Here is a 115,343-nt window from a genome sequence, read left to right as displayed (position 1 = left end):
AATCAGCTAAAAACATATAAAAAAGAATTAAGAGAAACATATGAGCATGAAGGACTTATTTTTAAAAGTCTAGCTATGCAAAAAATAGTCGATACAATCAAAAAAGTATCTGTAGTGGATAGTACTGTTCTCGTTTTAGGCGAGACTGGAGTAGGAAAAAGTCGATTAGTACGCCATTTACATGAAGTGAGTCACCGTAAGCATGAAAGTTTCTATGAAATTAATTGTGCGGCATTACCAACTAATTTAATTGAATCGGAGCTTTTTGGATATTCAGGTGGATCTTTTACAGGTGCGAATCGTGAAGGGAAAAAGGGACTATTAGAATCCGCGCATAAAGGAACTCTTTTTTTAGATGAAATCGGTGAAATGCCGCTTGAAATTCAAGCGAAGCTTTTGCAAGTATTACAAGAAAAAACATTTCGTCCTATAGGCGGAAGAGAATTAAAAAAAGTAGATGTTCGAATTGTGGCGGCAACAAATAGAGATTTAAGCGAGATGGTGAAACAAGGAACATTTCGGAAAGATTTATACTATCGTTTGAATGTCATTCCAATTGCAATTCCCCCGCTTAGGGAAAGAACAGAAGATATTTTGCCGCTTATTTATCATTACTTGCAGCACTTTAATAAAAAGTACGGACGTGATGTGAAACTAGCGCCGAGTACGTTACAAATGTTTGTTGGATATCCGTGGGAAGGGAACAATAGAGAAATAGAGAATGTAATTGAGAGAATTGTTATTACTGTTGATGATGTTGTAACGGTAGAGGATTTGCCACTCTCTATGCAAGAGGCTGCAGTTGAACAATCGGGGCAAAGCCTTTATAAAATGCTGGAAGAGGTAGAGAGAAATATAATTCTTAAAGCGTATAAAACGTATGGATCAAGTTATAAAGTGGCTGAGTTTTTGCAAATTAGTCAATCTGCTGCTACTAGAAAAATTAAGAAGTTCATAGAGGAGGAAGAAAACATTGGATAAAAAGGCGACTTTCGTAAGTATAGATAAAAAGGCGATGTATATAAATGGTGAGTGGATTACACTACAAGAACAAATTGAAGTAAATAATCCTGCGACGAAGGAAATATTTGCAACTGTACCAAAAGGCGGAGTAACAGAGGCAAAGCAAGCTGTTGATGCTGCACATGAAGCTTTTAAAACGTGGTCTAAGTTAACGGCAGCAGATCGTGCAACGAAGTTAAAAAAGTGGTTCATGCTTATTGATGAAAATAAAGAAGAGATCGCAGCGATTATGACGAAGGAACAAGGGAAGCCGTTTGCAGAAGCGCTTGGTGAAGTAAATTATGCAAACAGTTTTGTTGAATGGTATGCAGAAGAGGGGAAACGCGTATATGGTGAAATGATTCCTGCTGCTCATCCGAATAAGCGTATTTTAGTTATGAAGCAACCAGTTGGCGTTATGGCCGCTATTACACCTTGGAACTTCCCAGCTGCTATGATTACGAGAAAGGTAGCCCCAGCGCTTGCAGCAGGCTGTACAGCCGTTGTGAAACCGGCAAGTCAAACGCCATTAACTGCATTGAAATTAGCTGAATTAGCCCATGAAGCAGATATTCCAAAGGGCGTAATCAATATCGTAACAGGTAGTGCAAAAGCAATTGCTGATACATGGATGGAAGATGGTCGCGTTCGAAAAGTGTCCTTTACAGGTTCAACGGAAATCGGGAAAGAGTTAATGGCTAGTGCGGCGCAAACGATGAAAAAAGTTTCGCTTGAGTTAGGGGGACACGCTCCGTTTATCGTAATGAATGATGCAGATTTAGATAAAGCAGTAGAAGCGGTGATTGGTTCGAAATTCCGTAATGCAGGACAAACGTGTATATGTACAAACCGAGTATTCGTTCAAGAAGAAGTATACGAAGTATTTGTAGAGAAGTTCCAAAAGGCAGTAGGGCAGTTGAAAGTAGGAGACGGTTTCGGTGACGGAACGACTGTCGGGCCACTTATTGATGAGAATGCAGTTTCAAAAGTACAAGAACATATTGAAGATGCTATTCAAAAAGGTGGAACAGTTTTATATGGTGGTCAAAAGGTCGCAGAGTTAGAGGGACATTTCATTCAACCGACTGTAATTGGGTTGGCAAATGATACGATGCTTTGTATGAATGAAGAAACATTTGGGCCAGTGGCACCAGTTGCGAAATTTAAAACAGTTGATGAAGTAATCGAACGTGCAAACAATACACCATACGGTTTAGCTGCGTATATTTTCACGAAAGACATTAGCCAAGCATTCCAAATTAGTGAAGCGTTAGAGTACGGTATTATCGGTCTAAACGATGGTCTTCCATCAGTTGCACAAGCACCATTTGGTGGATTTAAAGAAAGTGGTATCGGTCGTGAAGGAGGCCATTTCGGCATCGAGGAATATTTAGAAATTAAATATATTTCATTGGGATTATAAGTAGTATACTAGAATCTCTATAAGGTAACGGAGAAGGAGATTCTAGTATGGTATATTGGCTATTATTACTTGTTACAATTATTTTTGAAGTAGCTGGAACAATTGCGATGAAACTATCAAATGGTTTAACAAAGCTCGTTCCAAGTGTATTGATTTTCGTGTTTTATGGGATTTGTTTCAGCGTGTTTGCCATCGTTGTGAAAAAGATTCATTTAAGTATTGCTTATGCTATTTGGTCTGGCGTTGGAACATTACTTATTACAATCATTAGTGTGTACTTTTTTAAAGAGCATATTAGTTTATTTCAAGCATTTTGTATTCTTTTTATTGTTTTGGGTGTCATTGGGCTTAAGGTTTCATCGGCATCATGAAAGCTATCTTTTGTAGAAGATAGCTTTTTTCTATTTGTGCAGTTAACAATTAATACGACAAAATATGACAAGAAAGAGTAAAGCGTTTTGTTATGATACATATGAAATATTGTCTTATGTGGAGGAAAAAGTATGTTAAAAAAGGTAAGTCAAATTGTTTTAATTTTTGGCATAGCTTTTAGTTTAAGTGCTTGCACTGAGACTAAAGATAGTAATGAAAGTAAACAAGAAGATGTTCAAGATAAAGTGTATAAAATAGGGGAGACAGTAGACGTAGATGGTTTGCAAGTAACTATCGATTCAGTTAAATTAGGATATCCGGATTATGATGAGAATAAAAAGAAAGAGGAGATTTTGGGGATTATTTTCAAAGTAGAAAATAATAGTAAAAAGGAAATACCTTTTGCATTTTATGAATTTGAGATTACCGATAAGAAAGGTACAAGATTTAAAGAATATAATAACCCTGATAGCTTTATTAGTAAAAAGTTAGCACCAGATGAAAAAATTCAAGATATCATGCTATTTGATGTAGCGAAAGAAAATACGTATATCGCTAAGTATAGACCGGAGTTTACGCATGAAAATAGAACGATAAAATTTGAATTGAGACCAAATAAATAAAGAAACACATTGGATTATCCAATGTGTTTCTTTATGGTAATAAATTTAAAACGCCCAGTTACCTTTACGGAAGATAGGCTCATGTCTGCCATCAGCAGTAATACCGTCAATATCAAGCTCAGCTGATCCAATCATGAAGTCGTTGTGTGTGATACTAGCGTTTGCGCCGTTTTCAGCAAGTTCTTCTTTAGACATTGTTTTTCCGCCAACTAAGTTAAATGCATAAGCATTTCCGATTGCAAGGTGGCAAGATGCATTTTCGTCAAATAGTGTATTGTAGAATAAAACATTTGTGTTTGAAATTGGTGAGTCATGAGGTACTAAAGCTACTTCTCCTAAGAAGTGAGAACCTTCATCTGTTTCTACTAAATGTTTTAAAGCTTCTTCACCAGCTTCAGCTTTATAGTCTACGATACGCCCGTTTTCAAATGTTAACGTGAAATTATCGATAATATTACCTGCAAATACTAACGGTTTTGTACTAGAAACTTGGCCGTTTACACCTGTTTTAAGTGGCATTGTAAATACTTCTTCAGTTGGAATATTAGCCATAAATGGTACGTTCTTTTCATTTAAGCTACCAGCACCAGCCCATACATGTTTTTCTGGAAGTTCGATTGTTAAATCTGTTCCAGGACCTGTATAGTGAAGAGCTTTATAATGCTTTTCGTTTAAGTAATCCACTTTTGTATGTAATGTTTCATCATGTTCTTTCCATGCTTCTACAGGATTTTCTAAATCAGCACGAGTAGCTTTGAAAATAGCATCCCATAACTTTGCTTCTTGTTCTTCTGGCGCTACGTCAGGGAATACTTTCGCAGCCCATTCTTTCGTAGGAACAGAAATGACACACCAACTTACTTTATCTGCTTGTACGTAATCACGGTATACTTTCATTGCTTCTCCAGCTACTTTATGAGCTGTTGCAATACGCGATGCTTCTACACCTTTTAATAAATCAGGGTTTTCTGCATAGATAGACATAAATGCAGCGCCTTCTTTTGCTAATTCTTCACGAGCATGTGCTTTCCAAGATGGAAATTCAGCGAAAGCTTCTTCAGGAGCTAGATCGAACTTTAAGCGTGTTAACGTCTCATCATTCCAATCTACATATACGTGTTTTGCACCAGATTTATATGCTTTTTCTGTAACGAGGCGTACAAATTGTACAGCTTCAAGAGGTGCACTAATTGATAAAGTTTGTCCAGGTTGAATATTAACACCAACATTAACTGCAAGAGCAGCATATTTCTCTAACGTTTGTTCAAATGACATATGTATAATCTCCTTTAATTTGAAAGATTTCTTACTATATATAATACAAGAAAATTCTAAAAATATATATAAATATAAAGTAAAAAGAGAGCTCAAAATGTATTGAGCCCTTATATTTACTTAATTGAAGAAGCAAACTGCTCTACAGTCGTTGTATGGTGTATACGAACGCGCTTCATCTTTAACAATTCATCAGGTTCACCCTTCGTAATGAATTGCCCAGGCTTTGTCGTCGTCGCAAATTGATAATACTTCTTCGTTTCTGTAACAACCTTATCATCTACATGACCGAATGGATAAGCAATCGCGATAACAGGCTTACCTGTTATTTTTTCTAGTTTTTCTTTTGAACCTTTTAACTCTTCCTCATAGTTTGTAATTTTCGGTAAGTCTGCATGTGTTGCAGTATGAGATTGCACCGAGAAAATGCCGGAATCAACCATTTCTTTTATTTCAGAAGTAGACAATGCTCCTTCTACATCAACGTTATCAACAATCATATATTCTGTTGCTGCCGGTTTAAAAGTATCATCTTTTAGCTTTTGTAAAACGCGAAATGCATTCATATTATTTTTCATACCGTCATCAAATGTAACGAAAATCGGCTTATTTACTTTATTTATATCACCCCAGCGTTCAAACGTTAAAAGCGTATAACCATTGTCTTTTAAATGTTTCATTTGTGCTTCAAAGTTAGCTGGTGATACGAATAAGTCTTTAATACCTTGACCATGATAATCATCGATTGCGTGATACATAAGAACAGGAACCTTTTGTTCGAAAGTAATAGTAGATTTCGTAAGCGGGATTGTTTTCCCATCTTCTTTCATTCCTGTTGCTTCAATTTGGAACTCACCGCGTTTTCCTTCAAATTCTTTTATGTCAAAAGGAGTTGTAAATTGTTTCTCCTTTTCTTTAGAAGAAAAAGATTTAACACGTTCCTTTCCATCAGCTGTGCGCCAAATTTTATATTGTACTTCATTTAAAGAATCTTTTAAGTCTGTAATATGAATACTTGTGTTTGTAGATTCGTGTGTGATGGGAGTATAAGAAATTTTACCTTGTTCTTGTAGAGCCTCTTTTTGTATAGCTACTTCTTGAACCTTTTTCTCTTTTTTAGGTTCTTGGCTTACATTGCTAGTATTGCAGCCTGCTAGAATGGCAGACGTACATAAAGCAATTGCTGCGTATTTTCTCATAAAAATCACCTTCTATTGTGTAGTATGTTGCATATTGACATTAAAATCCCCACCGCTATAAGAGTGGTGGGGATTTACCCTTGTTCATCATATCATTTGAAGAAAATGAGGGGAATATGATTTTTAGGAGGCTATTAAGGTAATAGATTAGTGACTTTGAATAGATGTATTTTTTTGTTTCTTATTAAAATTAATAATAATATAACCGACTACAAAGATAAGAGGAATAATGAAGACATAGATAGGCATTCCCCATACATAATAGCTTTTCAGCGTTAAGACTAGTAAATGTAAGAAATCGAAAATTGCGTGGGCTTTCATAATATCCTCCAATGGTTTTTTGAAAATTATAACATTTTTAACTTGTTATTTGTATAATTTGGAAAGTGATTTAAGCTAATTTTAAAGTAAGAAGAATACATATTAATATGCAATTTTGCATAAGGATATGTATTTTATTAAAATATAAAGATTTTATACTATAATGAAAACCGCTATAAAACTAAGTAAGAATAATGTATGGAGTGGAGAATAGAAATGAAATATAAAAAAATAATATATATCTTTTTATATCGCTATTTATAGTTGGTTGTCAAAGTGAAGTGAGTAAAGCGAATAGCGTGGAAGAGTATATTCCATCGCATCTTATGAATGCGGAAGTGACGGCGGATATTATGACACTAGAGATGGAACCAGATACTCTTAAAAAGGTAGGGAGTATTGGTCAAAGAATGAGAGAGCATCTAGCGAGTAATATGGAATGGTATTTAAAATATGTAGAAGAACATGCAGAGAAAAAAAGTTTTCCATATCACCCTAATTTCGGTGTTACAAAAGAAGAGTATGAGTTTGTACTAAATGCAATTGATCAAAGTAAATTGGTTAATACAAAAGATGGAAAGCTGAAATTTAAGAAAAAAAATGATCATGAAGTAGAGATTTTTTCAAGTGAAAGTATAAAGCTCCTTAAATATGTAGTTATTAATACGAAGAAGAATACAGTAAAAACATCTCTAGGCGAATGTGAATATTTTGGAGAAATACTGGCGTCACCAGAACAGAAGTTAACTGGTCCTTGGCACGGAAAACAATGGATGTTAAAAAAAGATGATTTAATATATATATTTTCTTTAGGGAAAATGGAAGCAGAAAATAAATCAATTATTGATATTTCGGTGAAAGGTAAATATAAGGGGGAAATTATTAATAAGGAAGAGGCATTAGAGTTTTCTTCAGTTTCTTAAATGATGATAATAAAAAAATCACCTTGCTGTCTAAGCAAAGGTGATTTTTTATTAAATAAACAATCCAGCGATTGTCGCAGATAAAATAGAAGCAAGTGTTGATGCAAATAGCATTTTCCAACCAAATTTAGAAACAACGCTTCCTTGCTTTTCAGAAAGGGCACGGATTGTACCAACGATTGCACCAATTTGGCTAATACTTGCGAAGCTAATTAAGAATACTGTAACGATTCCAACTGTACGTGGAGCTAATGTTGTAGCTGTGTCTTTTAAATCAAGGATTGCTACAAACTCATTTAAAACAATCTTCGTACCCATAATACCACCAGCTGGGATAATATCTTGAGTTGGAATACCCATTAAGAATGCGAATGGAGAAAGTACGTAACCGAAGATTTGTTGTAAAGTAACAGCATGTCCCATTGCGCCTGAAGCTGCACTAATTACGTAGTTTACAACTTCCATCACACCGATAAAGGCGATCATTAATGCGGCAACGATACCAGCTACTTTTAAACCATCAAGCGCACCGTTAATCATTGCGCCGATAAAGCTGTCCCCGAATAGAGTTCTATCAAATTTCTGAATCACTTCATCTTCTTTCTTCGTATCAACTGGTGTTAATAACGAACAAACGATTAAGCTTGAGAATAAGTTTAGCGGAAGAGCTGCCAGTACGTATTTTGCATCTAACATCATTACGTATGATGCTGTAACAGAAGCAGAAACGGAGCTCATCGCAGAACAACAAATGATAAACATACGGTTTTTATTGAAATGCTGTAAATCGTTTTTAATAACGATTAACGCTTCACTTGAACCGAAGAATACAGAGTTTACTGCGTGGAATGACTCAACACGTGGTAAACCAGTAATTTTTGAAATAGCACCGCCGACAACGCGAACGATGAATGGTAAAACACCTAAATAACTAAAGATTGAAAGTAGTGCTGAGAAAAATACGATAATTAATAATACGTTTAAGAAAAAGACAAAATCTCTGTGAATTCCATTAAAGAGAAAATCGACACCTGTCGTACCAAGTTTAATTAGTTTGTTGAAAACTTTACTAATGAAAATAATGATTTGTTGACCAATCTTTGTAGCAAACATAAACCAACCGATTAAAATTTGGAAACCAATCATAATTGCAATTGCACGGAAGTTGATTTTACTTTTGTTGTTTGACAAAGCAAAACATAAACCTAACACGGCAATAATACCGATAATGCTCATTACATATTGCATGTAGTTGCCCCTTTCAGAAGTTCGTATAAAGTTTGTACATAAAACGCTCGTTATATTACTAAAAATAAAGGAATGAGGTTTTATGTCATACGTAAGATGTCTGACCTTTTAGAAAAATAAAAATAAAAAAAGACCCATATGGATTCACTTTCATCTATGAGAGAAAGCTAATCAATATGAGTCCTTTTTTGCGCATAGGCTAATATTCATTAGTTTTCCCCATAGTCCAGCAATTTAAGGTTGCCGGGTAGAAACTCTCGATCCATATTATCAAGTATATATGAGGTAACATCGTGCGTATTAAATTAGTAGTAGCGTAACATTAACAGAGAAGTATCGTCAATAGCTTTTTTTCTTCCAATAGAAAAAGACCATATAAGTATGATAAAATGTAACGCAGTGTTATGAAAAAGAGAGGTCGGAAAATGAGTACTAAAATGACGCCACCAGTTGAGAAAAACGAGTTTATAGATGTAGTATTTGAAGATTTAACACATGATGGTGCCGGTGTTGCGAAAGTAAAGGGCTATCCTATTTTCGTTAAAAACGGATTACCAGGTGAAGAAGCGCAAATTAAAATTATTAAAGTGAAGAAAAACTTCGCATTTGGTCGTTTAATGAAGCTTCATACAGAAAGTCCATATCGTAAAGATGCTGAATGTCCAGTATATAATCAGTGCGGCGGTTGTCAGCTTCAGCACTTAACTTATGAAGGACAATTACAAGCGAAAGAAAAACAAGTACGTGACGTTATGCAGCGTATCGGAGGACTAGGTGATGTTCCTGTTCATCCTGTACTTGGCATGGAAAATCCGTGGGTATATCGCAATAAAGCACAAGTACCAATCGGAGAACGTGAAGGCGGACTTGTAGCTGGTTTTTATCGCCAAGGAACGCATGACATCATCAATATGGAATCATGCTTAATTCAGGCAGAAGAAAACGATACATTAATCCAAGAAGTAAAACGTATTTGTGAAAAGCACGGTATCACTGCGTACAACGAAGAGCGTAACAAAGGAACACTTCGTCACGTAATGGCTCGTTACGGACAAGTAACAGGGGAAATTATGCTTGTCTTCATTACGCGTACAGCAGAATTGCCGAACAAAAAAGCAATTATTGAAGAAATTGCAGCGAAATTCCCAGAAGTAAAATCAATTGTTCAAAACGTAAATACGAAGCGTACGAATGTAATTTTCGGAGACAAAACGACAGTACTGTACGGATCAGAATACATTTATGACTTTATCGGTGACATTAAGTTTGCGATTTCAGCACGTTCATTCTATCAAGTAAACCCAGAGCAAACGAAAGTGCTTTACGATAAAACGTTAGAATACGCAAAATTAAATGGTAACGAAACAGTAATCGATGCCTATTGCGGAATCGGATCAATCTCGTTATTCCTAGCGCAAAAAGCGAAAAAAGTGTACGGCGTTGAAATCGTCCCAGAAGCAATCGAAGACGCAAACCGAAACGCAGCACTAAACAACATGACAAACGCTGAATTTGGCGTAGGAGAAGCAGAAGTAGTCATTCCAAAATGGTACAAAGAAGGCGTAATCGCCGACACAATGGTCGTAGACCCACCGCGTAAAGGCTGTGACGAAGCATTACTAAATACAATCATCGACATGAAGCCAAACCGCGTCGTATACGTATCGTGTAACCCAGCAACATTAGCACGTGATTTAAAAGTAATAGAAGAAGGCGGATATAAAACACAGGAAGTACAGCCTGTTGATATGTTCCCGCATACGACGCATGTGGAGTGTGTGGCTTGGCTTAAGTTGGTATAATAGGAAAGCAGTTGATATAGGGGAAATCTATACCACCTGCTTTTTGGTTTACAAAAATACCATTCATAAGCGATTTTAGTTAAAATAAATATTGCTGATTTTCACAAATTATAAATTGAGATTTTGAAATTGTATTCATAGTGAGAGGATTTGAATTTGAAATGATAGATAATTTTTGGCGTGAATTACCACGACCATTTTTCGTACTTGCACCAATGGAAGATGTGACAGACGTTGTTTTCCGTCACGTAGTAAGTGAAGCAGGTCGTCCGGACGTATTCTTCACAGAGTTTACAAACTCGGATAGCTATTGTCATCCAGAAGGTATGAAAAGTGTACGTGGCCGTTTAATTTTTACAGAAGACGAACAGCCGATGGTGGCACATATTTGGGGAGACAATCCCGAATACTTCCGTCAAATGAGTATCGGTATGGCAGAACTAGGATTTAAAGGCATCGATATTAACATGGGTTGCCCAGTACCGAACGTTGCATCAAGAGGAAAAGGTAGTGGCCTTATTCTACGTCCAGACGTTGCGGCAGAACTTATCCAAGCAGCAAAAGCGGGCGGACTACCTGTCAGCGTAAAAACACGACTTGGCTTTAAAGAGTTAAGCGAGTGGGAAGATTGGTTAACGCACATTTTCAAACAAGATATTGCAAACCTTTCTATTCACTTACGTACAAGAGAAGAAATGAGCCAAGTAGATGCGCATTGGGAACTAATTCCGGAAATTAAAAAATTACGTGACCGTATCGCACCAAATACGTTAATAACAATCAATGGAGACATCCTTGATCGTAAAATGGGGCTGGAACTTGCTGAAAAATACGGCATTGATGGCGTAATGATCGGACGAGGCATCTTCAAAAATCCATTTGCTTTTGAAAAAGAGCCAAGAGAGCATAGCAGTAAAGAGCACCTAGATCTTTTAAGACTACAACTTGATCTTCAAGATCAATATGCAGAAGTACTGCCACGCTCAATCACAGGGCTTCACCGCTTCTTCAAAATTTATGTGAAGGGCTTCCCAGGAGCTGCGGAATTGAGAAATCAATTGATGAGTACGAAATCGACTGATGAGGTGCGTGCTTTGTTGGATAAGTTTGAGGATAGTGTTGGTGTGGCTCAGGATAGTGAGACGGTTTAACTTTTAAGCAGTTAAATCATTTCATATGTAGTGCATGACATGAGTGAGTTGAAAATAAGTGCAGAGCTGGAAAAGAACAGTGTATTTGAGAAATCAAAACACTGTTTTTTTTCTTTTAGTTAATGTTAAGAGAGAAATCTTTTTATAGGCATATAAAAAACATGTAAGAGCGCTGTAGATACAATGATAGAGAAAAGTTCGGGTAAGACTATAAAACATATCTTTAAAATGTTAAAGTATTAATTTAGCGGACAATAATTAAAAGGTTAGATTAAACATGATAATTTAAAGTAGGTTATAGCATAAACTTTAACCGCTGAATAAATAATCAACATTTCAGGAGGAAACCCAATGGCAATGAGCAACAACGATATATTAAAAAGAGTACGATACGCTTTAGATATAAAAGATATAGATATGGTGGAAATCTTTAAACTTGGCGGGATGGAAGTAACGAAAGAAGACGTAGTTGATATGCTTACAAAAATAAAGAGAGAGCCTCAGCACGAGCCTGAAAACCCTGATGTAATCGAAGATGAGTACGTATTAACATGCGATATGATGATGTTAGAGGCATTTTTAAATGGATTTATTACTTTAAAAAGAGGAAAGCAAGATCCGAAACCAGGGCAGCCTGCACCTGTACAGAGCAAGGAGAGTGCCAATAACCTTCTTCTAAAGAAAATGAAAATCGCACTATCTTTAACGAGTGAGGATGTACTTGATATATTAGATAGCGTAGGCGTTACGGTAACAAAAGGAGAGTTAGGCGCTCTATTAAGAAAAAAAGGTCATAAAAATTACAAAGAGTGCGGCGATAGATACGCAAGGAATTTCATTAAGGGATTAGGTGTAAAGTATAGAGGATAATGAGTTCGTTAAAGCGGTAAATGATATAATAGGTAGAGTAGGACGTTCGTATCCTACTCTTTTTTATTTGTAAAAATACTATGCTAGGTGATGAAATGGTACATACATATTTAGGTGAGACAATTAATTTTCATATAACTTATAAGAAGAAAAAGTCCGTGCGTCTTTTTGTGGATTCGTATGGAAATGTGGAAGTGCAGGCTCCGAAAGGAACACCTGTTGAATACTTAGTCCAGTTGCTAGAGGAGAAGTGGGATTGGATTCAGACAACACGTAAGGAAATGGCGGAGCGAGCGCATGGACCACAGGAAAAGGATTATGATCAAGGAGAGGGCTTTTTGTATTTAGGGAATACGTATCCGATACAGATTTCCCAAGATGCAAGCATTGAGCAAGACAATGCGATTTTTGAAGGGGATAAGTTACATATTTATGTGAAAGAGCTTAAGGATGAGAAAATACAACAAGCTTTAAAACGATTTTACTATAAGCAGTGTAAATCTTTAGTAGAGAAGAGTATTAAAGCGCATCAAAGTAATTTCAAAACAAAACCACGTTCTATTCGTATTACAGATAGTAGTCGTACTTGGGGTACTTGCGATTCGAATTTACAACTAACATTCAATTGGAAGCTAGCAATGGCACCACAGCGAGTAATTGACTATGTAGTCGTTCATGAAATGTGTCATATGGTTCATTTAAATCATGATCGCTCTTTTTGGCGTCTTGTCGGGAAGATAATGCCTGATTATAAAGAAATGGAGAATTGGTTAGCGTTATCTAGTTGGAAGATGACGGTTTAGGAAGGGATATCGATTTTTGTCTGTAAATCGATATTTCTTGTCGAATCGTTGATATATTGTGAGTTTTGATAGATATATTTTAAAAATCGTTGATATATTGTAAGTTATGATAGATATATTCGAAAAATCGTTGATATAATTTCATTTACTACAGGATTGTTCAACAAATCGAAAAGAAAAGAGGTCACAGCAGACATCTCCTCTTTTCGAGTATATAGATTAGCGTCCAAACATCACAACAAAATCCCCATCCACTTTCTCCATCTCATACCCAAGATACCCCTCCGAAAGCAAAGCCTGCTGTCCACTAGCATCACTCATTAGAATACTTTGAATATCCGTCCAATCTCTTTCTTTATCTCCGCGCAATTTCTTCACAAAAACATACCGCAGACTACCACCATACTTCTCCTTCAGCGCAGCAATCGCCATCCCTTGCGCAAACTTATCCTTCAAACTCGGGATGTTAAAAGGTGCGACCGTGCAGCATACGTAATCATATTTGCTGTCTTCTTTTTGCAATTCGTCCATGATGACGTTTGCTAATATTTTTTGCATCCCATTTCCTCGGCAGTTCGGATGAACGTTTGAGATTTCTTGATAGATGACGCGGTGCAGTTCACTTTCTGATAGACCAATATCAAGCCCTAAATGTTCATCGTCGATAGGAGGGACGAGTAGAGCGCGAAATGCGATGAGTTCGTTTTCGATAAAAGCACCGATCATCATGCCGTTTCCTTCTAGAATGTATTGAAATTCTTCTTGTGAGAGTGGTTGTAAACGACTTTTATCTTCTAGTGCTTCAACTACGATGTTTTGTAGTGATAAAATTTGTTCGATGTGCTCTAGTGATAGTAATGTAACGTGAAATGATTCGTTATTTTGTTTTAATGTTCCTTCGTATAGAACCGTCATATGATAGTCCTCCTTTAGCGTACAACGTCTTGAAAGACGGTTAGTTCTTGTAGTGTATCTTCGTTTATTTCAATGCCGAGTCCAGGCTTTTCGTTTAAGCGAATGAATGGTACATCGTAATGTAAGTTTCCAATGTCTTTCGTGAATTTTAATGGTCCTGTTAGCTCTACGCTCGTAATAATTTTTTTTGAGAAAGCGACATGGAATCCTGCGGAAGAGGCAACAGATGATTCGACCATTGATCCCACTTGGCATTCAATGCCTGCCATTTCTGCTTGATGAGCGAGCTTTACAGCTGGATATATGCCGCCGCATTTCATTAGTTTTATATTTACTTTATCAGCAGCTTCTAATTTAATAATTTGGCGCATTTCACGAGAACTTTTTAAGCCTTCATCAATCATAAGCGGGAGGTCTGTCTTAGAACGGATATGAGCCATGGCATCAATATCGTTCGCGATAACAGGTTGTTCAATCCAGTCAATGTTTAAATGTCCTAATGAACGAAGTGCTGTTAATGTGTTTGCGCTATTTTTCCAGCCTTGGTTTACATCAACGCGAATAGCGATGTCATTTCCTACACGTTCTCGTACAGCTTCAATACGTTTCACATCTTCTTTTACATTCGTACCAACTTTCATTTTGAAAGATTGGTAACCTTTTTGAATCATAGAAGCAGCTTCTTCAGCCATGTTTTCTGGATCGGCAATACTTAAAACGTGAGTGACAGGGAATTCTTCATGGTAGCGCCCGCCAATTAATTGATATACAGGTTGATTTAGTTTTTTGCCCATTATATCAAAACAAGCAATATCAATTGTGGCTTTCGCTGTTGGAACACCGTAAATTGTATTGTCCATCATGTCGTGTATTTTTTCGATATTCATTGGATTTTGCCCAATTAGAGCAGGGGCTAGCGTATGTTTTAAAGTATGGAAAGTACTTTCCCACGATTCACCTGTGACGTGATCATCAGCAACGCCTTCACCGTAACCAATAATACCTTCATCTGTTTCCATTTTGACGATAATAGAGGGCATATCAGAATAAGAGCCATAACTAATAACAAACGGATTGCGAAGCGGTAAACGAATTGCGTAAAGATGAATAGCTGTAATTTTCATTGAATAGAAACCCCTTCCTGTTTACAATAGTTTTATACATTTGATATAGTTGACGTTAAATAGTCGTTAATTAATGATAAGGAGTTAGAGAAAATGATGATAAAAATTGCAGTTGTCGGTTCAAAGGAATTTATGGACAACCTTTTTCCTATTGCTCAAAAATTAGAAGGAATAGAAATTGATCCATATATTTACCTTCATCCGGCGGAATCTTCTGAACTATTAAAGTGTTTAAAGCCTTGTGATGTCATCTTTTTCTCAGGTGCTTTACCTTATTATATGGCAAAAGAAATAAGAGAACAATTACGAATTCCAAGTACATACTTACAGCAAGACGAGACAACTGTCGCATCTTCAATTCTTTCTATCATGTATCATCAAAGTGTTCAACCACATAACATTTCCATCGATTTAGTAGACCGCTCTTTTATTACAAATGTGTTCCATGATATCGGTATAAAAGAAAGTCCGCAAGTGTTGGATTATGAAAATATGCTGTGGAGTAAAGATGAGATAAATAGAGTTATCGATTTTCATGTAGCTAAATATCAATCTGGAGAGGCTCATTTAGCTTTAACTAGTATTCACGCTGTTTACGACGAGCTTCAAAAAATAGGTGTTCCTTCAGAGCGTATGATTGATCCAACACAATCCATTATACATGGGCTAAAAGATGCAAAAATAAAAGCTGAGTTAGCAAAAAGCTATTTAGCTACTGTTGGTGCTTGTATTATTTCTTCCTTAGAATTACGAACGAGTTTGCTTGAAAAACTAGATGTCATTTCAAAAGAACTACGTGGTTCATTTAAACAAGTGGATGAAATGACATGCATTTTGTATACAACTCGTGGTGATATCGAATCAATTATTAAAACAAATGCGATAGATAACTTGTTTGCGAGCGTAGAAGGAACGATAGCTATTGGATTTGGTTATGGGAAAACCGTGAAAGAAGCGGAGCAAAATGCAAAAATTGCTCAAAGTTTTGCAAAGAATAATCCAATAGATCGTTGTTTTTATATACTAACAAGTGATAAAGATTTGTTTGGTCCGTTCCCGAAAGAACAGAGAGTACAAAGTTTGAAAAATGATAATCCGGAACTAATGAAAATAGCGAAGGAAACGAAGCTTAGTCCGGCCAACTTGTCAAAAATCATTCAATTTAGTCAATCGCATCCGTCATTGAAGTTTACAGCAGCTGATCTTTCTGAGTACTTACAAGTGACTCGAAGATCGACAGAAAGGTTGTTAAAAAAATTAGTTGATTACGGGTATGCTCATATTTGCGGCGAGGAAATGCCCTATCAACAAGGGCGACCTCGCGCACTATATGAACTGAATTTACCGCTATTTTTAAGCTTCTAGTTGAGCTTTTTGTTTCTTTAGCAATTCTGCTTTTTCAATGTCTGATAGTTTTACAATTGTGAAACCTGTTATACCATAAATGATTGAGATAATAGGTACGATGAAATTCAAAATAGCATAAGGGGCATATTCAAATGCACCTACGCCAAGTGTAGCGAGAATAAATACACCGCACGTATTCCAAGGAACGAAGACAGAAGTTAATGTTCCACCATCTTCTAATGCTCTGGATAAGTTTTTTGAATGTAGTCCTTTTTCCGTGTAGGCATTTGCGTACATTCTTGAAGGAACAACAATTGAAATATATTGTTCAGAGCAAGTAAGGTTTGTTGCAAAACAAGATGCGATAGTAGAAGCGATAAGCCCTTTTGCTGATTTCGCTAACTTTAAAATTTGATTTACAATTGAGCGAAGAATACCTGTATGTTCTAATACTCCTCCGAAAGTCATAGCGACAATTGTCATCGAGACTGTATTCATCATCGAATCTAAGCCACCGCGGTTAAATAGTTCGTCTACTAGCTTGTTTCCAGTGTCTATAACAAATCCAGCTTGGAGTGCACCGACAGATGCTGAGACAGAACCACCTTGAATAAAGACTTGTGATAAAAATCCTAAAATAATACCGACGAGAATCGCTGGTATAGCAGGGACCTTTTTAGCGACCAATACCATAACGACTACGGGTATAATGAGTAGGAAAGGTGAGATAACAAAGTTTTGTTGCAATACTTGTAACGTTTGATCGATGCTCTTCGCATCAATATTGTTAGCGCCGAAGCTTCTTCCTAAGACCGCGTAGACGATAAGAGTAATAATTAAACCTGGAACTGTAGTAAATAACATATGACGAATGTGTGCGAATAAATCTGTATTTGTTAATCCTGCGGCTAAGTTAGTTGTGTCTGAAAGCGGTGACATTTTATCGCCAAAATAAGAGCCTGAAATAATGGCACCAGCAACCATTGGAGCTGGAATTCCCATACTTAGGCCAATTCCCATTCCAGCAACACCAATTGTGCCCATTGTAGACCAAGAGCTACCAATTGCTAATGCTACGATAGAACAAATGACGGTAATGGAAACTAAAAATAGTGATGGAGTTAAAAGTTTTAAACCGTAATAAATCATCGTTGCGACGATTCCACCGCCAATCCAAGCACCAATTGTTAAGCCAACAAGAATAATAATGACGATAGCGGGTAATGCAAGACGAATCCCTTTATACATTGCTTCTTCAAGATCATTCCATTTGTAACCGTAACGCCAAGCGACAATAGAAGCAACGGTTGTACCAATAATAAGTGGAACGTGAGGGGTTTGTTTTAATACAACAATTGTAACCATCATAACTGCAACGGTAATGATAATAGGGATAATCGCTATTCCAAAAGGTATTTCTTTTTTCATAAAGTTCCTCCTTGTTACGTATGTTTGTTTGTATTTTTAGAATTGTCGTAAAATAGACGTTTATTAGGTTATGATAACTAAAAGTTTATGTAAGCGTCAACATAAAAAACAGAAAATAAGGAATGTTCTAGTTGTTTGTTTAGTTTGTAATATAAGTGCAGAGTAAGCTTTTTAAGTATTTAAAAATAAACAATTGACTTTTTTCTTAAAATTCAATATGTTCATAAAAACATCTGTTTTTCATAAGTATAATTAACCCGAATCGTTTGTAATGTGGGAAGGAGACTGGAACGTTGAAAACATTAGAACTACAAGAGCGCTTAACGGAGATTTTTCAGCATTTACACGAAAACCCTGAAGTAAGTTGGAAAGAATATGAAACGACAGCGTATATTACTGACTTTTTAAAAGAAGAAGGAATTTCATATAGAACATTTGATGATTGTCCAGGTGTAATTGCTGAGATTGGAGGCGGGAATCCAGTTATTGCGATTCGTGCTGATATGGATGCACTTTGGCAAGAAGTAAATGGAGAATTTAAAGCGAACCATTCATGTGGCCATGATGCTCATATGACCATTGTAATGGGACTTATTTTACAATTGAAAAATATGAGATGGAAAAGTGGTACGGTTAGATTTATTTTTCAGCCGGCAGAAGAGAAGGGTAATGGTGCTTTGAAGATGGTGGAGAAAGGTGCTGTAGATGATGCTGATTTCTTATTTGGCGTTCATCTAAGACCGATTGAAGAACTATCTTTGAAACAAGCAGCCCCATCTATTCGTCATGGAGCAGCAGGATTTTTAGAGGGTATGATTCATGGGGAGGATGCACACGGGGCAAGACCACACCAAGGTGTGAATGCAATTGATGTCATTTCCATGATTAATATCGGTTTGAAAAATATTTGGCTGCCACCGCAAAGTTCTTATTCAGTAAAAATGACGAGATGCCAAGCTGGTGGTGATAATTTAAATATTATTCCGGGAAATGGTCATTTCAGTTTAGATGTAAGAGCAGAGAGTAATATACTATTAGAAGAATTAAAGAAAAAGATTGAGCATGTAATAGAATCAGCTGCATCGATGGGGTCGAAAACTTCATACGAATGGATGGATCTTGCACCAGGAGCAGAGGTTTCCGAAGAAGCAGAGCGCTTTATGCGTAAAGGTATTCTCGAAGTGTATGGGGAAGAGAGATGCACAGGGCCTCTCTATACGACAGGAAGCGATGATTTCCATTACTATACAGTGAAAAGACCACATTTAAAAGCTGTCATGCTTGGACTAGGAGCGGACCTACAACCTGGATTACACCATCCGTATATGAGGTTTGATCATAGTTGTATTATGGATGGGGTAGAAATATTGAAACAAACTGTATTGAAAGTGTTAGAAGACAGGGGCTAGAGAGCTCCTGTTTTTTTGTCGTGAATTGTCGGCAAATCGATATATTTGAAAAATCGTTGATATATTTTGAGTTATGATAGATATATTGAGAAAATCGTTAATATAATTTCACGTACCTATTAATTTGATGAAAAATGAGCCTCCAGTACATGGTGTATAATAATAAGTACCATTTTTTAATAGGAGAAAACGAATGAACGAACAATATTACGATGCAGTTTTACATATAAAAACAGTCGGTGAGCAAAAAGGGTTTAACAAGTCTATGCATTATCATCGCTATGAACCGACACCGTATAGCGGGTTAGATGAGTTATTGAATCAATATGAAATACGAAGTAGCGACCGAATTGTAGACTTTGGGTGCGGAAAAGGGCGATTAAACTTTTATATGCATCATAAATGTGGTGCTTCAGCAGTTGGAATTGAAATGAATGAAGAGTTTTATAAAGAAGCGATGGATAATCGAGATCGTTATGCACGAAAGGCACGAAACAGTAAGGGGAAAATTCAATTCCAATGTTGTTTAGCGCAGGAATATGAGATTGATCCACATGATAATAGGTTTTATTTCTTTAATCCATTTTCTATACAAGTGTTTATGAATGTAGTAAATAACATTTTGCTTTCAGTAGAAAACACGGGGAGAGAAGTGGATATTATTTTATATTATCCTTCTGAGGACTATATTTTCTTCTTAGAAAATCAGACTGCGTTTGAGCTGAAGAAAGAAGTTAGATTGCCAGGTGCTTATGAGAAGAATGGGAATGAGAGGTTTTTAGTTTATAGATTGGAGTGTTAATAGTTGCAGAAAAAAGTAAGGAAAGAATTTAGATACCTTACTTTCTTCTGCAACTATAAAGTTATTATTTTCCAAAAAATAAATCAGAAAGACTTAAACGAGATTTTTTGTATGAGTTATTAACGTATTGTTGGGTAATTACATAGTAGTAAATAGATTCCTCCAACTTGTTGATGAGTGAATTTCGAAAATCAATTACTGCTTCTTGTAAATAATTTTCTTCCATGGAAATTATATCTTCCATGGATTTTGAGAAGTATATATACTCTTTCATAAACTGTTCTTCGGATAAAAAGCCCGATCGTAGTTCTTTAATTTTGATAAAGCGAGTATTTAAATATTCATAGTGATTGAGCATGTTAGTAAAGGTATTGGATAAAAATTCTTGACTAAGAAGAAATGCATCTAAGTTTAAAGATGTATTTAAAGGATTAATTCCTAATTGTTCAATTTCATATTTAGAGTGTTTATTTAATTTAAAGTATATGTTGTAAATTGAGTTATTATTGATTTCCATTAAGGAGTCTAGTATCTCTTTTACTTCTTTTTTTAATGGATTATAACATGTAAATAATTCTATAGTATTAAGGGGACGATAGTATTTTATTCTAGGATCGTACTGTAATTTTCCATTAGAAAAAATATAACTTTCAGAATGAGTTAATTTCTTACAAAATTGATTTGCTATAAAGTCTAATTGCCGTTCTAAAGTATTAATATTTTGTTTGGATTTGTATAAACATTTACTTAATGATGTAGAAATTTTTAATTGGGATTTAATAACTTGTTCATATCTTTCATCGTATAACTTTTTTTTCGCTTTTGATTTTAATAGTGTTGTTCTAAATAATAGCAATGTTAACGTGGATATAAGAAGCGTTAAGCATCCTGTTATAGCATTAATTGCTTTATAATCTAAATGTTTTATTGTATTAGAAAAATTATTCCAATTTAAAATTTCAGTAATATTTTGTATTAAAGTAGGTTGATAAAAGAATAAAATAACAAACCATATTAAAATATTCACAAATGAAATTTGGAACATTGTACTTATAAATGACTTAAGAGAATTGTACCAATGAATAGGGCTAAATGGTTTAGTTTTGTCAAATGAATTATCTCTATCAAGATATGATGTATGAAGGACTCTTGGAGAGATAAAGTATAAAAATTTATCTGAAAGATAATATAATTCGGTTACTAATCTTATAATTTTTAAATTTTTGTTTCGAATAGATTTATGATATAGATTTTCTAATATTTTGGTTCTTATTACATCGGTGAAGAATTGGAACATGCCTAAAATAAGTATGATTGTAGAAAATAAAAATACATATTGTAGAATAACGCATAGAATAGTATAAGAAAACTCTAATTTAATAAAAGTAAATACAGAATAAATTAATTCAATAATAGATGTGACTATAAAGACTAAGCTGTGTTTTATTATTTCCATAATATTGTCCCCTTTATAAAAATAAATAATCTTTTTTAACACTTATTGTAAGAGAGTGCGAAGATGAACTACTTGCAACAGATTTTGAGTACTACCTCAATTTTACTAAAAAAGCGCTTTTTTTTTGTATGTATTTAAGTGGAATATTTTATATTTTTAATTTGAACGGTAGGGAAATTTAAGTGATAAATGCTTATGAATTACTTGGTTAAAATTATTTATAATGAATGATGAAATTTTAAAAAGAGGACACTTCATAGAATTTTATTAATTAATTTTTACTATCTAAAATACTAACCGGGTTAAAATATAAAAGAATGATTATAATAGCTGGGTAATTGTTTCAATGGTTTGAATAATGGTTTTGTGAAAATATAATTAAACTATACATAACTTAACAAAGAAAGACACTGTACTAGTGATTAAGTAGTACAGTGTCTTTTAAAATATATTAGTTACGGATTAAGTAATCAAATGCACCTAAAGCTGCGTTTGCACCTGAACCCATAGAGATGATGATTTGTTTGTACGGATTATTTGTACAGTCACCTGCAGCAAACACTCCTGGTACGTTTGTAGCGCCGTGCTTGTCTGTTACGATTTCACCGCGAACGCGTTCAACTGTTTCGCCTAACCAGTCTGTGTTTGGCACAAGACCGATTTGTACGAATACACCTTGTAACTCAACGTGATGAACTTCTTCAGTTTCACGATCGATGTAAGAAATACCGTTTACTTTATCAGTACCAGTGATTTCTTTCGTTTGAACGTTTTTCAGAACAGTTACGTTTGGTAAGCTGTTAAGACGCTCTTGTAATACAGCATCAGCTTTTAATTCTGGCATGAATTCAAGAACAGTTACGTGCTTAACGATACCTGCTAAGTCGATAGCTGCTTCAATACCAGAGTTACCTCCACCGATAACTGCTACGTCTTTTCCAGTGAATAATGGACCGTCACAGTGTGGGCAATATGCTACACCTTTATTTTTGAACTCAGCTTCACCTGGTACGCCAACATTACGCCAGCGAGCACCTGTAGAAACGATTACGCTCTTACTTTTCAGAATAGCGCCGTTTTCAAGTTCCACTTCAATAAGTTCTTTTTTCTCTAAACGTTTCGCACGTTGTAGATTCATTACATCGATGTCGTATTCTTTTACGTGTTCTTCAAGGCTTGCTACTAGCTTAGGACCTTCAGTCTTTTTTACGCTGATGAAGTTCTCAATGCCCATAGTATCCATTACTTGACCACCGAAGCGCTCAGCAACGATACCAGTGCGGATGCCTTTACGTGCTGCGTAAATTGCTGCACTTGCACCAGCAGGGCCGCCACCAACAACAAGAACATCGTATGGATCTTTATCAGAAAGCTCTGATGCATCTGGACCGTTACCCATTTTAGCTAAAATTTCTTCAAGTGTCATACGACCGCTTCCGAAAGATTCGCCGTTTAGGTAAACAGTTGGTACTGCCATAATGTCTTTGCTTTCTACTTCCTCTTTGAATGCAGCGCCATCAATCATAGTATGTGTAATACCAGGGTTAAGAACGCTCATTACGTTAAGAGCTTGTACAACATCAGGACAGTTATGACAACTTAGGCTGATATAAGATTCAAAATGATATTCGCCTTGAATGTTTTTAATTTGATCGATTAATTTTTGTTCAACTTTTGGAGCGCGTCCACTTACTTGTAGTAAAGCTAACACTAATGATGTAAATTCGTGTCCTAATGGAATACCAGCGAATACGACACCAGTGTTTTCACCAGGGCGGTTTACGCTAAAGCTTGGTGTTCTCTCTAATTCAACTTTTTCTACTGTAATCTTAGATGACATAGTAGCTAATTCGTCTACTAGAGCTAACATATCTTTAGATACGTTATCGTCTCCTGCGCTTACTTTAAGTAAAATATCGTTCTCCATTAATTGAAGGTATTGGGATAGTTGTGTTTTTATATCTGCATCTAGTATCATTTTGATCGAACTCCTTAGATTTTGCCTACAAGGTCAAGGCTTGGTTTAAGTGTTGCAGAACCCTCTTGCCATTTAGCTGGGCAAACTTCACCTGGGTTGTTACGTACGTATTGAGCTGCTTTAATTTTGTTAACAAGAATGCTTGCGTCACGGCCGATACCGTCAGCATTGATTTCCATAGATTGGATAACGCCGTCTGGATCGATGATGAATGTACCACGAGCAGCAAGACCTTCTTCTTCCATTAAAACGTTGAAGTTTGTAGTGATTGTACGAGTTGGGTCACCAATCATGATGTACTCGATTTTACCGATAGTTTCTGAGCTATCATGCCATGCTTTGTGAGTGAAGTGAGTGTCTGTAGATACAGAGTATACTTCAACGCCTAACTCTTTAAGAGTTGCATATTGGTTTTGTAAGTCTTCAAGTTCAGTTGGGCAAACGAATGTGAAGTCAGCTGGGTAGAAACAAACTACACTCCATTTTCCTTTTAAACTTTCGTCAGTAACTTGGATAAATTCTCCATTATGGTAAGCGTTAGCTTTAAACGGTTTTACTTCTGTGCCGATTAATAACATATTAAAATTCCTCCTAAATGTTGGTTTTGAGCATCAAAAAATAGTGTGCTCATAAAATATATTTTTTAATTAACTATAATAATTCTAATTCGATATTAATTATCATATAGAAGTGGTTATTTTGTCAAGCGAATAGACGAACTTTATATCAATTTAATTAATATTTATTCTCAATTAAGGATAACAGGGAATGGAAAGGTAATTTTAAGTTTATAAATTTTCAATGAGTGCTTGAAAGAGTAGTGTGTATGTTAGAGATATGATGTAAGTATAAATTCTTAGGAAGGAAATATTTCTTAGAAGTTGTCTTTTTGAAAAGGAACTGCGTATTTCTATTTTACAAAGAATTGTGTGATAAATAAAATAAAATGAATCGGAAATTTTTTGAACAATTTTTGTCCTCTCAAATATATAATTAGGAAGCATATTGCAATGATATAGAAACGTTGACTCAAGATATTAACAAGATATAATAAAACCTAGATATACCTTTCAAAAAGAAGAATACATATTTATAGGATGAAAAAATTCAACCTATTATTTTTTATAGCTTTTAGAAAACGCTTACAATTAGTGTGGAGGGGAAACCATGTCTAAGTTCACGAAGTATTTTTTAATGGAAGCTAAAGATGTGATTGCATATGTGAAAGAGAAATTATCTAAGTTTGAAAATGCAAAGGGGTTACAGTGTAAAGAAATAGGTGATGGCAATTTAAATTATGTGTTCCGCGTTTGGGATGAAAAAGAGAACATGTCTGTCATCGTAAAGCAAGCTGGGGATACAGCTCGCATTTCAGATGAGTTTAAGTTGTCGACGAATCGTATTCGTATAGAATCAGATGTTTTGCAGTTAGAGGATGAGTTAGCACCTGGACTTGTTCCTAAGGTGTATTTATTTGATAGTGTGATGAATTGTTGCGTAATGGAAGATTTATCGGATCACACAATATTACGTACAGCACTTATAAATCATCAAATATTTCCGCGGCTTGCTGACGACTTAACTACTTTTATGGTAAATACACTTTTATTAACATCGGATGTTGTAATGAATCATAAAGAGAAGAAGGAACTTGTGAAGAATTATATAAATCCTGAATTATGTGAGATTACAGAGGACCTCGTATATTCAGAACCATTTACAAATCATAATAAGCGTAATGAGTTATTTCCTTTAAATGAGGGATGGATTAGGGAGCATATTTATAGTGATAAAGAGCTTCGTATGGAAGTAGCGAAACGTAAATTTTCTTTTATGACGAATGCACAGGCGCTTATTCATGGTGATTTACATACTGGTTCTGTTTTTGTAAGAGATGATTCTACAAAGATTATTGATCCTGAGTTTGCTTTTTATGGACCTATGGGATATGACGTCGGGAATGTAATGGCGAATTTAATGTTTGCTTGGGTGAATGCAGATGCAACGATGCTACCTGGAGCTGAGAAAGATACGTATATGGATTGGTTACAAACTACGATGGTAGAGGTAATTGATTTATTTAAGAAGAAGTTTTTAGATGCTTGGGATATTCATGTGACCGAGATTATGGCGAAGGAAGAAGGCTTTAACAAAGCCTATTTACAATCTGTATTAGAGGATACAGCTGCAGTGACAGGTCTTGAATTAATCCGCCGTATTGTTGGATTAGCGAAAGTAAAAGATATTACTTGTATTGAGAATGAGGAAGCACGTGCTAGAGCGGAGCGAATTTGTCTTCAAGTAGCGAAGAGTTTTATTTTACGAGCGAATCAATATAGAACGGGTACAAGTTTTGTAGAAACGTTAAAAGAACAGTCAATGCACTACGCGGAGTAAGGGGGGAATATGATGGAAGAGCAATTAATACCAATTCAGTGGGAAGATGATGCTTTAGTTTTGTTAGATCAAACGTTATTACCGAATGAAATTGTTTATGAATCTTTTAAAACAGCTGAAAGTGTGTGGGATGCCATTCAAGTAATGAAAGTACGAGGTGCACCAGCGATTGGTGTTTCAGCAGCTTATGGAGTGTATTTAGGGATAAAGGAATTTGCTGAAAATACGGAAGAAGGATTTATGGATGAAGTAAGAAAAGTATGTACATACTTGGCGACATCAAGACCGACTGCAGTAAATTTATTTTGGGCACTTGAAAGAATGGAAAGCGTAGCGACAGATAATGCTCACTTATCAATCTCACAGCTGAAAAATAGATTACTAGAAGAGGCAAAAGAGATTCATAGAGAAGATGAAGAAATTAACCGTCAAATTGGAGAACATGCATTAACATTATTCCATGATGGAATGGGAATATTAACACATTGTAATGCTGGTGCGTTAGCGACAACTAAGTATGGTACTGCGACGGCTCCAATGTATTTAGCGAAAGAAAAAGGATGGAATTTAAAAATCTTTTCGGATGAAACGCGTCCTAGATTACAAGGTTCAACGTTAACAGCATTAGAACTGCAGCGAGCAGGCATTGACGTTACTGTTATTACAGATAATATGGCAGCTATGGTCATGTCACAAGGGAAGATTGATGCGGTAATTGTTGGATGTGACCGTGTAGCAGCGAACGGTGATATAGCAAATAAAATTGGAACATTAGGCGTATCTATTTTAGCGAAATACTACAACATTCCGTTTTATGTAGCAGCGCCAACGCCGACAATCGACTTAAAAACACCGACAGGAAAAGAAATTCCCATCGAGGAAAGAGATGCTTCTGAAGTGATTAATCGCTTCGGACAATATTCTGCTCCGAAAGAAAGTAAAGTATATAATCCAGCATTTGATGTTACTCCACATGAAAATGTAACAGCGATTATTACAGAAAAAGGGATTGTAAAGGCACCATTTACGGAGAATTTAAAAAAGCTATTTCAATAAGTAGATAAATATAAAAGTCAGTCATCATAAGCTTCATACTTAGGGGGATGTATATGTTATTACAAAAAGAAAGAGAAGAAATTGTAGCGTATGGAAAGAAAATGATTTCTAGTGGTTTAACAAAGGGAACGGGCGGTAATATTAGTATCTTTAATCGTGAACAAGGTCTTGTTGCGATTAGCCCAAGTGGTTTAGAGTATTATGAAACAAAGCCTGAAGATGTAGTTATATTAAACCTAGATGGTGAAGTAGTAGAAGGAGAGAGAAAACCATCAAGTGAATTAGATATGCACCTTATTTACTATAGGAAGCGTGAAGATATAAATGCGCTTGTGCATACACACTCTCCTTACGCGAAGACGATTGCATCATTAGGATGGGAGCTTCCTGCTGTATCGTATTTAATTGCTTTCGCAGGACCGAATGTGCGCTGTGCACCGTATGAAACATTTGGTACGAAGCAATTAGCGGAGGCTGCTTTTGAAGGCATGATTGATCGCCGTGCTGTTTTACTTGCAAATCACGGTTTAATTGCTGGTGCAAATAATATAAAAATGGCGTTTACTGTTGCAGAAGAGATTGAGTTTTGTGCTCAAATTTATTATCAAACGAAAAGCATTGGGGAACCAAAGCTATTGCCAGAAGATGAGATGGAGAATTTGGCGAAGAAGTTTGAAGGGTATGGGCAGCAGTAGAATGAAACAAAGACACCCTCAAGAAATCTTGAGGGTGTTTTTTAAGCTTTTTTAAGCAACAAATACATAAAGTAAGGAGCCCCAATTAAAGCAACGACAATACCTGCTGGAATGCCATTAGGATCAACGATATTTCGTCCGATTGTATCTGCTAATAATAATAGCCATCCGCCGATTAAAAGGGCGATAGGCATGAAGATTTGATGTCTTGGACCTACTAAAGATTTCGCGATATGAGGAGCCATTAATCCGATAAAGCTAATTCCTCCTGTTACGGAAACAGCTGCGGCTGCAAGTGCAACGGCTGCAACTAATAAGTACCTGCGTTCTTTTTCAATTTCAATTCCAACGCCAATTGCGACTGGTTCGTTTAATGCTAAAATGTTTAATCGATTTGCTTTATAGAAAATAAACGGAATGAATACGATTAACCATGGGAGCATTGCTAAAACGAAGATCCAGTCATCTCCCCAAATATTTCCGGCAATCCATTTTGAAATAAAGTCTACTTTCATACGATCCGCGGATGAAATAAGGACAATCATCGTTCCAGATAGTGCAAATGCAAAACCGATACCGGTTAATGTTAATCGGATTGGTTGAAGTCCAGTTGATTTACTATATGAAAATACGTAAATTAGAACAGCTGTCAGAAATGCTCCGATAAATCCAACTACAGGTAGTAAGTAAAGAAATGAACCTACATCTATTGGAAAGTATAAAAAGAAAATAGCAACAGCAACACCGGCCCCAGAGTTAATACCAAGAATACCAGGTTCAGCTAAATCATTTCGAGTAATTCCTTGCAGAATAGCCCCTGATAAAGCGAGAGCCATACCAGCTAATAATGTAATGACAATTCTAGGTAGTCTTAAAGAGTATAAAACGAACTCCTCTTTAAAAGTCCCTTGCCCCATTAATGTTGGGAGTAGTCGATCATAAGATAAAGACGCTGAACCAAGTCCCATTCCAACTACAATGGTTGTGATGATTACTATAAGTAAAGTGAGTATAATGAGACGCTGTTTTCTTAAAATAGATTGCATCATGAGAATGTTTTTCCTCCTTTACGTACAATGAATAGGAAGAATGGTAACCCTACAATCGCAACAATTGCCGCAACTGGTGTTTCGTATGGAGCGTTAATAGTACGTCCGATTGTATCTGCAAGTAGCATAAAGGAAGCTCCAGCAATTGCTGACATCGGTATAACAAATCGGTAATCTGGACCGACAATTGGGCGTACCATGTGAGGTACCATTAAGCCGATAAATGCCATATTTCCAACAAGCGCTACAGATGCACCTGCAAGTAAGATAATAATGATAAATAAAATAGTTTTAATAACAATAATTTTTTGACCTAGTCCAATAGCCACTTCTTCACTGAAACTAAGAACTGTCAATTTTTTTGCTAGTAAGATAGCGATAAAGATACTAATTGAAATGACTGGAATAATAATTTTTAATTGGCTCCAAGTTGTTCCAATTACGCCCCCAGCAGTCCAAAGTGATACATCTTGTGAAATTTTAAAGTAAATGCCGATTCCTTCTGAAATTGCGAGTAGAAATGCTGAAACTGCAGCGCCCGCTAATACAATTCGAAGAGGAGAAAGGCCGCCTTTTTTCACCATACCAATTCCAAATACCATAATTGCGCCAATTGCAGCACCGATAAAGCAAGCTAATGTTAAGTAAAGATAGCTGATGGAAGGGTTGAAAGCAAGTGTCAGTGCAAGCGCAGCATTTGCTCCACCAGATAGCCCTAATAATCCAGGATCCGCAAGTGGATTTCGTGTTAATCCTTGCATAATTGCCCCAGAAACGGCTAATCCAGCTCCTACAAAAATAGCAGCAACTTCACGTGGTAAACGTATTTCTCGAATAATAGATATTTTGTCTCCTTTAGCGGAGGAAGTGAGTGCTAACCATACATCTTTTATCGAAGTATCTGCAGCACCTAATACCATTGCAACCATAAAAATAAGAAAGAATGCAATTAAGCTTAAAATTAGTTTGTATGTAAAAGCTATAGAACGTGGATTGTCATGATCTTTTGTCATTCGTTTCACATCTTTTCTGTTCATAGAATAAAGGAAGAGGAATTCTTAAATTAAGAATTCCTCATGTTTGTATTATTTACCAAGAAAGCTCTTCTTGAAGAAGTCTAGTTGGAAATCTAATGTAAGTGGATCATTGAAATAGAATTCCATCATGTTTGCTTCATATACGCGATTATTTTTTACTGCTGGGATGTTTTTATATGATTCTGTCTCTTGGAATGAGTTATCAGTATCTTTGTTTTTACTTACGATTAAGTAATCACCAGCAAATTCAGGTAATACCTCAGTAGATAATGCGTAGTAACCTTCTTTTAATGCTTTTTCTTTTACTTTTTCAGGCATTTTTAATTTCATTTCTTGGTACAGGATTTCTGTTCCACGGCCCCAGTTCTCGCCGTATACATAAAGCTGTTTGTTGAAGTTTTCTACAACAGAAACTGTTGCATCTTCACCGATTTTTGCTTTAATTTCTTTACCAGCTTCTTGTGCACGTTTCTTGAAGTCATCAACCCAAGTTTTTGCTTCTTTTTCTTTATTTAATAACTTACCGATTTCTAAATGCTGTGTTAAGTAATCAACTTTTCCGTAAGTGTATGTTACAGTAGGCGCGATTTTCTTTAACTTATCGACATTTTTAACATTTGATAAACCGATGATTAAATCTGGATTTAGTTCAGCGATTTTTTCAACATTTTCATCAGATACTTCAGCAACATCTTTAAGTTTGCTATCAAAACGTGGGTTTTGTTTAGACCATGAATCTACCCCAACAAGATTTACACCTAATGACATTACGTTACCAGCGAATGATGATAATACAACAACGCGTTTTGGATTTGCAGGAACTTCTACTTTTTTACCATCTTCAGATTGGTATGTAATTGTTTCTGATTTGCTACCTTTTGCATCGTTCTTTTTGTCTGTAGAGCTATTGCTACAAGCGCTCATAACAAGAACGAAAAGGACTGTTAGTGAAATAAATAACTTTTTCATCGTCTTTCTCCTTTAACATAGATGATATGTGTATACAATAATTTGTTTAACTGCAATCTTTTTGAAATAGTAGTGGTAATGCAAAATAATTTATTAAAAATCTTGAATATGAGATTTTATAATATAGTAATAACCATATTAATGAAAGAAGATGTAATCTCAAATTTGCTAATTATTAACAAAATGATAATGATTATCACTATTGATTCTTTAAATAATATAATTTTATATAGGTGTATTGTCAATAGTAATTTTGATTGTAAATTTTGCGGAAACAGGTTATATTTTATTGAGAATGATAATCAACGATTAATAGCTGAGGAGTGAGCACGAATGAATCGAGAAGAATTGTTTGATGTAACCGTGATAGGCGGAGGACCTGCAGGGCTTTATTCAGCTTTTTATAGTGGACTCAGAGAAATGAGAACGAAAATAATAGAATTTCAACCACATTTAGGTGGAAAAATACATGTGTATCCGGAAAAAATGATTTGGGATGTAGGAGGACTATTGCCAGTTACAGGTGATAAGTTAATTGAACAACTTGTACAGCAAGGGTTAACATTTAAGCCGGAAGTTGTATTAGATACAAAAGTAGAATCGATTATTCGTAATCAAGATGGTACTTTTACATTAAAAACAAGTACTGGCGAAGAACACTTTTCAAAAACAGTTATCGTCGCAACAGGAAGTGGTATATTGAAACCGCAAAAGTTATCTATTGAAGGTGCTGAGCGATTTGAAGTATCGAATTTAAATTATACAGTTAAATCTTTAAAGCGTTTCAAAGGTAAAACAGTTATTATTTCCGGTGGAGGCAATTCTGCTGTTGATTGGGCAAATGAATTGGAACCAATTGCGAAAAAAGTGTATGTAACTTATAGAAAAGAAGAATTATCTGGTCATGAAGCACAAGTAAAACAACTTATGAACAGCTCAGCGGAGTGTTTCTTTAATACATCGATTACAAAATTAATTGCCGGTGATAATCATGAAGCGATCGAATATGTAGAATTAACAAATCATGAAACAGGTGAGGTTTCTCATTTACCTATTGATGAAGTTATTATTAATCATGGATATGAACGCGACATTACATTATTAGAAAATAGTGAGTTAGACGTTGCAATTATAGATAATTATTATATTGCAGGTAATGCAAATAGTGAGTCTTCAGTAGATGGATTATATGCTGCTGGAGATATTTTAAAGCACGAAGGGAAACTACACTTAATTGCAGGTGCATTCCAAGATGCTGGAAATGCTGTGAATAAAGCAAAACAATTTATCCAACCAGATGCAAGTGAGTACGGAATGGTTTCTTCTCATAATGAAGTATTTAAGAAGAGAAATCGCGAACTGATTAAGCAGATGATGAAATAATAAGGAACAAGTATACCCCCACGTATTTCTCTATTCAAGTGAATGAGAGATGTACGTGGGGGTTTTCCTGTTTACTATATTTTCTATCATTATAATGACACCGGTTTCATCAGTTCATATGATATGAACATTTTATTGGTAAAGCATCCTAGAAAACAATTTAACTATGTTTTGCTTACGCAGAACATGGCTAAATTACGCGGTCCCTTTAGCGCGTTCATTAGGAAATGGCATATTTAGTATAGAAGCAATATACTGTTTTCCATGCATTCGAGCTAATGATTCTAATATTTGGCGAACACGTTTTGTAAGATGACCTTGTTTTTTGATGGCTTCACAATATGCGTCATAGAAGGCATATTTAGCCCAAAGGAAATCATCTTGTTGGAATAAGAAATGATTTTTGTACCATTCACCAATTGTATGATAACAATTGTTTTCATGTATTGCTGTGCTTTGAGAAAGAAAACGATCAGATAAAGATACATTCAGATGAGAAATTGTGTTTTCTGTTTCAACTTGTAGTGTTTTTTCTAACATTGTAATGATGTGACGAGTAGCCATATGTTAACTCTCCTTTGTGTAAATGGGTAATACCATTCTATATTTAAAAAATTCTTACTATATAATACTATACAATATATGGAATGCATCTACCTGCTTTTTGAACTGCATTTACAAAATCTTTTTTATTTGTTTACAAAAATAAAGTAAAGTAAGATACAGTATAGATGAAAAAATAATAAAGGAATGAAGGCATTGTATATAACAATAGAAGAGACTGCGGAGTATTTGAATTTACCAAAATCGTATATTGAAGAGTTAATTCAGCAAAAGAAAATTCGTGCGCTATTCGATGGAGAGCAATATTTAGTAAATAAAGAACAATTCAATACGCATTTAGAACAAATGGAGAAATATAAGCAATTAGTGGAAGAAATATTGAACGAACCAATTCCAGAAGATATGGATGTTAAAGACGAAGATTAAACTATGGGAAATCCCTTATGAAGATATGCAGAAATGTATCTTCATAAGGGATTTTTTGTTTGAAGATATCAAAAACATAAGGAGTTCTTAGCCTTTCTTCAAATTTTGATAGGTAGTAGTCTACCATGTTAAAAGCATATTTTTTTCTAGCTAGGACAAACATAGAGAACGTAACCTGTACAGATACATATACTATCAGTGCAAAAGCTTATAAATTAATGGAAGGGGTTTTCTCGTGAGTTTATTTCATTGTGATTTTTTGAAAGGCTTAATTGGATCTTTTGTGAGAGTAAACAGGGGTGGTCCAGAATCTCAAAAAGGAACAATAATATCAGTATGTCCGGACTACTTTGTATTGCAGAATGAAAAAGGTGAGCTTTATTACTATCAACTTAGTCATCTAAAAAGTATTACAAAAAATGCGAAAGACTGTGGATCAATTGATGGTGAGTGGGAAGATTGCGAATGTGCAGACGACTTTGAAGCACTACTTCTAAGCTTCAAATATTGCTGGGTGAAAATTAATCGCGGTGGTCCAGAGAAAGTGGAAGGCATTTTGCAAGATGTTTCTTGTGACTTCGTTACATTAATTGTAAAAGAAGAAGTTATATTAATTGCAATAAAGCATATTAAAAGTGTTAACTATAATGCATTAGCATGCGGAGAGAGCGATGAGAGCGACGATAGTAACAGTAAGGAAAGTAGTAGCGATAACTCAGGTCGCGCTCGTGCACAAAGACAATCAAGTAGAGGAAGATAATAAGAAAGGGGGATACGAAATTGGAGAACGTATTATGCTGTGACCAAATTAAATGTTTAGTTGGTGAGAATGTAAAAGTAAATCTTCGCGGACCGGAAAGTCGAGTAGGGACACTGGTATCGTTAGGAAGAGACTATCTTACATTACAACTACCTCATGGTGAATTAGTATATTATCAGTTGAAACACGTGAAGAGTCTAGTGAAGAAAGTGAAAGAAAGTAAATGTGGCGATTGCTATAGTTCATGTTTCTGCTCTGATGAGGATACTTTTCTAGATATATTAAAAGACTTGAAGTATAAGTGGGTAAAAATTAATCGTGGCGGTCCAGAGTGTGTGGAAGGTTTATTAAGTGAGGTACACCATGGCTGTATTACACTAGTAAACGGCGATGAAGTTATTTATGTAATTAAGTCTCATATTAAGAGTGTGAGTCAAGTAGTTAAATGTAAAAAGAATGAAGATGAATAATGTTTAATAAATAAGAGGGGCATTATGAGGGAAAGAGAAGAACAATTTCTTATTTCGATAGTATGAAAAGGAATTACTTACTATTAAAACAGAACTTTGCCCTGATTATTTTTTTTGAAATGGAAGACAGGTAAGAAGAAATTCATAGGAAGGAGGATATAGATGAATGAGTTAAACAAAAGTATTGGAGAAAATATATATGTTAAATTAATCGGTGAAAAAAGGTTTAAAGGTGTATTAATTGATGTAGGAAATGATATCGTTGTTCTTTACAATGGACAAGATTACGTATATATATCTTTATACCATGTACAATACTATAAATTTTTAAGACCATATGACGAAGAAATATTAAAACCAGATGTTGATTCTGTAATTAAGAGGGAATCCCCTTCAATTTCTTTGAGAAAAGTATTAAGTACTTCTAAAGGGATTTTTACAGAAGTTTATGTAGCAGGAAATGCTCCAATACATGGTTATGTTACAAGTGTGATGAACGATTATATTGTTTTTTATAGTCCGGTTTATAAAACGGTATATATATCTTTAAAGCATTTAAAATGGTTAATTCCGTATAAAGAAAACCAAGTACCGTATGCCCTCAATAAAAATGAACTCCCCGTAAATCCGTTAAATATTACGTTAGCTAGAACGTTTGAAGAACAGCTTATTAAAATGACAGGGAAAATTATGGTGTTCGATTTAGGTGAGGAGTCCAATAAAATTGGAAAAATGGCGAAAATTGATGAAGGTCATATTGAAATATCAAAAGCACGTGATGCAAAAATGTATGTGAATATTCAACATGTAAAATCTGTCCATTGTCCGTAAGCTAGTTAAAAGGGCTGGCTTTTTCTTTTATATGCAGAAGAAAAGGTCGAGCCTATTTGTTTAGCCCGATTTGAATATGAGGGGAAAATGAATTGAATATAAATATATTATAGTGGAATCTTGTTTTGAAGAATTTGTACTAATTTATAAAGAAATGTGTACGAGCTATCTTTTTATGTATTCAATTTATTTTTTGAGGAGGAGCTGCTCAACTAATTTATTAAAGGGGTTTTGTTTGTGGAGCAGTTTCCGAATTCGTTATCAATTACATTGCTTGGTAGTGCTGGTGGAGCAGCAAAAGCAGTTTTAGCAATTTTAAATCAAGCGATAGCAAATGAAAAAGATCCAATTTATGAAGTATTAAAGAATGCCAAATTTCATTTGGTGGATATAAAACAAAAAGATAGGACTTATTATGATGAGTTGTTTTCGAATTTGAAAAGTCAATTATATTTATATGAAATAAATCTTCAAAATGTAGTGGAATTTAAACAACATTTAAAAGAAAAAAGAACGAGTGTTGTGATTGATGTTTCAGGGGCAGATACAATTAGAGTATTAAGCTGCTGTAATGAACTAGGAATTTGTTATATTAACTCAGCCTTGGAAAATGAGGCAGTAGATCAGGACGATAGCTTAATCGGCTTTCAGCTTACGGAAAGATATACAAGGTTTGAGAAGGAGAAAGAGAAATTTACAAATACAAAAGCGATTATAGGTTCAGGTATGAATCCAGGTGTTGTTCAATGGATGGTTGTTGAGCTTATGAAGGAACGACCAAATGAAAGGCCAAGAGCATGTTATATTGTAGAACATGACACATCATTTTTGAATGATACAGCACTTATAAAGCCACATACACTTTATGCTTCATGGGCAGTAGAGCGATTTTTAGATGAAGCGATCTGGAGTTATCCGATGTATATGAGTCATCATCGTCCTCTTTACTTTTATGAAGATGTATATGCTTCAGAGTATAAAGTGAAGTTAGGAGAAAAAGAATTCTATGGTTGTTTAATGCCACATGAGGAAGTATTAATTTTAGGGAAAAACTTCAATATGGAAGTTGGTTTTCTTTATCGAATTAATGAGTATACAACAAATATAATTAGACAGAACTTAGATCAAGTAGAAGATTTATGGAACTGGAATCGTAAAGTGTTTAATCCAGCGGAAGAAGAGGTTGCTGGAGAGGACTTGGTCGGTGTGTTACTCGTTTATGAAAATAGTGAGACATATATGTATAATGTGATGAATAGTAGCCAAGTTTTTCGTAAATATAAAACGAATGCAACGTATTTTCAGGTAGGGTGCGGGATTTATGCGGGCTTGTCCAGTTTACTTTTAGATCAATTTGAACAAGGTGCTTATTACGTCGAGGAGTTGCTATTAAATACAGAAAGTAAGTACGGTGAGTATTTAAATTTATATATGAAAGATTTTGTAATGGGGCATAATAATTTTACGGATGGATTGTTACATGACAGGGTAAGATGGATGTAAGTTGTTACCAAAAGGAAGGAGAGATCTCCTTCCTTTCAGTATTATAAGGTTAAATATTGCCCTGAAAGCAATTTCATACTTATACTTTAAGGAGATAACAATGAAAGTTTTTTGTATCGATCAAGGGGAGTTTTTATATGAATAAATACAAGAGCTTGATTTATGAAGAAAGAAGAGCCTTAAAGGTATTTATATTATTATTTTATATTATATTCTTTTTATATGACGCTATATATTATTTTGTATATCCTGCTATGAATATTAGTGGAACAGCGGTAGGTTGGCCAGAAGGTAGTCTTGGGATAGGTGTGCCTATATTTGTAATAGCATTATTTCCTATTTCTATATATCTTCAAAAAAGAGGGTATGTATATTCTGTAAAATATTTATTTTTATTTGGGTACATGTTTATCAATCTTGTGAATAATTTAATGATTTATTTGCGAACGGATAGACCTTTTGAACATGGCAGTATGGTAGAAATGTTATTAATTTTATTTGCCCCAGTTTTCGTGAATAGAAAATACTTTTATTTAGTGTCCTTTAGTGTAATTGGAAAGTACGTATTTTTCACATTGCTATTACAAGATTTAAAAGTGATAATTCCACTTGTTTTATGTGTATTTTATTTCATTATTTCACATTCTTTATTAAAACGATTTCAATCTTATGTAAGAACAGTGGTTAAAATGATGAACAATATGAAAGAGACGGAAAATTTAGCTGTGATTGGGACTATGTCTACAACAATTGCTCATGAAATTCGAAATCCGTTAACAGCGTTAAAAGGGTTTACGCAAATGCAAAAAGAAAGAAATCCAACTGATACGATGAGCTACGACATTATGCTACAAGAAATTGAAAGAGTCAATGGATTTGTTAGTGAATTGATGTTGTTAGGAAAACCAAAGCCAACAAATTATGAAAGGTGTAATATACGAGACATCCTTCTATATGTTGTGCATCTAATGGAAAGTTATGCAACGCAATATAGAGTTAAATGTCATTTACAAGTAGATGGGAATTTACCGGCTATAAACGGTGATGATAAGCAATTAAAACAAGTGTTATTAAATATCATTAAAAATGGAATAGAATCAATGCCAGAGGGTGGAGAAATTCATATCCGTGCATATCAAAAAACGCAAGGACATTTGTGTATTTCTGTTGAAGACCAAGGATTTGGTATAGAGAATGAGAAGTTAGAAAAAATTGGCAAGGCGTTTTACACAACAAAGGAGACTGGTACAGGACTTGGATTAATGATTACATATAAAATTATTAAGGAACATCAAGGGAGTATCACGATCCAAAGTAGTGTAGGAGTAGGAACGAAAGTAGAAATTTTTTTGCCGACCTTTTAATGTATTGGGAGAAAAGATTTTTCAGAAAAGTGTTCTTGTTGTGTAAATATAAACATTTTATAAAATGTTTCAAGAAGGGTTTTTTTTATAAAATACTTCGTTTATAATGGAGGAAAATATCGACATGAGATTGATTGCTCATGTAGCGGTTCAGTAGTGTTATGAAAAGATAAGAAGGGGTGCACACGCATCCTTTTTTCTATGCAGATATTATGAAAGAGGTGGTATGATGGAATTAACATTAAATTCGACTGTATGTTTACACACGATTCAATTTCGAAAAGAGCAAAAGAATTATATTGTAAAAGATACAATTACAGGAGAAAAATATGAAATGCCGCCACTTTGGATTGATGCATTGGCAATGATGCGTGACGGTTTTTTATTGGGGGAAATTGAGGAGAAATTAAAAGAAGAGTATCCATCCGAAGAAGTGAATATGTTAGCATTCACGAGGCAACTGTTAGAACTAGAACTTGTTGAAATGGTAGATGGAGAAGAGATAGCTTGCACAAAGAAGAAAGAGATAGATTGTTTAGCTTGGGTGCGTCCTCGTGTAGAACAATTCTTTCTTAATTTAAATAGAAAATATAGAAGCAAAGACCAGTAGTGGCCTTTGCTTTTTTTATAGGCTATGTTTAAAAAATAACTGCAAATGCTCTTGCGAAAGCACCGTCACTATCTTTAATTTTTAAAGGTGCTGCTGAGAAGAAGAAACGTTTCGTGTGAATGGCATCTAAGTTTGTTAAGTTTTCGATTAAATAAATATTATTCCTAAGTAGTATGTGATGAATTGGTGATGTTTCTGTCGTTACCTCATCAGGAGAAATAAAATCTAAACCGACAGATTTTACTTTTAATTGTACTAGTTCCTCGGCTAATTCTTCAGAAAGATAAAAAGCTTCTTTCTCATACGCCTCCGTGTTCCATTTAGTAGATAGATTAGAATGGAAAATAACAATATCACCCTCTTTTATGTCAGTATTATGCAATACTGCCTTAGGTAATTTTCGCTCTTGAATATGTGTTACATCTATAAGAACAGCTTCGCCTACAAATTGATCCAGCGGTAATTGATCGATGGTCGTTGCGCCTGAAATAAAATGCGCAGGGGCATCACAATGCGTGCCAACGTGAACGACAGAATGAAAATCTGTAACTTGATATCCTGATTCTTCAACACTTGTAACAGCTTCTAGTTGTATTTTAGGTGTTCCAGGAAATTGAGACATATTATTTTCAAATGTTTGCGATAGATCAATTACTTTCATTTTACATACCTCCAATATATGTTTTTCAAATAATAAAAAGCTCATCCTTCAGTATCAAGAAAGATGAGCTTTACATGCTAGTTGAGTTTTATCTTCCAAAATGCAATGCATTTTGCAGGAATTAGCACCTATTCAGTTTGTATAAACTGAGGTTGCTGGGCTTCAAAGGGCCGGTCCCTCTGCCTCTCTTGATAAAGAAGTATTCAGTTTTTAAAATCGGAATTTTCCGATAGTTAAATTGTAATTCATTTCCTTTTTGTGTGCAATACAAAATAGGTATTCACCCAAATAAAGCCGCTCGCATATTGTAGCTTATGTAAATACAATGCTGCGAAGGAGTGAGTGCAGTGACAGGAAATGTATTGAATTATTATGCTGGTGGTAATACAGCTAGGGGATTTCACAATTTATACGAAGAGAATTTAAAAGGATTAGACAGATTATTTATCTTAAAGGGTGGCCCAGGAACGGGAAAATCTTCTTTAATAAAGGCAATAGGTCGTGAATGGGTTGGAAAAGGATATGATATTGAATTTTTACATTGTTCTTCTGACAATAAATCGGTTGATGGTGTAATTATCCCACAATTAAAAGCAGGAATTGTTGATGGGACATCACCGCATGTTATTGAGCCCAAAATGCCAGGAGTTGTTGAAGAGTATATAAATTTAGGAATTGCTTGGGACTCAGATAAACTAAGAAAGCAGAAGTTAGAAATTGAAAGATTTGTTTCAGAAGCAAGCAAAGCTTTTCAGTCTGCTTACGCACGTTTTAAAGAGGCATTGGTTATACATGATGAGTGGGAGAAGATATATATTGATAATATAGATTTTAATAAAGCAAATGAACTAACCAATCAGCTAATCCAGAAATTATTTGCAGATAAAAGCGGGAGACAATCGCTTGTAAAAAATCGTTTTTTAGGAGCTGCTACACCGAAAGGAGCAGTTGATTTTGTTCCTAATTTAACAGAAGGGTTACCACATCGTTATTTTATAAAAGGGCGCCCAGGCTCTGGAAAATCAACGATGCTCAAAAAGTTAGCTAAGGCAGCTGAAGAAAAAGGGTTTGAAGTTGAAGTATATCATTGCGGATTTGACCCGAATAGTCTTGATATGGTTATCGTAAGAGAATTAGGATTTGCAATTTTTGATAGCACCGCACCACATGAATATTTTCCAAGTCGCGAGGGTGATGAAATTATTGATATGTATGCCCTTATTGTTACGCCAGGGACGGATGAGAAGTATGCGAAGGAAATTCGTGATGTCTCCATTCAATATAAAGCAAAAATGAATGAGGCGATGTCTTTCTTAGCGAAAGCAAAATCGGTTCGTGATAAATTAGAACGAATTTATATTGCTGCTATGGATTTTTCAATAGTAGATGCATATAAAGAGGAGATTCAAAAAGAGTTTGAACGAATTGCTGCTACTGTAATTGAAAAGCAACAATAGACGTTTCATTAGGCTGTCAGTAATTTCTGACAGTTTTTTTAGTATGTAGTAAAATTAATAGTGTATTGTCGAATTTCCAAGGAAATAATCAAAAAATGGAGATGTTATGAAATGAGAGAGAAAATCGAGTTGGAGTTAGAAAGAATTGAAAAAGAGAATGATGTAAAAATTTTATTTGCGGTGGAATCAGGGAGTCGTGCTTGGGGGTTTCCATCGAAAGATAGCGATTATGATGTTAGGTTTGTTTATATACATCCGGTAGAATGGTATTTATCAATTCATGACAAACGAGATGTAATTGAATATCCAATTAGTGATGATTTAGATATAAGTGGTTGGGATATTAAAAAGGCGTTGCAACTATTCGCGAAGTCGAATCCTGCTTTACTTGAGTGGATTCGATCACCAATTTTTTATTCGAAAAACTCTAATTTTCCAGAACTACTTCAACAGATGAGTGAGAAGAATTTTGATCCAAAAGCAACGATATATCATTATTTACATATGGCGTCGAAAAATTATCGTGAATTTTTGCAAGGTGAGAATGTAAAGCTGAAAAAGTACTTTTATGTATTACGTCCCATTTTAGCTTGTAAGTGGCTAGAAGAGAAAACGACTTTACCTCCTGTAGAATTTGATCGATTAATTACAGAATTATCATTAGAACGTAGCGTATTAGATGAAATTGAAAAGTTGTTAATAAAGAAAAAAGCAGGTACTGAATTAGATGTTGGATTGAAAATTAAGGTGCTAAATCAATTTTTAGAAGAACAAATTCATTACTATGGGCAATATGTAAAAGGAATTGAAAAGGGATCAGGAATCGATATTGAGAGTTTAAATAGATTGTTTCGAGATATGTTGTTTGAAGCATATGAAAAAGAGCACAAGTAAGTGAAGTGACCCCTAAAAGTTAGACACGGTTATTTCATTAGGCAGCTTGATAAAAATGAGTTCGGTATTGTACCGGACTCATTTTTAATTTTGCCTTAATCCGTTTCGTATTATAATAATCTATATATTTTTCTAATTCTATTTTAAAATGCTCTACACTTTTAAATTCTTTTATGTAGAGGAACTCCCACTTTATAATCCTAAAGAAATTCTCTATTACTACGTTGTCGTAACAGTTGCCTTTTCGAGACATACTCTGTACTATACCCCTTGATCCAAGTGTACGGACGTATTGTCTCATTTGATAATGCCATCCTTGATCCGAATGCATTAGTAGCTGGTGATTTTCAGGTAAGCGTTCTAATGCTTTCTCTAACATCTCTGAAACAAGTGAATACGTCGGTCTAGAACCAATTGTATAGGTAATAATTTCACCATTATACAAGTCTAATACAGGTGATACATACAGTTTCTTTCCAAACAATTTAAACTCTGTGATGTCCGTTACCCATTTTTGATTCGGGGCATCTGTATAAAAATTACGCTCTAAAATATTAGGTGCAATTTTACCGACTTTCCCTTTATAGGATTTATATTTCCTCATACGCACAACACACTTTAATCCAAGCTCTTTCATAATGCGCTGAACCTTCTTGTGATTCACTTTCTGATCACGATTCGTTAACTCATCACGAATGCGACGGTAGCCATAACGACCTTCATTTTCCTCATAAATTGCTTTAATTTCAGCTTTCAAATCGGCATCTTGATCCGGACGATTCATTTTCTTTACTAAATCATAATACGTACTCCGTGGAATACCAGCTAGCTCCACGAGTGCCTTCACCGAATATTTATGCCTTAATTCATAGACTACTTGTGCCTTGTCTTGTTTCGTGATTTTTCCTTGTTTTGAACTAAGGCATTCAACTTTTTTAAGTACTCATTTTCCATTTCAAGCTGTTGAATACGTGCTTCAAGTGCTTCGACTGACCCTTCAGCTAAAGCTTGTTTTACTTGTTTATTTGAATCTTTTTTCATGGATGGACGCCCCTTTTTCTTAGATTGAAGGGCATCAATTCCTTGTGTTTCGAGCTGTTTTTTCCAAACAGAAATCGTTGAAGGGGCAGGAATGTTAAAGATAGCTGCCGTCTCAAATAAGGACATACCGTTTTCAATCATAAAGTTTAGTACGTCTAGTTTAAATTGTTGTGTGTAATTTGTACATCGTTTTAGAAAAGCTTCCATACCATTCTGTTTATATTGGTTTACCCAATTCAAAATAATTGTGTCACTTATACCAACCGATTTACCCATTTCTCGATAACTTTCATTTCCGTTCAAATAACGTAGAACGATTTGTATTTTTTCATCAGCTGTAAATTTAGCCATAGAAAAACTGCACCTCCAATTGTTAGACTGTGTCTAACAATTGGGGTGCAGTTCATAAGTTTGTGCTCTTTTTATTTTGTAGGAATGAAGAAAACAGATATAGCTGCGATAAGACCTGCAAAGGAGAATAAGTAAAAATTCCATGCTAAGTCATATTGCATTGTCATAATAATACCGACGAGAATTGGGCCAGCAATTGCACCAACTCGACCAAGCCCCAGTCCCCAGCCTAAGGAGGTAGCTCGGATATGTGATGGGAAGTATTGTGTTACATATGCATTTAATATTTGAGTAATACCGACTGATCCAATACCAGCAAGGCCAATTAAAAGATAAATGATTGTAACAGATGGTTTGATTGTTAATAGTCCGATACATATGGCTGCCATAAGATAAGAGATGCTAATAACAATTTTTGCTCCTATACGATCAGCAATTGCTCCAGCGAATAGTGCGCCGATAGCTGCGGTAATATTTAGCATAAGTAGAAATGACAGACTAGACCCAAGAGGATATCCTGCCTGGCGCATCATCTGTGGTAACCAAGTGTTTAAGCCATATATTAAAAACATTCCCATTATATAAGTGATCCAAAAAAGTAGCGTTGCTTTTATGTATTCTTTTGAGAATAAAGTAAAAAATCCATTTTTCTTTCGTATAGTAGATGGGTCTTGATGAGTTTTATCTTTTACATGAAATTCAATTTGAAAACGATTAAGAATTTGGTTCACTTCTTCTTGGCGATTACGTGATAATAAAAATTGAATGGACTCGGGTAAATAGCGAATAATGAAAGGAATGAGGAGTAGTGGAATCATTCCGATACCAAACATAATTCTCCATCCGAAATCTTCTAACATAAGCATGGACAAAATAGCACCTAACACGATACCTAAAGGATAGCCAGTAAACATAAGAGCATAAATAAAAGATTGCCTTTTTTTTGGTGAATATTCAACAGTAAGTGCTGAAGCTGTTGGGATAACACCGCCTAATCCGATTCCTCCTATAAATCGAGATAATCCAAATAACTCAGGAGAAGGAGCGATAGCCGCTAAACCCATTGTGATAGAAAAAAGTGCTAAACAGCATATAAGCGTCCATTTACGCCCAATTAGATCTGTAATCGTTCCAACTAGAATAGCCCCAATAAACATCCCAAATAAAGCATAGCTTGCAATTGTACCAGCATGCGCTGGTGATAGCGCCCAGCTTTTGTCTTCTAGGAGCTTTGGTAGAACGGCACCGTAAATACCTAAATCATATCCATCAGCTAAAATGGCTAGCCAACAAATAAAAACAACAAGTTTTGTAATAGAGCTTGGAAAGATAGTTTCTGTAGATTCTAGATGAGGTGGAGCTGAAGGTTGCATAATATTCACCCCTTTTAATTTGTAGATGAATATATTATTTTATTTAATGTTAATATTTTCCTCCTTGTGTCGAATTTTATCTGAAAAGGGTTTATAACAAATAAAGAAGTTCAACAGTAATTTTGTTGAACTTCTTTATTTGTTTACTCATTATCAACTCGTTTTAACGGTTGATCTGCTGGGCCTTCAAGAACGTCTCCCTCAATTGAAAAACGAGAACCATGGCAAGGGCAATCCCAAGTACAATCACCATTATTCCATTCAACTTCACAGCCGAGATGTGTACAAGTTGTATCGACGATATGTAATTTTCCTTCTTTGTCCTTATAAGCACCTGCTCGTTTACCGTTAACATGTACGACAGATCCTTCACCAACTTCGAGATCTTCTGGCTTACGTAATGCGGTTTCAATCTTTCCTGCAATTAAATGTTTCGCAACATCAATGTTTTGGGAGAGGAACGTTTTTATATCTGGATTTGCATGGAAGCGTGATGGTGCATACAGTTCTTTATAGGGACTGTGAACTTTTAGGATGGAGTCCTTCAGTAGGTGAGCGGCAGCAGTTCCAGTTGTCATCCCCCATTTGCGATATCCAGTTGCAACAAATATATTTGGATTTCTTTCGTTAATATGTCCGATATAAGGAAGCTTATCTAGAGTAATTAAATCTTGTGCTGACCATCTATAAGGAACTTCATCTATTCCAAAAGTGGCTTCAGCAAAAGAATAGAGTGCTTCATAATGAAGCATCGTATTTATTCCCTGACCTGTTTTATGACTCTCTCCGCCAATCAAAATTAATTTTTCTCCATTGTTTGTTATATAGCGTAAGGAGCGCTTTGGATCATCAATACTTAAATACATGCCACCTGGATACTCCGTTTTTGCTTTTATTGCAAGAGCGTAGGAGCGTTCTGCGTACATTCGCGTAAAGAAAAAGCTATTCGCATCATAAAAAGGAAAATGTGAACAAGAGACGACATATTCACAAGTGATATGATGGCCCTCTTTTGTAATTATTTGTGAATAATCGCCCTTTTCCACATCCATAGCTGTTGTTTGTTCGTAGACCTTTCCGCCCATCTCCACAAACTTTTCTAAAAGTGTTTTTAAATAAAGAAGGGGATGGAATTGTGCTTGATTTTTCATTACAAGCGCAGATTGTACTGGAATAGGAATCGATAGAGATTGAACATAGTCACAAGGTATATTTAATTTTTGATAAGCTTCATATTCTTTCGATAAATTTCTTAATCCGTTATCAGTAGTTGTATATAAATATGAATCTTCATTTGAGAAATTACAGTCGATTTTATATGTTTGAACAGTTTTATTTATGAATTGTAGAGCCTGATTATTTGATTCATAGTAAAGCCGGGCCTTTTCTACACCGAAATGATTTATTAATTCATCATAAATAAGATCATGTTGTGCTGTTACTTTCGCTGTTGTATGCCCAGTCGTTCCATTTAAAATACGACCAGAATCAATTAAAACAACATCGATGCCTTCTTTTGCAAGTAAATAGGCAGTAGTAATACCTGTAATACCAGCACCGATAATAGCAACTTTCGTCTTTATATTTTCGGATAAACGAGGGAAAGTAGGAAACTGAGTAGATTCAATCCAATAAGATAGCGGCAGTTGTGGAAATGTATCACTTGTCATTGCGGAAACCTCCTGATTTTAGAACAATTTTCCTTTTAATATTTCCATATTATATGAAATTCATGTGTGTTGTTTTAGAAGTAGTCTATTTTTATTAAAAGAGGTTATAAATTATTTTAATATAATTAATTAGGTGGGGCATTATGATGTAGTAGGATTTATATAAAACTAAATTCAAGTGATTCTGTTTGTTGATTACATAGGGAGTTATTGAATGAGATAGAGTCTATGGCGTTTAAGAAAATGTCTATATATAGTGGGTAAATCCTTATGAAATCTATACATTTTCTTTAGTGAAATAAAGTATGATTATAAAAATATAACCACCTTTTATTACTAGGTCATAAAAGGTGTTGACAATATAGAAATTCTATTGTTATGATTCATCATGTGGAAAGGTTGATAGAGAGTAAAAAGAGAAATGTTTTTCATTGATAATAAAAGCGAAAAATAAGTGACGATAGAGTGAGTATATTTTCCTTATAATAGATGCTTTTTGGATCATCTAGTAAAATCAATCTGGAAGCAAGAATTGATATATGTAAGTTGCGCAAGGCGCGGCATAAGAAAGGAGCAAAAGGATGAAGGAGCTTCATACGTTTGGGTGGTATGCAGCACGTGTATCACCACATTTGCCGAAAAAAGCATTTAAACCAGTGCCTACTCGTTTATTTGGTGGACTGGCTTATTTGCTTGTGGCATTGGCGGGATTAATATCGATTGGTGTATTTGAATTGAATGTGTGGGCGAATCTAGGAATTGCGATTGTTCTTGGATTATGTTTTGCTTCACTAGGATTTTTAGGGCATGAAATTTTACATGGAACTGTTGTAAGAAAGGCATGGCTTCGTGACTTCTTAGGCGCGATTGCATTTATGCCATTATCAACAGGGCCAAAGCTTTGGAGAAAGTGGCATAATGCAACGCATCATGTTCATACACAGCATGAAGAGAATGATCCAGATGCATGGCCGACACTTGAGAAACTTAAGAAGAGTAAGTTTTTGAGTTGGGTATATCGTATGCCTTTACATGTACGTTCATTCTTTAGTTTTCTGTCACTAACAATTCAATTTACATTGCATTCGACTCGAATGTTCTTTCATTTTATAAAAGAGTTCAAGTCATCCAATCAAAAATCTGTATGGCTTCAACTTCTTTTGCCTTGGACAGTTTGGATTAGTTTATTGTTTATTATGGGACCTGGAAAATGGTTATTTGCATATGTCATTCCGTTGTTAATTGCTAACTTTATTGTAATGGCATATATCGCAACAAATCACCGCTTAAATCCAATTGTTCCAGTAAATGATCCGTTAGCAAACTGTTTGTCAGTAACAGTGCCGCGCTGGGTAGACGTTTTACATTTCAATTTCTCATATCATACAGAACACCATCTGTTTCCTGCTATGAGTTCTAAATACTATCCGTTAGTAAAAGAGAAGATTAAAGAAATGTGGCCGGAACGCTATCATGAGATGCCGATGACAAAAGCTTTGGCAGCGCTATGGAATACACCACGTGTGTATTATCAAGGAAGTGAATTAGTGGATCCGCATAGAGAGCATTTCTATGGTTCTTTAGGAAATGGACTAGATCCTCATAATATTTCATATCGTGAGGAACATATAGAGGAAGAAAAGAGTATTAAAAAAGTAAATCAGTAAAAATTAATATATTTTTGCAATGAAAAAGCAAGCCATCTCAGGCTTGCTTTTTCTTATAAAGAAACTTCCTTTTTGTTCTTTTTATGGAATTGGACGGAGTTAGTTTCTTTTCGTTGTAGTCGTTTTTCTAAGAGATTAACAAAATAAGTAAATAGAAGAACAAGTACGAGATAGTATACACCAACGATTATGTAAGTATCTAATTGTTGGAAGTTACCTGCTGCAATTGATAAACCTGAACCCCATAATTCGGACATTCCTACATAAGCAACAAGTGAAGAATCTTTTAATCCGATAATAAATTGGTTTCCTAGAGGAGGAAGAGACAGACGAAATGCTTGTGGTAATATAATTCGTCGCATAGCTAAAGGATAAGGCATGCCTAAAGAGCGAGCTGCTTCTAATTGTCCCCGGTCAACGGATTGAATAGATCCACGGAAAATTTCCGTAATATATGCTCCGTTATGAATTGCTAAAGCGATTGCACCTGCCCAAAAAGGGGTGAAAACAACAACGGATGTAATTCCAAAATAGAGAATGGCAATTTGAACAATTAAAGGTGTACCACGAATAATAGCAATATAGACATTAGCGATACTATTTAAAACTTTATTGTTAGAGATTCGAAAGAAAGCGAATAATAATCCAATTAATGAACCGAGTACTAGGGAAGTTAATGTTAATTGTAATGTGACAATAGTAGCCTTTAAGAGTGTGGGATAGGAAGCGATAAAAATTTCAAACATGCGTTTCACCTCATATTGTATAGATTTTAGTAGAGAATGAAATGCCCCACATAAAATGAATATTTAATCAGTGGGGCATTGTTTATGAATCTTTTGAATGGCTAACTTACTTCGTTTTTTCCTCTTCACCGAGAATATTACGCCCGAACCATTTTTTACTGATCTTTTCATACGTACCATCTTTAATGATTTCATCTAACGCTTTATTTACTTTCTCAACCATTTCTTTATCATCTTTGCGAATAGCAATTCCCATTTCATCAAGATTTAATGGTTTTCCGGCTTCTTTTATCTTCGATTTTCCTTCTTTTATCATACGTAGACCAACCATTTGATCCGTAATTACTGCGTCAACACGCCCAGGCTCTAAGTCCATAAGAGCAGTAATATCGCTGTCATATTCTGTGATTTGATCTGTATATTTTGCAACAAGATTTTTAAAGGTGCTAGCTTTTACAACACCAATTTTCTTACCTTTTAAATCTTCTGGAGAAGAGATAGCGGTATTCTTTTTAGCCACAAAAATTTGGGCCCCAGAGCGATAGTACGGATTTGAGAAACTAACAGCTTTTAAGCGCTCCTCTGTAATTGCCATACTACCCAGTATTACATCATATTTCTTCGCTTGAAGACCTTGAATCAGCGTTTCCCATGGGTTTGTAACGGGCGTAGCCTTCATGTTCATCTTTTTAGCAAGAGCTTCACCGATTTCTACATCAAAGCCGACAAGTTTGCCGTCATTTTCTTTATAGTTAAAAGGTTTGTATAATCCACTCATCGCATAGCGAAATTCTTTTTCACTATTTGATGAAGTAGTAGAGCTTTCTTTGCTACAAGCTCCTAGTATGAAGGATGTACATAGTGTAATGCTCGCAACAATGGTTAATAGTTTTCTTTTCATAAAACCCCTCCTATATATTGATCATACGGATGGTTTTTTAGTATGTTATTGAAATATTTTATTTGGATGATTAGTTGTGCACCGTATGAATGTATTCCTTTTCGTTTGAAACAAAAGTTACATTATAAAACGTTGCGTAAAAATTGTTTTGCCCGTTCATGTGATGGAGCTGAAAAGAATTGTACTGGCGGAGCATCTTCTACAATCTTTCCATCGTCCATAAAGATGACGCGATCAGCTACATCTTTTGCGAAATTCATTTCATGAGTAACAATAACCATGGTCATCCCTTCTTCAGCAAGTTCTTTCATAACTTGCAATACTTCTCCAACAAGTTCAGGGTCTAAAGCTGAGGTAGGCTCATCAAATAGCATAATCTTAGGGCTCATTGCAAGAGCTCGTGCAATGGCAATGCGCTGTTTTTGACCACCTGAAAGAAGATGAGGAGTTACATCCGCTTTATCTTGAAGGCCGACTTTTTGGAGAAGTTGATTTCCAATATCCTGTGCATTTGCTTTCTCTAATTTTTTTACGTGAATAGGTGCTTCTATGATGTTTTCTAGTGAGGTCATATGAGGAAAGAGGTTAAAGTGCTGAAAAACCATACCGACATTTTCACGGACTTTATTTAAATTTGAATGCTTTGGATCAATTCGCTCACCTTGTAAGTGAATTTCGCCTTCATCGTACATTTCTAAAAAGTTAAGACAGCGAAGTAATGTACTTTTACCAGAACCACTGGCACCAATTAAAACAACAACTTCTTTTTCTTTTACTTCTAAATCAATTCCTTTTAACACATCAAGTGAACCGAATGATTTTACTAGATTTCGAACTTGAATCATACAAAACCCCCAGTTAAAAATATATTTTACAAATGTTGCCCTGTATTTCTGTTATTAGTCATAAATTGTCAGAATCCTTTATTTTTTTCGTGCAATTTGATATTCAAAGAAATAATGATTTTTAAAATCTCTATATCCTTCTATAATGAAAATATGGATAATAATATATAGGTAGTATTTATATTGCTTATAAAAAGGGGGAAAGGGAAGATGGAAAAAGAAAGAAAAACATTTTCTTTTGGATTACGTACACAACTTATGCTATTCACTACAGTTTTAGCTTTCATTACATATTCAACAAGTATATTTTTTATTTACGTGATATACGATTATTTTCAAAGTTATGTAAGTCAAACTGTATATAATATTATCGTTATGTTATTAGGGGTAGTATGGTCTGGAATTTTAGCATATGGAGCAGCCGTATTTTTAATTAAACCGCTTCGCAAGTTAGAGGAAGCGGCAAGAAAAGCAGCTGAGGGTGATATTCGTGAAGATGTTCCATTACCGAAGACAGATGATGAAATTAAATCTTTAAGTGTTGCATTTAATATGATGTTAGGAAACTTAAGGGGCATGGTAAAAAATATTGATACAACATTTTCGTATACAAATAATCAAGTACAGCAGATTAGAAAACAAACAGGCGAAGCAACGAGACAAGCGCAAGGTGTATCTGAGACACTTGCAGAAATTTCTTCAGGCGCTGAGCAATCAGCGGCATCAATTCAAGCAATTGTTTCTGCTGTTGATACAACGACTTCTATTGCAAGTGAAGTAGAAGAAAAAGCGAAGCAGTCTGATACATTGTCTTCAGAAATGGTTGAAGCTTTAGGGCATAGTACTCGTGTCTTTACGTCTTTAATTCAAGGTATTCAAATATTGGCAAAAGAAAATGAAGATTCAATGCAAAATGTACAGAAGTTAGAAGAACGAATGAAACAAGTAGAACATATTGTGTCTGTTGTGAGTGCGATTGCTAGCCAAACGAATTTATTAGCACTAAATGCTTCTATTGAGGCAGCTCGCGCAGGAGAGCATGGAAGAGGCTTTGCGGTTGTTGCGGAAGAAGTACGTAAACTTGCTGATGAAAGTGATCATTCTGCAAGAAACATATCGCAGTTATTACGGAATATGCAAGATGAAGTACAACAAGTTGCAATGAAAATGACAGAACAAGTGAAAATAGCTAAAGAAGAGGCGAAACGTGGGGAAGCTACGGAATTAATTTTAAAAGAAATGTCATCAAGTGTTATGGAAGTAGCCGATGCAACTCAGCAAATTAGTAGTTATATGAATGAACAAGTGAGCCACATTCATCAAACAGGAGCACAAACAAAAGCTGTAGCAGCAATTGCTGAAGAAACGTCAGCTGGTTCGCAAGAAGTGGCGCGTGTGACGCTACAACAGTCTAAAAATATGATAGTAATCGATCAATTATTAAAGGATTTAGAGAAGCAAGCAACTGATTTGAAACAAACAATTGAACGATTTTCAATGTAAAAGGAAGAACAGAATGCTGTTCTTCTCTTTTTTATTTAGCTTGATTTAATATTTACAGTTAAACTATGAACGTTTCCGCAACATTCTTTTCTGTCCCTTTCGGATGAAAATTATAGCGAGCTATAATATTAAAAGGGGTGTCTTTTATGAAAAAAGAAAAAAGACAACGGTTAATTAAACAATTTGTAAAGGAGTATGAAATAGATAAGCAAGAAAGATTAGTAGAATTGTTAGCAAAAAAAGATGTATTAGTAACACAAGCTACGGTTTCTCGCGATATTCGTGAGTTAAACTTAACGAAGGTACCTTCTCAAGAAGGATTAATGATATATAAAGTTTTCTCAGAAGAGCATGTACAAACTGATATAAAGTTAAAGAAAAAATTACGAGAAGTTGTTGTAAAAATTGATTGTGTAGATCAATTAATGGTTATTAAAACATTACCTGGTAATGCACATGTTATTGGTGTTTTATTTGATGAGTTAGATTGGAAAGAAAAAATAGGATGTATATGTGGAAATGATACATGCCTTATAATTTCACAGTCGAAATCAGATAGGGAGATTATAGAAGAAAGATTAAATTTAATTATTTAGATGCAAAAATCCTGTTTTTAATAAAATTAAAAACAGGATTTTTGTTTAAATACGGAAGTTAAATATTCAACATATATGCGTAATATATGTATTTTTTATTGAGAAAGCGAGATAGTTTGTTATAAAAATACATATTCGTATGATTTTAAAAAAATAACTTGTTTAATATTTCACAATGATAATGTGGATACTTTCACAAAGATGAAAGTGCAGAGCATTTATTATGTACTTGTAAGACATCAAACATATTTAAAAGGAGGTACAACAAATGAAACATCCGATACATGTTACTTCAGAAATTGGGGAATTACAAACGGTTTTATTAAAACGACCGGGTAAAGAAGTGGAAAACTTGACGCCAGATTATTTGCAGCAATTATTATTTGACGATATTCCATACTTACCAATTATTCAAAAAGAGCATGATTATTTTGCACAAACGTTACGCAATCGGGGTGTTGAAGTTCTTTATTTAGAAAAACTAGCCGCTGAGGCGTTAGTAGATAAAAAACTTCGAGAAGAATTTGTTGATCGTATTTTAAAAGAAGGACAGGCCGACGTAAATGTTGCACATCAAACTTTAAAAGAATATTTACTTTCCTTTTCAAATGAAGAATTAATTCAAAAAATTATGGGCGGTGTACGGAAAAACGAAATTGAAACAAGTAAGAAGACACATTTATATGAATTAATGGAAGATCACTATCCGTTTTACTTAGATCCAATGCCTAATTTATATTTTACTCGTGATCCAGCAGCTAGCGTGGGCGATGGCTTAACGATAAATAAGATGAGAGAACCAGCGCGTAGACGTGAATCATTATTCATGGAGTACATCATTAAATATCATCCAAGATTTGCAAAACATAATGTACCAATCTGGTTAGATCGTGATTATAAATTTCCAATTGAAGGTGGCGACGAGCTAATTTTAAATGAAGAAACAATTGCGATTGGAGTATCTGCTCGTACTTCAGCTAAAGCAATTGAACGTTTAGCTAAAAATCTCTTTAGCCGACAAAATAAAATTAAGAAAGTGTTAGCAATAGAAATTCCAAAATGTCGAGCATTTATGCATTTAGATACAGTATTTACAATGGTTGATTATGACAAGTTTACAATTCACCCAGCCATTCAAGGGCCAAAAGGGAATATGAATATTTATATTTTAGAAAAAGGATCAGATGAGGAAACTCTTAAAATTACACATCGTACTTCTTTAATGGAAGCATTAAAAGAGGTATTAGGCTTAAGTGAATTAGTTCTTATTCCATGTGGAGGAGGAGATGTAATTGCTTCTGCTCGTGAACAATGGAATGATGGCTCGAACACATTAGCAATTGCGCCAGGTGTAGTTGTTACATATGATCGCAACTATGTATCTAATACGTTATTACGTGAACACGGTATAGAAGTGATTGAGGTGCTAAGTTCGGAATTATCTCGTGGTCGTGGGGGTCCACGTTGCATGAGTATGCCAATTGTTCGTAAAGATATTTAGTATAAATAACGGAGAAAGTAGGGATGAATTATGTTAATGACTAGACCAAATTTAAAAGGAAGAAGCTTTCTAGCAGAAAAAGATTTTACACAAGAAGAATTTTTATATTTTCTAGATTTGGCAGCAGAATTAAAAGAGAAAAAGAAAAATGGTATCCCGCATCATTATTTAGAAGGTAAAAATGTAGCGCTCTTATTTGAAAAAACTTCTACTCGTACGCGTTGTGCATTTACAGTAGCATGTACAGATTTAGGGGCAAATCCTGAATATTTAGGGAAAGGTGATATTCAACTTGGGAAAAAAGAATCTGTAGAGGATACAGCAAAAGTGTTAGGGCGTATGTTTGACGGAATTGAGTTTCGTGGATTTAATCATGAAACTGTAGAATCTTTAGCACAAAATTCTGGTGTGCCAGTTTGGAATGGATTAACAGATATGTGGCATCCAACACAAACACTAGCAGATTTATTAACAATTAGAGAACATATAGGGAAATTGAAAAATGTGAAGCTCGTTTACGTTGGCGATGGGCGAAATAATGTTGCTAATAGCTTACTAGTTGGTGGAGCAATCGTTGGAATGGATGTACGTATTTGTACACCGGAATCTTTATGGCCTGCACAAGAAGTAATTGATTTAGCAAAAAAATATAATGAACAAGTAATGATAACAAGTAATGTGGAAGAAGCTGTTGCGAATGCAGATGTAATTTATACAGATGTATGGGTGTCTATGGGGGAAGAAGAAAAATTTGCTGAACGTGTCGAGTTATTGAAACCTTATCAAGTAAATATGAAAATGATTAAAGCAACAGGGAATGAAAACGTGATTTTCTTACATTGTTTACCTGCATTTCATGATGTTGAAACGATGTATGGCGAAGAAGTTTATGAGAAATATGGGTTGAAAGAAATGGAGGTAACTGACGAAGTATTCCGCAGTAAACATTCAAAAGTATTTGATCAAGCTGAAAATAGAATGCATACAATTAAAGCGGTTATGGCAGCTACTTTAGGAAACATGGAGTAAAGAAGAAAGGGAGTCTTCCTTTCTTCTTTCTCCTCCTTTAGACACGATCATTCACTATTGCTTTTGTATTGTTATTGCAATTAAAGAGAGGTGAGTGGAATGGGTGAAGATAAGAAATTAGGGTTGTTTACACTAACGGCTCTTGTAGTTGGGTCTATGATTGGCGGTGGAGCCTTTAATTTAGCGAGTGATATGGCAAAAGGTGCTGGTGCTGGAGCCATTATTATTGGCTGGGTTATAACAGGAATTGGGATGATCGCACTCGGATTATCTTTTCAAAATCTAACTGTAAAACGGCCAGATTTAGATGGTGGTATTTTTAGCTATGCAAAAGCAGGGTTTGGTAATTTTATGGGGTTTAATAGTGCGTGGGGATACTGGCTATCTGCTTGGCTTGGGAATGTAGCTTACGGTACATTATTGTTTTCTTCATTAGGATATTTCTTCCCGATCTTTGAAGGCGGTCAAAATGTAGAATCCATTATTGGTGCAAGCGTATTATTATGGTGTGTTCACATGTTAATTTTACGTGGAGTTCAATCAGCAGCCCTTGTGAATTTAGTAACTACAATCGCAAAATTAGTACCTGTATTTATATTTATTGTCATAGGAATCTTTGCGTTTCATATTGATACGTTCTTAGATGGATTTTGGGGGCAAACTGGTTCTTTTTCATGGGGAGCAGTTGGCAGCCAAGTTAAAAGTACAATGCTTGTAACTTTATGGGTATTTATTGGGGTAGAAGGGGCTGTTGTTTTATCCAGTCGAGCAAAAAATAGAAGTGATGTAGGGAAAGCAACCGTTATTGGCTTAATTGGTACACTCATCATTTACATTTTAATCACATTATTGTCTCTTGGACTTATGCAGCAAGCAGACATTGCAGGTTTGAAAAATCCGGCTATGGCTTATTTGTTTGAAAGTGTTGTTGGAAAATGGGGTGCTATCTTTATTAATTTAGGTTTAGTCATCTCTGTATTAGGTGCTTGGTTAGGTTGGACTTTGCTCGCTTCTGAAATTCCATATTTAGCGGCTAAAGATGGAGTATTTCCAAAATGGTTCGCAAAAGAAAATAAAAATAAGGCTCCAGTAAATTCATTATGGATAACAAATGGTTTAATACAAATATTCTTGTTAACATTCGTCGTTTCTGATCAGGCGTATAACTTTGCATTCTCTTTAGCATCTTCAGCTATTTTAATCCCATATGCTTTTTCAGCATTTTATCAACTGAAGCATAGCTTAAAGTCTGAAGAAGCAGATCGAAATAAAAATATAATAATTGGCTTGATCGCAAGTATTTATGGAGTGTGGTTAGTTTATGCAGCCGGTTTAGAGTATTTATTATTAACAATGACTTTATATGCGCCAGGTATTTTTATTTTTTACAATGTTCAAAAGCAAAAGAGTTCGAAGCAAATATTTACTCGAGTGGAATTAGCATCATCCGTAGCAATTGGTGCTTTAGCATTCTTTGCGATTTATGGATTAATTACAGGCAGTATTACTTTATAAAGCGCTGTGAAAGCGAAATCAACTGGAGGGCTGGAATATGGCACGAAGAAAAATTGTAGTTGCACTAGGGGGAAATGCGATACAGTCTGGAGAAGCTACTGCGGGAGCGCAGCAAGAAGCGTTGGAAAAAACGGCAGAACAACTTGTGAAAATAATGGAAAATGATGTGGATATAGTAATTGCGCATGGAAATGGCCCACAAGTGGGGAATATTTTATTACAGCAAAAAGCTGCAGAAACGGAAAAGACACCTGCAATGCCATTAGATACTTGTGGGGCAATGAGCCAAGGGATGATTGGATATTGGATGGAAAATGCAATTGAAAAGGCATTGAAAAAACGGAATATAAACAAAGATGTAGCAACGGTTATAACACGTGTTGTTGTGGATAAAAAAGATGAGGCATTTAAAAATCCAACTAAACCAATTGGTCCTTTTTATACAGAAGAAGAGGCCAGAAAATTAATGGATGAAACAAAAGCAGTGTTTAAAGAAGATGCTGGTAGAGGATGGAGACGTGTTGTTCCATCACCGAAGCCTGTAAGTATTCATGAACATAAAGTGATTAATTCTTTGGTCGAAGATGGAAACATAGTGATAGCTGTGGGCGGAGGTGGAATTCCAGTAATTGATTCTGAAGAAGGGTTAAAAGGAACTGAAGCGGTTATCGATAAAGATTTCGCTGCGCAGAAATTAGCAGAATTAGTAGATGCTGATACGCTCGTTATTTTAACTGCAGTTGATTATGTGTATGTAAATTATAATCAACCGAATCAAAAAAAATTAGAGCATGTCACAGTGAATCAATTAGAAGAATATATTGAAGAACAACAATTTGCTGCGGGAAGCATGCTTCCAAAAATCGAAGCTGCTATTAATTTTGTTAATACAAATCCAAAAAGAAAAACGATTATTACGTCTTTAGAAAAAGTATATGAAGCACTAGAAGAAAAAGCCGGTACTATTATTTCAAAACAGAATGTATGCATGTATGTTTAAATTATTATGTACGCTACTTAGTAGTAAAAAAGAATGGAGTTAGTAACTTCATTCTTTTTATTTATTAATATTTTTTGTACTCATTGTTCATAAAGTTTTCATGATGAAATCTGAATATGTAAGTTAATTATGATAAAATTCAAATTGAATACGCTTTCTTGATTTTTTCGCTCCAACATACAGCAAGAGAGAGGGAATTTTATGAATAGACGGAACGTAGTGAAAGACTTAAAGCAGTTCGAATTATTTGCTCATTTAACAGAAAAAAAATTGAAAGGCTTAACAGAGTTTGTTTATTGGCGAACTTATAAAAAAGGTCAATTTTTATTTTTAGAAGGGGATTCAAGAGAAAGAATTTACTTCATGTTAGATGGTTTTGTAAAGTTAGAGCGGGTTAATCAAAATGGGAACTTATTATACGATGACTATGTAAAGCGATATTCTATTTTTCCTTATGGTGGTATGTTTACAGACAGAGGATATAACTATACAGCAGAAGCAATGACGGATGTGGAGGTATATTATATTCCAACGGTAATCTTTGAAGATATGGTAAAGTCCAGCAGAACGCAATTGATGTACGTTGTTCAGCAATTATCATCTATATTAAAATTGAACGAAAATCGAGTGCAAAATATTACAATTCCTAATGCACAAGATCGTGTTATCCAAACGTTAAATTATTTAATGCAGGATTTAGGAGAACAGAGTGGAGAAAAGATTGTAATTTCATGTCCACTTACAACAATTGAAATATCCAAAATATCTGGAACATCTCGAGAGACAGTTAGCAGCGTATTAAAACAATTAAAAAATGATAGCATTGTTACAATTTTAGATAAAAAAATTACAATACACAATCCAACATATTTTGAAGAAATCTCTATGTGAAAATTGTATATTGATTTTTTAATTCATAATGTATATTAATAAGGTTCTTTATATATTTATAAGGAACTTTTTTACGTTATCCTCTATAAAAAGATTGTATAGTATGGTAATAATAGCTAAAATCGATAATAAAAAACAAAGTGAAGGGGAGAAAGAATGATTCGTATTGAGTATGATCGATTAGTAGCTATTTGTTACAGTATAGGGGTTTTGTTATTATTAAAAATTCCAAATGATAATGAATTAATTGGGGAAAAACTATTCAATGTCTATAAGGTTCCGATACATACGTATGTTTATATGGATTATAAAGTCTCAAATATATTGATTGTTTCTTTCATACTACATGTAATTACATTTATATTATTTTTAAAATGGCTAGGAAAAAAGGAGTCTAGTACATTTAGAAAAACGAATAAGATAAAAGTAGTAGGCATTAGTATTTTGATTGTAATGATGCCGTTTATTTTAAATACAATCCTCCAGACATTGAATAAAACATGGTACTACGCAGGAAAAACAGGGGTAGAAGCAATAGAATATAAAAAAGAAGATAGCCAGTGTAGAATGGAGAAAAATGGAGAGAATATCCAACCGAAGTGCATTGTTACTTTAAAAAATTATCGTAATCATTCACAAGCATTAAAAGTTGTTTTATATGATAATGCAAACGAGAATTCAAAAAGCTATCCAGTACCGAAACCAGTCTATTTACAAAAACATGAGACAAAGCAATTCGAATTTCAAGTTCCTGTTTCTTATAAAAGAGGTATTGAAAAAGATAAAGTACCAAATATTAAATTACATTCATTGCATGAAAATGATACGAAATACAATTAATCTGTAAGTAAAAGTTTATGAGTAGGAGCAAGAATTTGAAACGATATAGAAAATCAACTTGAATCATCCAACATACTGCGAGGTAACGGTATATTGGATGATTTTTTTATGTTATCCCCTTTTTTCATGTATGAAAAGGAGGAATACTTTGTTGGAAATGAAAAACATCACAAGGATCATACATGGTTTTTACTTTACGTAATCTGTGAAAGTTAGAGCCATAATAACTAGTTTGCCAATTTTTAATGTCGATATCGGGCCAGTTCACATAGTCACCTAGTGTATAAGGATCTAAGCTTTCTCGTAAACCTTTAACCCAGCGTATATTTCGATTTTCTTCATCATCGCATTTCCAAGAGGTAATGTATTCTTGAGCAATAATTGCTTTACGATGAAAATAAGCCGTTTCATTCGGCGAAATATTTTCAATAGCACCTATGAGCGATTGATGCCAAATACTAGCATCTTTATTTGGTGCATGAGAAAGAAAGTATTGCATGATTTGAATGCCTTTAAGGGGAATAGGTTTATAGACATAGGAACCAGAGCGCTTGAAATTTTCAGGGATGTTATCGCCATTAAAAAATTCAACAGCCTTTATATAAGGAACTTCTTCTATAAAGAGAGAGGGGCTACCAGTTTCAAGAAGAGGTGGAGAATGAGATTTACCTTTGTGAGAAATAAATAAAGCATAAGAATAAAGAATCTACATAGAGTTCAATGAAAACAGTTGCAAACTGTTCATATTTTGTTATGATAGTGTTACGAAAACGTTTGCATAAAATTCCGATGGGATGCAAAAGGAGAGAATGACTATGAATAAGACATGGTGGAAAGAAGCGGTTGCTTATCAAATTTATCCACGAAGCTTTATGGATTCAAATGGTGATGGTATTGGAGATTTACAAGGTATTATTGCAAAACTGGATTATTTAAAAGATTTAGGTATAGATGTAATTTGGATTTGTCCAATGTATAAGTCACCTAATGATGATAATGGTTATGATATTAGTGATTATCAAGATATTATGGATGAGTTTGGTACAATGGCAGACTTTGATGCTTTACTAGATGAAGTTCATAAGCGTGATATGAAGCTTATTATTGATTTAGTTATTAATCATACGAGTGATGAACATCCATGGTTTATTGAATCACGTTCATCTAAAGATAATCCGAAGCGTGATTGGTATATTTGGCATGATGGTAAAGATGGTGCGGAGCCAAACAACTGGGAAAGTATTTTTAATGGTTCGGCATGGGAATATGATGAAGAAACAGAACAATATTATTTACATCTATTCTCACGTAAACAACCAGATTTGAACTGGGAGAATAAAGAAGTTCGCGAAGTACTATATGATACGGTTAATTGGTGGCTTGATAAAGGTATTGATGGTTTCCGCGTTGATGCGATCAGTCATATTAAAAAAGAAGAAGGCCTTAAGGATATGCCAAATCCAAAAGAGTTAAAATATGTGCCATCTTTTGATAAACATATGAATGTGAAAGGTATTCAACCTTTATTAGAAGAGCTAAAAGAAAATACATTCTCTAAGTACGATATTATGACTGTTGGTGAAGCAAATGGCGTTAAGATTGAAGATGCTGAGCTTTGGGTTGGAGAAGAGCAAGGTAAGTTCAATATGGTATTCCAGTTTGAACATTTAAGTTTATGGGATGCAGAGAAGAAGAAAGACCTTGATGTTGTAGGATTGAAAAAAGTATTAACGAAATGGCAAAAAGGATTAGAGAATAAAGGATGGAACGCTTTATATATTGAAAATCACGATAAACCACGTATCGTTTCAACATGGGGAGATGATAAACAATATTGGCGTGAAAGTGCAACAGCTCTAGGAGCGATGTATTTCTTTATGCACGGTACACCGTTTATTTATCAAGGACAAGAAATTGGTATGACAAATGTTCAGTTACCAAATATTGAAGATTACGATGATGTTGCAATTAAAAATTTATATCGCGAGAAAATCGCAGAGGGCGTACCACATCAAGATATGATGGAGATTATATGGGCTTCTTGCCGCGATAATTCACGTACACCTATGCAGTGGAATGATGAGATGAATGCTGGTTTCACAACAAGTACACCTTGGTTTAGCATGAATCCAAATTACAAAGAAATTAATGTTGAAAAGCAAAAAAATGAAGAAAAGTCTATTTTCAATTTCTATAAGAAAATGATTGCCCTGAAAAAAGAGCACGATGTACTGAACTATGGTACGTACGATTTACTTTTAGAAGACGATCCACAAATTTATGCATATACACGTACGTTACAGGATGAAAAAGTCATTGTAATTAGTAATATCTCAAAAGAGGAAGCAGTGTATAATGAGGATTTATTTGCACTAGAACGCAAACGTTTGCTTTTAAATAACTATGAAGTTGCGGAACATGAAGAAGTAACAACAATTGCTTTAAAACCTTATGAAACAAGGGTTTATCGCATTTCATAATAAAAAAGGATGCTCTTTGAGCATCTTTTTTTATGAAAAAAAATAAATTTCTATTGCAAAGTGAAAACGCTTTTATTAAAATAGATTTATGAAAACGGTTGCGTAAAGATAAAAATAAAGTAACATAAGGAATCGTTTTCATAAAGGGAACAGAAATTATAATTTAAATCATCATGTTGTTATAAATAAAGGGGAGGAAGAACAGATGAAAATTACGTCTTTTGATTTTTGGCAAAAGTTCGGGAAAGCGTTATTAGTTGTTGTAGCCGTAATGCCAGCAGCTGGTTTAATGATTTCCATCGGTAAGTTAATTGGTATGTCTGCTGGGGATGTTAACGCAGTTCATACAATTGCTCGCGTAATGGAAGACATCGGTTGGGCAATCATTACAAATCTACACATCTTATTCGCAGTAGCAATTGGGGGATCTTGGGCGAAAGATCGCGCGGGTGGTGCATTTGCAGCGCTATTAGCATTCGTCTTAACAAACCGAATTACAGGAGCTATATTTGGGGTAAACGCTGAAATGTTAGCGGATTCAAAAGCGAAAGTTTCTTCAGTAATAGCGGGAGATTTAATTGTAAAAGATTACTTTACTTCTGTACTTGGTGCACCTGCATTAAACATGGGAGTGTTCGTAGGGATCATCACAGGTTTCTTAGGAGCTACTTTATATAACAAATATTATAACTATAATAAACTGCCACAGGCATTAGCATTCTTTAATGGAAAACGATTTGTACCATTCGTTGTAATTCTTTGGTCTACAGTTACTGCGATTGTATTATCACTTCTATGGCCATTCATCCAAAGTGGGTTAAATGAATTTGGTCGCTGGATTGCAGCTTCAAAAGATAGTGCACCAGTTGTTGCACCGTTTGTATATGGAACGTTAGAGCGTTTATTATTACCATTTGGTTTACACCATATGTTAACGATTCCGATGAACTATACAGAGCTAGGCGGAACATATACGATGCTAACTGGTTCAAAAGTTGGACAAGTTGTAGCAGGACAAGATCCATTATGGCTTGCATGGATTACAGATTTAAATAATTTATTGGCAAATGGAGATACGAAGGCATATAACGATTTATTAAATAACGTTGTACCAGCTCGTTTCAAAGCTGGACAAGTTATCGGCTCAACAGCAGCGTTAATGGGGATTGCATTTGCGATGTTCCGTAACGTTGATAAAGAAAAGCGTGCAAAATATAAACCAATGTTTTTATCAGCAGCATTAGCAGTATTCTTAACAGGTGTAACAGAACCAATTGAATTCATGTTCATGTTTATTGCTCCAGTATTATATGTTGTATATGCTATTACAACAGGACTTGCATTCGCGTTAGCTGATTTAATTAACTTACGTGTTCATGCATTTGGATTTATTGAGTTAATTACTCGTACACCAATGATGGTTAACGCAGGTTTAACAAGAGACTTAATCAACTTTGTTATTGTTTCATTAGTGTTCTTCGGTCTTAACTTTACACTATTTAATTTCTTAATTAAAAAATTCAATTTACCAACACCAGGGCGTGCAGGTAACTATATTGATAATGAAGATGAGGCATCAGAAGGAACAGGAAATGTACAAGACGGTTCATTAGCAACAAAAGTTATCGATTTATTAGGTGGAAAAGAAAATATTGCTGACGTAGATGCTTGTATGACACGCTTACGTGTAACAGTAAAAGATTTAGATGTTGTTGCACCAGAAGCACAGTGGAAACAAAATGGTGCTTTAGGGCTTATTGTAAAAGATAAAGGTGTACAAGCGGTATATGGTCCGAAAGCTGACGTATTAAAGTCAGACATTCAAGATATGTTAGGTGCGTAATAATATGAAATTGCTAACTTTAAACTGTCATTCTTGGCAAGAAGAGAATCAAATAGAAAAGATACAATACCTTGCTAAAGTAATTCAAGAAGAAGAGTACGATGTCATCGCATTGCAAGAAGTAAGTCAGTCCATACAAGCTGAAAATGTATGCGGTAACAAGAAAGAAGATAATTTTGGACTTTTACTATTAGAAGAGTTAAAAGCGCTACATGTAAAAGATTACAATATTACTTGGGATTTCTCTCATATTGGTTATGACGTGTATGAAGAAGGATTAGCGATTATAACGAAGCATAATATTATAAAAGAAGATACGTTCTTCATTTCAGAGAACGAGGATACAACGTATTGGAAAACACGTAAAATTGTAAGTACAACAATTGCTTATAATGGTAAGGATATAACGTTTTACTCTTGCCATCTCGGTTGGTGGAATGATGAAGAAGAGTCATTCAAAGGTCAAGTTGATCGTTTGATGGAGCGTGTAGATGTAGATAGCAATAAGCTCGCCTTCTTAATGGGGGATTTTAATAACAATGCTCGGTTGGAAGGCGAAGGTTATGAGTATATGATGCAAAAAGGGTTGTATGACACATATGAATTAGCAATAGAGAAGGATGAAGGAACGACTGTCCAAGGTGAGATTGCTGGTTGGGATGAAAATAAACATAATTTGCGAATCGATCTAATATTGTGTAACCAAAGTAAAAAAGTTCATTCTTCAAAAGTTATTTTTAATGGTACAAACAGAAATGTAATTTCAGATCATTTCGGTGTAGAGGTTCAATTGGATATATAATAGAAGAAATCCTCACAGAGAATAAAAGCTGTGAGGATTTTTTTTAGGAATACAAGTATTTCCAAGAGAAAATACTTGTATTTTTTATGACATTTCATATATATTTGTTATTATTGAATGTAAAACCGATTTGGTCATTTTGTATTCATACTTTGACTCACTTCGTTATATAATGAAGTAAGTGAAAGTTAATGGGAAAAAATAGTACGTTTTTGGTTAATACACGATGTAGAAAGTGATATAATTGCAAAATGCATGTATCATTTTCTAAAGAAGGAAAAATATATAATTAGGTGATAACTTCTATGAAACAGATTTGGCGTATTTATAAGACAGATTTACGGAATGTAGCCAAACATTGGGCTGCAATTGTTATTGTTTTAGGATTAATGATTTTACCATCGTTATATGCATGGTTTAACATTAAAGCTTCTTGGGATCCGTATGGAAATACAAAAGAGGTTCCCATTGCAGTTTCTAACCAAGATGCAGGTTCTAATTTAAGAGGGAAAGATATTAATATCGGGAAAGAGATTGTAGACTCCCTTAAGAAAAACAAAAATCTTGGGTGGAAATTTGTAGATGAAAAACAAGCAATTTACGGAGTTGAGCGTGGGGATTATTATGCAAGTATTACGATTCCAAAAGACTTCTCTGAAAAAATCGCAACTGTTCTGGATGAAAATCCGAAAAAACCAGAACTGGATTACTATGTGAATGAAAAAGTAAACGCGATTGCACCGAAGATTACAGCAAAAGGTGCATCAGGTATTACAGAAGAAATTAGTAAAAACTTTGTTAAAACAGCAAACGGTGAGATTTTTAAAATTTTCAATGATCTTGGAATCGATTTAGAAACAAACTTACCAAGTATCGAAAAAGTAAAAGATCTTGTATTTAAGTTAGAAGCGCAGTTCCCAGAAATGAATACACTTATGGATAAGGCGTTAGATGATGCAACTCGAGCAGAAGATGTTGTGAAAGTAGCGCAAAAAGAGTTGCCAGTTGTAGAGAGTATTATGAATGATGGGCAAGAAGCGTTAGGGAATTTAGATAAATTCTTTGCGAGAAATGATGAAACATTGCAACGTGCCCCAGGAACTATTAAGAATAATTTAATGGTAATGCAAAAAGGTTTAGATGGTGCGGCGGCAATTACGGATTTCTTAAAGAATCCATCATTGGATTTCAATCTGGCACTTCCAGATCCAGCTAAATTCCCAGTGTTGCCTAATATAACTATTCCGCAAGTACCACAAATACCAGAAATTCCAGCGTTACCGCAAGTGAATGGTGAGGGGTATAAAAACATTGCTAAAAATATTAATCAAACTGTAAATAATGTTTTTAGTTCAATACGTGTCGGAACAACTTATGCACAAGGCGTTATAAATGGGTTGCAAAATGGTAATTTTGATCCAGAAAAAGCGAAACAAGATCTTAATAAGGTTTCTGAGACGCTGCAAGGTCGAGCAGATAGTGTTTCATATTTAATTGATGTCTTTACTAAATTTAAAGAGTCTGCATCAACTGATTTTGGAAAAGAATTCTTCCAAAAGAGAATAGAAAGATTAACAAATCTTAAATCAGCTATTGAAAATGCAAATGGTGGCGTTAAAGATATTGCCAATATTATTGGTACAGGGCAAGAAGTGAAGCAAGATGTAAGAGATGCTGCTAATAAAAAATTGGATACAATAAATAACTTGGTAAATCAAGCAGAAGCAGATTATAATGCGACGTTTGTAGCAGATTTCGAAAAAGCAGTAAGCACAGCTGAGCAATTGACAAACAAAGCTGAGAATGTAAAAGAAGATGCGCAGCAACTAAGAGGTAATTTAAATCAAGATATCAAAAAGGCAAATGAGTTAGTAAACCAAACAAATGAAGCGTTAGACAATGGTAGAGAGAAATATGATAAAGCTGTAAATGATTACAGCAGATTAAAAACAGAGCTTGAAAAAGCAAGAGAAGACTTAAGTAACAAAGGTGTTAACGGATTAGATTCTACAAAAGTAGCCTTAAATGATTTGAATGGGCAGTTCAAAGCAAGTTGGAATTTAGTTAATGACATGATTCCAGTTCTGGAAAGTACAAATAAAGTGTTAGCTGATGTGAATAGTGATAAAAACCTTAATGGTACAATTTCTAAGTTAAATAAAGCAAAAGATGGTTTGCAAAAAGGAATGGATTTAACTGATAAAGGAATTGACGCTATTAATAAAGGTCAAAAACCAGCAGCTGATGTTATTGAAAGTATTAATCAAGTGTCTAAAAGTGTTTCGGGCCAAATTGGTGACATTTTAGCTAAATATGACTCAGAAATCACTCCAAATTTCAATGCGGCAATTGCTCGCACAAAAGAGATGTCTAAAAACACATCTCAAATTTTAAAAGAGGCAGACAAAAAGCTTCCAGATGTTAAAAAATTACTAGAAGATTCATCAAAAGGTTTAGTAGATGGTAAAAAGAAATTAGCAGACATTAAAGCTGAAATGCCAGCTACTGAGAAAAAGATTAAAGAATTAGCAGATAAAATTCGTGATTTTGAATCTGAAGAGGATTTAAAAGACATTATACGCTTATTGAAAAATGATGTTGAAAAGCAAAGTGATTACTTTGCGAATCCAGTAAATTTAAAAGAAAATAAATTATTTGCGATGCCGAACTACGGTTCAGCGATGTCACCATTCTATACAGTGCTTGCATTATGGGTAGGCGCATTATTAATGGTTTCATTATTAACGGTAGAAGTACACGAAGAGGGCGCGAATTATAAGAGCCATGAAATTTACTTCGGACGTTTATTAACATTCTTAACTATAGGTCTTTCACAAGCGTTTATCGTATCGATGGGAGATATATTCTTACTCGGTACGTACGTAGTCGATAAGTTCTGGTTTGTATTATTTAGTTTATTTATTGGTGGAGTCTTCGTTTGTATCGTATACTCACTCGTTTCTATTTTCGGAAACGTTGGGAAATCGATGGCGATCATTTTACTTGTACTACAAGTAGCGGGGTCGGGCGGAACATTCCCAATTCAAATGACACCGAAATTCTTCCAAGCGATTTATCCGTTCTTACCGTTCACATACGCAATTAGTGCAATTCGTGAAACGGTAGGCGGAATGCTTTGGGATATCGTAATAAGAGATTTACTTGTGTTAAGTGTTTTCGTAGTAGTTATGATTGTTGCTGCGTTATTACTGAAAACACCAATTAACAAATCAAGTGAAAAATTTGTTGAGAATGCAAAAGGAAGTAAAATCATTCACTAAAATAAAAGGTTCCTACCGATAGAGGTAGGAACCTTTTTGTTTAATCAAATTTTAATTTTTTTAATGCTTCCGCGAATGGGTTATTTAATGGTTCTTCTTCTTTTTTCTGTTGTTTCATATATTTTTGAACGTCGCGTTTATCGGCTTTGTTTCCAGATTCTTTTTTACGTCTTTCTTGGAATGTTGATAATTTCTCGCGATAGCCACATTTACATGCAAAGATTTGTCCTGCACCTTCACCACGTAATTCTAGTTTCTTCTTACATTGCGGACAGCGAGCGTTTGTTGTACGAGATACATTTTTACGATGACCACATTCACGATCTTGGCATACGAGCATTTTTCCCTTTTTGCCGTTTACTTCTAGCATTGGTTTACCGCAATCTGGACAAGACTTCGTTGAAATGTTGTCATGTTTATATTTTTTATCGCTTGATTTAATTTCAGAAACGATTTCTTTCGTATAGTTCTTCATTTCAGAAATGAATACTTCTTTTTTCAATTTACCTTTTGCGATAGCCTCAAGTTTTTGTTCCCATTCACCAGTTAGTGTAGGAGATTTTAATTCTTCTGGTACTAAATCAAGTAACTGGCGACCTTTTGAAGTAATGTGAATATCTTTACCGCGTTTTTCAATTAAGAATGAATTGAATAGCTTGTCGATAATGTCTGCACGTGTCGCTACAGTACCTAATCCACCAGTCGATTTTAACGTATCAGCAAGTTGTTTATTTTGCGTATCCATATATTTTGTAGGATTCTCCATTGCTGAAAGTAAAGTCGCTTCGTTAAATCGTGCAGGTGCTTTTGTTTGACCTGATGTTTGCATAATTAACTTTACAGCTAATGTATCGCCTTTCTCAATGTGAGGTAGAAGTTGCTCTTTTACGTCATCAGTTACATCATCATCTTCAAAGCGATTTTCATATACTTCTTTCCAACCGGCATGTAGAATTGTTTTTCCGCGCGCAATGAACGTTTCATTGCCAACCTTTGTGCGTAACGTTAGTTGCTCATATTCGAATGCCGGGAATAACACAGCTAAGAAACGTTTTACAACTAAATCATAAATTTTGCGTTCTTTATCTGTGAATGCTGAGAAGTTAACGTATCCTTCTGTTGGAATAATCGCATGATGATCGCTTACTTTACTATCATCAACAAATGATTTGTTAGGTTTGATAGGCTTTTGTAATACTTTATGTGCGAAGGGACGGTATTCTCCAACACCACATGCTTTTAGACGTTCTGGAAGTGTTCCAACGATATCAGATGAAATGTAGCGTGAATCTGTACGAGGGTACGTTAGTACTTTATGCTGTTCATACAATTTTTGCATAATATTTAATGTTTCTTTAGCAGAGTAACCGAACTTTTTATTCGCATCACGTTGCAATTCAGTTAAATCGTAAAGACCAGGAGAGAATGACTTCTTCTGTTTCTTATCAATTTCCACAACAGTAGCATTTTGTTTATCTAAACGTTTTACAATACCATCGATTTTTTCTTTATTAAAACTACGGCTATTGCCATTTGCATCTTGCCAAGTAAGTTTGAGCTTCTCCATTGTTTGAGCTTCGATGCCGTAGTAAGTTTGTGCTTTGAAGTTCTTTATTTCATCCTCACGACTAGCAATCATAGCAACAGTAGGGGTTTGTACACGGCCGCAATTTAACTGGGCATTAAAGCGAGTCGTTAAAGCACGAGTTGCATTAAGACCGATATACCAGTCAGCTTCTGAACGCGCAACTGCTGAAGCGTATAAATTGTCATAGGCTTTACCTGGTTTTAAATTTGCAAAACCATCTTTAATTGCTTTATCGGTTACAGAAGAAATCCATAAACGTTTGATTGGTTTATTTAGCTTAACTTTATCGATAATCCAGCGTGCGACTAATTCCCCTTCACGTCCAGCGTCTGTTGCTACAATAATTTCATTTACATCTTTTCTAAGTAGCTGACTTTTTACAGCATTAAATTGTTTACCAGTTTGTTTAATAACCGTTAATTTCAAACGCTCAGGTAGCATCGGTAAATCTTCTAAATTCCACTTTTTATATTTCACATCATAACTTTCTGGATCTGCTAATGTAACGAGATGACCTAAAGCCCAAGTTACAATATATTTACTACCTTCAAGATAGCCGTTTCCTTTTTTATCACACTTCAGTACACGAGCAATATCTCGTGCAACGGAAGGTTTTTCAGCGATTACAACGCTTTTTGACATATTAAAAACATCCTTTCAAATTTCCATAAGTTAAATATAGCATACATCTTCTTGAGATTCAGTTTCGCTCCATATTTCAGCTGTTTTTAATGGAGTTAACAAAATCCCAACTGATTAAAGTTTCACTTTATCAGTTGCCTCTATATCAAATAGAAAAGTAAAGAACTTGTTATTTTACTAGAATAAGAGTAGACTTTGAAGTAGATGAATAAGAAACACATGGGAGTTTGTGGATACAAACTGAGAGTATGGCTACTAGTCCGTCATTGACCATTTGAACCTGTTGGATAATGCCAGCGTAGGGAGAGTGTAAAAGCACATATTCAGGCACTTTGCGTACGCGCAAAGTGTCTTTTTGTGTATCTCCCATCATTATAGTTAGGAGATGAAAAGGATGAATATGAAAGAAATTAGTAAAGTAGTGGATTTGGTGAGAGAATCTAATCCGCTCGTTCATAATATTACAAATGTTGTTGTAACAAATTTTACTGCTAACGGTTTGTTGGCACTTGGGGCATCGCCTGTAATGGCGTATGCGAAAGAAGAAGTAGCAGAAATGGCTAGCATTGCTGGAGCGTTAGTATTAAATATGGGGACACTTCGTCCTGAAGAAGTAGAAGCGATGTTACTCGCGGGTAAATCAGCAAATGCGAACAATGTGCCAGTACTATTTGATCCAGTTGGTGCAGGAGCAACTTCGTATCGAACAGAAGTTGCGAGACATATTCCGGCTGAAATTGAGTTAGCAATTATCCGCGGAAATGCAGCTGAAATAGCAAATGTTATTAATGAGAAATGGGAAATTAAAGGGGTAGACGCTGGTACTGGAAATGGCAATGTTGTAAGTATTGCAAGGCAGGCAGCAGATGAACTAAATACAGTTGCGGTCATTACTGGAAAAGAAGATGTTGTTACAGATGGAGAGAGAACTATTGTTATTCGAAATGGTCACCCTATTTTAACGAAAGTTACGGGAACAGGTTGTTTACTAACTTCTGTAATAGGAGCATTTGTAGCAGTGGAAAAAGATTATGTAAAAGCAGCAGTAGCAGCATTAACGTTTTATGGTGTAGCTTCGGAACTGGCAGCTGCTAAGACCGTGGAAAAGGGACCTGGTAGTTTCCAAATTGAATTTTTAAATCAGTTAGCGAATACTACTTCTAGTGATATTGAGAAGTATGGAAAGATTGAGGAGTTAGAGTAAGAGGGAGTGAAAGAAATGGCACGCATTGAAATAGATAAAATGTCTAAGCTATTGCAAGTGTATTTTATTATGGGAAGTAATAACTGCACGAGGGATCCTTTAGCTGTATTGAAAGAAGCGTTAGATGGTGGAGTGACAATTTTTCAGTTTCGCGAGAAGGGGGAAGGTTCTTTAATCGGAGAAGATAGAGTGCGCTTTGCAAAAGAATTGCAGACGCTTTGTAAGGAATATAGTGTTCCTTTCATTGTAAATGATGATGTAGAATTAGCCATTGAATTAGATGCAGATGGTGTTCATGTAGGACAAGATGATGAAGGAATTACATCTGTTCGTGAAAAAATGGGAGATAAAATTATCGGCGTATCTGCTCATACAATTGAAGAAGCACGCTTTGCAATCGAAAATGGAGCAGATTATTTAGGCGTTGGACCTATTTTCCCAACGAGTACGAAAAAAGATACGAAAGCGGTTCAAGGAACGAAAGGATTAGCCTATTTTAGAGAACAAGGAATTACAGTGCCAATCGTTGGTATTGGTGGGATTACAATTGAAAATACAGCGGCAGTTATAGAAGCGGGTGCGGTCGGTGTTTCAGTTATTTCAGCAATTAGTTTAGCTGAATCTGCGTATGAAAGTACGAGAAAATTAGCTGAAGAAGTAAAGAGAAGTTTGTAGGGAAGGACGTGTAGTATTTTAAGTGCTACATGGAGAAATAGACTGCCCCAAAATTTAAACAAACATTTGATTAAAAAAGCACAAACCTTTTTAAATAAAGGTTTGTGCTTTTTCTTTAAAACATAATTGAAATTAAGAGCATTCCAATTCCGATAGAAGTAAATGTTGCAATTAGGCCAGGAATCATAAAACTATGATTTAATACGTATTTACCGATACCTGTTGTACCAGTACGGTCAAAGTTAATAGCAGCAACGATTGTTCCATAGTTTGGAATGAAGAAATATCCATTTACTGCAGGGAACATAGCAATCAGTAGCGCTGGTGGAATACCAAGGGATAGTCCAAGTGGCATTAAGGCACGAACAGTTGCTGCTTGGCTGTACAGTAGAATAGATAGAATGAATAGTGCGATGGCAAATAGCCAAGGTGCACTTGTTACTAAATGCTGAATGGATCCTTGAATCATATTTAAGTTTCCATTAAAGAAAGTATCTCCCATCCAAGCGATACCGAAAATAGCAACAACTGCTGTTGCCCCCGCTTTAAAGACGTTACCAGACACAATGCTTTCTACATTTGGTTTACAGAAAATAATAATAAGAGCCGCGATAGTTAACATAACCATCTCAATTGTATTCGGCATGGAAAGACGGGCTAACTTCCCATCAACTATCCATCCTGGACGAAGTGCTTCAAATGAACCAAGAAGTACAACAAGGAAGGTTCCTACAAGGAAAAGGATAACTGATAATTTTGCGCCCTTTACACCTACAAATTCTTTTTTCTCTTCAAGCTTAGGAATCATTCCTTCTTTTAATCGTTTTAAGTATTCAGGGTCTTCATTTAATTCTTTTCCCATCTTACTAGCAACGAATGCTGCTAACATACAAGCAATGAAAGTGGAAGGAATACTCACTTTTAAAATATCTAATAAAGTGATTTTATAGTCAGCTAACATTGCTAAAAGAGCAACTGTGGCAGCTGAAATTGGACTAGCTGTAATTGCTTGTTGAGAAGCGATTACGGCAATCGACATTGGGCGTTCCGGTCTAATCCCTGATTCACGAGAGACTTCTGCAATAACAGGAAGTACAGAATAGGCAACGTGACCAGTACCTGCACATAGTGTGAATAAATAAGTAACAATTGGAGCAAAAAAAGTAATACGCTTTGGATTTTTTCGTAATGCCTTTTCAGCTAGATGAACAAGGTAGTCCATTCCTCCAGCGGCTTGGAGTGCACCAGCAGCTGTAATTACTGCCAAAATCATAAGCATTACATCGATAGGAGGCGCCGTTGGTTGTAAGTGGAAGACAAAAACGAGTATTGCCATACCAACTCCACCCATTACTCCTAAACCAACTCCGCCTAGGCGTGCACCAATAAAAATACAGAGTAACAAGGTAAGAAATTGTAGCCAAAACATGATAAACTACCTCCGAAATTCATTAGTTAAGATATATTCGAATAGTTTAATTTAAATGAAAATTAAATAAATACCCGAAGAAATCCTTGTTATTTATACATTTTTTATTATATAACACAAAAAAAGTAACATTCACGTACTTTTTGAAATTATTTTGAAAAAGCAATACATTAAAAATTTGTATTTATATCTCTAAATAAGTAGACATTTTGATTTATATGTTGTAATCTTTGAAAGAGAATAAATTAATTCTCATAGAACTCCCATATCGTTCAACTCGTTCAGCGAGAAAGGCAAACTGATGGAAACATGAGGACGCAAAACTACAGGAGCTAAGGTCGAAAGGCTACGCTAGCCAGTTACCGGACGGATAGGGTTGGTCTTGGCCAATGCTTTTACATTGGCTTTTTTTTATTCTCGAACATATTGAGAAACATTTTCAAACAAAATATTCATATATTTTGTTTTTTTTGTTTATGTTGATTAAGGAAGGTGGATATTAATGAAAAAATATTGGCATAAGTTATCGTTCCTTCAAAAGAACGTCTTATTAACCGTATTAGTTATTTTGACACTTGTTGGAAGTATGGGTGCGTTAAGTTTCAACATGTTTCAAAATAGTATGATGTCTTTATTTGAAAGGCAGTCTATTGAAACAGGAGAAATAGTATTGAAAAAATTGGATGTAGAATTGGTTAGAGACATGGCGAAAGATCCTACAGCCGAAAAAGTGAAAAAAGAAAAGTTAACAGAGAAATTAGATGAAGTGTCAAAAGAATTGAAAAGTGTTGGACAAACGTATGTTACAGGAGCAAAGCCGAATGAAAAGCGAGAATTACAACTCGTTGGTTTGACTACAGAGTTAACAAATGCGTTTCCTATAAAGCCGGGAGATTATTATGAACAACCCGCTCATTGGATGAAGGCATACGATAAAGTGATTGATACGAAAAAGGCTCAAATGACAGAAGTATATGAAGATGAAATAGGTTCGTGGGTGACAATATTAGAACCAATTACAGATGGAGAAAACAATATTGTTGCAATTATTGCGGCTGACTTAGATGCTTCCATTGTTCCTATTACAAAAGAGAAGTTTATGATACAGGGCTTACTCTTTATCATTATTTCATTAGCAATTGCGACTATTACTCAATTCTTTATCGTGCGTCACTCGCTAGCTCCATTAAAAGATTTACGAGAAGGGTTACGTAAAATTGGTGAAGGTGACTTGAGTATTAAATTAAAAGAAAGACCAGATGATATTGGAATTATTAATGTTTATTTCAATAACACGATTGAAAAGTTTAAAGGGATTATAGATAAAGTAAGGCAAACTGCTGAGCAAGTTTCTTCTTCTTCACAAGAATTGTCGGCGAGTACAGAGGAAAACAGCATGGCAGTTCAAGAGATTGCAAGCTCTATTGAAGGTTTAAGAGTAGGGGCACAGTCTCAAAAAACTTCAGTACAACAATGTTTAGGGATTGTACATGGAATGGAAGATAAGGTAGAAGAGATAACTGGGGCTGCGAAACAAGTTGCGGTTGCTTCTGAAGGTATGGAACAACATTCAATTGAAGGTAATGAAGTGATTGGACAAATTATTAATCAAATGAGTTTAATCCAAAATGCAGTACAAGATTTGTCTTCCATCATTTATTCGTTAGAAACAAGGTCAAAAGAAATTAGTGATATCGTAACTGTAATTACAGGTATTTCAAATCAAACAAATTTATTAGCTTTAAATGCTTCTATTGAGGCTTCACGTGCTGGAGCAGCTGGAAGAGGGTTTGCAGTTGTTGCTGATGAAGTACGAAAATTAGCAGAACAGACGGAAGCGTCTGCTAAAGATATAGCGAAATTAATTGGTGAAACACAAGCTGAGACAGAAGATGCTGTAGTTTCCATGCAAAAAGGTTCAAAAGAAGTAGAAACTGGAATTTCGCTTGTTCAAAGTAGCGGAGATTTCTTTGAAAAAATCTCAAAATCAGCGCAATCTGTTACAGATCAAGTAAAAGCTGTTTCTGGTAATTCGAGTGATATTTTACAAAATAGCCAGAATATTGTTCAAGTCGTAAATGAATTATCACATATTGCAAATACTTATGCCAACAGCAGTAGTAATGTTGAAGAAAGCATGAAAGAGCAAGAAATATCAGTACAAGATATTGCAGAATTAGCGACTTCTTTAAGTTGGCTCTCTCAGGAATTACAAGAGCTTATTGGTGAGTTTAAAAGCGAATAAGGAGAAAGTTCAATTCTAATCAAGGGGGTATCTCCGCTACTGATTATGAATTGAACGAATCTGCCCTTTAATAAGGGATAAAAAAGGTGTGAATTTTCACACCTTTATTATATTTAAGAGAGGAATTTACATAAATATGAAATTAGCAATTTCTTATAGTGAGATGGTAAAAGAATTTTTAGAAAAAGTAGAAGGAAGTATTAAAATACCTAAAGATGTGCAAGGAACAGAACTTAGGATAAAAAGGAAAACGGAACTGTTTTCAAATTTGACTCACATTGTAGATTTAATAGGAGCGACTGCAACGTGGTTATATCATATTTCTAAAGAAAAACATATTGTCGTGCTTTATCATGTAAGAGGAAGTTTATTTCCGATTACTATTGAAGTTTCTAATTTTCTCTCCTATGAAAGTTTAAATTTACAAATTGAAGAGCAACTGGAGCAAATTAAAGAAATGAATGAGGAAGAAATAGAAGAGTTTCAAAACGGTAATACGTTATCTGAAATGTCACCTATTATTATTGGTGAAACATATTATGAGCTAAAAGACACGAATACATTACAATTTGTATTTAGTAAAAATATGCAAAGTGTAGAAATAATATTTAATAGTGTTAATTGGAAAGAGACAACAATTACTCGTTATGCACAACAAATACAAGGTGTTTTAATTAATAAATCACAAAATAATAATAATCATATAAATAATTTTAATGTTATTACAGAGGCCGAGATGGCACTTTATAGTCAAGTGAATGATACGACAGCAGTATATCCTGAGAAAAGTATCGTCGATATGTTCTATAATACTGTTACTCAATTTCCAAATCGTATAGCTTTATCTTCAAGGGAAGGTACTTTAACTTATGAGGAGCTAAATAAAAAAAGTAATCAAATAGCTCATATGTTAATTAAAAACGGCGTCCAATTAGGAGACTATGTTGGAATATTTATGAAACGTAGCATAGACACAGTAGTAAGTATGGTAGCTATATTAAAAGCTGGTGCAGCGTATGTTCCGATTGATCCAGATTATCCGGAAAGTAGAATACAGTACATTATTCAAGATAGCCAAGCGAAAGTTATATTGATGAAAGAGACGCCTATAACATGTGATGGGGTTCAAACAGTTTCAATGTATGATAGTGAAACTTATGAAGATACAGATGTAAAGTTGTCTATTCATTGTGATGATATAGCTTATATGATTTATACATCTGGTTCAACAGGGAATCCAAAGGGAACGATGTTAGCACATAGAGGCGTTGTTAATCTGTATACTTGGATGAAAAAGCAATATGAATTGACAGAAGAGGATGTATTTGCCCAATTTCCTTCCTTTAGTTTCGATGCTTCTGTATGGGAGTCATTTGCTTCTTTATTCTGTGGAGGAAACTTATATGTACTATTAGAGGAAGAGCGATTGTCTGTAGAAGCATTTGCAAATGCAATCTATAAAGTGAAAGCAACTTCAATCTTGGCATTAGCAACAATTTTTGTTCGACAAGTAGCAACTTATTTAGCAGAAGAAGATATATATAAGCTAGCTTCCCTAAAAAGAATTGCGATTGGCGGTGAAATGTTGCCTGTAGAGGTTATTAAATTGTGGAGAGAAAGAATAGGTACAAATGTTGAAATTCATAATGTATACGGACCGACAGAATGTACTGTAGTGACGACAACCTATAAAATACCTAGTCAGTTAAATGAGGATGTTGCGAGTATTCCCATTGGTAAACCATGTGCTAATTATCAAGTTATGATTTTGGATGAGAATATGAATCTTTGTCCAATTGGTGTACCTGGTGAATTATATATAGATTCAGTGGGATTAGCAAAAGGGTATTTTAATAAGCCTAATAAAACAATTGAAGCTTTTATTCCGAACCCTTTTAATCCTATAGTTAATATATATAAAACAGGTGATATCGTTAAGTTGCTAGAGGATGGAAATATAGAGTTTTTACATCGGAAAGATGATCAAGTAAAAATTAGAGGACATCGTATTGAACTAGGAGAAATCCAAAGTAAAATTTCTCAAAATCATAATATAAAAGAAAATGCTGTTTTTGCTAAGAAGAGTAAGGAAGGTAGCCAATATTTAATCGCGTTCTATACAACTTTAAATAAAAAAGAAATACCAGAATTAGTTTATCAGTTACAAGAGCAATTACCAGATTATATGGTGCCCTCTAAACTAATTTATATTAATGAATTACCACTTACACCTAATAAAAAGATTGATGTTAAGAAGTTAGCTCAGTTAGAAGAAAAGTATGAACCGGTTCGTCTACAAGAATATGTTGCACCTTCTAATAAAGCAGAAAAACAAATAGCGAACGCCTGGGCGGAAGTATTAGGAATTTCAAAAGTTGGAGTGCATGATGATTTCTTTACAATTGGTGGACATTCATTAAAGGTATTACGAGTCTTAACATTGTTAAAAGAAGATTTCTCACATTTAACAATTCAAGATTTCTTTAAAGAAAGAACGATATATGGATTAGCTCGAATTGAGCGAGAAGTAAAAGTAGAGAAAGAAGAAGTATTTCGTGAATATAAAGTGATTCACGAACCAGATATTATCACGTATGCAAACGTTTTGGAAGAAAACCAGATTTCAAATGTCTTTTTAACAGGAGCTACTGGTTATTTAGGATCACACATATTATATGAATTGTTGAGAGATACAGCTGCTACTATTTATTGTTTAGTAAGACCAACTAAAGATGTGCAGCAAAGAATTATAGATACATTAACAGGCTACTTTAATGATGTATGTGAAGAATGGTTACAGCGTATACAGGCCGTAGCTGGTGATCTGGGAGAAGAGTATCTTGGGATGAGCGAAGAAGAATTTATGTTCATCAGTTCTAAGATGGATACGATAATTCATTGCGGTGCAGATGTAAGACATTTTGGAGATGTAAAACAATTTGAAAATATAAATGTCCAAGGAACTAGCCGTATGCTAACATTAGCGGAGAAAGGTGCTACATTCCATTTTATTTCTACAATTGGTATCCCGTTAGAATTAGCGGTAGATCAATGGGATACATACATGAAAACTGGTGATTTTAATTACAGTGTAGACTTAGAGAATGTATATTCAAATAGTAAACTACAAGCGGAAAACATTGTTCGTGAAGCAATGAAAAATGGTTTGCGTGGAAATATTTATCGTGCAGGTAATTTAGCATGTCATTCAGAAACAGGTTCGTTCCAACAAAATATTGAAGGAAACGCATTTTATCGTCTTATTAAAACAATGCTATTAATTGGGAAAGCACCAAATGTGAAGTGGAAAGTTGATTTCACACCAATTGATTTTGCTAGTAAATCAATTGTATCGTATTTGCAAGATTCGCAAATTATAGGAGAGACGTTACATATTTGTCATCCACATCAAATTGAGTTTGAACAATTTATACAGCTAATTGGAGAGTGTGGATACAATCTTGAAATGGTTCCACTTTCAGAATATGTAAATACCGGACTTGCATTAGCGAAGGGAAATGAAGTAATAGCAGAGTTAATTGCTTCTCAAGTTGCAGGAGATGGAGCGCAGCAATCTGAAATTGTAATGGGTACGCGTAGAACGAATAAATGGATTAAGAAAAAAGAATTGATAGTACCAGCAATTAATAAAGAATTTATTCAGCAGTTATTAGCTCATGGTGAAAAAGTTGGTTATTTTCCAAAAATAATGAAATGATTATGCATGCTTTTGTTTGTTCAATAAAATAAATCATGCTACAATGAAAACGAATTAAGGACCGGGGAGCCAATTGGCTGAGAGGATGTAAGTAAACATCGACCCTCAACCTGATCTGGATAATGCCAGCGTAGGGAGTTACTTAAAGTGATGTAGCATATGTTATTCTGTAATAACTTGCATACAAGGCTTTCCTACGCAGTAGGAAAGCCTTTTCTTATTTTTGAAATTTATTTTTATAAGGGGGATTTTATTATGTCACAACAAGTTACAATGTCATTTTCAGTAGTACCACAAGCAAAAACGAAAGATGTATATTCTGTTGTCGATAAAGCAATTGAAGTTGTGCAACAATCGGGAGTTCGTTATGAAGTAGGGGCAATGGAAACAACTTTGGAAGGAGAATTAGATGTACTTCTTGATGTCGTTAAACGTGCGCAACAAGCTTGCGTCGATGCTGGAGCAGAAGAAGTGATTACTTCTATTAAAATCCATTATCGTCCAAGCACTGGTGTAACGATAGATGAAAAGGTTTGGAAGTACCGTGATGAATATGCAAAACCAGAAGCAATCTAAACTTATTACAACTATTTGGCTTATCCTTCTCATTGCGATATGGGAAGGATCTGTTTCATTATTTAAAATCGAACCGTGGATTTTACCAAAGCCTTCTGCCATTGTTCAAGAATTAATTGGGATGAAAGATTTACTATTACCAAATACGATGCAAACACTGCAGGAAGTTATAATTGGACTATTCTTTGCAATTTTATTGGGGACGAGCATCGCAATTATTATGGACGTTATACCGTTATTTCGTATTTTAATAAATCCATTGCTCGTTATTTCGCAAACAATTCCAATTGTTGTACTTGCACCGCTATTTATTATTTGGTTTGGATATGGGATGTTGCCGAAAGTAATGGTCGTAATACTTGTTTGTTTCTTCCCAATTGCGCTTAGTATTTTAGAAGGTTTTCAAACAGTAGATAAAAACATGTTGAAACTGTTACAAACAATGAAGGCGACAAAATGGCAAGTTTACCAGAAAGTAAAATTTCCAGCAGTGCTTCCATACTTTTTCTCAGGTTTAAAAATTGCAGTTACATATAGCGTAATGGGGGCAATTATCGGAGAATGGCTCGGTGCAAGTGAAGGATTAGGCGTTATGCTTACGAGGGCTACAAAATCCTTTTTGACTGCCCGAGTATTTGGTGTTGCAGCAATCATCGTTATGGTGACATTATGCCTGTATTTTATCGTAGAGTTTATGGCAAGAATAACAGCACCATGGATATATAGAAAGGACGGCAGAAAATGAAAAAAGGTTTGAAAGTTATGTTAGCTGCCTTAGTAGCGGTAGGTGTGGCTGGATGTAATCCGGCGAAGAAAGAAGAAAGTGCAAGTAAAGATCAAAAAGTAAAAGTAGTATTAGATTGGTTTCCAAATACGAATCATACTGGCTTGTATGTAGCGCAAACGAAAGATTATTACAAAAAGCAAGGATTAGATGTAGAAATTATTCAACCAGGTGACAATGTAACAGCAGAGCAAATGATAGCATCAGGAAAAGCAGACTTCGCAATAAGCGCACAAGAAAATGTAACGTTAGCTCGTGTGGAAGGAATTCCTGTTGTATCTGTAGGAGCGATTATTCAGCATAACACTTCAGCGTTTGCATCGCTTAAGAAAGATAATATGACGTCACCGAAAGATTTTGAAGGTAAACGTTACGGCGGCTGGGGAGGACCAGCGGAAGAAGCGACATTAAAGACGATTATGGATAAACATCAAGCTGATTTTAATAAAGTTGAAAAAATCATCTTAGGACAAACAGATTTCTTTAAATCAATCGGTCGTGATGCAGATTTCGAATGGATTTATTACGGTTGGGATGGTATTGAAGCGAAGCGCCAAGGAAAAGAGTTAAATACGATTATGGTGAAGGACTTAGATCCAGCGCTTGATTTCTATAGTCCTGTTATTATTACGAGTGAAAAACATACGAAGCAAGATAAAGACTTTGTGAAAAAGTTTATGAGTGCAACGACAGAAGGTTATAATTTTGCAATTAAGGAACCGAAAGAGGCTGCTGATATTTTAATTAAAGCTGTTCCAGATGTAAATAAAGATTTAGTTCAAGAAAGCCAAAAATGGTTAAGTACGAAGTATCAAGATGATGCTAAAGCATGGGGAGTACAGAAGGAAGAAATTTGGACGAATTACATGAATTTCTTATATGACAACAAAGTTATTAAAAAGAAAATCGATGTAAAAGATGCTTTTACAAATGAATTCCTTCCAAGTGAAAAATGAGCGGATTACAAATAAAAAATATAGTGAAATCTTTTGACGGAAAGAATGTATTAGAGAATATTAGTGCCTCTATACAAGAGGGAGAGTTTGTTTCCTTTGTAGGACCGAGTGGTTGCGGGAAAAGCACATTATTAAACATGATTGCAAATGTTGAAAAACCAACAAGCGGGAACGTAACGTATAACGATAAGCAAGTACAAGAGCAAGATGTTGTTAGTTATATGCCACAACAAGATTTATTACTACCGTGGCGATCAGCTTTGCAAAATATCGTTCTTCCGTTAGAAATTGAAGGAAAGCCGAAAAAACAAAGGCTGACAGAAGGAATGGAAGCATTAAAGCAGTTCCAACTAGATGAATATGCAGACCATTATCCAGATGAATTATCTGGTGGTATGCGTCAAAGAATTAGTTTTCTGCGCACATATTTATGTGGAAAGCCAATTATGCTGCTGGATGAGCCTTTTGGTAAATTAGATGCATTTACAAAAATGGAAGTACATAGCTGGCTTTTAAACTCTTGGCATCAAGAAAAGCAAACAATCGTTATGGTGACACATGACTTAGATGAGGCAATCTTGCTTTCAGATCGCGTATTTATTTTATCTCAAAGACCAGCGTCAATAGTTGGCGAGGTACAAGTGAAATTACCTAGGCCGAGAACGATGGATATGTTAACATCACTCGAATTAAAAAAGGATAAAGAAGAGATTTTAAGTGTGTTAGCTCCTTATATGAAAAAATAGAAAAAGCTGATGTTTTAATTTTAGACGAACGGACTAATCATTTGGATGTAGAAACTAAGATGGCTTTACAGGAAGCGTTACAACAATACAAAGGAACGGTTTTAATTGTCTCACATGAACCTTCTTTCTATGAATCGTGGATAACAAAAGTATGGAATATAGAAGATTGGAATACTGAACAATATGAATAAAGAAAAGGCATTAGCTTTTAGGAGCTAATGCCTTTTCTTTGTGATTAACATGATTTTCGAGAACTCTTACATGAGAATTGTATGAAGAAGCACTCTTATGGTGCGCTTATAAGCGTGCTTTTTCTTTTGTTATATTTATAATACGAAAGCCTTTCCCTAACAGGTGACTATCTTTCTTTATATATATAGATAGTTCAAAATGGAATGAAAATAATTCCTTTATGTAAAGGATAATATGGATATTATAGGAAGACAATAGAAATTAAAGGAAATTCATGTAAAATTCAAATGAACTTCATATAAACTTCATATTAGAAATTAAATATAATTATAATAGGTTATTATCATATTTTTGATTTTTCGTAAAATTAAAAGTTTGAATTTAGGAGGTATTGCTCAAACCTAAATTCAAACTTTAGTGAATTAATTAATGGATATTACGTCTAGTTTTCGCTAATGACGGTATTTAAAAGTTCGGCAGGATTACCTGTTCCTGCACCGCCAATTGTAATAGATCCACCAGGAGGAATTTCACCATTCCATCCTGCGTTCGTAATTACATAATGATTATTTGTTTTACTACTAATTTTAGAATCCCAAACTTGTGTTAAATTACCGCTATAATCAAATTCTAATTTCCAATTTTTAATAGGAGTCGTTCCATTATTTTTGATTATAATCGAGAAGTTATAACCGCTGCCCCAATTCGAAGTGACTGAAAATGTAGCAGTACCATTTCCATCAGGAGGTGTCGTATTAGCTTCATCCGTTTTGACAGTAAGAGCGGTAGGTTGTGATTTATTTCCAGCAGCATCTTTGGCAATTATTGAAAATGTGTATTCCGTATTAGGTTTTAAGTTTTTAATTGTAATGCTATTTGTTGTTGTACTCCATTTCTCTTCTCCAGCAGTAATTTCATATTCCATAACTCCTACGTTATCAGTAGATGCAGTCCAGTTTAATTGAACTGAGTTTGAATTTTTATTCGTAACTACAACGTTTTTAACATTCGTTGGTGGCTCAGTATCTTTTTGACTAATAGGTCCACCAAGTAATTCTTTTACTAGCGTATCAAGTAATTTTGGACCACTGCAACTATATTTTGGACTTGTACGGCAATCTCCGCTTAGTTCCCAAAACATTGCTCCACTTAAACCTTTCGTCTTTATATAGTCTGTTTTGTATTTCATAGATTCATTGTCATCGTAGCTAATAAATGTGCCTGTAGTTGCATTATATAAATAAGGTACTTTAGCTGTGTCATTCCAGTAGCGTACAAAACCATTTTTATTAACGTAATTGGCTGCTAAATCACCGTAATCATACACACCTGTGTCACCGGTAGAATAATCATCCCAAGTACCTTTAGAAGCAAGTTTCCCATCACTACCTGGTTTGCAAGGTTGATATTGTCCGTTATTTTCTTTGCCACAACTTTTCCAGCCACGTCCGTAAAAGGGTACGCCTAATACTAGTTTATCGACTGGAACACCTTCATTTGTATAAACATTTATAGCACCATCTACGTAAAAATTCGTATTTGCTGCTGGGTCATTTGGATCCTTATATAGAGCTGCATTATGATTAGAAGTAGCTTCCCATCCGCCGTGGAAATCATATGTCATAATATTAATCCAATCGAGTATTTGAGAAATTTTCTTTAGCTCTGTATGATCAGCGTAGCGTTGGCTTGCGCCTGAAGCGATTGTTAGTAAATATTGTTTGCCATCTTCAGCACCTGCTTTATTCAAAGCATTTCGGACATCTTGAAGAAGGAGAGTGAAATTTTGTTTATCTTCAGGACGATAACTACCACCAGGAATCGTTTCAACGCCCGGATATTCCCAGTCTAAATCTACGCCATCAAACCCATATGCGCGAAGAAAAGCTACTGTAGATTCAGCAAATACTTTTCTTGTTTTTTCATCAGCGGCCATATCAGAAAAGCGGTTAGACCAAGTCCAGCCACCAACGGAAATAATTGTTTTTAAGTGAGGATATTTAGCTTTTAATCGTTTTAGTTCCCCGAAATTTCCGCAACGGGCATATTTATCGCAATCTTCCCAAGTTGTCCCTGAGCCAGGATACGATTTGGTAACATCAGCCCATGGTTCACCGAGTACGAGAGTACCATTAGGAACCTCTTTATTTTGCAATGGTACACCAGATTCTTTACAGTTCCACGTTTGTTTATTTGGATTATCAGGATGAGTAGAAGGGTTTCCATGTTTTCCATTCCAACAAATATCCGCGAAAGCATAGTTAAGGTGAGTAAGCTTTGATGCATCAATGTCAGCAACTTGATAATTACGTCCGTAAACGCCCCACGAAGGAAAGTACCCAACAATTTTTTGACTTTGCTTTGGTGAATCTGCTAATGCGAGATTTGGAGTAATAAAATTTATGAGAAAAAGAGGTAAGAAAAGTAGTAGAGATAGTAATAGCAGTGTGAATTTTTGAGACCTCATAGCCATTTCTCCTTTCAAAATAAAAGATATATTTAAAGGCATACGCCAATAAACCAAAATGAATCTAGACGTATGAAACGTCTAGATAAAATGATCAGACATCACGAAGTCTATACAAGGGAGCTGGGGGTGATTAAATCGTAACAAATGTAAGATTTAGTGTAAACGCTTTATTAAGTTGAAAAAGACTTTCTCAATACAAAAAGGCTTGAATACAAACTATATATGAAAACGAAAGATTGGTATGGGAAGAAAAAGCTCATTATAAATAAATTTGAGAAAAAATTGTATGGAGCCAATTATTAAAGACGTAGAAAGATAAGGAAATATCATGTAAAATAATAGTAAAAATATGTAAAGGAGGGAATAGTGTGGATGTGTTTTTGAACATTGCTGAAGAAAAAATTCGACAAGCAATACGGAATGGTGATCTTGATTATCTTCCGGGAAAAGGAAAACCACTACAATTAGAAGATCTTTCAATGGTACCTCCAGAACTTAGAATGAGTTATAAAATTTTAAAAAATGCGGGAATGATTCCACCAGAAATGGAACTACAAAAAGATATATTAAAAATAGAGGATTTAATTGCTTGCTGTTATGATGAAGAAGAGAGAAAGAAATTACGAGAAAAGTTAACAGCAAAAACTCTTCGTTTTCAGCAGGTAATGGAAAAGAGAAAGATTAAAGATAGTTCAGCTTTTCGTATGTATCAAGACAAAGTATTTCGTAAATTACGCTAAGAGGGATAAGATGACTACATTTAAAACGATAGAAGAATTAGCGACCTATATCGAAGAACAACAATTGGTACTTCTGTTTATTAAAACGGAAAATTGTGGTGTTTGTGATGTTATGCTAAGAAAAGTAAATTGCGTATTAGAGAATTATGATTACGTAGAGAAAATAGAGATATTACTACAAGACATGCAGGAGATTGCGGGTCGATATGGAGTATTTACAGGGCCAACAATTTTATTATTTCATAATGGAAAAGAAATTCTTCGTGAATCACGCTTCATTTCACTTGAAAATCTAGAGAGAACCATTCAATTATTCGAGGAATAAGGGAGGCTTTTAAATGGAATTTATTATTGTCATACTATTATTTGTTGTAGTTGTAACAATCGTAACAGCAGTTCGATCGAACAAAAAGAAGGTAAATCTTACAAAACAAAATAACATTCATAATTCATCTAACAGCTCATCACCATTATTTTTCTTTGCTGGATCTGATAATGATAGCTCGCATGATGGCGGCTCACATGATTGTGGAGGATCTTTTGGGGGAGATAGCGGAGGAAGCTGTGGTGGCGGTGGTGATTGATAAAAATGCGCCTTATATAGGCGTATTTCTTTTTAAACAAACGTTTGATTAGTCAGCTTACATATGCATAAACACAGTTAAACAAACGTTTGTTTAATATTTTTAACATACTAAGGGGAATGGAAATGAAAAGGGAACCGAAAGTGAAAAATAAGGGGAAAGTAGTGTTATTTTTATTAGCTGCGGGAGGCGTATTTCTTGTTAAATTAGCATTTAAATTTGGAACCATACATATGATTCGAACTTGGTTTGAAAGTACGTTTTCTTAAATAAGGAATATAGCCTCTTGTGATAGAGGTTTTTGATTTGTTATTATTAGACTGAACGGTCGGTTTAAAGAGGTGTGAATATGAGAAGAAGCGCAGAAGAGATAAAGAAAGAAATTGCATATAAAGCAGAAAGTCTATTTTCACAGAAGGGCTACGCAGCTACATCTATGGAAGAGATTTGTGAAATTACAGAGCGAAGTAAAGGAAGTATTTATTATCACTTTAAAAGTAAAGAAGAATTATTTTTATTTGTAGTGAAACAGCATACGTATGATTGGATTGAAAAATGGAATGAAAAAGAGAAGTTGTATAGCACTAGTACTGAAAAACTATATGGTCTCGCGGAATATCATGTAGAGGACATACAGCAACCAATTTCAAATGCAATAGAGGAATTCTCTATGAGCCAAGTTGTAAGTAAAGAGATTCTGGATGAACTGTTAGCTTTAACTAGAGAATCATATGTTATGTTTGAGAAATTAATTGAAGTAGGTATACAGTCTGGAGAGTTCCGTGAAGATAATACTCGTGATCTTATGTATATTGTGAATGGATTATTATCAGGGCTTGGAGTACTTTACTACGAGCTAGATTATAAAGAGTTGAAGCGTATTTATAAAAAGGCAATAGATGTATTGTTAAAAGGAATGGCAGCTGAATAATAGGTCAGTTGCTTTTCTTACAAAATAAATTAGACCGAACGGTCGGTTTGTGAAAGGGGAATGAAAATGAACGCTTTATTTAAAAACCGAGCATTTATGCTCGTTATGGCGTCTGATATTTTACAACAATTTGCAATTTGGATCAGAAATATGGCTCTTTTGTATTTTATAATGGAGCGAACGAATAATGATCCGGTTTCTGTTTCTTTGTTATCAGTTATGGAATATGCACCTATTTTTATTTTCTCGTTTATCGGTGGTGCGCTAGCTGATCGCTGGAATCCGAAAAGAACAATGGTCGCTGGAGATGTGTTGAGTGTACTGTCTATTATAGGAATTGTCCTGTTGTTAAAGCTGGATTATTGGCAGGCTATATTTTTTGCAACACTCATTTCCGCGATTGTAGGTCAGTTTTCTCAGCCCTCATCTTCGCGTATATTTAAGCGCTATGTAAAAGAAGAAGAGGTAGCAAATGCGATTGCATTTAACCAAACATTACAGTCATTATTTCTGATTTTTGGACCAGTGGTAGGATCGCTTGTGTATACACAACTTGGTTTATTTACGTCACTATATAGCTTAATCATTTTATTTTTGTTATCTGCTATCGCCCTTTCATTTTTACCAAAATGGGTTGAAAAAGAGCAAGTGGCGAGAGATTCATTAAAAAATGATATAAAAGAAGGTTGGAAGTATGTTCTTCATACGAAAAATTTACGTATGATTACGATCACTTTCACCATTATAGGCTTAGCTGTTGGATTAACAACTCCATTAGAGGTATTTCTTGTAATAGAGCGCCTTGGAATGGAAAAGGAAGCAGTTCAATATTTAGCTGCAGCTGATGGAATAGGTATGTTAATTGGTGGTATTGTTGCTGCAATTTTCGCTTCAAAAGTGAATCCGAAAAAGATGTTTGTATTCGGTATGGGCATATTAGCAATGTCATTTTTAGTAGAAGGGCTATCTACATCATTTTGGATTACTAGTTTCATGAGGTTTGGAACAGGTATTTGTTTAGCTTGTGTTAATATTGTTGTCGGTACGCTTATGATTCAACTTGTACCAGAAAATATGGTTGGAAGAGTAAATGGGACGATTTTACCACTTTTTATGGGGGCAATGCTAATTGGAACTGCACTAGCTGGAGGATTAAAGGAACTAACTTCACTAGTTACTGTGTTTTGTATAGCAATGGCACTTATTTTATTAGCGATAGGGCCAGTTCTACGTATGCAAATAAAAAAAGAAGATGTTGCTAATAAAGAGGCACTAACAAATTCGTTAGCTTCGAAATAACTATTGTAAGGGAGCAATATTGCTCCCTTTTTCTTTGAGGAACTTTTGACAACTATATGAGCCAATTATATACTGATGTTGTAAAAACGATTTTACAGGTTAGGAGCAATGGTGTGAAAAATCAAATCTATGAATTACGCACTGAAAATAATATTTCACAAGGCGCATTAGCTGATAAATGTAAGGTTTCTAGACAAACGATAAATGCAATTGAGAATAATAAATATGATCCAAGTTTAGCGTTAGCATTCCGTTTAGCTGAAGTATTAGGAACAACTGTTGATAAATTATTTTTGTACAAGCAGTAGAGTCGTTCATTATAAGGCGCACCTTTAAAAATAAAAAAGATCCTCTTCTTATGAGAAGAGGATCTTTTCTTATAGCGTTTTAGTCTTTGGACTAGGTGGTGTAACGGATGTATTATTTTCTGGAACTCTAGTTAGTAAGAATCCTCCGATAATAAATAGAACAATAATACTAAGAACACCAGCGTTTGTTTTTCCTGTTAATTGCGTTGTAACACCGACTAATACTGGACCCATAATCGCGGCAAACTTGCCAAATATATTATAAAATCCGAAGAATTCATTTGCAGATTCTTTAGGTACTAGTTTTGCAAAGTATGAACGACTTAGTGCTTGAATACCACCTTGAGATGTAGCAACTAACATTGCTAAAATCCAAAAATCAAGTGTCGTTTTTAAGAAATAAGCATATGTGCAAATAATGATATAAATAATGATACCGACATATAACATTTTTTTACCAGTAAATGTTTCAGATAGTTTTCCGTATAGTAAAGCAAATGGACAAGCGACAATTTGTGTTACAAATAATATGATTAATAGATTCGTTGCACTAATACCGAGATCGGTTCCGTAAGCGGTAGACATAGTAATAATTGTATCGACTCCGTCAATATAGAAAAAGTAAGCGATTAGAAACATAAATACAGTTTTATATTCTTTAATATTTTTAAAAGTATCAGCAAGACGTTTGAAGCTCATTCTAATAGGTCTTGGATGACGCTCAATATAGTGTGTTTGCTCTACGTTTTTTAGCATTGGAATTGTAAATAACCCCCACCAAAGAGCTGTTATCGCAAAGGAAATTTGACTAGCAATGCCGACCGATAAGGGAATAGTTCCTTTTTGAGAAAGAATAATAAGAGCGATACAACCGATAAAAGGAATTGTACTCCCGATATAACCTAATGCAAATCCTCTTGTAGAAATTCGGTCCATTCTATCTTCAGAAGTGACGTCCACTAAAAATGCATCATAGAAAATGTTTGCTCCAGCAAAGCCGATTAAGGCGAGCATATAGCACCCTAGCAATAAGTACCACTGAGAGGTTGGAACGACTGCTAACATACTTGTAAATACGATACCGAGTCCAAAGAAGAATGTGAAAAAACGTTTTTTAAATCCTTTATAATCAGCAACTGTGCCAAGAATAGGAGCAAGTATAGAAATTAAAAGTGTTGCGAATGAGTTTGCATATCCCCAATATGCTGTTGAAGTTGCCCCAGATAGTCCAGCTTCTTTTGCAGCTGCTTTAAAGTAAATTGGAAATAATGCAGTTGTAATGACGAGCGAGTATACAGAGTTCGCCCAATCGTATAATATCCAGCTTTTTTCTTGTCTGGACATTTTTTTCATATAATGTTCCCCCTTAAATTTGTTTTACTAACAGTGTACAAAAATAAAAATTATAAAAAGAGAAACAGTGATGAATTTTACATAACTTTTACATATATACACAGTTCTTTACAATTGGAGTAAATCCTCTACAATTGCTCCGTCTGTTTCACCTAAGTGTAAACCGAGTAGTCTAGCGATAGTTGGACCTTCATCAATAAGTCTCATATACGGTATGGTAATGCCGCTTTTTATTCCTTTCCCAGCAGCGATAAAAATTGTTTCATAGTTAGGTTTTGTTGGAGAGTATCCATGCGTACCAAATGTATATTTTTTACTAGGCGTAACATCTTTTTCAGTAATTTCTTTTATAAAATCTCCTGTATAGCTTTCAGTGAAATAATACCCTTCTCGTGCTTCTAACATGAATAAACAATTACTGTCTGCACCGCAGTCTTTGGCAGCTTCATCATGAAGTATAAATTCAATTCCGTTTTGTTTATTTTGAAGTAGTTCTTCAAGAAGTAGTTGTACCTCCCGAATTGTATCCGTATCATTTTTGTCCTTTACATATACATAGGCAGAGCCGTCGCAACTTTGGCAATAGGCTTTCCAGTCTACTAATTTTCCTTTTTTATTAAGAGATATAAGTCCTCTTTGATGGAATAGCACATTTAATTGGATGGATTTGTTTTCACTTAAAGCGCTATGATCACCAAGGGCAATAATTGTACTTTCTTCGTATAGGTCACTTTCTTTTAGTGCTTGAATAATTTTCCCTAGACGGTCGTCATGTCTCTGGATAGCAGCTATTGTTTCGTTAGATTCAAAGCCGTGATAGTGTCTTTGGGTGTCTAGATCGGTGAAATGTACGAACATGACATTAGGCTTTTTCGTCTGGATTGTATGCACAGCAGAGGCGAGGACGAAATCATCCAGCTCTGGTTGTGATAAACCATTTCTTATATGGCCGAAACGACGATTTAAATCTAATTGGTATAGTGGGCTACCGCTAAATAAGGAAACTAACACTTGATTTTGCCAAGGTCTATTGGGGAAAATTTCTGGTAAATTGTAATCGATGTTCGCTCTTCCAGTAACAGGCCATAGAAGGGCGGCTGTCGTTAAATTTGCTTTGCGCGCTTCATCATACAATGTTGTTCCTTTTATTGATTTTCGATACCAATGCCAATCAGGTGATTCACGCCCTGGTTGAAGTAACGTATTGCTAACAACACCGTGCTTGTTAGGGTAATTACCGGTTACGATTGTTGAGTGGCTTGGATATGTTACAGAAGGATAAATTGGTTCTACTTTTTCGACAACCGTGCCCTTTTTTATTAGAGATTGGAAATGAGGTAGTTTTTCTAGTATAGGAAAATCTAAAGCTGATAAACAGTCGAATGATAAAATAATGACATGGTTTGTTAATGCTTTATCCATAAAGTTCCCTCCTGATTATATAAAACCTATTCTTATATATTACTATTAATACCTAGTAATAAAAATATATTTTTAGGTGAAAATTGATTATTTATTTTCAGAAAAATTAAACATATAATTAAGTATAAGGGAATCTATGGAAGGAGGAAACACTATGGATTGGTTAGATGGATTTGGTATCTTTTACATCATTGGTGGAATTACGATTATCCTTGTATTTGCTATTTCATATTTACTAAAGAAACGGTTTCCAGACAAACAGTTCGATATTATATTTGCACTTAGTTTAATACTTCTTTGCTTAGCGTCCTTTCCCGTTACAATGATGGTTATTGGTGGGTGGGAAGGAATGGGATATGGATTTATTGGTTTCTTTGTCCTACTTGGTACACTTATCGGTATGATTGCACATCAACTTGTGAAAATTACGCGGAAAAGCTACGTATAAAACTGTAAAAAATGAAAAGAATATATAATAATAAGAAAATTAGCTATTGTTTTAAAAAAGAATTTGTATTATGATAATCAACAAATTTATTTCGTTATAACGATGAAAAAGGACTAGTACATGTTCAACCTTTTTAGCAGAGAGAGAATCCGCCAGGCTGAAAGATTCTTAAAAAGGCAATATGGAACCTGCCTTTGAGTTCTGCATATGCAGCGGGAATTTCCCGTTATCAAAAAGAGAGCATGCGCAATTTTTGTGCATGAATCAGGGTGGTAACGCCGGCAAAGCTCGGTCCCTATTTAGGGACGCGGGCTTTTTTGTATTTTCTAGAAGGAGGAAGATTGACTATGGCAAAAGAACAAGTGCAAGCCATTACGAAGATGGAAGAGGACTTTGCGCAGTGGTATACCGATATTGTAAAAAAAGCCGAACTTGTTGATTATTCAAGTGTAAAAGGGTGCATGATTTTACGTCCGTATGGTTATGCCTTATGGGAGAATATGCAGAAGGTGATGGATGAGAAGTTAAAAGAAACTGGCCATGAAAATGTATATATGCCAATGTTTATCCCAGAGAGTTTATTGCAAAAAGAGAAGGATCATGTTGAAGGATTTGCTCCTGAAGTAGCATGGGTTACGCATGGTGGAGATGAAAAGTTAGCGGAAAGACTTTGTGTACGTCCTACATCTGAAACTTTATTCTGTGAGCACTTTTCAAAAATTGTGCAATCCTATAATGATTTGCCAAAGTTATATAATCAGTGGTGTTCAGTAGTTCGTTGGGAGAAGACAACTAGGCCGTTTCTTCGTACGACTGAATTTTTATGGCAAGAGGGTCATACAATCCATGAAACAGCAGAAGAATCGCAGACTGAAACATTAAATATTTTAAACTTATATGCTTCTTTCTGTGAGGATTATTTAGCAATACCAGTTATTAAAGGACAAAAAACAGAAAAAGAGAAGTTTGCTGGAGCAAAGGCAACTTATACAATTGAAAGTTTAATGCATGATGGAAAAGCACTTCAAACAGGAACCTCTCATAACTTTGGGACGAATTTCTCAGAAGCATTTGATATTAAGTTTTTAGATCGTAACGGTAAGTGGCAATATGTGCACCAAACATCTTGGGGTGTATCAACAAGAATGATAGGCGGGCTAATAATGGTTCATAGTGATAATAATGGACTTGTAATGCCACCAAAAGTCGCTCCAGTGCAAGTTGTTATTGTGCCAATTGCTCAGCATAAAGAAGGAGTTTTAGCAAAAGCAACAGAGTTACAAGCACATATTCAAAAAGTTGCACGAGTAAAAATAGATGCTAGTAATAAAACACCAGGCTGGAAATTTAATGAGTATGAAATGAAGGGGATTCCAATTCGATTAGAAGTTGGCCCTAAAGATATTGAAAAGAATCAAGTTGTACTTGTAAGAAGAGATACGAAGGAAAAAGAGTTTGTACCAATGGATCAATTAGAAGAACGTATTCCAGCATTACTTGAAGAAATTCATATTGCTTTATTTAATAAAGCAAAAGCATTTCGCGATGAGAATACGTATGTTGCGACAAATTTCGAAGAGATGAAAAAAATAGCTGACGAAAAGCAAGGCTTTATTAAGGCAATGTGGTGCGGGGAATTAGCTTGTGAAGAAAAACTAAAAGAAGAAGTTGGCGTATCTTCACGTTGTATGCCTTTTGAGCAAGAGCATTTAGCTGAAGAATGCATTTGTTGTGGTAAAGAAGCTAAACAAATGGTGTATTGGGGAAAAGCGTATTAATACTTTTTCTGATAGGTGATAAAAGGACTTTGGGCTGCATAATAAAATGTAATCCAAAGTCCTTTTTAGTTTTATACAGTATTTCATGTATTCTTTAGATGGAAGGATGTTGTTCTTATTTTACGTTTTTACGACGAATAAACAGTAACATACCAATTAGGAATGTTGAAAGACCCATTAAAATAGATATAGGGTAATGCGTTGCAGTATTAGGTAATTTATCGCCTTGTTTTTTTGTATTATCTTTTACATTACCACCTTGAGAACCGTTGCCCTTCTGAGAATTGCTATCGCCTTTAACACGATTGTCGCCTTGAGAGCCGTTACTGCCTTGAGAACTGCTATCACCTTTAACACGATTGCCACCTTGAGAGCCATTACCACCGTGTGAGTCACTGCCACCAGAGCCATTGCCGCCAGAGCCATTGCCGCCAGAGCCATTGCCGCCAGAGCCATTGCCGCCAGAGCCATTGCCGCCAGAGCCATTGCCACCAGAACCGTTACCGCCGGAACCGTTGCCGCCAGAGCCACTGTCGCCAGAACCATTGCCGCCAGAACCATTGCCACCGGAACCATTGCCGCCAGAGCCACTGTCGCCAGAGCCACTGTCGCCAGAACCATTGCCGCCAGAACCATTGCCGCCAGAGCCGTTGCCGCCAGAACCATTGCCACCGGAACCATTGCCGCCAGAACCATTGCCGCCGGAACCGTTGCCACCAGAACCACTGCCGTCAGAGCCGCTACCACCAGAACCGTTACCGCCAGAACCGTTGCCACCAGAACCACTGCCGTCAGAGCCGCTACCACCAGAACCGTTACCGCCGGAACCGTTGCCACCAGAACCACTGCCGTCAGAGCCGCTACCACCAGAACCGTTACCGCCGGAACCGTTGCCGCCAGAGCCACTATCGTCCTGAGAACCGTTATTTCCTGGAGGTTTATTATTATCCTTTAAATTTCCTTCGGCAAAATGATCGCTATTTTGTACAATAGCGTTTGTTAATGGTTGGAAGTTTTCAGTTGCAGCATTACCGATATTTAAACCGCTAAAAAAAGATAAAGAGAGTGTTGATGCTAAAATGAAGATTTTCGTCATGGTTTTCCTCCTAAGCAATTAATATTCCATCTAAAATACATCCCTTTGTAATATTTCTTAGGAAAAAGAGTTTTATGCAAAAAAAACTATATATAGAAAAAGGTGGAGTATTTCTAAAGAGAGAAAAGAGTTAGTGTAAATTTTTTATAATAAGTAGAGCGTGGGGAGTTTCAGACTCATTACAATAGAGGAAGTGACAACAGATGAAAGAATATATTGCATTTGATGTTGGTGGTACACAAATTAAATATGGGATTGTTTCAGAAACAGGAACAGTACGAAAGCATCAAACAGTTCCAACAGAAATTCATTTAGGTGGAGAACAAATTATTCAAAAACTTATATATGTATCCAAAAAAATAATGAATGAACATACTATTGTAGGAATTGGTATTAGCACTGCGGGAATTGTTGATATTAATAAAGGAATTGTGACGGGAGGTGCGGATCATATCCCGGGATATAGTACTATTCTTATTATTGATAGATTGCAAGAGATATTAAAAGTTTCAGTATCGATTGACAATGATGTGAATTGTGCAGCGTTTGGAGAAAAATGGAATGGTAGTGGAAGAGAGAAAGAGAATTTTATTATGCTCACCCTCGGAACAGGGATTGGGGGAGCGATTTTTATAGATGGAGAATTGTACCGAGGAAATTCATTTAGTGCTGGTGAATGGGGGAATATGTTAATAGAAGGAAAAACGTTTGAAGAGGTTGCCTCGATTTCAGGATTAATTCGTCTTGTCAGAAAGTATAAAGGCAAAGGTGAGTGGAATGGGAGAACAATTTTTGAGTTGTATGATAAAGGAGATAGAGAAGTTGCTCAAGCAGTTGGGATTTTCTTTAGACATTTGGCAATCGGAATTAGTAATCTTGCTTATATTTTCAATCCAGAAACGATTATTATTGGTGGAGGAATTACCGATAGAGGAAATAAGTTTTTAAAAGAAGTAAAAGAAGAGGTCAGTAAATACTTAAATCAAGAGATTTATAATAATTGTGAGATTGAACTTGCACAAAACGGTAATTGTGCAGGAATGATTGGTGCTATTTACCACTTCTTACATCATCATAAGTAAATTATATGAATGTTTTCATATAACTGAGAATTTATCCTTTTTATCGCTAGGTAAATAATGCTACAATATAAGAGAAGAATACAATATTTTCCGATTTGGAAAATGCTTTGTAGAGAGGGAGAAACTTCATGCCTATTATTTTAGAAAAAGGTCAAAAGATCGATTTAACGAAAGGACAACCAAAAGTAGCAAAACTACAGGTTGGCTTAGGCTGGGATCCAATTGGGCAATCAGGTGGATTTCTGTCTTCATTATTTGGAAGTAAACCAAATGTAGATTGTGATGCATCTGTTGTTATGTTAGAAGGAGATCGTTTTTTAAACAAAAATGATTTAGTTTACTTCGGAAATAAACTTTCTACTTGTGGTAGTATTATTCATTCAGGAGATAATTTAACAGGCGAAGGCGCTGGTGATGACGAAACAATTTTCGTAGAATTACATAAAGTTCCGAGCCGTATTAATCGTTTAGTATTCGTTGTAAATATTTATGACTGTGTAAATCGTCGTCAAGATTTCGGGATGATTCGTAATGCATATATTCGTATTCAAAATCCGCAAACTGGTGAAGAATTAGCGCGCTATAATTTATCGGATAATTATGCTGGCAAAACGACTCTAATTGCAGGTGAAATGTATCGTCACGGAAGTGAATGGAAATTCTCAGCAGTTGGAGAAGGAACACAAGATAAAAACTTAAGTGAGATTGTATCACGTTATCAATAAAATAAACCGAGGAGGAATTGTATATGGCATCAATTTCATTGAAAAAAGGACAAAAGGTAGACTTAACAAAAACGAATCCAGGTCTTTCAAAAGTTCTTGTAGGACTTGGTTGGGATACGAATCGTTATGATGGACAAAATGATTTCGATTTAGATGTTAGTATTTTCTTAGTAGGTGCTAACGGTAAAGTTTCAGGTGCAGAGGATTTCGTCTTCTATAATAACCCAAAAGGTGCGAATGGTGCTGTCGAGCATTTAGGAGATAACCGAACTGGCGAAGGTGAAGGCGATGACGAATCGATTAAAGTAGATTTAAAAAATGTACCTGCACATATCGAACGTATTTGCTTCACAATCACAATTTACGATGGAGAAGGACGCAGCCAAAACTTCGGACAAGTTTCTAACTCTTTCGTACGTATTTTAGATGAAGAAAAGAATGCAGAATTAATTCGTTACGATTTAGGAGAAGATTTCTCTATTGAAACAGCGGTAGTAGTAGGTGAACTATACCGTCATGCAGGTGAATGGAAGTTCAATGCAATCGGAAGTGGATTCCAAGGTGGATTAGCGTCTCTATGTAATAATTTCGGTTTAGATGTAGAGTAATAGATTGATATATCCATCGATAAAACAGATGTTTACTGATGGATATATTTTTTAAGATTAAAATATAGAGGTGAATATAAATGGTTATTCAATTGCAAAAAGGACAGAAGATTGATTTAGGTAAGACAAGCCCTGGTTTAACAAAAGCAGTAATTGGTCTTGGGTGGGATATTAAATCTTACGACGGTGGATCAGATTTCGATTTAGATGCATCAGCATTCCTATTAGATGCGAACGGAAAATGTACGAAGGAAACTGATTTTATCTTCTATAATAATTTACAGTCTCCTTGTGGATCTGTTCTACATACAGGAGATAACCGCACAGGTGAAGGTGAAGGTGACGATGAGCAACTTGTTGTAGATTTGAAGAAAGTTCCAGCAGATGTGCACAAAATTGCTATTACAGTTACGATTTATGATGCAGAAGGCCGTAGTCAAAACTTTGGACAAGTAGGAAATGCGTTCGTTCGTTTAGCGAATGAAGAAACGAATGAAGAAGTTCTTCGTTTTGATTTAGGGGAAGATTTCTCCATCGAAACAGCAGTTGTCTTTTGTGAATTATACCGTCATAATGGACAGTGGAAGTTTAATGCAGTAGGAAGTGGATTCCAAGGTGGTTTAGGTGCGCTTGTAAGAGCGTATGGCTTGGATGCATAGAAAGGAAACGACATTCGTTTCCTTTTTTTGACCTTTCTATAAATCTAGCAAAGAATAGGGGATATAGGTAAGATGAGTATTTTGCAAGGAATCCTTGATACGTATGCTCAGTTTTTTGACTTGGACATGTGGATTAAAGTGTTGCAGGATCCAGTATCTTGGGGATTAATTGGTACACTTGTTGTACTTGAAGGGTTGTTATCTGCTGATAACGCACTTGTATTAGCAGTAATGGTAAAACACCTTCCGGAAGAGAAACGTAAAAAAGCATTATTCTATGGACTTATTGGAGCTTATGTATTCCGCTTTATTGCGATTGGAATCGGGATGTTCTTAATTAAATTATGGTGGGTAAAACTTCTTGGTGCACTTTACCTTGCTTGGTTATCAGTAAAATACTTTATTGATAAGCGTAAAGGTGCAAGTGAAGAAGACGAAGCTCACGGTATGAATCAAAATAGTATTCTCTTTAGAATGTTCGGTGTCTTCTGGGGAACAGTTGCGATGGTTGAATTAATGGATATCGCGTTCTCTGTAGATAGCGTACTTGCTGCATTTGGTGTATCTAATGAAGTTTGGATTCTATTATTAGGCGGAATGCTCGGTATTTTAATGATGCGTGGTATCGCTGGTGTATTCTTAAAATTGTTAGAGCGTATTCCAGAGCTTGAAACAACAGCATATATTTTAATCTTAATTATCGCATCGAAAATGCTATTGTCTCTAATTGATATTCATATTAGTCATACACTGTTCTTCATTATTTTAGTTGTAGCATTTGGAGCAACATTTATAATTCACTACATGAAGAATTCTGGACAAGCTAAAGAAGAAGTTGCAGCTACTAAAGAAGACAATAAATAATTGAAATGGGTTTGCTCGTTTTGCGAGCGCCCATTTTTTATAACCAAAAATAGTTTATAATATAAGAAGGACTTAGAAAAACGTAAATGTTTTTGGAGGTGAACTGTTGTGTTTTCACGTTTTACACTTCAACCATATGCATTAAAAGATGAATCAGATTTAAAGCAATTTGAAACGCTTTTAGAAAAACGCCCACAATATGAGCTGACAGAGAATGAGATGAAATTTAGTTATATAGCATGTCGAATCCTTGGCGTTCCTAATGATGTAGATGAATATTTTAATGAACTGTTTGATTATAGTGAAGCGAAAGGAATCGAAGTTTTACACGAACAAAATTTAAACAAAGTGATTGATTCGGAAAAGCTTCGTCATATTCAAGAAGTGTTCGGATTACATCAAGAAGCACCAAATGGTCTGACAGTAAATAGGCTAGTTGCACACTTATCTGGGAAACAACTTTTACCGAAAGTAGACAATCCTGATTTACAGCATTACATACATACGACGTTTATTTCACTATTGAAATTATATGAGAAGCAACATAATCAGTCGTTAAAGACAGAAGGCTTCCGTCGTTTCTTAATCGACATAATTAAACTAAGCGAAAATTACGTAGCGAAGTGGTTTTCTACGATTAACTATAAGAAACAAATGCCGCGTATCATTTGGTACGGTGATGCACAGGAAAGCCGTATATATTTCTTATACTTTCTTATTATGCTCGGTTGTGATGTGCTTTATTATCACCCAGAAGGAAGAGATGGATTTGAAAATATTGATGAAGAGGGAAGAACTTTTGTTGTATCTCATTCAAGTCGTATTTCGCTTGAACCATTCCCTGATCGTCGCCGTGAGCGTGTTGCAACAGTAGCGTATCAAGCTTCGAAAGAAATTGAACAAGTACTTCACCACGATAATTCACTGCTGTACAAGCCGTGGCAATTCCGTTCCTATACGCCTGTAGCTCGTACACTAAAAACAACATATGATGAACTCTTTTTAATTACGAAAGAAAAGGCGTTTGTACGCCCGACATTCTTTGTTGAAAATAAACACATTTATATCCCTTCTTTATTTGCGAAAATATCAGGCGTTTCAAAGAATGATAAAGAATATTTTCAACGATTAAAGGCTGTTACATCATTTGATAACAGTTTACTAATTAATACATTCCCATTTACGAAAGAACAAAAAGCAAACTTCCAATATCATTATCGAGATGCATTGGACCGAGCTGGGAAATTGCATCCAGATCTAATTATGAATAGCCATTGGTGGCCGCATAAGCGTTTACCGGAAGGTTTACAGCATGGAATTGCAGAAGCGATTATCCATACGTGTGAAAGTGAAATGTGTAAACCAATTGCGAAAGAGACGAAACAAGATGTAGCGCTATATGTTTTCGCGCAACTTTCTCAAATACCACCGAATATTTTAGAACAGCTTGAGAAATTTGATTATTCACAAGATGTACCGAAAATTGTTATATTTAATAATGAGAAGAGTGGAGAGTTAACTCGTTCTGATGCTGTTTTATTACTATTTTTGAATCAAATTGGAGTAGATGTATTCCATTTCAATCCAACGGGAAGAAACGATATTGAACCGTATATTGAAGCGGGGGCATTTGATTCACATTGGCTTGAAGAGGTTAATTTCGATCTTGAGTTTCATGGTTCATCAGCCTATAAAAATTTATCACAAACAATAAAAGGACTATTTCGTCCATTTTTATAAGGAAAGGGAGAATACCATATGAATAACCCAGTCGTACTAGATCCGAAAACAGAATTAAATGAACAAACAGCACAAGATGTTCGCTTACAACTTAGACAAGATGCGGATGTACAACGTATTTATAATGCGGTAGATATTAAAGATCAATTAGAATTAATTGAACTTGGAAAAGAACCTTCTATGGAGATTTCACGTTTTGCTGATCAAATTTTACATACAATGTCATTATCAAAGATAGAAGATTCTGGTGAATTATTAAAACAGCTTGGTAAAATTATGGACCGATTTGATAGTAAAGACTTTGCGGAAGAAAAAAGTGGTTTCTTCTCACGCATGTTCAAAAAAGCGGATAAAATGATAGAACAAATCTTTAGTAAATATCAAACGATGGGCCGGGAAATTGATAAAGTTTATGTGGAAATTACGAAGTACCAAGATGAGATGAAAAAATCAATTGGTACGTTAGATGGCTTGTATGAGCAAAACTTAAAATATTATTTAGACTTAGAAAAATACGTAGTAGCAGGAGAAATGTTATTAGAGCGTTTAAATACAGAGTTAGTTCCGATGTATGAAGAGCGTGTACGTAATAATGATCAATTAGCAGGTATTGAATTAGAGTCGCTTAAAAACTCTGTTGAAATTTTAGAACAGCGAATTGACGATTTAGAAAAAGCACGTATGGTTGCGTTACTTACAGCACCACAAATTCGTATGATTCAACGTGGTAATAATAAATTAATTGGTAAAATCAATACAGCATTTATTACAACGATTCCTATCTTTAAAAATGGTATCATTCAAGCGGTAAATGCCAAGCGTCAAAAGCTTGTTGCAGATTCTATGGCTGAACTGGATCGCCGTACAAATGAATTACTTAAGAAAAATGCACAAAATATCGCGACGCAAAGTGTAGAAGTAGCGAGATTATCAGGTTCTTCTAGTATTAAGATGGAGACACTTGAGGAAACCTGGAACATTATTTCAAGAGGTATGCAAGAAACACAACAAATTGAAGAGCAAAACAAACGTGAGCGTGAAGAAAGCCGCAAACGTATGGCTACATTAACAGAGAACATCAAAAAAGAATTACAAGGATAAATGAAAAGGCAATGAGGACTATTCCTCATTGCCTTTTAGTTTCTCTTCACTAATTTAATAATTTCATTCACAACAAGCGGAATGATACTTAATAAGAGAACAAATCCCCAATCTCGCATCGTTAATGCATGTACACCGAATATATTTGCAAGGGGCGGGATGGAGATGATACAAACTTGCATAAGAACACCGATAAGAAGGGAGAAAACTAAATATTTATTCGTAAAGATCCCAATTGAAAAAATTGATTTCGTTCTTGAACGCAAGTTAAATGAATGAACGAGCTGAGAAAAACTAAGAACGACAAATGCCATCGTTTGAGCGTGTAATAGAGCATCGTCATCAATTCGCTCTGGGAAAAGAGGGAATAAATTTGTATCTCCAGTATAGAATTTTGCTCCGGCGATAAAAGCTATTAGCGTTAAAAGTCCAATGATAACTCCATTGAAAATCAGGAAAGGAACGCTGCCACTAAATAAGCTTTCTTTCGCATGTCGTGGTTTTTCCTTCATCACATCTGGATCTTCAGGATCAACCCCAAGTGATAATGCAGGCAGTGTATCTGTAATTAAATTCACCCACAAAATATGAATAGGTCGTAGTGGTGTTGCCCAGCCGAGTAAAATCGCTAAAAATAAAGCGATAATTTCTCCGAAGTTACAAGAGAGTAGGAAGAGAATTGATTTTTTTATGTTACGATAAATATTTCTACCTTCTTCAACGGCTTTCACGATAGATGAGAAATTATCATCTGTTAACACGACATCTGCTGCCCCTTTTGCAACGTCTGTTCCTGTAATGCCCATCGCTACGCCAACATCAGCTTGCTTTAAAGATGGTGCATCATTGACACCATCACCAGTCATAGAAACGATATTTCCTTTTGCGCGTAATGCCTTTACAATTTTCACTTTATGCTCTGGAGAGACTCTAGCGAATACATTTAAATGATTAATTTTGTTAGCTAGTTCTGTATCAGAAATGTTATCTAATTCAGTTCCAATCATAATTTCAGATATTTCTTCAGCAATACCAAGTTCTTTGGCAATCGCAAAGGCGGTATCTTTATGGTCTCCAGTAATCATAACTGTGCGAATACCGGCTTTTTTACATTCTGTAATGGAATCTTTTACTTCAGTTCGCGGTGGATCAATCATACCGACAAGGCCAATAAAGGTGAGGTTTTCTTCGAGATGATCTATATCCACATTGCTTGAATTGTATTGTTTAAATGCGAATGAAAGCACTCTTAAAGCTTCTTGAGACATTGATCCGGCAGCTTCTAATATTTGATTTTTATCAGAATCAGTTAAAATCTCGATTTTGCCGTTTTTAAAAATATGGGTACATCGAGGTAAGAGTTTATCAATAGCGCCTTTCGTCATGCTATAGTAACTTTCATTGTACATATGTACGGTTGACATCATTTTACGATCTGAATCAAAAGGTACTTCGTTAACACGTTCATGTATTTTTTCTAAATGATCTTTTTGCATGTTAAAAGTGGTTCCAGCAACGAGAAGTGCAATTTCAGTCGGGTCTCCCGTTTGTGATTCGTTATTGTAAGACGCATCATTACATAGCACCATATTTTCTAACAATAGACGTTGCGCATCATTATTTACATTTAAACTTTCTAAGCGATCGTATGTGTTATCACTATAAAAGTGAGTAACGGTCATTTTATTTTGCGTTAACGTACCTGTTTTATCTGAACAAATAATTGTGACAGAACCGAGGGCTTCAACAGCTGGTAGTTTCCGAATGATAACGTTTTGTTTAATCATACGTTGCACACCAATTGCAAGAACGATGGAAACGATAGCTGGCAAGCCTTCTGGAATAGCTGCAACAGCTAAACTAATAGCAGTCATAAACATTTCTAATGTATCCCGGCCTTGTAAAAAACCGATGAGAAACATAACGATACAAATAGCTACAGCGACAAAGCCTAAATATTTTCCAACTTGTGCTAAGCTTTTTTGAAGTGGTGTCATATCATCGTCTGCTTCATGTAAAAGGGTAGCAATCTTACCAATTTGTGAGTTCATCCCAGTTTCAACAGCAACACCGACGCCTCTTCCGTATGTTACAAGAGTGGACATAAAGGCCATGTTTTTTTGATCGCCGAGTGGTACTTGCTCATCACTTTGCATGGAAGGGTGGTAGATTGCATCTTTATCAACAGGGACAGATTCACCAGTTAGAGCAGATTCTTCAACTTTTAAATTTGCGGTTTCGATAAGGCGTAAATCGCATGGGATATATCGTCCGGCGTCGAGCATAACGATATCCCCTGGAACGACGTGCTCAGATGGAATTTCTTTTAGTTCACCATTTCTCTTGACGATAGCTTTAGGTGTTGCCATCTTTTTCAATGCCTCTAAAGCTTGTTCTGCTTTCGATTCTTGGACAACACCGATAACAGCATTTAAAACTACAACGAGCGCGATAATACTGGCATCCGCCCATTCACCTACAAAGGCAGAAATAAGGGCAGCAATAATAAGGACATATACGAGGACGTCATTAATTTGGGCGAAAATACGCTGCCATAAAGTGCGTTTTTGTTTTGTAGCTAATTCATTAGAACCGTATTGCTTTAAACGTTCACTTACAATCTCATCTGTTAAACCGTGTTGTTCGTTTGTTTCTAGGTCAATTAATGTTTGATTTTTCGTCTTACTGTACCAATTGCTCATAAGTAAGCACCTCCAGTAAAAACAGTTAGCAATGGTAGTGTTGCTATTATTTGTGAGTAGTATGTATGGAGAAAAAATCTAAGATGAGGTTCTACTTCTATTGTACAATATTTTACAGTTGGTTGAGGGAAAGAGATGAGTTGTCATGAATTTGTTGGAAATAAAAAAGAGCCTCATATAAGAGAGGCTTTTTTACTTTTTAATTAATGTACCTAATTCTTCTGTAATAGCTTGCATTTCACTAATGCTGAATGTTTCACGTTTCATAACATGATCATAAATGTCACGTAAATCTTCGTACATTTCTTCGTTAAAACTAGCAGCTCTCATCGCTCCAGCATTAACCATACGTAATTTTTCTTTAATAGCTTCGACCATATATTCAACGTTTTCTTCTGACTTTACGGATAAATCCACCGAAGTGTCCCCCTTTAAAATAACATAAGGCTATCTTAACATTTTTTATCATTTTCGTTAATGAATCTTTTCAATCCCATTAAATTAGTAGGGATTTCCTTTATATTCACTAATTGGTTGTTTATACTATAAGTATATATAAACAAATGCACCAAGAAAGGAAGAAACAAAAATATGGTTCAAGTATTGTTTGTTTGTCTTGGGAACATTTGCCGTTCTCCGATGGCAGAAGCGATTTTTCGAAATCTTGTCGTAAAAGAGGGACTTGAAGAGAAAATTGTCATTGATTCTGCAGGAACTGGAGATTGGCATGTTGGCCATCCGCCACATAAAGGAACACAAAAAATTTTAAAAGAAAATGCAGTCACTTTTGAAGGAATTAAAGCAAGGCAAGTAGAAAAAGAAGACTTAACAAAGTTTGATTATATTATTGCCATGGACAACAAGAATATAGCAGATTTAAAAAGTTTAGGTAAAACTGGAGGCTATATTGGTAGGCTGTCCGACTTTGTTCCAGACGGTGGCTGGACAGACGTTCCTGACCCTTACTATACAGGGAATTTCCAAGAAGTATATGACCTTGTAACAGAAGGGTGTGCAAAGCTATTAGCTTTCATTCGAAATGAACAAGGAATATGAGGAAGCTTAGAAAGAAATACTTTCTAACATAAGAAATGAAAGGGTGAAGGAATATGGCAAAGAAAAATAATATTGCTCGAAACATTGCGATTGGTGTAGCGGCAGGTGTAGCTGTATCCATGTTAAAGAAAGAAAACCGTGAAAAAGTAAAAAATACAGCAGAAAAAGCAAAAACAAAGATGATTGAAATTGGTGAAAATGCAAAGATCAAAGAAAAAGTGCAAACTGTTACAGATAAAGGACGCGAACTTGCTGATTTCAATGTGGTAAAAGCGAAAGTAGCAGAAATTAAAAAATTAACGCCATCTGTTGTAGAGACGTTAAAAGAAACGAAAGAAATTTTTAGTAAGAAAAAAGTTGAGCCAGAAGAAAAGCCAGAAACGATTGAAATTCAAGCTGTATCTCCAAAGGTAGATGAGTTGAAAGTAGAAGAAGAGCCAATAGTTGCTGAAGATGGTGGTATGAAAGAAGCGCGTGAATTATTTATGAAAGACTCAAATGCAGTGGAAAAAAAAACTGAAGCGTACATTGAGTTAAAGCAAGATAAAGAAGAGAAGAAAAGCGTTTAAACATATATGAGAAAAATTTTAGAAAAGGTGAGAAGAAATCGTACTTATTCGTTTGGTAAAGATTTATATGACCGGACGATGCGCGATGATGTAGCGGGCTTGGCAGCACAGCTCGCTTATTTCTTCTTGCTTGCGATTTTTCCTGGGCTCGTTTTCTTAATTACGCTTCTTGGATTTATTCCCATTCAAACAGAGGATGTGCTTAGTTTATTAGAGGTTTATGTACCAGATGATGCAATGAACTTAATTGAGGTAAATGTAGATAAAGTTGTAAACCAGCAAAATGGTGGTTTATTATCATTTGGTTTATTATCCATGTTATGGTTTGCCTCAAATGGTGTTAATGCGGTTATGAATGCTTTTAACCGCGCTTATGACGTGAAGGAAACACGTTCTTTTATTACAACAAGAGCGTTATCAATTGTGTTTACATTAGCTATTATTTTTATGATTGTCTTTGCGTTAATTGTTCCGGTATTCGGACAAGTTATTGGAGCAGCAGTGTTTAAAGCACTCGGTTTATCAGATAGTTTTTCTTTCGTATGGAGCATTACACGATTAGTAGCGAGTTTCTTCGTGCTATTTGCTTTGTTTAGTTTCTTATATACATTTGCCCCAGATCGAAAGTTAAAAAGAAGAGAAGTTATTTCAGGGGCGTTATTTGCTACTGTAGGATGGATTGTGGTATCGTACTCATTTGCTTATTATGTAGATAAGTTTGCGAATTACGCCAATACATATGGTGGTCTCGGTGGTATCATTATTTTAATGTTATGGTTTTACTTAACTGGATGGGTAATTTTACTTGGCGGTGAAATTAATGGTTTACTCCACCATTATAGAACCGGTGACAATAATTCCCGTAATGAATAATGAGCTCTTGTTCCATAATAAAAAGGAACAGGGGGGATATTTCATGAGTAATAATAAAAAGAACCATAATAATAAAAGTAATAATAAACAAAAGAGCAGTTCGCATCCAAAGCATAAAACGAGTAGCAGTGCGAACGGTCATAATAGCTATCATTAAAAAAAACGGGTCCTCTATGAGGGACCCGTTTTATTTGCTTCCTTTTAATAATCGTAAGCCATTCAAAATGACAAGAATCGTACTTCCTTCATGGCCAATAACACCGAATGGAAGAGCTAAAAATTGCAAGAAGTTTGAACAAATTAGCATGGCAATAACGGCTAGCGAAAAGATTACGTTTTGCTTCACAATACGGTTCATTCGTTTTGATAAACGAATTGCTTGGGAAAGACGAGATAGTTCGTTCTTCATCAGTACAACATCCGCAGTTTCTAAAGCTACATCTGTTCCTTCTCCCATTGCGACACCAATGCTAGCAGTAGCTAGTGCAGGTGCATCATTTATACCGTCTCCGACCATTGCTACTGTACCGTATTTTTCTTTTAACTTTTTAATCGTTTCAACTTTTGTTTCTGGTAAGCATGATGCGTAATATTCCTTTATATTACTTTCAGAGGCAATTGCTTTTGCCGTTTCTTCATTATCTCCAGTAATCATAATTGCTTCGACACCAATGCTTTGTAATTCACGAATAGCAGCTATTGTTTCTTGGCGAAGCGTATCTTTTAAAGCGATAAGTCCAAGAATGCCTCCCTCATCACTAATATAAACGACAGTTTTACCTTCCTTTTCAAGTGAGGCAGAAATACCATTATGAAATGTTTTTGTTTCTTCACCGATAAAATCAGCTTTACCTATTTTATAAGCGTTGTTTTCGAATATTCCTTTTAGCCCAAAACCAGTTACATCTTCAACCTTTTCAGGTTTTTTTAATGTAATGTCGTACGCATGTTGTGCATATTTAACAATAGATGCAGCCAAAGGATGTGTAGAGTGACTTTCAATGGATGCTGTAATAGAAAGTACTTCTTTTTCTGTCATATTTTCTCGAACATATACATCTGTTACGGTAGGTTTTCCTTCTGTTAATGTTCCTGTTTTATCAAAGGCGATTGCTCTTACTGAAGCGAGGCGTTCTAAATGTATGCCACCTTTAAAGAGAATTCCATTTCTTGCTCCGTTAGAAATTGCAGATAACGTTGCTGGTGTAATGGCAGCAACGAGCGCACAAGGAGATGCGACTACAAGTAAGATCATAGCGCGATAAAACGTTTCATTCCAGCTCCAGTCAAGTAAGAAATGAGGAACGAACATCATAAGCGCAACAACGAGTAGTACACCTTTTACGTATGTTCCTTCAAACTTTTCGATGAATAGTTGTGATGGTGATTTTTCACTTTGTGCACTTTGTACGAGACGGATAATCTTTTGGAATAATGTTTGATCGCTCGGCTTCGTAATTTTAACTTCGATAGCACCACGTAAATTTACAGTACCTGCAAATACTTCATCGCCATGTCTTTTCTCATTTGGAATAGGTTCTCCCGTGATTGCTGCTTCATCGATATTTGTTTCACCGTTATGAATCGTACCGTCAGCAGGAACACGTTCACCTGGTTTAATTAAAATAATGTCGTTAATTTGTAACTCTCCAACAGGAATACGTTCCTCTGTTCCGTTGGAAATGCGTAATGCTTCTTCGGGTTGTAAGTCAAGAAGAGCGGAAATTTCTTTTTGGCTCTTACTTAATGTATAAGATTCCATAGCACCGCTGAGCGCAAAGATGAAGATTAAAATAGCCCCTTCTGCCCAGTAGCCAATAATTGCAGCACCGATAGCTGCAAAGAGCATTAGCATTTCAACATTTAGCTCTTTTTCTTCAATCGTATCTTCAATTCCTTCTTTCGCTTTTGCATATCCACCAACTATATAAGCAAGGATATAGCAAGTAATACCTGCATTCATTGCATCGTTCTTTGTGAATAGCCAGCCAGCTAAAATAAAAATACCAGATGCCAATGCAAATACAAGTTCATAATGTTTTTTTAATGTGTCCCATAAAGAGGGATGAGAAATTGCTTCTTTTGCGTGTAACGTTTTTACTTCTGAGTTCATTACTACTCGCTCCTTCCGAATTCTTATTGAGAAAAATAATCAAAATCGAAACCCTTATAAAACGACGAAAGCTGCCATCCATAATGGATAGCAGCATTTCTGTTGAATCTGTTTTTAATCGTTCTTATGTTGTAATTATTCTATAGTATATCATATGTTTTTATGAGATGGTACGGTTTTGTTTCAAGTATAAACGGAAAACTTGTGTTTTCGCAATTCCTTTGGTATATATGAATATTGTTCATAAAAAGGTCGGAAAGGAAGACAACAAGTGAAGACAGAGAAATTTTTTACCCATCCGATTGGCGTATTTATTGCTGCAATAGTAGCAACTTTTTTATGGGGAAGCGCATTTCCTTTTATTAAATTAAGTTATGTTGAACTTGGAATTCAACCACAAGAAGTTGGAGAGCAAATATTATTTGCCGGTTATCGTTTCTTTTTATCTGGATTCATGCTCTTATTATTCTTTAAAGTGTTAGGAAAAGATATGAGCTTCAAAAAAGGAACGGGGAAACAGTTAATACAAATTGGTTTATTCCAAACGTTTCTTCAATATATCTGTTTTTATATTGGAATGAGTTATAGTTCGGGAATTGAAGGAGCTATCATTTCAGGGACATCATCATTCTTTCAAATTTTACTCGCCCATTTTTTATATAAAGATGATGCTCTCAATATAAGAAAATTAATTGGGGTATCGATTGGTTTTTGTGGCGTCGTTTTAGTAAATGTGCCGAGTGATGGTAGCTTATCATTTCATTTTGGAATCGGAAGCTTATTACTTCTTAGTGCAGCAATGCTGTATTCATATGGAAACATATTAGCAAAAGAAGGTAGTAAAACATTAGATGTTGGCTATATGACAGCATACCAAATGATGTTTGGTTCTATAGGATTATTATGTATAGGGGCTTTACAAGTTGGAGTCATGCCATTTACATTTAGTCTACATGCACTACTTATGCTGATTTATTTATCTTTCTTATCTGCAGCTGGTTTTTGCATTTGGAATACAATTATGAAGTACAACAAGGTTGGAAAAGTATCTATGTATATGTTCTTTATACCCGTATTTGGTGTGTTATTATCGAGCATGATTTTAGGTGAAGCAATTCATTCATTTGTGCTACTCGGTTTAGCATGTGTAGCCGCGGGAATTATTGTGGTAAATCGGACGCCAGCTAAGCAAAAAATAGAGGAAGAAAAACAAGTAGCATAGAAAGCAGAAAAGCGATTACAATGGAAGAACAGTACTGTTCTTCTTTTTTTATAGAAAAAGGATAATAGACTAAGTGTAACGAAAAAAGATACAAAAAGCATTTATTGAGGAGAACATATTATGAATCTACTTTACGTGGTGTTAATTGGGCAAATACTTCTTTTTTTAATTGGTGCAATTTATGCAATGCGGCAGACAAAAAGAACGAAAGATAATATGCCGTTACCTTTAGCAATCCGTCTTATTCTTAGTTTTTCTTTAACAGGTAGTGCAATTTGGATATGGTTACAAGATCCATCTGTAGAGTATAGTACGTGGGTTGCACTTGGTATGACTTTATCGACTGTGGGAGATTTGTTTATGGCTGGGCTGATTCCAATTGGTCACAGGTTAATTGGAGGGATGGTTACTTTCGCTCTTGCTCATTGTTTTTATGTAAAAGCATTTTTGCAAACAGGAATTTCGTGGAATGGTTTTTGGATTGGCTTACTCGTATATGGGCTCTTTCTAATTGTAGGATGGTTCTTCTTTATCCGAAATGATAAACAGGATAAATTGTTTACGATAGGAGCTCTAATTTACGGATTGTGGGTTGGAGGAATGGCTTGCTTTGCATTCGCCTTATATTATGAAAATACAGGAATATGGTGGATACCAGCGTTTGGTGGCTTACTGTTTGTAATTTCTGATTTCATTATTGGCGTGACAGATATCGGAGGGCGTAAATTGAAGTATGAGCCACTTTGGATTTGGTTTACATATGTAGCTGCTCAAATGTGTATTATATATGTGGGATTATAAAAATATACTCTCAAAAATAGTGGATAGACTATTTTGAGAGTATATTTTTTGCTTGTTAATTTGATTAGTATTTTTATTTTAAAATTTCTAATATTATAATTTTATAATTCAGAATTTTGTAGAAAATCATCGGTCGTATTATTTATAATAAAAGTAAAAAGATGATGAGTTGGTGAAATGATGCAAAAGAAAAAACGTTGGCGTGAATTCTTTGGAACTATTGCAATTGCATGTTTATTGGTGTTTTTGGCGAAAATTTTTGTGTTTTTTCCGACGACTGTAAAAGGAGCATCTATGAGGCCAACGTTGCAAGATGGAGATAAGGTAATTGTTAATAAGTTAGCAAAACAATTTGAAAGCTATGGGAGAGAAGATATTATTGTTGTGAAAACAGATAATTTTTATGTCAAAAGAGTGATTGGATTGCCTGGAGATATAATTGAGATGAGAAATGATCAATTATACGTAAATTCTGAAGTGAAAGATGAAGAGTATTTGGATAGTAATAAAAAACAAGCAGAAAAAAAACTTATGAATTTAACAGAGGACTTTGGACCGATTACAGTTCCTAAAAATAAGATTTTTGTTATGGGAGATAATCGCTTAATAAGTAAGGATAGTAGAAATGGTTTAGGTTTTATTGATAGAGAAGATGTGTTAGGAAAGTTAGCAGGCATTTATTATCCGTTTGAACATATGAAAATAATAAAGTAAAAAAACCAAGCAAATTTTAGTTTGCTTGGTTTTTTTTTAAACAGTAGGAGATTCGTTTGATACAAAGATATTTTCATGTTTCTTTGTAGTACTTAAAACAAATTTATGTTGTAGTAATTGTAGTTTAAATAACGCCAAAGGATCATGATATGTTTCTGGATTGCTTCTTAGCGTTGCTAATGTTTGCTCGTCTTCCTTTATCTCAAGTTGAGCTGCATCTACATTTTGTTTCAATATATTAAGTGGATCTTTGAAGAACATCATGATATCACGTTCTAATGCACCTTCAAATACTTCAAATTGAAGGAAGAATTGTTTGGAAATTGTGTGAGCAATTTCTGTATAGTCTTCTGTTTCAATATATTGTTTATATTTGTTGGCGAGCATAGATTGGTTTTTTTGCATGTTACCAAATAATTTTCCGGCACTTTTTAAGAAAAACTGTGTCGGTGTAAAGCGTAATAAAATATTGATGTTCGTTACTGTAATTCGATTTGTCATTCGTGCAACATCTCGATTCCAATCATCTAATAATTTGAAATCGCAAGGAAGTTTCATACGTTCTTCTTTATATAATTTATTAAACGTTTCACTCATTTCATCTAAATAAGCTTGAGCTTGAATAAATTCATTATGTGCGGTTTCAATCCATTCTTGAATAGACCCAGTAAATTTAGGAAGAAGTACCTGTTGTACATGCTTTTGAACACGTTCATTCATTGCAGCATTTAATTCTTCATGAACTAGTTTGAAATCACTATCTTCTTGAACAAGATCAGAGCAACTCTGTAATAATTCAGGAATTTGAGAATGTATATCTCGTGTAATTTCTTCTTTCGTTAAAAGATAGGATTCGGTAATAGAGCGAATTTTATCTTTTTCAAGAGCAGTAAGGTTATTAATAAATCCAGTAAGTTTCACTGAGATGTGTTTATTCCAGCGTACGGATTTTACTAATGTATTTTCTAATTCCACACGTTCATTTATGAGATAAGCAATTGTCTTTTGTGTAAACCATATTAGCTTTTCTATACGTTCTTTTTCTATATCGCGCTTTGCAAGATTAGAGAGAATAGATTCTGTTACATCTCCAAGTTGCTGGCTACTCTCTTGCGAAGGAGAGTATGGGAAGAGTTGTGCATCTGGAAAATGTACTTTAAGTTTACTAATTAGTTTTTCATTAGTAGTCGTATTATTTGTGTGTAATACGAAGTGAATTTGTAAGTTTGGTACTTGTTCACGTAAATAAATTAATGTATCAATTTCTTTACTATGCAATGGTGAAGAAGAATTTAATACGTAAACAAGACTATCTGCTGCTTGTAAGTATTCAAAGTATGCATTGTTTTTATCCAATTGCTCTTGAATGGATGGTGTAAGAAGAAATGTAAACTTATTTTTTCTTAAAAACCTACTTGGTAGCTTAATTTCTATACATTTTTTCTCAAGTTCTGACTGAGCAGATGTAGCCGTTATTTGATGGAATTCATCAAGGTTAGGGATATTTCGTATATCTAACTCGGTAAATTCTGTTATTTCAGTTTGACTAGCGTCTTTAAATAGAATAGGAGTTGTTAAAGTTTCAGTTAAGATGTTCTCTCCCAATATTGAATTAACAAATGATGTTTTATCATGGTCACTAGTTCCAGCTATTAGTAGTGGTGTGACATTTAAATCACATAGTTCATGGACGAGTAGCGTAAATTGATGACTTAAATCTACATCATTTTTCTCAGCCCATACAGCGATTGTTTCGAATAAATGAGAAACTGTTTCCATATTTACATCTGCTTCAGCTGATGTATTAGAAAGTAAGGATCCAGCACTTTTTACGAGTAATGATTCTAAAGTTGCAGGTGAGACTTCATTCCATGCTAACACTGCTGCAGAGACAACTAGAGAATCTTTTGCTTTCGTTAAACTGAACCAATTTGTTAATAAATTTGGTACAAGTCCGTTTAATTCATGCATAAAGTGATTTCCGGTAATTAATGCAAAGTATGTTTCTTGATAGCGAGTAGAAATTTCATTCCAATTGTCATTATTGTCTGTTTCAATATGCAAGAATAAATGATTAATACTTTGAATCCAAGGAAGGTATAAGGATTCATGTTGATAGCTATTCCAAAGAGCAATAACAAGTTCTTTAAATTGAGCTTGATCAACAGCATATAGAGCTTTTAAAGACTCATAGAAATATTCAGGCTTAATATTTTTTGTAAATCCTTTGTTTATGTAATTTATTAATGTATCAAACCAGTGTAAAGATTGTGTTCGAATACCTTCTTGAACAGCTAGTTCGATAGCGTTGTTCCAATCTTCTTGTTTTTCATAGAAAGAACGTGCAATTGCAGTAATATTTGGATAATCCGGTTGGAATGCAACAGCTTCACTAATCGTCTTAAAAGCGAGTCCTAAACGATCTTGTTCGATATAAAGAGAAAGAAGTTGTAAGGAAACCTCCATCGTAAGAGTTGTATCTTCCGTTTGAATAGATTGATAAATTTCTTCTGCCTTTGGTAAGAATCCTAGTTCAAAATAAGCATCTGCAATATTTTTTGTCGCCCAAAGTGCAAGAGCATTATTTACTTTTTCCCATTTAAATATAGCTGCTTCAAAATCTTTATTTTGATAATAAAATTCACCTTGAGCAAATCGAATATTAGAAATGTTAGAGAATTCATTTTTAGATTCATTTATATATGCTTCACCGAGTACTTCCGATGCAGGAGTAGAAGTTTCTTCTGTTAAAAATGTTTTATAGTAAACTTTTTGAATAAATTGATTTTCAATGGTCATGTTCGTTCCCCCCTGTATAATTTAGAAAAATGATGTTGTATGTAAAAGGGTGTATGTTCTTTTAATAGGTAGAAGTTGCATTATATAGACCAAACTATGTTTTTGCTAGATATATCATTTTTCTTGAGAGTTAAACCGTTGCGAAAAGTAACTTTCCTTTATTGTAACAAAAAAACACGCATATGAATTTTTATTTTTTATCGGGTCATTTGCAGGCAGTAAGAATCTAATCTCAAAATTGTTGAATGTAAGTAAGTTATGTGGGAGTCGGGATGTCTGTAGAAGCAAGATTGGCATAGGTTAATAATTAGTAGAGGATGAACAAAACTCCCACTGATTAAAGTTTCACTTTATCTCTGTTAAAGGAAAGAATAGAAGTAGAGTTCATTATAAAAACAATGTATAGTGAATATGTATACCATGTTTGCCTTAAAGATAGAAAGGGTACAATGTGGAATAACGATCGTGCATAGGATGTGTCTTCCGAATGGAACAACATATTGGCGAGTTAATCGCGCATTATGGCTATTTTGGAATTGTTATAGCTTTGGCTGGTGGGATTGTCGGATTACCGATACCAGACGAGTTTTTATTGACCTTTGTTGGTTATAATGTTTCAAAAGGAGTTATGTCAGGAACTGCTGCTTTTTTAAGTGGGATGGCTGGTGCGATGTTAGGGATCACGTTAAGCTACATATTAGGTTTAAAACTTGGGCTCCCTGTTTTAAAGAAATATGGGCCGAAAATTAGAATTAAAGAACATCACATTGAAAAAACACATATTTTATTTGAAAAATATGGGCCATTTCTTTTAATGATTGGTTATTTTATACCGGGAGTACGTCATTTAACGGCATATTTTGCTGGGGTATCAAATTTGACACTTTGGCGTTTTTGTTTGTACGCTTACGGTGGTGCGCTCATTTGGATAAGTGTTTTTATTGGGCTTGGCTGGAAGTTAGGCGAGAAGTGGCGCTTCGTTGAGTATAGTTTACATCATTATGGAATATGGATTTTATTAATTTCAGCAGTTGTTACATGTGTTGTATGGTTGTACAT

Annotated in this window: 98 protein-coding genes, 5 pseudogenes, 5 riboswitches and 1 other annotated feature (2 of these 109 cut by a window edge); of the genes and pseudogenes, 71 read left to right on the top strand and 32 right to left on the bottom strand. The window is 35.0% G+C overall.

The window, feature by feature from the left end; translation table 11 throughout:
- The 4 genes from MKY38_RS20445 to MKY38_RS20430 form a co-directional block, all read left to right on the top strand.
- A protein-coding gene (locus tag MKY38_RS20445) for a sigma-54 interaction domain-containing protein (RefSeq protein ID WP_000225136.1) crosses the window boundary here: on the top strand, positions 1 to 981 show its 3' portion. It extends 387 nt beyond the left edge of the window; the window shows 981 of its 1,368 coding nt (coding positions 388-1,368); the start codon falls outside the window, past its left edge; the stop codon is at positions 979 to 981.
- On the top strand, positions 974 to 2,425 hold the full coding sequence (gene gabD, locus MKY38_RS20440; protein ID WP_000358124.1) for an NADP-dependent succinate-semialdehyde dehydrogenase: 1,452 nt from the start codon (positions 974 to 976) through the stop codon (positions 2,423 to 2,425). Before MKY38_RS20445 ends, gabD begins: the two co-directional genes overlap by 8 nt.
- Positions 2,426 to 2,472: 47 nt before the next feature.
- On the top strand, positions 2,473 to 2,796 hold the full coding sequence (locus tag MKY38_RS20435; protein WP_000263262.1) for a DMT family transporter: 324 nt from the start codon (positions 2,473 to 2,475) through the stop codon (positions 2,794 to 2,796).
- Positions 2,797 to 2,928: 132 nt separating this feature from the next.
- Positions 2,929 to 3,420, top strand: a complete 492-nt coding sequence (locus tag MKY38_RS20430) for a DUF4352 domain-containing protein (protein WP_078438910.1) — start codon at positions 2,929 to 2,931, stop codon at positions 3,418 to 3,420.
- A 45-nt stretch (positions 3,421 to 3,465) separates the two neighbouring features.
- On the opposite strand, the gene MKY38_RS20425 is transcribed toward MKY38_RS20430, so the two are convergent.
- From MKY38_RS20425 to MKY38_RS20415, 3 genes are all read right to left on the bottom strand, one after another.
- The gene (locus MKY38_RS20425) at positions 3,466 to 4,695 is read right to left on the bottom strand and encodes an aminopeptidase (RefSeq protein ID WP_000007349.1); all 1,230 of its coding nucleotides are present in this window, start codon (positions 4,693 to 4,695) and stop codon (positions 3,466 to 3,468) included.
- A 116-nt stretch (positions 4,696 to 4,811) separates the two neighbouring features.
- Positions 4,812 to 5,894, bottom strand: coding sequence for a polysaccharide deacetylase family protein (locus MKY38_RS20420; RefSeq protein WP_065224765.1), 1,083 nt, complete (start codon positions 5,892 to 5,894; stop codon positions 4,812 to 4,814).
- A gap of 147 nt (positions 5,895 to 6,041) precedes the next feature.
- Positions 6,042 to 6,215 carry a hypothetical protein gene (locus MKY38_RS20415; RefSeq protein WP_170965404.1) on the bottom strand — a complete coding sequence of 58 codons (174 nt, stop codon included), beginning with the start codon at positions 6,213 to 6,215 and terminating at the stop codon, positions 6,042 to 6,044.
- 216 nt (positions 6,216 to 6,431) lie between these two features.
- Here MKY38_RS20415 and MKY38_RS20410 point away from each other — a divergent pair.
- Positions 6,432 to 7,138 (top strand): annotated as a pseudogene (locus MKY38_RS20410) (hypothetical protein).
- 51 nt (positions 7,139 to 7,189) lie between these two features.
- Here MKY38_RS20410 and MKY38_RS20405 read toward each other — a convergent pair.
- Positions 7,190 to 8,386 (bottom strand): NupC/NupG family nucleoside CNT transporter, encoded by a 1,197-nt coding sequence (locus MKY38_RS20405; protein WP_001200484.1) that lies wholly within the window; start codon positions 8,384 to 8,386, stop codon positions 7,190 to 7,192.
- Positions 8,387 to 8,588: 202 nt separating this feature from the next.
- A riboswitch (purine riboswitch) is annotated at positions 8,589 to 8,690 on the bottom strand.
- A 121-nt stretch (positions 8,691 to 8,811) separates the two neighbouring features.
- Here MKY38_RS20405 and rlmD point away from each other — a divergent pair.
- The 4 genes from rlmD (at position 8,812) to MKY38_RS20385 (ending at position 13,012) form a co-directional block, all read left to right on the top strand.
- Entirely contained in the window at positions 8,812 to 10,188 is a 1,377-nt protein-coding gene (rlmD, locus tag MKY38_RS20400) for a 23S rRNA (uracil(1939)-C(5))-methyltransferase RlmD (protein WP_341049588.1), read from the top strand.
- A gap of 161 nt (positions 10,189 to 10,349) precedes the next feature.
- Positions 10,350 to 11,339, top strand: coding sequence for a tRNA dihydrouridine synthase (locus tag MKY38_RS20395; protein WP_000566708.1), 990 nt, complete (start codon positions 10,350 to 10,352; stop codon positions 11,337 to 11,339).
- Positions 11,340 to 11,690: 351 nt separating this feature from the next.
- On the top strand, positions 11,691 to 12,209 hold the full coding sequence (locus tag MKY38_RS20390; RefSeq protein ID WP_001251713.1) for a YehS family protein: 519 nt from the start codon (positions 11,691 to 11,693) through the stop codon (positions 12,207 to 12,209).
- A gap of 95 nt (positions 12,210 to 12,304) precedes the next feature.
- On the top strand, positions 12,305 to 13,012 hold the full coding sequence (locus tag MKY38_RS20385; protein ID WP_000233754.1) for a M48 family metallopeptidase: 708 nt from the start codon (positions 12,305 to 12,307) through the stop codon (positions 13,010 to 13,012).
- Positions 13,013 to 13,231: 219 nt separating this feature from the next.
- Here MKY38_RS20385 and MKY38_RS20380 read toward each other — a convergent pair whose 3' ends face one another.
- Positions 13,232 to 13,927, bottom strand: coding sequence for an N-acetyltransferase (locus tag MKY38_RS20380; RefSeq protein ID WP_070179651.1), 696 nt, complete (start codon positions 13,925 to 13,927; stop codon positions 13,232 to 13,234).
- A gap of 14 nt (positions 13,928 to 13,941) precedes the next feature.
- The gene (locus MKY38_RS20375) at positions 13,942 to 15,051 is read right to left on the bottom strand and encodes a mandelate racemase/muconate lactonizing enzyme family protein (protein WP_070179652.1); all 1,110 of its coding nucleotides are present in this window, start codon (positions 15,049 to 15,051) and stop codon (positions 13,942 to 13,944) included.
- Between the two features lie 93 nt (positions 15,052 to 15,144).
- On the opposite strand from MKY38_RS20375, the gene MKY38_RS20370 reads away from it, so the two are divergent.
- Positions 15,145 to 16,416: a transcriptional regulator gene (locus MKY38_RS20370; RefSeq protein WP_341049582.1), complete on the top strand. Its 1,272-nt coding sequence runs from the start codon at positions 15,145 to 15,147 to the stop codon at positions 16,414 to 16,416.
- Here the strand turns inward: MKY38_RS20370 and nhaC are convergent.
- Positions 16,405 to 17,826: a Na+/H+ antiporter NhaC gene (gene nhaC, locus MKY38_RS20365; RefSeq protein ID WP_000711525.1), complete on the bottom strand. Its 1,422-nt coding sequence runs from the start codon at positions 17,824 to 17,826 to the stop codon at positions 16,405 to 16,407. The two genes, MKY38_RS20370 and nhaC, sit on opposite strands and share 12 nt — an antisense overlap.
- A gap of 293 nt (positions 17,827 to 18,119) precedes the next feature.
- Here nhaC and MKY38_RS20360 point away from each other — a divergent pair, with 293 nt between their 5' ends.
- Complete coding sequence (locus MKY38_RS20360) at positions 18,120 to 19,235, top strand: M20 peptidase aminoacylase family protein (RefSeq protein ID WP_000853516.1); 1,116 nt, start codon at positions 18,120 to 18,122, stop codon at positions 19,233 to 19,235.
- Between the two features lie 193 nt (positions 19,236 to 19,428).
- The gene (locus MKY38_RS20355; protein WP_070179654.1) at positions 19,429 to 20,037 is read left to right on the top strand and encodes an SAM-dependent methyltransferase; all 609 of its coding nucleotides are present in this window, start codon (positions 19,429 to 19,431) and stop codon (positions 20,035 to 20,037) included.
- A 64-nt stretch (positions 20,038 to 20,101) separates the two neighbouring features.
- On the opposite strand, the gene MKY38_RS20350 is transcribed toward MKY38_RS20355, so the two are convergent.
- The 3 genes from MKY38_RS20350 to ahpC all read right to left on the bottom strand — a co-directional run bounded on the left by MKY38_RS20350 (position 20,102) and on the right by ahpC (position 24,049).
- Positions 20,102 to 21,493: a hypothetical protein gene (locus tag MKY38_RS20350; RefSeq protein WP_071739468.1), complete on the bottom strand. Its 1,392-nt coding sequence runs from the start codon at positions 21,491 to 21,493 to the stop codon at positions 20,102 to 20,104.
- A 451-nt stretch (positions 21,494 to 21,944) separates the two neighbouring features.
- A complete protein-coding gene (gene ahpF, locus MKY38_RS20345) occupies positions 21,945 to 23,471 on the bottom strand; it encodes an alkyl hydroperoxide reductase subunit F (protein WP_000599508.1) in 1,527 nt (508 codons plus the stop codon).
- A gap of 14 nt (positions 23,472 to 23,485) precedes the next feature.
- On the bottom strand, positions 23,486 to 24,049 hold the full coding sequence (gene ahpC / locus MKY38_RS20340) for an alkyl hydroperoxide reductase subunit C (RefSeq protein ID WP_000924422.1): 564 nt from the start codon (positions 24,047 to 24,049) through the stop codon (positions 23,486 to 23,488).
- A 589-nt stretch (positions 24,050 to 24,638) separates the two neighbouring features.
- On the opposite strand from ahpC, the gene mtnK reads away from it, so the two are divergent.
- The 3 genes from mtnK to MKY38_RS20325 are packed head-to-tail and all read left to right on the top strand — an operon-like array spanning position 24,639 to position 27,619.
- Positions 24,639 to 25,868: an S-methyl-5-thioribose kinase gene (gene mtnK, locus MKY38_RS20335; protein ID WP_341049574.1), complete on the top strand. Its 1,230-nt coding sequence runs from the start codon at positions 24,639 to 24,641 to the stop codon at positions 25,866 to 25,868.
- A 9-nt stretch (positions 25,869 to 25,877) separates the two neighbouring features.
- A complete protein-coding gene (gene mtnA, locus MKY38_RS20330) occupies positions 25,878 to 26,924 on the top strand; it encodes an S-methyl-5-thioribose-1-phosphate isomerase (RefSeq protein ID WP_341049572.1) in 1,047 nt (348 codons plus the stop codon).
- 53 nt (positions 26,925 to 26,977) lie between these two features.
- On the top strand, positions 26,978 to 27,619 hold the full coding sequence (locus tag MKY38_RS20325; protein WP_000926557.1) for an L-fuculose-phosphate aldolase: 642 nt from the start codon (positions 26,978 to 26,980) through the stop codon (positions 27,617 to 27,619).
- A 41-nt stretch (positions 27,620 to 27,660) separates the two neighbouring features.
- Here MKY38_RS20325 and MKY38_RS20320 read toward each other — a convergent pair whose 3' ends face one another.
- The 3 genes from MKY38_RS20320 to MKY38_RS20310 are packed head-to-tail and all read right to left on the bottom strand — an operon-like array spanning position 27,661 to position 30,674.
- Complete coding sequence (locus tag MKY38_RS20320) at positions 27,661 to 28,668, bottom strand: FecCD family ABC transporter permease (RefSeq protein ID WP_000983758.1); 1,008 nt, start codon at positions 28,666 to 28,668, stop codon at positions 27,661 to 27,663.
- Entirely contained in the window at positions 28,665 to 29,705 is a 1,041-nt protein-coding gene (locus tag MKY38_RS20315) for a FecCD family ABC transporter permease (protein ID WP_002025239.1), read from the bottom strand. The genes MKY38_RS20320 and MKY38_RS20315 overlap by 4 nt, the downstream gene beginning before the upstream one ends.
- A gap of 48 nt (positions 29,706 to 29,753) precedes the next feature.
- Positions 29,754 to 30,674, bottom strand: coding sequence for an iron-hydroxamate ABC transporter substrate-binding protein (locus MKY38_RS20310; protein ID WP_000732597.1), 921 nt, complete (start codon positions 30,672 to 30,674; stop codon positions 29,754 to 29,756).
- 333 nt (positions 30,675 to 31,007) lie between these two features.
- On the opposite strand from MKY38_RS20310, the gene MKY38_RS20305 reads away from it, so the two are divergent.
- The gene (locus MKY38_RS20305; RefSeq protein WP_001078299.1) at positions 31,008 to 32,057 is read left to right on the top strand and encodes an NAD(P)/FAD-dependent oxidoreductase; all 1,050 of its coding nucleotides are present in this window, start codon (positions 31,008 to 31,010) and stop codon (positions 32,055 to 32,057) included.
- Between the two features lie 195 nt (positions 32,058 to 32,252).
- On the opposite strand, the gene MKY38_RS20300 is transcribed toward MKY38_RS20305, so the two are convergent.
- Positions 32,253 to 32,621 (bottom strand): hypothetical protein, encoded by a 369-nt coding sequence (locus MKY38_RS20300; RefSeq protein ID WP_000235475.1) that lies wholly within the window; start codon positions 32,619 to 32,621, stop codon positions 32,253 to 32,255.
- A 186-nt stretch (positions 32,622 to 32,807) separates the two neighbouring features.
- On the opposite strand from MKY38_RS20300, the gene MKY38_RS20295 reads away from it, so the two are divergent.
- From MKY38_RS20295 to MKY38_RS20265, 7 genes are all read left to right on the top strand, one after another.
- Positions 32,808 to 33,047 carry a helix-turn-helix domain-containing protein gene (locus MKY38_RS20295; protein ID WP_078385229.1) on the top strand — a complete coding sequence of 80 codons (240 nt, stop codon included), beginning with the start codon at positions 32,808 to 32,810 and terminating at the stop codon, positions 33,045 to 33,047.
- A gap of 235 nt (positions 33,048 to 33,282) precedes the next feature.
- Positions 33,283 to 33,807, top strand: coding sequence for a spore coat protein (locus tag MKY38_RS20290; protein ID WP_065224778.1), 525 nt, complete (start codon positions 33,283 to 33,285; stop codon positions 33,805 to 33,807).
- A gap of 20 nt (positions 33,808 to 33,827) precedes the next feature.
- Positions 33,828 to 34,277 carry a spore coat protein gene (locus tag MKY38_RS20285; protein WP_065224779.1) on the top strand — a complete coding sequence of 150 codons (450 nt, stop codon included), beginning with the start codon at positions 33,828 to 33,830 and terminating at the stop codon, positions 34,275 to 34,277.
- A gap of 162 nt (positions 34,278 to 34,439) precedes the next feature.
- Positions 34,440 to 35,108 carry a hypothetical protein gene (locus MKY38_RS20280; RefSeq protein ID WP_053565369.1) on the top strand — a complete coding sequence of 223 codons (669 nt, stop codon included), beginning with the start codon at positions 34,440 to 34,442 and terminating at the stop codon, positions 35,106 to 35,108.
- Positions 35,109 to 35,345: 237 nt separating this feature from the next.
- Positions 35,346 to 36,611: an S-adenosylmethionine decarboxylase related protein gene (locus MKY38_RS20275; protein WP_078439564.1), complete on the top strand. Its 1,266-nt coding sequence runs from the start codon at positions 35,346 to 35,348 to the stop codon at positions 36,609 to 36,611.
- A gap of 137 nt (positions 36,612 to 36,748) precedes the next feature.
- A complete protein-coding gene (locus MKY38_RS20270; RefSeq protein WP_341049565.1) occupies positions 36,749 to 37,975 on the top strand; it encodes an ATP-binding protein in 1,227 nt (408 codons plus the stop codon).
- A 229-nt stretch (positions 37,976 to 38,204) separates the two neighbouring features.
- Positions 38,205 to 38,585: a hypothetical protein gene (locus MKY38_RS20265; protein ID WP_000424116.1), complete on the top strand. Its 381-nt coding sequence runs from the start codon at positions 38,205 to 38,207 to the stop codon at positions 38,583 to 38,585.
- 28 nt (positions 38,586 to 38,613) lie between these two features.
- Here the strand turns inward: MKY38_RS20265 and MKY38_RS20260 are convergent, their stop codons facing one another.
- A complete protein-coding gene (locus tag MKY38_RS20260) occupies positions 38,614 to 39,246 on the bottom strand; it encodes a cyclase family protein (protein ID WP_065224782.1) in 633 nt (210 codons plus the stop codon).
- A gap of 85 nt (positions 39,247 to 39,331) precedes the next feature.
- Positions 39,332 to 39,444, bottom strand: a riboswitch (SAM riboswitch).
- 149 nt (positions 39,445 to 39,593) lie between these two features.
- Here MKY38_RS20260 and MKY38_RS20255 point away from each other — a divergent pair.
- Together MKY38_RS20255 and MKY38_RS20250 are read left to right on the top strand one after the other, a co-directional pair.
- Positions 39,594 to 40,703, top strand: a complete 1,110-nt coding sequence (locus tag MKY38_RS20255; protein WP_114556014.1) for a PRK06851 family protein — start codon at positions 39,594 to 39,596, stop codon at positions 40,701 to 40,703.
- 111 nt (positions 40,704 to 40,814) lie between these two features.
- On the top strand, positions 40,815 to 41,597 hold the full coding sequence (locus MKY38_RS20250; protein ID WP_070179663.1) for a nucleotidyltransferase domain-containing protein: 783 nt from the start codon (positions 40,815 to 40,817) through the stop codon (positions 41,595 to 41,597).
- A gap of 37 nt (positions 41,598 to 41,634) precedes the next feature.
- Here the strand turns inward: MKY38_RS20250 and MKY38_RS20245 are convergent.
- From MKY38_RS20245 to MKY38_RS20235, 3 genes are all read right to left on the bottom strand, one after another.
- Positions 41,635 to 42,989, bottom strand: a protein-coding gene (locus MKY38_RS20245; RefSeq protein WP_341049559.1) for an IS3 family transposase whose coding sequence is annotated in 2 segments (ribosomal slippage) — positions 41,635 to 42,536 and positions 42,536 to 42,989 — 1,356 coding nt in all. Because the reading frame shifts where the segments join, the coding sequence is not laid out codon by codon here.
- Between the two features lie 71 nt (positions 42,990 to 43,060).
- Entirely contained in the window at positions 43,061 to 44,362 is a 1,302-nt protein-coding gene (locus MKY38_RS20240; protein ID WP_001183082.1) for an MFS transporter, read from the bottom strand.
- 143 nt (positions 44,363 to 44,505) lie between these two features.
- Positions 44,506 to 46,032 (bottom strand): FAD-dependent oxidoreductase, encoded by a 1,527-nt coding sequence (locus MKY38_RS20235; RefSeq protein ID WP_000199986.1) that lies wholly within the window; start codon positions 46,030 to 46,032, stop codon positions 44,506 to 44,508.
- Between the two features lie 581 nt (positions 46,033 to 46,613).
- On the opposite strand from MKY38_RS20235, the gene MKY38_RS20230 reads away from it, so the two are divergent.
- Positions 46,614 to 47,699: a fatty acid desaturase family protein gene (locus MKY38_RS20230; RefSeq protein WP_000661226.1), complete on the top strand. Its 1,086-nt coding sequence runs from the start codon at positions 46,614 to 46,616 to the stop codon at positions 47,697 to 47,699.
- A 53-nt stretch (positions 47,700 to 47,752) separates the two neighbouring features.
- Here MKY38_RS20230 and MKY38_RS20225 read toward each other — a convergent pair whose 3' ends face one another.
- The 3 genes from MKY38_RS20225 to MKY38_RS20215 form a co-directional block, all read right to left on the bottom strand.
- Positions 47,753 to 48,508 carry an amino acid ABC transporter permease gene (locus MKY38_RS20225; RefSeq protein WP_114555829.1) on the bottom strand — a complete coding sequence of 252 codons (756 nt, stop codon included), beginning with the start codon at positions 48,506 to 48,508 and terminating at the stop codon, positions 47,753 to 47,755.
- 43 nt (positions 48,509 to 48,551) lie between these two features.
- A complete protein-coding gene (locus MKY38_RS20220; RefSeq protein ID WP_000823765.1) occupies positions 48,552 to 49,346 on the bottom strand; it encodes an ABC transporter substrate-binding protein in 795 nt (264 codons plus the stop codon).
- Between the two features lie 122 nt (positions 49,347 to 49,468).
- A complete protein-coding gene (locus MKY38_RS20215) occupies positions 49,469 to 50,191 on the bottom strand; it encodes an amino acid ABC transporter ATP-binding protein (RefSeq protein WP_000616927.1) in 723 nt (240 codons plus the stop codon).
- 210 nt (positions 50,192 to 50,401) lie between these two features.
- Here MKY38_RS20215 and MKY38_RS29375 point away from each other — a divergent pair.
- The 9 genes and pseudogenes from MKY38_RS29375 to MKY38_RS20175 all read left to right on the top strand — a co-directional run.
- Positions 50,402 to 50,752 (top strand): annotated as a pseudogene (locus tag MKY38_RS29375) (HAMP domain-containing protein); the annotation flags it as partial.
- A gap of 369 nt (positions 50,753 to 51,121) precedes the next feature.
- Positions 51,122 to 51,694: pseudogene (locus MKY38_RS29370) on the top strand (methyl-accepting chemotaxis protein); the annotation flags it as partial.
- Between the two features lie 146 nt (positions 51,695 to 51,840).
- Positions 51,841 to 52,290: an arginine repressor gene (gene argR, locus MKY38_RS20205; protein WP_000711827.1), complete on the top strand. Its 450-nt coding sequence runs from the start codon at positions 51,841 to 51,843 to the stop codon at positions 52,288 to 52,290.
- Positions 52,291 to 52,558: 268 nt separating this feature from the next.
- A complete protein-coding gene (arcA, locus tag MKY38_RS20200) occupies positions 52,559 to 53,791 on the top strand; it encodes an arginine deiminase (protein WP_000682331.1) in 1,233 nt (410 codons plus the stop codon).
- Positions 53,792 to 53,821: 30 nt separating this feature from the next.
- A complete protein-coding gene (gene argF, locus MKY38_RS20195; protein ID WP_065224788.1) occupies positions 53,822 to 54,820 on the top strand; it encodes an ornithine carbamoyltransferase in 999 nt (332 codons plus the stop codon).
- A gap of 99 nt (positions 54,821 to 54,919) precedes the next feature.
- Positions 54,920 to 56,335: an arginine-ornithine antiporter gene (gene arcD / locus MKY38_RS20190; RefSeq protein WP_137072801.1), complete on the top strand. Its 1,416-nt coding sequence runs from the start codon at positions 54,920 to 54,922 to the stop codon at positions 56,333 to 56,335.
- 37 nt (positions 56,336 to 56,372) lie between these two features.
- Positions 56,373 to 57,335, top strand: coding sequence for a carbamate kinase (gene arcC, locus MKY38_RS20185; protein ID WP_000113951.1), 963 nt, complete (start codon positions 56,373 to 56,375; stop codon positions 57,333 to 57,335).
- 201 nt (positions 57,336 to 57,536) lie between these two features.
- The gene (locus tag MKY38_RS20180) at positions 57,537 to 58,226 is read left to right on the top strand and encodes a Crp/Fnr family transcriptional regulator (protein WP_001081906.1); all 690 of its coding nucleotides are present in this window, start codon (positions 57,537 to 57,539) and stop codon (positions 58,224 to 58,226) included.
- A gap of 156 nt (positions 58,227 to 58,382) precedes the next feature.
- Positions 58,383 to 59,066, top strand: a complete 684-nt coding sequence (locus tag MKY38_RS20175; RefSeq protein ID WP_114555827.1) for an ABC transporter permease — start codon at positions 58,383 to 58,385, stop codon at positions 59,064 to 59,066.
- Positions 59,067 to 59,190: 124 nt separating this feature from the next.
- On the opposite strand, the pseudogene MKY38_RS20170 reads toward MKY38_RS20175, so the two are convergent.
- A pseudogene (locus MKY38_RS20170) lies at positions 59,191 to 59,727 on the bottom strand (BBE domain-containing protein); the annotation flags it as partial.
- A 154-nt stretch (positions 59,728 to 59,881) separates the two neighbouring features.
- Between MKY38_RS20170 and MKY38_RS20165 the strand changes: the two are divergent.
- The 4 genes from MKY38_RS20165 to MKY38_RS20150 all read left to right on the top strand — a co-directional run bounded on the left by MKY38_RS20165 (position 59,882) and on the right by MKY38_RS20150 (position 67,472).
- Positions 59,882 to 61,546: a glycoside hydrolase family 13 protein gene (locus tag MKY38_RS20165; protein ID WP_001044701.1), complete on the top strand. Its 1,665-nt coding sequence runs from the start codon at positions 59,882 to 59,884 to the stop codon at positions 61,544 to 61,546.
- Between the two features lie 205 nt (positions 61,547 to 61,751).
- Positions 61,752 to 63,389, top strand: a complete 1,638-nt coding sequence (locus MKY38_RS20160; protein ID WP_000705560.1) for a PTS transporter subunit IIBC — start codon at positions 61,752 to 61,754, stop codon at positions 63,387 to 63,389.
- A gap of 4 nt (positions 63,390 to 63,393) precedes the next feature.
- Positions 63,394 to 64,191 carry an endonuclease/exonuclease/phosphatase family protein gene (locus MKY38_RS20155; protein ID WP_070179668.1) on the top strand — a complete coding sequence of 266 codons (798 nt, stop codon included), beginning with the start codon at positions 63,394 to 63,396 and terminating at the stop codon, positions 64,189 to 64,191.
- Positions 64,192 to 64,496: 305 nt separating this feature from the next.
- Entirely contained in the window at positions 64,497 to 67,472 is a 2,976-nt protein-coding gene (locus MKY38_RS20150) for a YhgE/Pip domain-containing protein (RefSeq protein ID WP_114555826.1), read from the top strand.
- Between the two features lie 40 nt (positions 67,473 to 67,512).
- Here the strand turns inward: MKY38_RS20150 and topB are convergent, their stop codons facing one another.
- Entirely contained in the window at positions 67,513 to 69,702 is a 2,190-nt protein-coding gene (gene topB, locus MKY38_RS20145) for a DNA topoisomerase III (RefSeq protein WP_016125362.1), read from the bottom strand.
- 209 nt (positions 69,703 to 69,911) lie between these two features.
- Positions 69,912 to 70,024, top strand: a riboswitch (TPP riboswitch).
- 72 nt (positions 70,025 to 70,096) lie between these two features.
- Between topB and thiM the strand changes: the two genes are divergently transcribed.
- Complete coding sequence (gene thiM, locus MKY38_RS20140) at positions 70,097 to 70,906, top strand: hydroxyethylthiazole kinase (protein ID WP_001056096.1); 810 nt, start codon at positions 70,097 to 70,099, stop codon at positions 70,904 to 70,906.
- Between the two features lie 15 nt (positions 70,907 to 70,921).
- On the top strand, positions 70,922 to 71,581 hold the full coding sequence (gene thiE / locus MKY38_RS20135; RefSeq protein WP_114555824.1) for a thiamine phosphate synthase: 660 nt from the start codon (positions 70,922 to 70,924) through the stop codon (positions 71,579 to 71,581).
- Between the two features lie 115 nt (positions 71,582 to 71,696).
- On the opposite strand, the gene MKY38_RS20130 is transcribed toward thiE, so the two are convergent.
- A complete protein-coding gene (locus tag MKY38_RS20130) occupies positions 71,697 to 73,010 on the bottom strand; it encodes an anaerobic C4-dicarboxylate transporter family protein (RefSeq protein WP_000498704.1) in 1,314 nt (437 codons plus the stop codon).
- Between the two features lie 282 nt (positions 73,011 to 73,292).
- A riboswitch (cyclic di-GMP riboswitch) is annotated at positions 73,293 to 73,377 on the top strand.
- Between the two features lie 135 nt (positions 73,378 to 73,512).
- Here MKY38_RS20130 and MKY38_RS20125 point away from each other — a divergent pair.
- From MKY38_RS20125 to MKY38_RS20095, 7 genes and pseudogenes are all read left to right on the top strand, one after another.
- Positions 73,513 to 75,255 carry a methyl-accepting chemotaxis protein gene (locus MKY38_RS20125; RefSeq protein ID WP_000761081.1) on the top strand — a complete coding sequence of 581 codons (1,743 nt, stop codon included), beginning with the start codon at positions 73,513 to 73,515 and terminating at the stop codon, positions 75,253 to 75,255.
- A gap of 136 nt (positions 75,256 to 75,391) precedes the next feature.
- Positions 75,392 to 78,973 (top strand): non-ribosomal peptide synthetase family protein, encoded by a 3,582-nt coding sequence (locus MKY38_RS20120; protein ID WP_341049544.1) that lies wholly within the window; start codon positions 75,392 to 75,394, stop codon positions 78,971 to 78,973.
- Positions 78,974 to 79,025: 52 nt separating this feature from the next.
- Positions 79,026 to 79,127: riboswitch (TPP riboswitch) on the top strand.
- Between the two features lie 101 nt (positions 79,128 to 79,228).
- The gene (locus MKY38_RS20115) at positions 79,229 to 79,549 is read left to right on the top strand and encodes an MTH1187 family thiamine-binding protein (RefSeq protein WP_000082906.1); all 321 of its coding nucleotides are present in this window, start codon (positions 79,229 to 79,231) and stop codon (positions 79,547 to 79,549) included.
- Complete coding sequence (locus MKY38_RS20110; RefSeq protein WP_001057166.1) at positions 79,521 to 80,294, top strand: ABC transporter permease; 774 nt, start codon at positions 79,521 to 79,523, stop codon at positions 80,292 to 80,294. The genes MKY38_RS20115 and MKY38_RS20110 overlap by 29 nt, the downstream gene beginning before the upstream one ends.
- Positions 80,291 to 81,289: an ABC transporter substrate-binding protein gene (locus tag MKY38_RS20105; RefSeq protein WP_000715573.1), complete on the top strand. Its 999-nt coding sequence runs from the start codon at positions 80,291 to 80,293 to the stop codon at positions 81,287 to 81,289. The genes MKY38_RS20110 and MKY38_RS20105 overlap by 4 nt, the downstream gene beginning before the upstream one ends.
- Positions 81,286 to 82,035 carry an ATP-binding cassette domain-containing protein gene (locus MKY38_RS20100; RefSeq protein WP_114555822.1) on the top strand — a complete coding sequence of 250 codons (750 nt, stop codon included), beginning with the start codon at positions 81,286 to 81,288 and terminating at the stop codon, positions 82,033 to 82,035. Before MKY38_RS20105 ends, MKY38_RS20100 begins: the two co-directional genes overlap by 4 nt.
- A pseudogene (locus MKY38_RS20095) lies at positions 82,032 to 82,226 on the top strand (ABC transporter ATP-binding protein); the annotation flags it as partial. The gene MKY38_RS20100 and the pseudogene MKY38_RS20095, both read left to right, overlap by 4 nt.
- A gap of 443 nt (positions 82,227 to 82,669) precedes the next feature.
- Here MKY38_RS20095 and MKY38_RS20090 read toward each other — a convergent pair.
- Positions 82,670 to 84,694, bottom strand: coding sequence for a glycosyl hydrolase family 18 protein (locus tag MKY38_RS20090; protein WP_341049539.1), 2,025 nt, complete (start codon positions 84,692 to 84,694; stop codon positions 82,670 to 82,672).
- Between the two features lie 371 nt (positions 84,695 to 85,065).
- Here MKY38_RS20090 and MKY38_RS20085 point away from each other — a divergent pair, with 371 nt between their 5' ends.
- The 7 genes from MKY38_RS20085 (at position 85,066) to MKY38_RS20055 (ending at position 88,559) form a co-directional block, all read left to right on the top strand.
- Positions 85,066 to 85,437 (top strand): DnaJ family domain-containing protein, encoded by a 372-nt coding sequence (locus tag MKY38_RS20085; RefSeq protein WP_114555821.1) that lies wholly within the window; start codon positions 85,066 to 85,068, stop codon positions 85,435 to 85,437.
- A 10-nt stretch (positions 85,438 to 85,447) separates the two neighbouring features.
- A complete protein-coding gene (locus MKY38_RS20080) occupies positions 85,448 to 85,762 on the top strand; it encodes a thioredoxin family protein (RefSeq protein WP_000206517.1) in 315 nt (104 codons plus the stop codon).
- A 13-nt stretch (positions 85,763 to 85,775) separates the two neighbouring features.
- Positions 85,776 to 86,021 (top strand): hypothetical protein, encoded by a 246-nt coding sequence (locus MKY38_RS20075; RefSeq protein WP_114555820.1) that lies wholly within the window; start codon positions 85,776 to 85,778, stop codon positions 86,019 to 86,021.
- A 125-nt stretch (positions 86,022 to 86,146) separates the two neighbouring features.
- Positions 86,147 to 86,290 carry a hypothetical protein gene (locus tag MKY38_RS20070; protein ID WP_000817981.1) on the top strand — a complete coding sequence of 48 codons (144 nt, stop codon included), beginning with the start codon at positions 86,147 to 86,149 and terminating at the stop codon, positions 86,288 to 86,290.
- Positions 86,291 to 86,370: 80 nt separating this feature from the next.
- Positions 86,371 to 86,952 carry a TetR/AcrR family transcriptional regulator gene (locus tag MKY38_RS20065; RefSeq protein WP_001254434.1) on the top strand — a complete coding sequence of 194 codons (582 nt, stop codon included), beginning with the start codon at positions 86,371 to 86,373 and terminating at the stop codon, positions 86,950 to 86,952.
- 66 nt (positions 86,953 to 87,018) lie between these two features.
- Positions 87,019 to 88,251 carry an MFS transporter gene (locus MKY38_RS20060; protein ID WP_114555819.1) on the top strand — a complete coding sequence of 411 codons (1,233 nt, stop codon included), beginning with the start codon at positions 87,019 to 87,021 and terminating at the stop codon, positions 88,249 to 88,251.
- 56 nt (positions 88,252 to 88,307) lie between these two features.
- Positions 88,308 to 88,559 carry a helix-turn-helix transcriptional regulator gene (locus tag MKY38_RS20055; RefSeq protein ID WP_002023181.1) on the top strand — a complete coding sequence of 84 codons (252 nt, stop codon included), beginning with the start codon at positions 88,308 to 88,310 and terminating at the stop codon, positions 88,557 to 88,559.
- A 69-nt stretch (positions 88,560 to 88,628) separates the two neighbouring features.
- Here the strand turns inward: MKY38_RS20055 and MKY38_RS20050 are convergent, their stop codons facing one another.
- Both MKY38_RS20050 and MKY38_RS20045 read right to left on the bottom strand, forming a co-directional pair.
- Complete coding sequence (locus MKY38_RS20050) at positions 88,629 to 89,912, bottom strand: MFS transporter (protein WP_000738812.1); 1,284 nt, start codon at positions 89,910 to 89,912, stop codon at positions 88,629 to 88,631.
- A 108-nt stretch (positions 89,913 to 90,020) separates the two neighbouring features.
- Positions 90,021 to 91,334, bottom strand: a complete 1,314-nt coding sequence (locus tag MKY38_RS20045) for an alkaline phosphatase family protein (protein ID WP_065224803.1) — start codon at positions 91,332 to 91,334, stop codon at positions 90,021 to 90,023.
- A 154-nt stretch (positions 91,335 to 91,488) separates the two neighbouring features.
- On the opposite strand from MKY38_RS20045, the gene MKY38_RS20040 reads away from it, so the two are divergent.
- Positions 91,489 to 91,782 (top strand): YesK-like family protein, encoded by a 294-nt coding sequence (locus tag MKY38_RS20040; protein ID WP_000383853.1) that lies wholly within the window; start codon positions 91,489 to 91,491, stop codon positions 91,780 to 91,782.
- A gap of 93 nt (positions 91,783 to 91,875) precedes the next feature.
- Positions 91,876 to 92,082: a binding site (T-box leader), on the top strand.
- 47 nt (positions 92,083 to 92,129) lie between these two features.
- Complete coding sequence (gene proS, locus MKY38_RS20035) at positions 92,130 to 93,560, top strand: proline--tRNA ligase (protein ID WP_061456728.1); 1,431 nt, start codon at positions 92,130 to 92,132, stop codon at positions 93,558 to 93,560.
- Between the two features lie 115 nt (positions 93,561 to 93,675).
- On the opposite strand, the gene MKY38_RS20030 is transcribed toward proS, so the two are convergent.
- On the bottom strand, positions 93,676 to 94,656 hold the full coding sequence (locus MKY38_RS20030) for an LPXTG cell wall anchor domain-containing protein (RefSeq protein ID WP_341049531.1): 981 nt from the start codon (positions 94,654 to 94,656) through the stop codon (positions 93,676 to 93,678).
- A 203-nt stretch (positions 94,657 to 94,859) separates the two neighbouring features.
- On the opposite strand from MKY38_RS20030, the gene MKY38_RS20025 reads away from it, so the two are divergent.
- The 7 genes from MKY38_RS20025 (at position 94,860) to MKY38_RS19995 (ending at position 101,435) form a co-directional block, all read left to right on the top strand.
- On the top strand, positions 94,860 to 95,738 hold the full coding sequence (locus MKY38_RS20025; RefSeq protein ID WP_114555817.1) for an ROK family protein: 879 nt from the start codon (positions 94,860 to 94,862) through the stop codon (positions 95,736 to 95,738).
- Between the two features lie 128 nt (positions 95,739 to 95,866).
- A complete protein-coding gene (locus tag MKY38_RS20020; RefSeq protein ID WP_001121586.1) occupies positions 95,867 to 96,463 on the top strand; it encodes a TerD family protein in 597 nt (198 codons plus the stop codon).
- A 23-nt stretch (positions 96,464 to 96,486) separates the two neighbouring features.
- Complete coding sequence (locus tag MKY38_RS20015) at positions 96,487 to 97,071, top strand: TerD family protein (RefSeq protein WP_000146731.1); 585 nt, start codon at positions 96,487 to 96,489, stop codon at positions 97,069 to 97,071.
- 80 nt (positions 97,072 to 97,151) lie between these two features.
- Positions 97,152 to 97,730 carry a TerD family protein gene (locus tag MKY38_RS20010; RefSeq protein ID WP_000236649.1) on the top strand — a complete coding sequence of 193 codons (579 nt, stop codon included), beginning with the start codon at positions 97,152 to 97,154 and terminating at the stop codon, positions 97,728 to 97,730.
- A 72-nt stretch (positions 97,731 to 97,802) separates the two neighbouring features.
- Entirely contained in the window at positions 97,803 to 98,594 is a 792-nt protein-coding gene (locus MKY38_RS20005; RefSeq protein WP_000025705.1) for a TerC family protein, read from the top strand.
- Positions 98,595 to 98,702: 108 nt separating this feature from the next.
- Positions 98,703 to 100,334 carry a YceG family protein gene (locus tag MKY38_RS20000; RefSeq protein WP_114555816.1) on the top strand — a complete coding sequence of 544 codons (1,632 nt, stop codon included), beginning with the start codon at positions 98,703 to 98,705 and terminating at the stop codon, positions 100,332 to 100,334.
- An 18-nt stretch (positions 100,335 to 100,352) separates the two neighbouring features.
- Entirely contained in the window at positions 100,353 to 101,435 is a 1,083-nt protein-coding gene (locus tag MKY38_RS19995; RefSeq protein WP_001064409.1) for a toxic anion resistance protein, read from the top strand.
- 35 nt (positions 101,436 to 101,470) lie between these two features.
- Here the strand turns inward: MKY38_RS19995 and MKY38_RS19990 are convergent, their stop codons facing one another.
- Complete coding sequence (locus MKY38_RS19990; protein ID WP_114555815.1) at positions 101,471 to 104,137, bottom strand: cation-translocating P-type ATPase; 2,667 nt, start codon at positions 104,135 to 104,137, stop codon at positions 101,471 to 101,473.
- A gap of 192 nt (positions 104,138 to 104,329) precedes the next feature.
- Entirely contained in the window at positions 104,330 to 104,554 is a 225-nt protein-coding gene (locus MKY38_RS19985) for a DUF1128 domain-containing protein (protein ID WP_000366196.1), read from the bottom strand.
- Positions 104,555 to 104,728: 174 nt separating this feature from the next.
- Between MKY38_RS19985 and MKY38_RS19980 the strand changes: the two genes are divergently transcribed.
- Genes MKY38_RS19980 through MKY38_RS19970 form a run of 3 tightly spaced genes read left to right on the top strand, consistent with a single transcriptional unit; the run spans position 104,729 to position 106,635 of the window.
- Positions 104,729 to 105,193, top strand: a complete 465-nt coding sequence (locus tag MKY38_RS19980) for a low molecular weight protein-tyrosine-phosphatase (RefSeq protein ID WP_000250916.1) — start codon at positions 104,729 to 104,731, stop codon at positions 105,191 to 105,193.
- 53 nt (positions 105,194 to 105,246) lie between these two features.
- The gene (locus MKY38_RS19975) at positions 105,247 to 105,762 is read left to right on the top strand and encodes a DUF4075 domain-containing protein (protein ID WP_001085389.1); all 516 of its coding nucleotides are present in this window, start codon (positions 105,247 to 105,249) and stop codon (positions 105,760 to 105,762) included.
- Positions 105,763 to 105,768: 6 nt separating this feature from the next.
- Positions 105,769 to 106,635, top strand: coding sequence for a YihY/virulence factor BrkB family protein (locus MKY38_RS19970; protein ID WP_001226536.1), 867 nt, complete (start codon positions 105,769 to 105,771; stop codon positions 106,633 to 106,635).
- A 187-nt stretch (positions 106,636 to 106,822) separates the two neighbouring features.
- Here MKY38_RS19970 and MKY38_RS19965 read toward each other — a convergent pair whose 3' ends face one another.
- Positions 106,823 to 108,748, bottom strand: coding sequence for a heavy metal translocating P-type ATPase (locus MKY38_RS19965; protein WP_114555814.1), 1,926 nt, complete (start codon positions 108,746 to 108,748; stop codon positions 106,823 to 106,825).
- Positions 108,749 to 109,019: 271 nt separating this feature from the next.
- Here MKY38_RS19965 and MKY38_RS19960 point away from each other — a divergent pair, with 271 nt between their 5' ends.
- The 3 genes from MKY38_RS19960 (at position 109,020) to lepB (ending at position 111,485) form a co-directional block, all read left to right on the top strand.
- Entirely contained in the window at positions 109,020 to 109,970 is a 951-nt protein-coding gene (locus tag MKY38_RS19960; protein WP_114555813.1) for a DMT family transporter, read from the top strand.
- Positions 109,971 to 110,090: 120 nt separating this feature from the next.
- Positions 110,091 to 110,771 carry a lysoplasmalogenase gene (locus MKY38_RS19955; RefSeq protein WP_078384674.1) on the top strand — a complete coding sequence of 227 codons (681 nt, stop codon included), beginning with the start codon at positions 110,091 to 110,093 and terminating at the stop codon, positions 110,769 to 110,771.
- A 177-nt stretch (positions 110,772 to 110,948) separates the two neighbouring features.
- Positions 110,949 to 111,485: a signal peptidase I gene (gene lepB, locus MKY38_RS19950; protein WP_000983308.1), complete on the top strand. Its 537-nt coding sequence runs from the start codon at positions 110,949 to 110,951 to the stop codon at positions 111,483 to 111,485.
- A gap of 36 nt (positions 111,486 to 111,521) precedes the next feature.
- Here the strand turns inward: lepB and MKY38_RS19945 are convergent, their stop codons facing one another.
- Positions 111,522 to 114,284 (bottom strand): tetratricopeptide repeat protein, encoded by a 2,763-nt coding sequence (locus tag MKY38_RS19945; RefSeq protein ID WP_114555812.1) that lies wholly within the window; start codon positions 114,282 to 114,284, stop codon positions 111,522 to 111,524.
- Positions 114,285 to 114,771: 487 nt separating this feature from the next.
- On the opposite strand from MKY38_RS19945, the gene MKY38_RS19940 reads away from it, so the two are divergent.
- Positions 114,772 to 115,343, top strand: partial view of a DedA family protein gene (locus MKY38_RS19940; protein ID WP_065224811.1) — the 5' portion only. 16 nt of this gene lie beyond the right edge of the window; only the first 572 of its 588 coding nucleotides appear in the window; the start codon lies at positions 114,772 to 114,774; the stop codon falls past the right edge of the window.

Source organism: Bacillus sp. FSL R5-0585, from assembly GCF_038004545.1.
Lineage (GTDB): Bacteria > Bacillota > Bacilli > Bacillales > Bacillaceae_G > Bacillus_A > Bacillus_A cereus.
The sequence above is the reverse complement of the archived record's forward strand: the minus strand, read 5'-3'. Positions and strand labels throughout refer to the sequence as shown.

Bases quoted from the DNA above. Each gene is read 5' to 3' on its own strand.
- MKY38_RS20415 (WP_170965404.1), bottom strand. From the start codon at position 6,215: ATGAAAGCCCACGCAATTTTCGATTTCTTACATTTACTAGTCTTAACG.
- MKY38_RS20325 (WP_000926557.1), top strand. From the start codon at position 26,978: ATGTTATTACAAAAAGAAAGAGAAGAAATTGTAGCGTATGGAAAGAAA.
- MKY38_RS20060 (WP_114555819.1), top strand. From the start codon at position 87,019: ATGAACGCTTTATTTAAAAACCGAGCATTTATGCTCGTTATGGCGTCT.
- nhaC (WP_000711525.1), bottom strand. From the start codon at position 17,826: ATGAAAAAAGAAATACCTTTTGGAATAGCGATTATCCCTATTATCATT.
- MKY38_RS20100 (WP_114555822.1), top strand. From the start codon at position 81,286: ATGAGCGGATTACAAATAAAAAATATAGTGAAATCTTTTGACGGAAAG.
- MKY38_RS20435 (WP_000263262.1), top strand. From the start codon at position 2,473: ATGGTATATTGGCTATTATTACTTGTTACAATTATTTTTGAAGTAGCT.
- MKY38_RS20130 (WP_000498704.1), bottom strand. From the start codon at position 73,010: ATGTTTTGGCTACAATTTCTTACCTTGTTACTCTGTATTTTTATTGGT.
- MKY38_RS20230 (WP_000661226.1), top strand. From the start codon at position 46,614: ATGAAGGAGCTTCATACGTTTGGGTGGTATGCAGCACGTGTATCACCA.
- MKY38_RS20305 (WP_001078299.1), top strand. From the start codon at position 31,008: ATGAATCGAGAAGAATTGTTTGATGTAACCGTGATAGGCGGAGGACCT.
- MKY38_RS20155 (WP_070179668.1), top strand. From the start codon at position 63,394: ATGAAATTGCTAACTTTAAACTGTCATTCTTGGCAAGAAGAGAATCAA.
- MKY38_RS20380 (WP_070179651.1), bottom strand. From the start codon at position 13,927: ATGACGGTTCTATACGAAGGAACATTAAAACAAAATAACGAATCATTT.
- MKY38_RS20005 (WP_000025705.1), top strand. From the start codon at position 97,803: ATGAGTATTTTGCAAGGAATCCTTGATACGTATGCTCAGTTTTTTGAC.
- MKY38_RS20270 (WP_341049565.1), top strand. From the start codon at position 36,749: ATGAATAAATACAAGAGCTTGATTTATGAAGAAAGAAGAGCCTTAAAG.
- MKY38_RS20180 (WP_001081906.1), top strand. From the start codon at position 57,537: ATGAATAGACGGAACGTAGTGAAAGACTTAAAGCAGTTCGAATTATTT.
- MKY38_RS20030 (WP_341049531.1), bottom strand. From the start codon at position 94,656: ATGACGAAAATCTTCATTTTAGCATCAACACTCTCTTTATCTTTTTTT.
- MKY38_RS20120 (WP_341049544.1), top strand. From the start codon at position 75,392: ATGAAATTAGCAATTTCTTATAGTGAGATGGTAAAAGAATTTTTAGAA.
- MKY38_RS20375 (WP_070179652.1), bottom strand. From the start codon at position 15,051: ATGAAAATTACAGCTATTCATCTTTACGCAATTCGTTTACCGCTTCGC.
- MKY38_RS20020 (WP_001121586.1), top strand. From the start codon at position 95,867: ATGCCTATTATTTTAGAAAAAGGTCAAAAGATCGATTTAACGAAAGGA.
- MKY38_RS20260 (WP_065224782.1), bottom strand. From the start codon at position 39,246: ATGAAAGTAATTGATCTATCGCAAACATTTGAAAATAATATGTCTCAA.
- MKY38_RS20055 (WP_002023181.1), top strand. From the start codon at position 88,308: ATGAGCCAATTATATACTGATGTTGTAAAAACGATTTTACAGGTTAGG.
- MKY38_RS20405 (WP_001200484.1), bottom strand. From the start codon at position 8,386: ATGCAATATGTAATGAGCATTATCGGTATTATTGCCGTGTTAGGTTTA.
- MKY38_RS19980 (WP_000250916.1), top strand. From the start codon at position 104,729: ATGGTTCAAGTATTGTTTGTTTGTCTTGGGAACATTTGCCGTTCTCCG.
- MKY38_RS20065 (WP_001254434.1), top strand. From the start codon at position 86,371: ATGAGAAGAAGCGCAGAAGAGATAAAGAAAGAAATTGCATATAAAGCA.
- MKY38_RS19970 (WP_001226536.1), top strand. From the start codon at position 105,769: ATGAGAAAAATTTTAGAAAAGGTGAGAAGAAATCGTACTTATTCGTTT.
- topB (WP_016125362.1), bottom strand. From the start codon at position 69,702: ATGTCAAAAAGCGTTGTAATCGCTGAAAAACCTTCCGTTGCACGAGAT.
- MKY38_RS19990 (WP_114555815.1), bottom strand. From the start codon at position 104,137: ATGAGCAATTGGTACAGTAAGACGAAAAATCAAACATTAATTGACCTA.
- MKY38_RS20300 (WP_000235475.1), bottom strand. From the start codon at position 32,621: ATGGCTACTCGTCACATCATTACAATGTTAGAAAAAACACTACAAGTT.
- argF (WP_065224788.1), top strand. From the start codon at position 53,822: ATGTTAATGACTAGACCAAATTTAAAAGGAAGAAGCTTTCTAGCAGAA.
- MKY38_RS20420 (WP_065224765.1), bottom strand. From the start codon at position 5,894: ATGAGAAAATACGCAGCAATTGCTTTATGTACGTCTGCCATTCTAGCA.
- MKY38_RS20045 (WP_065224803.1), bottom strand. From the start codon at position 91,334: ATGGATAAAGCATTAACAAACCATGTCATTATTTTATCATTCGACTGT.
- proS (WP_061456728.1), top strand. From the start codon at position 92,130: ATGGCAAAAGAACAAGTGCAAGCCATTACGAAGATGGAAGAGGACTTT.
- MKY38_RS20165 (WP_001044701.1), top strand. From the start codon at position 59,882: ATGAATAAGACATGGTGGAAAGAAGCGGTTGCTTATCAAATTTATCCA.
- thiM (WP_001056096.1), top strand. From the start codon at position 70,097: ATGAATATGAAAGAAATTAGTAAAGTAGTGGATTTGGTGAGAGAATCT.
- MKY38_RS20110 (WP_001057166.1), top strand. From the start codon at position 79,521: ATGAATATGCAAAACCAGAAGCAATCTAAACTTATTACAACTATTTGG.
- MKY38_RS20355 (WP_070179654.1), top strand. From the start codon at position 19,429: ATGAACGAACAATATTACGATGCAGTTTTACATATAAAAACAGTCGGT.
- arcC (WP_000113951.1), top strand. From the start codon at position 56,373: ATGGCACGAAGAAAAATTGTAGTTGCACTAGGGGGAAATGCGATACAG.
- MKY38_RS19955 (WP_078384674.1), top strand. From the start codon at position 110,091: ATGAATCTACTTTACGTGGTGTTAATTGGGCAAATACTTCTTTTTTTA.
- MKY38_RS20350 (WP_071739468.1), bottom strand. From the start codon at position 21,493: ATGGAAATAATAAAACACAGCTTAGTCTTTATAGTCACATCTATTATT.
- MKY38_RS20395 (WP_000566708.1), top strand. From the start codon at position 10,350: ATGATAGATAATTTTTGGCGTGAATTACCACGACCATTTTTCGTACTT.
- arcD (WP_137072801.1), top strand. From the start codon at position 54,920: ATGGGTGAAGATAAGAAATTAGGGTTGTTTACACTAACGGCTCTTGTA.
- MKY38_RS20250 (WP_070179663.1), top strand. From the start codon at position 40,815: ATGAGAGAGAAAATCGAGTTGGAGTTAGAAAGAATTGAAAAAGAGAAT.
- MKY38_RS20295 (WP_078385229.1), top strand. From the start codon at position 32,808: ATGAAGGCATTGTATATAACAATAGAAGAGACTGCGGAGTATTTGAAT.
- mtnK (WP_341049574.1), top strand. From the start codon at position 24,639: ATGTCTAAGTTCACGAAGTATTTTTTAATGGAAGCTAAAGATGTGATT.
- MKY38_RS19965 (WP_114555814.1), bottom strand. From the start codon at position 108,748: ATGAACTCAGAAGTAAAAACGTTACACGCAAAAGAAGCAATTTCTCAT.
- MKY38_RS20070 (WP_000817981.1), top strand. From the start codon at position 86,147: ATGAAAAGGGAACCGAAAGTGAAAAATAAGGGGAAAGTAGTGTTATTT.
- lepB (WP_000983308.1), top strand. From the start codon at position 110,949: ATGATGCAAAAGAAAAAACGTTGGCGTGAATTCTTTGGAACTATTGCA.
- mtnA (WP_341049572.1), top strand. From the start codon at position 25,878: ATGATGGAAGAGCAATTAATACCAATTCAGTGGGAAGATGATGCTTTA.
- ahpC (WP_000924422.1), bottom strand. From the start codon at position 24,049: ATGTTATTAATCGGCACAGAAGTAAAACCGTTTAAAGCTAACGCTTAC.
- MKY38_RS20390 (WP_001251713.1), top strand. From the start codon at position 11,691: ATGGCAATGAGCAACAACGATATATTAAAAAGAGTACGATACGCTTTA.
- MKY38_RS20090 (WP_341049539.1), bottom strand. From the start codon at position 84,694: ATGAGGTCTCAAAAATTCACACTGCTATTACTATCTCTACTACTTTTC.
- MKY38_RS20050 (WP_000738812.1), bottom strand. From the start codon at position 89,912: ATGAAAAAAATGTCCAGACAAGAAAAAAGCTGGATATTATACGATTGG.
- rlmD (WP_341049588.1), top strand. From the start codon at position 8,812: ATGAGTACTAAAATGACGCCACCAGTTGAGAAAAACGAGTTTATAGAT.
- MKY38_RS19995 (WP_001064409.1), top strand. From the start codon at position 100,353: ATGAATAACCCAGTCGTACTAGATCCGAAAACAGAATTAAATGAACAA.
- ahpF (WP_000599508.1), bottom strand. From the start codon at position 23,471: ATGATACTAGATGCAGATATAAAAACACAACTATCCCAATACCTTCAA.
- MKY38_RS20430 (WP_078438910.1), top strand. From the start codon at position 2,929: ATGTTAAAAAAGGTAAGTCAAATTGTTTTAATTTTTGGCATAGCTTTT.
- MKY38_RS20425 (WP_000007349.1), bottom strand. From the start codon at position 4,695: ATGTCATTTGAACAAACGTTAGAGAAATATGCTGCTCTTGCAGTTAAT.
- MKY38_RS20220 (WP_000823765.1), bottom strand. From the start codon at position 49,346: ATGAAAAGAAAACTATTAACCATTGTTGCGAGCATTACACTATGTACA.
- arcA (WP_000682331.1), top strand. From the start codon at position 52,559: ATGAAACATCCGATACATGTTACTTCAGAAATTGGGGAATTACAAACG.
- MKY38_RS20115 (WP_000082906.1), top strand. From the start codon at position 79,229: ATGTCACAACAAGTTACAATGTCATTTTCAGTAGTACCACAAGCAAAA.
- MKY38_RS20265 (WP_000424116.1), top strand. From the start codon at position 38,205: ATGGAATTAACATTAAATTCGACTGTATGTTTACACACGATTCAATTT.
- MKY38_RS20385 (WP_000233754.1), top strand. From the start codon at position 12,305: ATGGTACATACATATTTAGGTGAGACAATTAATTTTCATATAACTTAT.
- MKY38_RS20215 (WP_000616927.1), bottom strand. From the start codon at position 50,191: ATGATTCAAGTTCGAAATCTAGTAAAATCATTCGGTTCACTTGATGTG.
- MKY38_RS20370 (WP_341049582.1), top strand. From the start codon at position 15,145: ATGATGATAAAAATTGCAGTTGTCGGTTCAAAGGAATTTATGGACAAC.
- MKY38_RS20015 (WP_000146731.1), top strand. From the start codon at position 96,487: ATGGCATCAATTTCATTGAAAAAAGGACAAAAGGTAGACTTAACAAAA.
- MKY38_RS20040 (WP_000383853.1), top strand. From the start codon at position 91,489: ATGGATTGGTTAGATGGATTTGGTATCTTTTACATCATTGGTGGAATT.
- MKY38_RS20320 (WP_000983758.1), bottom strand. From the start codon at position 28,668: ATGATGCAATCTATTTTAAGAAAACAGCGTCTCATTATACTCACTTTA.
- MKY38_RS20235 (WP_000199986.1), bottom strand. From the start codon at position 46,032: ATGACAAGTGATACATTTCCACAACTGCCGCTATCTTATTGGATTGAA.
- MKY38_RS20315 (WP_002025239.1), bottom strand. From the start codon at position 29,705: ATGAACAGAAAAGATGTGAAACGAATGACAAAAGATCATGACAATCCA.
- MKY38_RS19945 (WP_114555812.1), bottom strand. From the start codon at position 114,284: ATGACCATTGAAAATCAATTTATTCAAAAAGTTTACTATAAAACATTT.
- MKY38_RS20125 (WP_000761081.1), top strand. From the start codon at position 73,513: ATGAAAAAATATTGGCATAAGTTATCGTTCCTTCAAAAGAACGTCTTA.
- MKY38_RS20240 (WP_001183082.1), bottom strand. From the start codon at position 44,362: ATGCAACCTTCAGCTCCACCTCATCTAGAATCTACAGAAACTATCTTT.
- MKY38_RS20160 (WP_000705560.1), top strand. From the start codon at position 61,752: ATGAAAATTACGTCTTTTGATTTTTGGCAAAAGTTCGGGAAAGCGTTA.
- MKY38_RS20025 (WP_114555817.1), top strand. From the start codon at position 94,860: ATGAAAGAATATATTGCATTTGATGTTGGTGGTACACAAATTAAATAT.
- MKY38_RS20150 (WP_114555826.1), top strand. From the start codon at position 64,497: ATGAAACAGATTTGGCGTATTTATAAGACAGATTTACGGAATGTAGCC.
- argR (WP_000711827.1), top strand. From the start codon at position 51,841: ATGAAAAAAGAAAAAAGACAACGGTTAATTAAACAATTTGTAAAGGAG.
- MKY38_RS20080 (WP_000206517.1), top strand. From the start codon at position 85,448: ATGACTACATTTAAAACGATAGAAGAATTAGCGACCTATATCGAAGAA.
- MKY38_RS19975 (WP_001085389.1), top strand. From the start codon at position 105,247: ATGGCAAAGAAAAATAATATTGCTCGAAACATTGCGATTGGTGTAGCG.
- MKY38_RS20280 (WP_053565369.1), top strand. From the start codon at position 34,440: ATGAATGAGTTAAACAAAAGTATTGGAGAAAATATATATGTTAAATTA.
- MKY38_RS20010 (WP_000236649.1), top strand. From the start codon at position 97,152: ATGGTTATTCAATTGCAAAAAGGACAGAAGATTGATTTAGGTAAGACA.
- MKY38_RS20075 (WP_114555820.1), top strand. From the start codon at position 85,776: ATGGAATTTATTATTGTCATACTATTATTTGTTGTAGTTGTAACAATC.
- MKY38_RS20105 (WP_000715573.1), top strand. From the start codon at position 80,291: ATGAAAAAAGGTTTGAAAGTTATGTTAGCTGCCTTAGTAGCGGTAGGT.
- thiE (WP_114555824.1), top strand. From the start codon at position 70,922: ATGGCACGCATTGAAATAGATAAAATGTCTAAGCTATTGCAAGTGTAT.
- MKY38_RS20175 (WP_114555827.1), top strand. From the start codon at position 58,383: ATGATTCGTATTGAGTATGATCGATTAGTAGCTATTTGTTACAGTATA.
- MKY38_RS20310 (WP_000732597.1), bottom strand. From the start codon at position 30,674: ATGAAAAAGTTATTTATTTCACTAACAGTCCTTTTCGTTCTTGTTATG.